This window comes from Nocardia sp. Marseille-Q1738 (assembly GCF_965283145.1).
On sequence record NZ_CBDIMS010000001.1, the window covers coordinates 224,276 to 338,466 of the forward strand.

The 114,191-nt window shown below is 68.6% G+C and carries 105 protein-coding genes and 2 pseudogenes (2 of these 107 running past the window's edge); 45 read left to right on the forward strand and 62 right to left on the reverse strand.

Translation table 11 applies throughout. The features are described from left to right. Positions 1-1,070 carry the 5' portion of a recombinase family protein gene (locus ACWPXK_RS01115; RefSeq protein ID WP_454194152.1) on the reverse strand. 625 nt of this gene lie to the left of the window's left edge, so 1,070 of the gene's 1,695 nt are visible here — the first part of the coding sequence; its start codon is at positions 1,068-1,070; the stop codon falls past the left edge of the window. Positions 1,071-1,093: 23 nt separating this feature from the next. Here ACWPXK_RS01115 and ACWPXK_RS01120 point away from each other — a divergent pair, with 23 nt between their 5' ends. Continuing rightward, positions 1,094-1,558 carry a tRNA (cytidine(34)-2'-O)-methyltransferase gene (locus ACWPXK_RS01120; RefSeq protein ID WP_454194153.1) on the forward strand — a complete coding sequence of 155 codons (465 nt, stop codon included), beginning with the start codon at positions 1,094-1,096 and terminating at the stop codon, positions 1,556-1,558. Between the two features lie 77 nt (positions 1,559-1,635). Here ACWPXK_RS01120 and ACWPXK_RS01125 read toward each other — a convergent pair whose 3' ends face one another. From ACWPXK_RS01125 to ACWPXK_RS01140, 4 genes are read right to left on the reverse strand one after another with little or no spacing between them, the layout of a single operon-like run. Beyond that, positions 1,636-1,866, reverse strand: coding sequence for a DUF167 domain-containing protein (locus ACWPXK_RS01125; protein ID WP_454194154.1), 231 nt, complete (start codon positions 1,864-1,866; stop codon positions 1,636-1,638). Beyond that, the gene (locus tag ACWPXK_RS01130) at positions 1,823-2,809 is read right to left on the reverse strand and encodes a DUF4349 domain-containing protein (protein WP_454194155.1); all 987 of its coding nucleotides are present in this window, start codon (positions 2,807-2,809) and stop codon (positions 1,823-1,825) included. The genes ACWPXK_RS01125 and ACWPXK_RS01130 overlap by 44 nt, the downstream gene beginning before the upstream one ends. 30 nt (positions 2,810-2,839) lie before the next feature. Continuing rightward, a complete protein-coding gene (locus ACWPXK_RS01135) occupies positions 2,840-6,193 on the reverse strand; it encodes an error-prone DNA polymerase (RefSeq protein WP_454194156.1) in 3,354 nt (1,117 codons plus the stop codon). Between the two features lie 56 nt (positions 6,194-6,249). Then, on the reverse strand, positions 6,250-6,705 hold the full coding sequence (locus ACWPXK_RS01140; RefSeq protein ID WP_454194157.1) for a hypothetical protein: 456 nt from the start codon (positions 6,703-6,705) through the stop codon (positions 6,250-6,252). Positions 6,706-6,916: 211 nt separating this feature from the next. Between ACWPXK_RS01140 and ACWPXK_RS01145 the strand changes: the two genes are divergently transcribed. Continuing rightward, positions 6,917-7,894, forward strand: coding sequence for an SDR family NAD(P)-dependent oxidoreductase (locus ACWPXK_RS01145; protein ID WP_454194158.1), 978 nt, complete (start codon positions 6,917-6,919; stop codon positions 7,892-7,894). Positions 7,895-7,909: 15 nt separating this feature from the next. On the opposite strand, the gene ACWPXK_RS01150 is transcribed toward ACWPXK_RS01145, so the two are convergent. Both ACWPXK_RS01150 and ACWPXK_RS01155 read right to left on the reverse strand, forming a co-directional pair. Next, a complete protein-coding gene (locus ACWPXK_RS01150; protein WP_454194159.1) occupies positions 7,910-8,818 on the reverse strand; it encodes a sucrase ferredoxin in 909 nt (302 codons plus the stop codon). Positions 8,819-9,040: 222 nt separating this feature from the next. Next, on the reverse strand, positions 9,041-9,796 hold the full coding sequence (locus ACWPXK_RS01155) for an alpha/beta fold hydrolase (RefSeq protein WP_454194160.1): 756 nt from the start codon (positions 9,794-9,796) through the stop codon (positions 9,041-9,043). Positions 9,797-9,971: 175 nt separating this feature from the next. Between ACWPXK_RS01155 and ACWPXK_RS01160 the strand changes: the two genes are divergently transcribed. After that, a complete protein-coding gene (locus tag ACWPXK_RS01160) occupies positions 9,972-10,670 on the forward strand; it encodes a class I SAM-dependent DNA methyltransferase (RefSeq protein ID WP_454194161.1) in 699 nt (232 codons plus the stop codon). Positions 10,671-10,743: 73 nt separating this feature from the next. Continuing rightward, the gene (locus tag ACWPXK_RS01165) at positions 10,744-11,619 is read left to right on the forward strand and encodes an LLM class F420-dependent oxidoreductase (RefSeq protein ID WP_454194162.1); all 876 of its coding nucleotides are present in this window, start codon (positions 10,744-10,746) and stop codon (positions 11,617-11,619) included. Positions 11,620-11,624: 5 nt separating this feature from the next. Here the strand turns inward: ACWPXK_RS01165 and ACWPXK_RS01170 are convergent, their stop codons facing one another. Both ACWPXK_RS01170 and ACWPXK_RS01175 read right to left on the reverse strand, forming a co-directional pair. Then, positions 11,625-13,139 (reverse strand): DNA polymerase Y family protein, encoded by a 1,515-nt coding sequence (locus tag ACWPXK_RS01170; protein ID WP_454195389.1) that lies wholly within the window; start codon positions 13,137-13,139, stop codon positions 11,625-11,627. 88 nt (positions 13,140-13,227) lie between these two features. Continuing rightward, positions 13,228-14,010, reverse strand: a complete 783-nt coding sequence (locus ACWPXK_RS01175; protein WP_454194163.1) for a hypothetical protein — start codon at positions 14,008-14,010, stop codon at positions 13,228-13,230. A gap of 666 nt (positions 14,011-14,676) precedes the next feature. Between ACWPXK_RS01175 and ACWPXK_RS01180 the strand changes: the two genes are divergently transcribed. Further along, on the forward strand, positions 14,677-15,798 hold the full coding sequence (locus tag ACWPXK_RS01180) for a serine/threonine-protein kinase (protein ID WP_454194164.1): 1,122 nt from the start codon (positions 14,677-14,679) through the stop codon (positions 15,796-15,798). Positions 15,799-15,876: 78 nt separating this feature from the next. Here ACWPXK_RS01180 and ACWPXK_RS01185 read toward each other — a convergent pair whose 3' ends face one another. Next, on the reverse strand, positions 15,877-16,521 hold the full coding sequence (locus tag ACWPXK_RS01185) for a response regulator (protein ID WP_454194165.1): 645 nt from the start codon (positions 16,519-16,521) through the stop codon (positions 15,877-15,879). Positions 16,522-16,617: 96 nt separating this feature from the next. Next, the gene (locus ACWPXK_RS01190; protein WP_454195390.1) at positions 16,618-18,000 is read right to left on the reverse strand and encodes an ATP-binding protein; all 1,383 of its coding nucleotides are present in this window, start codon (positions 17,998-18,000) and stop codon (positions 16,618-16,620) included. A gap of 180 nt (positions 18,001-18,180) precedes the next feature. On the opposite strand from ACWPXK_RS01190, the gene ACWPXK_RS01195 reads away from it, so the two are divergent. From ACWPXK_RS01195 to ACWPXK_RS01205, 3 genes are all read left to right on the forward strand, one after another. After that, positions 18,181-19,794 (forward strand): PspC domain-containing protein, encoded by a 1,614-nt coding sequence (locus ACWPXK_RS01195; protein WP_454194166.1) that lies wholly within the window; start codon positions 18,181-18,183, stop codon positions 19,792-19,794. Further along, positions 19,787-19,999 (forward strand): hypothetical protein, encoded by a 213-nt coding sequence (locus tag ACWPXK_RS01200; protein ID WP_454194167.1) that lies wholly within the window; start codon positions 19,787-19,789, stop codon positions 19,997-19,999. Before ACWPXK_RS01195 ends, ACWPXK_RS01200 begins: the two co-directional genes overlap by 8 nt. A 111-nt stretch (positions 20,000-20,110) precedes the next feature. After that, positions 20,111-20,260, forward strand: coding sequence for a hypothetical protein (locus ACWPXK_RS01205; protein WP_454194168.1), 150 nt, complete (start codon positions 20,111-20,113; stop codon positions 20,258-20,260). 61 nt (positions 20,261-20,321) lie between these two features. On the opposite strand, the gene guaA is transcribed toward ACWPXK_RS01205, so the two are convergent. Beyond that, positions 20,322-21,896 carry a glutamine-hydrolyzing GMP synthase gene (gene guaA / locus ACWPXK_RS01210; RefSeq protein ID WP_454194169.1) on the reverse strand — a complete coding sequence of 525 codons (1,575 nt, stop codon included), beginning with the start codon at positions 21,894-21,896 and terminating at the stop codon, positions 20,322-20,324. 118 nt (positions 21,897-22,014) lie between these two features. On the opposite strand from guaA, the gene ACWPXK_RS01215 reads away from it, so the two are divergent. Continuing rightward, entirely contained in the window at positions 22,015-22,833 is an 819-nt protein-coding gene (locus ACWPXK_RS01215; protein WP_454194170.1) for an alpha/beta fold hydrolase, read from the forward strand. A 9-nt stretch (positions 22,834-22,842) separates the two neighbouring features. Here ACWPXK_RS01215 and ACWPXK_RS01220 read toward each other — a convergent pair whose 3' ends face one another. After that, a complete protein-coding gene (locus ACWPXK_RS01220; protein WP_454194171.1) occupies positions 22,843-24,006 on the reverse strand; it encodes a GuaB3 family IMP dehydrogenase-related protein in 1,164 nt (387 codons plus the stop codon). 388 nt (positions 24,007-24,394) lie between these two features. Then, positions 24,395-25,939: an IMP dehydrogenase gene (gene guaB, locus ACWPXK_RS01225; protein ID WP_454194172.1), complete on the reverse strand. Its 1,545-nt coding sequence runs from the start codon at positions 25,937-25,939 to the stop codon at positions 24,395-24,397. Between the two features lie 227 nt (positions 25,940-26,166). Between guaB and ACWPXK_RS01230 the strand changes: the two genes are divergently transcribed. Next, complete coding sequence (locus tag ACWPXK_RS01230) at positions 26,167-26,580, forward strand: DUF5319 domain-containing protein (protein WP_011207424.1); 414 nt, start codon at positions 26,167-26,169, stop codon at positions 26,578-26,580. Between the two features lie 196 nt (positions 26,581-26,776). Here the strand turns inward: ACWPXK_RS01230 and ACWPXK_RS01235 are convergent, their stop codons facing one another. The 3 genes from ACWPXK_RS01235 to ACWPXK_RS01245 all read right to left on the reverse strand — a co-directional run bounded on the left by ACWPXK_RS01235 (position 26,777) and on the right by ACWPXK_RS01245 (position 29,497). Further along, positions 26,777-27,913: an anti-sigma-D factor RsdA gene (locus ACWPXK_RS01235; RefSeq protein ID WP_454194173.1), complete on the reverse strand. Its 1,137-nt coding sequence runs from the start codon at positions 27,911-27,913 to the stop codon at positions 26,777-26,779. Continuing rightward, positions 27,906-28,484: a sigma-70 family RNA polymerase sigma factor gene (locus ACWPXK_RS01240; RefSeq protein WP_195128916.1), complete on the reverse strand. Its 579-nt coding sequence runs from the start codon at positions 28,482-28,484 to the stop codon at positions 27,906-27,908. The genes ACWPXK_RS01235 and ACWPXK_RS01240 overlap by 8 nt, the downstream gene beginning before the upstream one ends. 140 nt (positions 28,485-28,624) lie before the next feature. Further along, a complete protein-coding gene (locus ACWPXK_RS01245) occupies positions 28,625-29,497 on the reverse strand; it encodes a hypothetical protein (protein ID WP_454194174.1) in 873 nt (290 codons plus the stop codon). Between the two features lie 627 nt (positions 29,498-30,124). Between ACWPXK_RS01245 and ACWPXK_RS01250 the strand changes: the two genes are divergently transcribed. The 3 genes from ACWPXK_RS01250 to ACWPXK_RS01260 all read left to right on the forward strand — a co-directional run bounded on the left by ACWPXK_RS01250 (position 30,125) and on the right by ACWPXK_RS01260 (position 31,767). Beyond that, positions 30,125-30,418, forward strand: coding sequence for a WhiB family transcriptional regulator (locus ACWPXK_RS01250; RefSeq protein ID WP_039796164.1), 294 nt, complete (start codon positions 30,125-30,127; stop codon positions 30,416-30,418). A 520-nt stretch (positions 30,419-30,938) separates the two neighbouring features. Then, entirely contained in the window at positions 30,939-31,514 is a 576-nt protein-coding gene (locus ACWPXK_RS01255; RefSeq protein WP_364325053.1) for a sigma-70 family RNA polymerase sigma factor, read from the forward strand. A gap of 1 nt (position 31,515) precedes the next feature. Then, positions 31,516-31,767: an RskA family anti-sigma factor gene (locus tag ACWPXK_RS01260; RefSeq protein ID WP_454194175.1), complete on the forward strand. Its 252-nt coding sequence runs from the start codon at positions 31,516-31,518 to the stop codon at positions 31,765-31,767. Between the two features lie 219 nt (positions 31,768-31,986). Here ACWPXK_RS01260 and groL read toward each other — a convergent pair whose 3' ends face one another. Then, entirely contained in the window at positions 31,987-33,597 is a 1,611-nt protein-coding gene (gene groL, locus ACWPXK_RS01265) for a chaperonin GroEL (protein ID WP_454194176.1), read from the reverse strand. Between the two features lie 142 nt (positions 33,598-33,739). After that, entirely contained in the window at positions 33,740-34,039 is a 300-nt protein-coding gene (groES, locus tag ACWPXK_RS01270) for a co-chaperone GroES (protein ID WP_014981824.1), read from the reverse strand. A gap of 585 nt (positions 34,040-34,624) precedes the next feature. On the opposite strand from groES, the gene ACWPXK_RS01275 reads away from it, so the two are divergent. Continuing rightward, positions 34,625-36,151, forward strand: a complete 1,527-nt coding sequence (locus tag ACWPXK_RS01275) for an Hsp70 family protein (protein ID WP_454194177.1) — start codon at positions 34,625-34,627, stop codon at positions 36,149-36,151. A gap of 173 nt (positions 36,152-36,324) precedes the next feature. On the opposite strand, the gene tsaD is transcribed toward ACWPXK_RS01275, so the two are convergent. The 7 genes from tsaD to ACWPXK_RS01310 all read right to left on the reverse strand — a co-directional run bounded on the left by tsaD (position 36,325) and on the right by ACWPXK_RS01310 (position 43,305). Beyond that, positions 36,325-37,386 carry a tRNA (adenosine(37)-N6)-threonylcarbamoyltransferase complex transferase subunit TsaD gene (gene tsaD, locus ACWPXK_RS01280; RefSeq protein ID WP_454194178.1) on the reverse strand — a complete coding sequence of 354 codons (1,062 nt, stop codon included), beginning with the start codon at positions 37,384-37,386 and terminating at the stop codon, positions 36,325-36,327. Continuing rightward, complete coding sequence (gene rimI, locus ACWPXK_RS01285) at positions 37,383-37,889, reverse strand: ribosomal protein S18-alanine N-acetyltransferase (protein WP_454194179.1); 507 nt, start codon at positions 37,887-37,889, stop codon at positions 37,383-37,385. The genes tsaD and rimI overlap by 4 nt, the downstream gene beginning before the upstream one ends. Before the next feature lie 2 nt (positions 37,890-37,891). Further along, complete coding sequence (gene tsaB / locus ACWPXK_RS01290) at positions 37,892-38,584, reverse strand: tRNA (adenosine(37)-N6)-threonylcarbamoyltransferase complex dimerization subunit type 1 TsaB (protein ID WP_454194180.1); 693 nt, start codon at positions 38,582-38,584, stop codon at positions 37,892-37,894. A gap of 54 nt (positions 38,585-38,638) precedes the next feature. After that, entirely contained in the window at positions 38,639-39,109 is a 471-nt protein-coding gene (gene tsaE / locus ACWPXK_RS01295) for a tRNA (adenosine(37)-N6)-threonylcarbamoyltransferase complex ATPase subunit type 1 TsaE (RefSeq protein WP_454194181.1), read from the reverse strand. Beyond that, a complete protein-coding gene (locus ACWPXK_RS01300; RefSeq protein ID WP_454194182.1) occupies positions 39,084-40,172 on the reverse strand; it encodes an alpha/beta fold hydrolase in 1,089 nt (362 codons plus the stop codon). Before ACWPXK_RS01300 ends, tsaE begins: the two co-directional genes overlap by 26 nt. Continuing rightward, positions 40,169-41,323 carry an alanine racemase gene (alr, locus tag ACWPXK_RS01305; protein ID WP_454195391.1) on the reverse strand — a complete coding sequence of 385 codons (1,155 nt, stop codon included), beginning with the start codon at positions 41,321-41,323 and terminating at the stop codon, positions 40,169-40,171. Before alr ends, ACWPXK_RS01300 begins: the two co-directional genes overlap by 4 nt. 536 nt (positions 41,324-41,859) lie before the next feature. After that, positions 41,860-43,305, reverse strand: coding sequence for an NAD(P)H-hydrate dehydratase (locus tag ACWPXK_RS01310; RefSeq protein ID WP_454194183.1), 1,446 nt, complete (start codon positions 43,303-43,305; stop codon positions 41,860-41,862). 42 nt (positions 43,306-43,347) lie between these two features. Here ACWPXK_RS01310 and ACWPXK_RS01315 point away from each other — a divergent pair, with 42 nt between their 5' ends. After that, positions 43,348-43,779: a cupredoxin domain-containing protein gene (locus ACWPXK_RS01315; protein ID WP_454194184.1), complete on the forward strand. Its 432-nt coding sequence runs from the start codon at positions 43,348-43,350 to the stop codon at positions 43,777-43,779. A 29-nt stretch (positions 43,780-43,808) separates the two neighbouring features. Here ACWPXK_RS01315 and ACWPXK_RS01320 read toward each other — a convergent pair whose 3' ends face one another. After that, positions 43,809-44,291, reverse strand: coding sequence for a MarR family winged helix-turn-helix transcriptional regulator (locus tag ACWPXK_RS01320; protein ID WP_454194185.1), 483 nt, complete (start codon positions 44,289-44,291; stop codon positions 43,809-43,811). Positions 44,292-44,428: 137 nt separating this feature from the next. Here ACWPXK_RS01320 and ACWPXK_RS01325 point away from each other — a divergent pair, with 137 nt between their 5' ends. Continuing rightward, complete coding sequence (locus tag ACWPXK_RS01325) at positions 44,429-45,613, forward strand: MFS transporter (protein ID WP_454194186.1); 1,185 nt, start codon at positions 44,429-44,431, stop codon at positions 45,611-45,613. Positions 45,614-45,685: 72 nt separating this feature from the next. Here ACWPXK_RS01325 and glmS read toward each other — a convergent pair whose 3' ends face one another. Continuing rightward, on the reverse strand, positions 45,686-47,569 hold the full coding sequence (gene glmS / locus ACWPXK_RS01330; RefSeq protein WP_364325013.1) for a glutamine--fructose-6-phosphate transaminase (isomerizing): 1,884 nt from the start codon (positions 47,567-47,569) through the stop codon (positions 45,686-45,688). A gap of 36 nt (positions 47,570-47,605) precedes the next feature. Between glmS and ACWPXK_RS01335 the strand changes: the two genes are divergently transcribed. Next, positions 47,606-48,463, forward strand: a complete 858-nt coding sequence (locus ACWPXK_RS01335; RefSeq protein WP_454194187.1) for a poly(ethylene terephthalate) hydrolase family protein — start codon at positions 47,606-47,608, stop codon at positions 48,461-48,463. A 10-nt stretch (positions 48,464-48,473) separates the two neighbouring features. Here the strand turns inward: ACWPXK_RS01335 and ACWPXK_RS01340 are convergent, their stop codons facing one another. The 4 genes from ACWPXK_RS01340 to ACWPXK_RS01355 form a co-directional block, all read right to left on the reverse strand. Next, positions 48,474-48,824 carry a hypothetical protein gene (locus ACWPXK_RS01340; protein ID WP_454194188.1) on the reverse strand — a complete coding sequence of 117 codons (351 nt, stop codon included), beginning with the start codon at positions 48,822-48,824 and terminating at the stop codon, positions 48,474-48,476. Between the two features lie 37 nt (positions 48,825-48,861). Next, positions 48,862-50,484 (reverse strand): hypothetical protein, encoded by a 1,623-nt coding sequence (locus ACWPXK_RS01345; protein WP_454194189.1) that lies wholly within the window; start codon positions 50,482-50,484, stop codon positions 48,862-48,864. 59 nt (positions 50,485-50,543) lie between these two features. Next, positions 50,544-50,855, reverse strand: a complete 312-nt coding sequence (locus tag ACWPXK_RS01350; protein ID WP_454194190.1) for a hypothetical protein — start codon at positions 50,853-50,855, stop codon at positions 50,544-50,546. A 305-nt stretch (positions 50,856-51,160) separates the two neighbouring features. Next, positions 51,161-51,631: an SLOG cluster 4 domain-containing protein gene (locus tag ACWPXK_RS01355; RefSeq protein ID WP_454194191.1), complete on the reverse strand. Its 471-nt coding sequence runs from the start codon at positions 51,629-51,631 to the stop codon at positions 51,161-51,163. Positions 51,632-51,798: 167 nt separating this feature from the next. Here ACWPXK_RS01355 and ACWPXK_RS01360 point away from each other — a divergent pair, with 167 nt between their 5' ends. Beyond that, positions 51,799-53,016, forward strand: a complete 1,218-nt coding sequence (locus ACWPXK_RS01360; RefSeq protein ID WP_454194192.1) for a helix-turn-helix domain-containing protein — start codon at positions 51,799-51,801, stop codon at positions 53,014-53,016. A gap of 24 nt (positions 53,017-53,040) precedes the next feature. On the opposite strand, the gene ACWPXK_RS01365 is transcribed toward ACWPXK_RS01360, so the two are convergent. Further along, entirely contained in the window at positions 53,041-53,940 is a 900-nt protein-coding gene (locus ACWPXK_RS01365) for a class I SAM-dependent methyltransferase (RefSeq protein WP_454194193.1), read from the reverse strand. A gap of 127 nt (positions 53,941-54,067) precedes the next feature. On the opposite strand from ACWPXK_RS01365, the gene ACWPXK_RS01370 reads away from it, so the two are divergent. Continuing rightward, on the forward strand, positions 54,068-54,568 hold the full coding sequence (locus ACWPXK_RS01370) for a DNA-directed RNA polymerase subunit beta (protein ID WP_454194194.1): 501 nt from the start codon (positions 54,068-54,070) through the stop codon (positions 54,566-54,568). A gap of 519 nt (positions 54,569-55,087) precedes the next feature. Next, complete coding sequence (locus ACWPXK_RS01375; protein WP_454194195.1) at positions 55,088-55,537, forward strand: NUDIX hydrolase; 450 nt, start codon at positions 55,088-55,090, stop codon at positions 55,535-55,537. 151 nt (positions 55,538-55,688) lie between these two features. Here the strand turns inward: ACWPXK_RS01375 and ACWPXK_RS01380 are convergent, their stop codons facing one another. Together ACWPXK_RS01380 and ACWPXK_RS01385 are read right to left on the reverse strand one after the other, a co-directional pair. Beyond that, positions 55,689-55,994 (reverse strand): DUF6802 family protein, encoded by a 306-nt coding sequence (locus tag ACWPXK_RS01380; RefSeq protein WP_454194196.1) that lies wholly within the window; start codon positions 55,992-55,994, stop codon positions 55,689-55,691. A gap of 197 nt (positions 55,995-56,191) precedes the next feature. After that, positions 56,192-56,962 carry a helix-turn-helix domain-containing protein gene (locus ACWPXK_RS01385; RefSeq protein ID WP_454194197.1) on the reverse strand — a complete coding sequence of 257 codons (771 nt, stop codon included), beginning with the start codon at positions 56,960-56,962 and terminating at the stop codon, positions 56,192-56,194. A gap of 73 nt (positions 56,963-57,035) precedes the next feature. On the opposite strand from ACWPXK_RS01385, the gene ACWPXK_RS01390 reads away from it, so the two are divergent. Further along, positions 57,036-58,034 (forward strand): alpha/beta hydrolase, encoded by a 999-nt coding sequence (locus ACWPXK_RS01390; RefSeq protein WP_454194198.1) that lies wholly within the window; start codon positions 57,036-57,038, stop codon positions 58,032-58,034. Here the strand turns inward: ACWPXK_RS01390 and ACWPXK_RS01395 are convergent. Next, positions 57,994-58,185 (reverse strand): PspC domain-containing protein, encoded by a 192-nt coding sequence (locus ACWPXK_RS01395; protein WP_454194199.1) that lies wholly within the window; start codon positions 58,183-58,185, stop codon positions 57,994-57,996. The genes ACWPXK_RS01390 and ACWPXK_RS01395 overlap by 41 nt on opposite strands. A gap of 147 nt (positions 58,186-58,332) precedes the next feature. On the opposite strand from ACWPXK_RS01395, the gene ACWPXK_RS01400 reads away from it, so the two are divergent. The 4 genes from ACWPXK_RS01400 (at position 58,333) to ACWPXK_RS01415 (ending at position 61,720) form a co-directional block, all read left to right on the forward strand. After that, the gene (locus ACWPXK_RS01400; RefSeq protein ID WP_454194200.1) at positions 58,333-59,988 is read left to right on the forward strand and encodes an ABC-F family ATP-binding cassette domain-containing protein; all 1,656 of its coding nucleotides are present in this window, start codon (positions 58,333-58,335) and stop codon (positions 59,986-59,988) included. A 160-nt stretch (positions 59,989-60,148) separates the two neighbouring features. Continuing rightward, a complete protein-coding gene (locus ACWPXK_RS01405; protein WP_454194201.1) occupies positions 60,149-60,859 on the forward strand; it encodes a helix-turn-helix transcriptional regulator in 711 nt (236 codons plus the stop codon). 97 nt (positions 60,860-60,956) lie between these two features. Beyond that, entirely contained in the window at positions 60,957-61,346 is a 390-nt protein-coding gene (locus ACWPXK_RS01410; RefSeq protein ID WP_454194202.1) for a VOC family protein, read from the forward strand. After that, positions 61,346-61,720 carry a hypothetical protein gene (locus ACWPXK_RS01415; protein WP_454194203.1) on the forward strand — a complete coding sequence of 125 codons (375 nt, stop codon included), beginning with the start codon at positions 61,346-61,348 and terminating at the stop codon, positions 61,718-61,720. The genes ACWPXK_RS01410 and ACWPXK_RS01415 overlap by 1 nt, the downstream gene beginning before the upstream one ends. 41 nt (positions 61,721-61,761) lie before the next feature. Here ACWPXK_RS01415 and glmM read toward each other — a convergent pair whose 3' ends face one another. The 5 genes from glmM to ACWPXK_RS01440 form a co-directional block, all read right to left on the reverse strand. Further along, the gene (gene glmM, locus ACWPXK_RS01420) at positions 61,762-63,138 is read right to left on the reverse strand and encodes a phosphoglucosamine mutase (RefSeq protein ID WP_454194204.1); all 1,377 of its coding nucleotides are present in this window, start codon (positions 63,136-63,138) and stop codon (positions 61,762-61,764) included. A gap of 283 nt (positions 63,139-63,421) precedes the next feature. Then, entirely contained in the window at positions 63,422-63,928 is a 507-nt protein-coding gene (rpsI, locus tag ACWPXK_RS01425; RefSeq protein WP_454194205.1) for a 30S ribosomal protein S9, read from the reverse strand. After that, complete coding sequence (gene rplM / locus ACWPXK_RS01430; RefSeq protein ID WP_364324977.1) at positions 63,925-64,368, reverse strand: 50S ribosomal protein L13; 444 nt, start codon at positions 64,366-64,368, stop codon at positions 63,925-63,927. The genes rpsI and rplM overlap by 4 nt, the downstream gene beginning before the upstream one ends. Before the next feature lie 177 nt (positions 64,369-64,545). Beyond that, the gene (locus tag ACWPXK_RS01435; protein ID WP_454194206.1) at positions 64,546-66,327 is read right to left on the reverse strand and encodes a hypothetical protein; all 1,782 of its coding nucleotides are present in this window, start codon (positions 66,325-66,327) and stop codon (positions 64,546-64,548) included. A 100-nt stretch (positions 66,328-66,427) separates the two neighbouring features. Next, on the reverse strand, positions 66,428-68,932 hold the full coding sequence (locus ACWPXK_RS01440; protein WP_454194207.1) for an FHA domain-containing protein: 2,505 nt from the start codon (positions 68,930-68,932) through the stop codon (positions 66,428-66,430). A 106-nt stretch (positions 68,933-69,038) separates the two neighbouring features. On the opposite strand from ACWPXK_RS01440, the gene ACWPXK_RS01445 reads away from it, so the two are divergent. Next, entirely contained in the window at positions 69,039-70,478 is a 1,440-nt protein-coding gene (locus tag ACWPXK_RS01445; RefSeq protein WP_454194208.1) for a metallopeptidase, read from the forward strand. Positions 70,479-70,503: 25 nt separating this feature from the next. On the opposite strand, the gene ACWPXK_RS01450 is transcribed toward ACWPXK_RS01445, so the two are convergent. After that, a complete protein-coding gene (locus tag ACWPXK_RS01450) occupies positions 70,504-71,829 on the reverse strand; it encodes an FHA domain-containing protein (protein WP_454195392.1) in 1,326 nt (441 codons plus the stop codon). Positions 71,830-71,975: 146 nt separating this feature from the next. Between ACWPXK_RS01450 and ACWPXK_RS01455 the strand changes: the two genes are divergently transcribed. From ACWPXK_RS01455 to ACWPXK_RS01485, 7 genes and pseudogenes are all read left to right on the forward strand, one after another. Continuing rightward, positions 71,976-73,181: a DUF7373 family lipoprotein gene (locus ACWPXK_RS01455; protein WP_454194209.1), complete on the forward strand. Its 1,206-nt coding sequence runs from the start codon at positions 71,976-71,978 to the stop codon at positions 73,179-73,181. A 145-nt stretch (positions 73,182-73,326) separates the two neighbouring features. Then, a complete protein-coding gene (locus ACWPXK_RS01460; RefSeq protein ID WP_454194210.1) occupies positions 73,327-74,496 on the forward strand; it encodes a DUF7373 family lipoprotein in 1,170 nt (389 codons plus the stop codon). Then, positions 74,493-75,722 carry a DUF7373 family lipoprotein gene (locus ACWPXK_RS01465; RefSeq protein WP_454194211.1) on the forward strand — a complete coding sequence of 410 codons (1,230 nt, stop codon included), beginning with the start codon at positions 74,493-74,495 and terminating at the stop codon, positions 75,720-75,722. Before ACWPXK_RS01460 ends, ACWPXK_RS01465 begins: the two co-directional genes overlap by 4 nt. A 92-nt stretch (positions 75,723-75,814) precedes the next feature. Continuing rightward, the gene (locus tag ACWPXK_RS01470) at positions 75,815-77,350 is read left to right on the forward strand and encodes a serine/threonine-protein kinase (protein WP_454194212.1); all 1,536 of its coding nucleotides are present in this window, start codon (positions 75,815-75,817) and stop codon (positions 77,348-77,350) included. Positions 77,351-77,380: 30 nt separating this feature from the next. Then, positions 77,381-77,467 (forward strand): annotated as a pseudogene (locus ACWPXK_RS01475) (DUF7373 family lipoprotein); the annotation flags it as partial. A 384-nt stretch (positions 77,468-77,851) separates the two neighbouring features. After that, complete coding sequence (locus tag ACWPXK_RS01480) at positions 77,852-78,169, forward strand: WXG100 family type VII secretion target (protein ID WP_040774529.1); 318 nt, start codon at positions 77,852-77,854, stop codon at positions 78,167-78,169. Between the two features lie 36 nt (positions 78,170-78,205). After that, a complete protein-coding gene (locus tag ACWPXK_RS01485) occupies positions 78,206-78,508 on the forward strand; it encodes a WXG100 family type VII secretion target (RefSeq protein WP_195128951.1) in 303 nt (100 codons plus the stop codon). 95 nt (positions 78,509-78,603) lie between these two features. Here the strand turns inward: ACWPXK_RS01485 and ACWPXK_RS01490 are convergent, their stop codons facing one another. Beyond that, positions 78,604-80,043 (reverse strand): type VII secretion-associated protein, encoded by a 1,440-nt coding sequence (locus ACWPXK_RS01490; protein WP_454194213.1) that lies wholly within the window; start codon positions 80,041-80,043, stop codon positions 78,604-78,606. Next, positions 80,043-84,074: a type VII secretion protein EccCa gene (gene eccCa, locus ACWPXK_RS01495; RefSeq protein WP_454194214.1), complete on the reverse strand. Its 4,032-nt coding sequence runs from the start codon at positions 84,072-84,074 to the stop codon at positions 80,043-80,045. Before eccCa ends, ACWPXK_RS01490 begins: the two co-directional genes overlap by 1 nt. A gap of 170 nt (positions 84,075-84,244) precedes the next feature. On the opposite strand from eccCa, the gene eccD reads away from it, so the two are divergent. The 3 genes from eccD (at position 84,245) to ACWPXK_RS01510 (ending at position 88,076) form a co-directional block, all read left to right on the forward strand. After that, entirely contained in the window at positions 84,245-85,711 is a 1,467-nt protein-coding gene (eccD, locus tag ACWPXK_RS01500) for a type VII secretion integral membrane protein EccD (protein WP_454194215.1), read from the forward strand. Next, positions 85,708-87,117 (forward strand): type VII secretion-associated serine protease mycosin, encoded by a 1,410-nt coding sequence (gene mycP / locus ACWPXK_RS01505; RefSeq protein ID WP_454194216.1) that lies wholly within the window; start codon positions 85,708-85,710, stop codon positions 87,115-87,117. The genes eccD and mycP overlap by 4 nt, the downstream gene beginning before the upstream one ends. 149 nt (positions 87,118-87,266) lie before the next feature. Then, entirely contained in the window at positions 87,267-88,076 is an 810-nt protein-coding gene (locus tag ACWPXK_RS01510) for a potassium channel family protein (protein WP_454194217.1), read from the forward strand. 56 nt (positions 88,077-88,132) lie between these two features. Here ACWPXK_RS01510 and eccB read toward each other — a convergent pair whose 3' ends face one another. Next, positions 88,133-89,623: a type VII secretion protein EccB gene (eccB, locus tag ACWPXK_RS01515; protein WP_454194218.1), complete on the reverse strand. Its 1,491-nt coding sequence runs from the start codon at positions 89,621-89,623 to the stop codon at positions 88,133-88,135. A 112-nt stretch (positions 89,624-89,735) separates the two neighbouring features. Between eccB and eccE the strand changes: the two genes are divergently transcribed. Beyond that, positions 89,736-91,379, forward strand: a complete 1,644-nt coding sequence (gene eccE, locus ACWPXK_RS01520) for a type VII secretion protein EccE (protein ID WP_454194219.1) — start codon at positions 89,736-89,738, stop codon at positions 91,377-91,379. Between the two features lie 2 nt (positions 91,380-91,381). Here eccE and ACWPXK_RS01525 read toward each other — a convergent pair whose 3' ends face one another. Continuing rightward, complete coding sequence (locus ACWPXK_RS01525; RefSeq protein WP_454194220.1) at positions 91,382-91,942, reverse strand: NADPH-dependent FMN reductase; 561 nt, start codon at positions 91,940-91,942, stop codon at positions 91,382-91,384. A gap of 271 nt (positions 91,943-92,213) precedes the next feature. Between ACWPXK_RS01525 and ACWPXK_RS01530 the strand changes: the two genes are divergently transcribed. Together ACWPXK_RS01530 and ACWPXK_RS01535 are read left to right on the forward strand one after the other, a co-directional pair. Further along, positions 92,214-93,056, forward strand: coding sequence for an NAD(P)H-binding protein (locus ACWPXK_RS01530; RefSeq protein ID WP_454194221.1), 843 nt, complete (start codon positions 92,214-92,216; stop codon positions 93,054-93,056). Between the two features lie 100 nt (positions 93,057-93,156). Further along, entirely contained in the window at positions 93,157-94,185 is a 1,029-nt protein-coding gene (locus tag ACWPXK_RS01535) for a GAF domain-containing protein (protein ID WP_454194222.1), read from the forward strand. Between the two features lie 117 nt (positions 94,186-94,302). Here the strand turns inward: ACWPXK_RS01535 and ACWPXK_RS01540 are convergent, their stop codons facing one another. Next, a complete protein-coding gene (locus ACWPXK_RS01540) occupies positions 94,303-95,301 on the reverse strand; it encodes an NAD-dependent epimerase/dehydratase family protein (protein ID WP_454194223.1) in 999 nt (332 codons plus the stop codon). A gap of 5 nt (positions 95,302-95,306) precedes the next feature. Beyond that, positions 95,307-96,116, reverse strand: a complete 810-nt coding sequence (locus ACWPXK_RS01545; RefSeq protein ID WP_454194224.1) for an S-methyl-5'-thioadenosine phosphorylase — start codon at positions 96,114-96,116, stop codon at positions 95,307-95,309. 219 nt (positions 96,117-96,335) lie between these two features. Between ACWPXK_RS01545 and ACWPXK_RS01550 the strand changes: the two genes are divergently transcribed. Then, positions 96,336-96,653, forward strand: a complete 318-nt coding sequence (locus tag ACWPXK_RS01550; RefSeq protein WP_454194225.1) for a metal-sensitive transcriptional regulator — start codon at positions 96,336-96,338, stop codon at positions 96,651-96,653. A 6-nt stretch (positions 96,654-96,659) separates the two neighbouring features. Here ACWPXK_RS01550 and ACWPXK_RS01555 read toward each other — a convergent pair whose 3' ends face one another. The 5 genes from ACWPXK_RS01555 to ACWPXK_RS01575 all read right to left on the reverse strand — a co-directional run bounded on the left by ACWPXK_RS01555 (position 96,660) and on the right by ACWPXK_RS01575 (position 102,239). Continuing rightward, positions 96,660-97,646 (reverse strand): TAXI family TRAP transporter solute-binding subunit, encoded by a 987-nt coding sequence (locus tag ACWPXK_RS01555; protein WP_454194226.1) that lies wholly within the window; start codon positions 97,644-97,646, stop codon positions 96,660-96,662. Further along, positions 97,643-99,064, reverse strand: a complete 1,422-nt coding sequence (locus tag ACWPXK_RS01560; protein ID WP_454194227.1) for a sensor histidine kinase — start codon at positions 99,062-99,064, stop codon at positions 97,643-97,645. The genes ACWPXK_RS01555 and ACWPXK_RS01560 overlap by 4 nt, the downstream gene beginning before the upstream one ends. A 37-nt stretch (positions 99,065-99,101) precedes the next feature. After that, entirely contained in the window at positions 99,102-99,761 is a 660-nt protein-coding gene (locus ACWPXK_RS01565) for a response regulator transcription factor (RefSeq protein WP_040774690.1), read from the reverse strand. Between the two features lie 46 nt (positions 99,762-99,807). After that, on the reverse strand, positions 99,808-101,208 hold the full coding sequence (locus ACWPXK_RS01570) for an MFS transporter (protein ID WP_454194228.1): 1,401 nt from the start codon (positions 101,206-101,208) through the stop codon (positions 99,808-99,810). Between the two features lie 197 nt (positions 101,209-101,405). Continuing rightward, complete coding sequence (locus tag ACWPXK_RS01575) at positions 101,406-102,239, reverse strand: LLM class F420-dependent oxidoreductase (protein ID WP_454194229.1); 834 nt, start codon at positions 102,237-102,239, stop codon at positions 101,406-101,408. A 173-nt stretch (positions 102,240-102,412) separates the two neighbouring features. Here ACWPXK_RS01575 and ACWPXK_RS01580 point away from each other — a divergent pair, with 173 nt between their 5' ends. Further along, a complete protein-coding gene (locus ACWPXK_RS01580; protein WP_454195393.1) occupies positions 102,413-102,892 on the forward strand; it encodes an Hsp20/alpha crystallin family protein in 480 nt (159 codons plus the stop codon). 45 nt (positions 102,893-102,937) lie between these two features. Here the strand turns inward: ACWPXK_RS01580 and truA are convergent, their stop codons facing one another. The 8 genes from truA to infA form a co-directional block, all read right to left on the reverse strand. Then, on the reverse strand, positions 102,938-103,798 hold the full coding sequence (gene truA / locus ACWPXK_RS01585; RefSeq protein WP_454195394.1) for a tRNA pseudouridine(38-40) synthase TruA: 861 nt from the start codon (positions 103,796-103,798) through the stop codon (positions 102,938-102,940). A gap of 135 nt (positions 103,799-103,933) precedes the next feature. After that, the gene (rplQ, locus tag ACWPXK_RS01590) at positions 103,934-104,461 is read right to left on the reverse strand and encodes a 50S ribosomal protein L17 (protein WP_454194230.1); all 528 of its coding nucleotides are present in this window, start codon (positions 104,459-104,461) and stop codon (positions 103,934-103,936) included. A gap of 51 nt (positions 104,462-104,512) precedes the next feature. After that, on the reverse strand, positions 104,513-105,571 hold the full coding sequence (locus ACWPXK_RS01595; RefSeq protein ID WP_039796155.1) for a DNA-directed RNA polymerase subunit alpha: 1,059 nt from the start codon (positions 105,569-105,571) through the stop codon (positions 104,513-104,515). 148 nt (positions 105,572-105,719) lie between these two features. Beyond that, positions 105,720-106,325 (reverse strand): 30S ribosomal protein S4, encoded by a 606-nt coding sequence (gene rpsD / locus ACWPXK_RS01600; protein ID WP_043719990.1) that lies wholly within the window; start codon positions 106,323-106,325, stop codon positions 105,720-105,722. 20 nt (positions 106,326-106,345) lie between these two features. After that, positions 106,346-106,759: a 30S ribosomal protein S11 gene (gene rpsK / locus ACWPXK_RS01605; RefSeq protein WP_040704448.1), complete on the reverse strand. Its 414-nt coding sequence runs from the start codon at positions 106,757-106,759 to the stop codon at positions 106,346-106,348. A gap of 9 nt (positions 106,760-106,768) precedes the next feature. Continuing rightward, positions 106,769-107,140: a 30S ribosomal protein S13 gene (gene rpsM, locus ACWPXK_RS01610; RefSeq protein ID WP_039795645.1), complete on the reverse strand. Its 372-nt coding sequence runs from the start codon at positions 107,138-107,140 to the stop codon at positions 106,769-106,771. A 249-nt stretch (positions 107,141-107,389) separates the two neighbouring features. Beyond that, positions 107,390-107,503, reverse strand: coding sequence for a 50S ribosomal protein L36 (rpmJ, locus tag ACWPXK_RS01615; protein ID WP_011207363.1), 114 nt, complete (start codon positions 107,501-107,503; stop codon positions 107,390-107,392). A gap of 241 nt (positions 107,504-107,744) precedes the next feature. Next, positions 107,745-107,966, reverse strand: a complete 222-nt coding sequence (gene infA, locus ACWPXK_RS01620) for a translation initiation factor IF-1 (protein WP_003418601.1) — start codon at positions 107,964-107,966, stop codon at positions 107,745-107,747. Positions 107,967-108,254: 288 nt separating this feature from the next. Here infA and ACWPXK_RS01625 point away from each other — a divergent pair, with 288 nt between their 5' ends. Continuing rightward, the gene (locus ACWPXK_RS01625; protein WP_454194231.1) at positions 108,255-108,383 is read left to right on the forward strand and encodes a hypothetical protein; all 129 of its coding nucleotides are present in this window, start codon (positions 108,255-108,257) and stop codon (positions 108,381-108,383) included. Between the two features lie 2,730 nt (positions 108,384-111,113). Further along, positions 111,114-112,238, forward strand: a pseudogene (locus ACWPXK_RS01630) (MinD/ParA family ATP-binding protein); the annotation flags it as partial. 58 nt (positions 112,239-112,296) lie between these two features. On the opposite strand, the gene ACWPXK_RS01635 reads toward ACWPXK_RS01630, so the two are convergent. Beyond that, entirely contained in the window at positions 112,297-112,728 is a 432-nt protein-coding gene (locus ACWPXK_RS01635; RefSeq protein ID WP_454194232.1) for a DUF4254 domain-containing protein, read from the reverse strand. Positions 112,729-112,967: 239 nt separating this feature from the next. On the opposite strand from ACWPXK_RS01635, the gene ACWPXK_RS01640 reads away from it, so the two are divergent. Together ACWPXK_RS01640 and ACWPXK_RS01645 are read left to right on the forward strand one after the other, a co-directional pair. Continuing rightward, positions 112,968-113,771, forward strand: coding sequence for a GntR family transcriptional regulator (locus ACWPXK_RS01640; protein ID WP_454194233.1), 804 nt, complete (start codon positions 112,968-112,970; stop codon positions 113,769-113,771). Between the two features lie 3 nt (positions 113,772-113,774). Continuing rightward, positions 113,775-114,191, forward strand: partial view of a GNAT family N-acetyltransferase gene (locus ACWPXK_RS01645; protein ID WP_454194234.1) — the 5' portion only. It continues 189 nt past the right edge of the window; only the first 417 of its 606 coding nucleotides appear in the window; the start codon lies at positions 113,775-113,777; its stop codon lies beyond the right edge, outside the window.

Consider the following 114,191-nt stretch of genomic DNA (forward strand, 5'->3'; position numbering starts at 1 on the left):
CGGTACTCGATACCCCGGGCTACTTTGCGAGTGTGGTGCAGTACGAGACCGCACTTGAGACAGAACAGGACCCCGGCGAGAGGGCTCAGCTTCTTCTGTCGGCGGGAGATTCGTTCGTCTTTGCGTCTCCGCATCTCTGCCTGAAGTAATTCCCATTCATCAAGGGAGACAATCGGTTCCGCAAACTGGACCGGCATACCGGAGTCGTCCCGGATCAACTCCCCTTCGTGATGGGCGTAGCCCCGTAGCGCCAGACTCTTGAGCATGTTTCGGACAGGTGTTTGGGTCCAGGGATTCTGTGTACGAATCTTTCTCACCCGAGCCTTGTTGGGCTTCGGGTTGACATCCAAGCCCCGGGGGAGCTCAGATCGGAGCAACACGTGATGCCCCTGGTTCACTGCCCGATGATACTGCGACGGCGTTAGATAGCCCTCGGCGTTCAGGTCCGCAGCCACCTGTGTGAACGACTTTCCTTCTATGACTTCCTCAACAATTCGCCGGATCAATCCGTAAGCAACAGGGTCTATTTCCAACCCCCAACCAGAGCCGTCCGCACGAGCAACGGTGCGGTAGCCGAACGGTGGCTTGCCGCCCGGCCACCGTGCCACGTTGCGGAGTTTGCGACGAGAGGCCCTCGACCGCTCTTTGATGGCTTCTAGCTCACCCTCGGCGAGACCGGCGATAACATTTGCCAGCATCCGCCCTGCCCAGTTGCTTAGGTCGATGGACTCCGAACAAGAGACCAAGGTCTTGTCATGCTCCAAGCACCAGCCGAACAGGCTGTTTAGCTGGATTGCGTTCCGGCCTAGCCGGTCGAGCTTCCAGGCAGCAAGTACGTCCCATTCGGGGTGACGGTCGTTCAGCCACTCCCCTAGTTGGGGAGCCTCGAAAGGGCTCACAGCTCCAGACACGTCAATGTCTTCGGCCCAACCGATTACTTGGTGCCCGTGCACGTCCGCCCACTGCTGGATGACTTCGCGCTGGCGTTCGATAGAGGTTGATTCCTCCGTGGACCGGGACAGGCGGAGCCTGCCCAACACACGTAGGCTTGTTTTCCCAGGTCCAGCCATGATCGAGAGGGTACCTTCCTGTTGTGCTAAATCTGATGTTCCATGAGCCGTGCATTCCGCCGAATACCGGCAACGCGATCCGGTTGGCCGCGGGAACCGGGTGTCATCTGCATCTGATCGAGCCGTTGGGGTTCGATCTGTCCGAGCCGAAGTTGCGCAGGGCCGGGTTGGACTACCACGATCTGGCGTCGGTGACGGTGCACGCGAATCTGGCGGCGGCGTGGGAGGCGTTGCGCCCGGAGCGGGTCTACGCGTTCACCACGCAGGCCACCACCCGGTTCACCGACGTGGCGTACCGCGAGAACGACGTGTTGCTGTTCGGGACCGAACCCACCGGCCTGCCGGAGGAGGTGCTGTCGGACCCACACATCACCGACCGGCTGCGCATCCCGATGCTCCCCGGCCGCCGCTCGATGAACCTCTCCAACGCGGCGGCGGTAACCGTCTACGAGGCCTGGCGCCAACTCGGATTCCCCGGCGGGGTCTAGCCCGCCGATCGACTTCCCGTTCCCGATCTACATTCCCCCTGGGCCGAACTGGAGTACTGATTCTCGAATTCGTGGCTTCAGATGTCGATCTCGAAGCGTTTGAAGCGCGAGGTTGCCCCGGCAGCGAGCCGGACCGCGGACTTGGGCACCCCGTAGTGCTCGGCGAGGAGCTCGATGGCCGCTTTGTTGGCTTTGCCCTCGACTGCGGGGGCCCGCACGTACAGTTGCAGGCTGCCATCGTCGAGGGTTTCCACCAGCGGACCCTTACGGCTGTTCGGCTTGATCGTCGCCCTTACTACCGTCGGCACGCTTGTCTCCCGCGCTGGTTTCCGCGCCTTCCGAAGAAGCGGCGCTGGTCGAGTCCGGTGCCGATTCTTCCGCACGCGGCGCGGTCTTCCCGCGCCGCACCAGCCGCACGACGGCCCACAGCAGCGCGGCCAGCACCGCGAGGAAGCCGAGCCACGGAATCGCCTTGCCGCTGAACACGACCGCTTCCTGAAGCCAATCCACCAGCGAGTTCCAGCCGGAGACGATGCCGTCCCAGAAGCTGTCGGCGTCGTCGTCGGACTTCTTTTCGTCGGTGGTGATGTCGATGGTCAGCGTGGACAAGGCGACCTGGTCGTCCAAGCGCCGCTTCTGCGCGGTGAGACTGTCCAGCTCGCCTTGGCGGCTGGAGAGCGCCTGCTCGGCGGCGATCAGGTCGGACGTGGTGGTGGCGCCGGCGATGAGCGCGCGCAGCCGGTCGACCGAAGTCTGCAATGCCTTGATCCTGGCGTCCAGGTCCTCCCACTGCATGGTGACGTCGTCGCGGTTGGTGCTGACCCTGGTGACCTGGCCGACGCCGCCGAGTCCCGCGATGAACGCGTCGGTCTTGTCGGCGGGCAGCCGGACGATGAGCGTGGCGCTCGGCTCGGAGTCGTCGGTGCCGGGCTGTTCGGTGCGGCTGTCCACCCGGCCACCGGCCTCGCGCACCCGATCGATGACCGCGCCCGCCGCGGCGATCGGTGCGTCGGCGGTGATCTCGACGCTGCCGGTGACGACTTCTTTGCGCGCGGTCATCGGTTCGCCGCCCGAGTTGTCCCGCTTCGGCGGCGCCTGCTCCCGGAATCCGGGAGGCACCACCGCAGGGGCGGGACCGGTGGCTATCGATGACGATCGATCCAGCCCGGGTGTCGCTTCGTCGTCGTCACCGCAGCCGGCGAGCAAAATCAACCCCAGCACGCCGACGCAGAGCACAGCAAGCTTCCTCATGCCTGGCACAGTAGCCGTTACGCCACGCGCTCAACGGAAGTCGCGCGACTTGGATCCCATCCGCAGATCCAGGCGTTGCAGGTGCTCGGCGACGACGCTCACCGCGCCCTCGGCATTCTGCACCCGGCCACGGATGAGCAGGGCCGTCGCGCCTTGGGCCAGGCGGCGGTACCGACTCCACAGACCTACCGAGCAGACGATGTTCACCATGCCGGTTTCGTCCTCCAGGTTGAGGAACGTGACGCCCTCCGCGGTGGCGGGACGCTGCCGGTGCGTCACCGCGCCGCCCACCAGAACGCGCGAGCCGTCGGGCACGGCGAGCAAACCGGAAGCCGGGATGACGCCGAGGGCGTCCAGCCGCGGGCGCAGGAACTGGGTCGGATAGCTGCTCGGGGAGACGCCCGTGGCCCACACGTCGGCGGCGGCCATTTCCAGATCGCTCATCCCGGGCAGGACGGGCGCGGTGGTGGCCGCGCCGGTCCCGGGCAGACGATCCGGACGCTCGCCCGCGGCGGCGCCCGCCGCCCACAATGCTTCACGGCGGGTGGCGCCCAGACTGCCGAGCGCACCCGCGGTGGCGAGCGATTCCGCTTGGGCGACAGTGAGTTCCACCCGTCCGGTCAGATCGAGGAAAGAGGTGTAGGGCCGCTCGCCCCTAGCGGCGACGATGCGTTCGGCGAGGTCGTCGCCGATCTGGCGGACCGCGGCCAGACCGAGGCGCACCTCGGTGCCCTTCGCCTCGAGGGTGGGCTCGGCGCGGCTGGCGTTGACGTCGGGGCCGTGCACCGCGACGCCGTGCCTGCGCGCGTCGGCGACCAGCGACTGCGGGGAGTAGAAGCCCATCGGCTGGGCGCGCAGCAAGCCCGCCAGGAACGCGGCGGGATGGTGCAACTTGAACCACGCCGAGTAGAACACGATCGAGGCGAAACTCTGCGAATGACTTTCCGGGAAACCGAAATTCGCGAAAGCGTAGAGCTTCTCGTAGATCCGGTCGGCGACCTCGCCGGTGATGCCGTGCCGCTCGCGCATGCCCCGGTAGAGCCGTTCCCTGAGCCGCTCCATGCGTTCCGGGGAACGTTTCGAACCCATCGCGCGGCGCAGCTGATCGGCCTCGACGGCGGTGAATCCGGCGACGTCGACGGCCATCTGCATGAGCTGCTCCTGGAACAACGGCACACCGAGCGTGCGTTCCAGCGCTTTCTTCAGTGCCGGATGGTCGTAGACGACGTCCTCGGCCCCGTTGCGCCTGCGGATGTATGGGTGCACCGAGCCGCCCTGGATGGGACCGGGACGGATCAGCGCCACCTCGACCACGAGGTCATAGAAACTGCGCGGTCTCAGCCGGGGCAGTGTGGCCATCTGCGCCCGCGACTCGACCTGGAAAACGCCCACCGAATCCGCGCGCGACAGCATCTCGTACACCTCGGGCTCGGCCAGATCGAGTTCGTGCAACTCGACGGTCTCGCCTTTGTGTTCGCGCACCAGGTCGATCATGTAGTGCAGCGCGGAGAGCATGCCGAGACCGAGCATGTCGAACTTCACCAGGTCGATGGCGGCGCAATCGTCCTTGTCCCACTGCAGGACGCTGCGGCCGGGCATGCGCGCCCACTCCACCGGGCAGACGTCGGCGATCGGCCGGTCGCAGATCACCATGCCACCGGAATGGATGCCGAGATGCCGCGGCAGCCCCTCGATATCGGCGGCCAGCTCGAGCACTTCGGCGGGGATGTCGGTGTTCGTCTCGGCGCCGACGCCGGTCCAGCGGCTCACCTGCTTGCTCCACGCGTCCTGCTGGCCGGGCGAAAACCCCAGCGCCCGTGCGGCATCGCGCACCGCGGACTTGCCGCGATAGGTGATCACGTTGGCCACCTGTGCGGCGTACTCGCGGCCGTACTTGCGGTAGACGTGCTGGATCGCCTCTTCGCGGCGGTCGGATTCGATGTCGACGTCGATATCCGGCGGGCCGTCGCGCTCCGGGGAGAGAAAACGCTCGAACAGCAGTTGGTTACGCACCGGATCGACATTGGTGATGCCGATCGCGTAGCAGACCGCGGAGTTGGCCGCCGAACCGCGACCCTGGCAGAGGATGTCGTTGTCCTTGCAGAAGCTGACGATGTCGTGCACCACCAGGAAGTAGCCGGGGAACCGCAAGGCGTTGATCACCGCGAGTTCATGCTCGATCTGCTTATACGCCTGTGGGTTCTGCTTCGGATTTCCATAACGCTCTGCTGCGCCGGTCATGGTGAGTTCGCGCAACCAGGACTGCTCGTCGTGGCCGGCGGGCACGTCGAACGGCGGCAGTTTCGGGGCGATCAGCTTCAGGTCGAAAGCGCATTCCCGAGCCAGCGCCGCCGCGTTCGCCACCGCCTGCGGACAGTCGGCGAACAATCGCGCCATCTCCGCCCCGGACCGCAGGTGCGCGCCGCCCGCAGGGGCCAGCCAGCCCGCGATCTCGTCCAGGCTCTGCCTGGCCCGGATCGCCGCGAGCGCCATGGCGCGGCGGCGCTGGCTCGGTGCGGCGAAGTGCGCGCCCGTGGTGGCGAGCACGGGGAGGCCCAGACGCTCGGCGAGGGCGATGAGGTGGGCGTTGCGCTCATCGTCCTCGGGGATGCCGTAGTGGGTGAGTTCCACGCTCACCCGGTCGGCGCCGAAGCGGTCGGTCAACTCGCGCAGCGCGGCCTCCGCGTGCTCCAGACGAGTGTTGCCCGTGCGCAAGTCGAGCTCGAGCGCTCGGCGGAGGTGTCCCTTTCGGCAGCCGGTCAGGATGTGCCAGTGCCCATCCGAAGCAGCCATGAGCGTGTCCAAGTCATAGCGCAGGATGCCCTTCTCCCCCGCGGCCATGTGCGCGGCGGCGATCTCCCGGGAGAGCCTGCGGTAGCCCTCCTGACCACGGGCCAGTACCAGCAAGTGCGTCCCGGCCGGGTCCGGCGCACCGGTGCGTGGCGCCGAATCGGGGGCGGCGGCGTGTCCGCGTTCGGTGCCGGGAACGCGCGGTTCGGCCGGCCCACCGAGCGACAGTTCGGCACCGAAGACCGTGGGCATTCCCCATTCCTTGGCGGCCTCGGCGAAGCGGACGGTGCCGTAGAAGCCGTCGTGGTCGGTGAGCGCGATCGCCTCGAGGCCGAGCCGCACCGCCTCCTCCACCAGTTCCTCCGGATGGCTCGCCCCGTCCAGGAAGCTGTAGGCCGAATGTGCGTGCAGCTCCGCGTACGGCACCGACGGTTCGCCGGCGCGCCGCACCGGCTCGGGCCGGTACTCCGCCCGCTTGCGCGACCACGCCGGGCTGTCGCCGCCGTCGCCGGGGTACACCGCGTCCGGACTCGGCCGTCCGGACAGCACCCGTTCCATCTCCGCCCAACTCGGCGGACCGTTGCCCCAGCCCACGACATCACCTCCTCTTTCTCGAACATACATTCGAAGAAAGAGGATGTACAGGCAGGTCAGGGACTCGGGAGGCGTTCGATGGAACTGGCGGCCAGAGCCTCTTCGATCCGGCGCAGGCGTCCCCGGATGAGCGCACCATAGGCGTCGGAGGCGAGGACGTCGAGATGCCCGCGGGCGATGGCCAGCTGCATCCTGGCCACATCGAACTCGCCGACCCGGCGATGACTGTCGGCCAGATTCAGATACAGCGACGGAAGGAAGCCGCGCAGGCCTTCGTCGAGCGGCACGCCGGGCCCGAACACCGCGGCCAGCGCGGCCCGATCCCAGTGCAGCGCCTCGGCGGCCTCCTCCTGGAGGTCGGCGAGATGGTGGGCGATCACGCAGCGGTGCAATGCCTCCGCGTGGTCACCGAGTTCGTTCCAGAGCTTTTCCAACGCCCGCCGTCCCGCTACAGGGTCGACGCCACCGAGCCGCACCGCGGCGAACACCTCCGCCATCCGATCGTCCGACATGCGATGAGTATCGCACATATGTTCGAACGTTTCGAGCGTTGTTCGAACCGTTTCGCACACTCGAATCCCTCGTGCGCGTGGGATTCTCGAACCGGGCGATCAGCCTGCCGTGCGACGCGAGCAGTAGATCCCGAACGTGACCGGGATCACTTGGCAGTGAACTTACTTCGGAGTAAGTTCATGCCCACCACGACCTGCAAAGGAGCAGTGCATGACCGACGCAGAGACCGCCGACCTGCGCGGACAGGTCCGGCACCGGCGCCGCAACCGCGATCTCACCGGACGGCATGTCCTCATCACCGGCGCGTCGTCCGGAATCGGACGAGCGGCGGCCATGGCCGTCGCGGGCAAGGGCGCGACGGTGTTCCTGCTCGCTCGCCGCGGCGACGAACTCGCCGCCGTGGTCGAGGAGATCAAGGCCGCCGGTGGCTCGGCCTACGCGTATTCCTGCGACGTGACCGATTCCGACTCCGTCGACCACGTGGTCAAGACCGTGCTGGACGAGCACGGCCACGTCGACATGCTGGTGAACAACGCCGGACGCTCCATCCGCCGCGCCATCCACCGCTCCACCGACCGGCTGCACGACTTCGAACGGACCATGGCGGTCAACTACTTCGGCGCGCTGCGGTTGACGCTGGCCCTGCTGCCGCAGATGCGGGAACGCAAGTTCGGGCACATCGTCAACATCAGCAGCGCGGGCGTGCAGGTGGCCACGCCGCGGTTCTCGGCGTATCTGGCCAGCAAGGCGGCGCTGGACAAGTTCACCGAGGTGGCCGCGATCGAAACGATGGCCGACGGCGTCACGTTCACCACCATCCACCTGCCGCTGGTACGCACACCGATGATCGCTCCGAGCGGCGACCAGGGCCCGGCCGAGTCTCCGGAGTGGGCGGCCGCCACCATCGTGCGCGCGCTGACCGAACGCCCCAAGCGCATCGACGTGCCGCTGGGCACCATCGCCGAATACGGCGCCCTGCTCACTCCGAAGATCCGCGACCGCATCCTGCACCGCTACTACCGCGCCCTGCCCGATTCTCCGGCCGCCAAGGGCGAGCAGATCGAGCCCGACGAGCAGCAGGCCGAGCCCGCCGCTCGCCCCGCACCGCGGCCTCGGTCGGCCGCTCGCCGCGTCACCGGCACCGCCTTGCGGCGTGCTGCCCGCTGGGTACCGGGCACGCATTGGTGAGGCCCGCGGTGATGGTCAGGGAGTGAGCGGTTGAATGTCGTCCGCGATCAGTGCCGTCACCGCCTTTGGCGCGGCATTGCAGCTGGCCTGCCGGGGAGCAAGAGCCTGGGTGCGGACGGTGACGCGCCAGCGCCGGCCGTCGCGATGGGTGACGATCGCGGTGCCCGCGACAGTCGCTTCGGCCGAGGCGGGCTCGGATTCGACGGTCAGATCGTCCACGCGAGCGGAGATCCGTTCGCGCACGGCGATTTCCGCGACCTGCTCGACCGGCCGGTAGCAGCTGCGGCCGCGCAGGCCGGTCATCGAGACCTCACCACGACGGGCTGCCTCGACCATCTCCGCGGCCGCCGCGGCGTCGAGGCGACCGTAGGTCAGGCCTTGGGGCAAGAGCACCAACGCGGGCGCGAACCGGTGCCCACCGGTGTGCGAACACTCCCAGACCTGGCCCGGATATCTCTGTGCCAGGTCCGCGGCGATGGGGCGGCCGAGGAGCGCGCAGCACTGGTCGCGCTTGCCGTGTGCGCACACCAGGACGAGCGGATCACGCACCGGCACACCGATTCCCGGCGGCGGACCGTTCAGCAGCTGTAGGTCGAAGTCGAGCAGCTGGGTCAGCTCGGTGATCTCGAGACGCTCGCACCATGGCTCCGCTCGGCCCGAGCTGGCGAGCAGAACCGTTCGGGTGCCGGTGAATTCCCTACGACCGGGGCGGCGGATCAGCGTCGGCCGGACGTGCGCCGCCGCGGTGCGCGCCGCCAGGTCAGCGGTGATCTCCGGCCCGAGCACTTCGTCCCCGAGCACGTCCCGGCCCCAGGCGCCCGGGTGCTCCACACACAGCCAACCGGTGACGCGGGTCGCGGTACCCGGCAACGGAACATCGGCCGCCGCGGCGGCCGAACAGAGCATGCCCTCGAAGCCACTCATCGGCACCCGGCACAGCCCGCGGAAGTCCGACGCGGCGCGTCCGCGAGGTCGCGGATGGTTGCGCCCGTCCTTTTCGGCGCGAATCCGCGGCTGAGCAGGGAGTCCACCCTCAGCCGGGCACGGAAGGGCTGTTCGCCGGAGAACAGCGGACGGTCGTACGCGGGCATGCCCTCACTCTAGGATCTGGACGCCGCACACCCCCGGGTCGGGCACGGTGAACGCTCATCCCGCCAGGAACGGCCGAACGGCCGCCGCGAACTCCCGGTAACGATCGCGGTGGATGCTGTGGCCGCAGGTGAACGTGGCCACCGTGCAGTCAGGGATACCGGCCCGCAGGACGTCCAGCTTCGCCGGATCGACCATGCCGCCGGGACCGCCGCACAGCACCAGCGTGGGCGCGGTGATATCGGGGAGCCGGTCCCACCACTCCGGGTTCGGCTTGCGGAACTGTTCCAGCGCGGTCTTCGTCATGGAGCGGTCGAACGCGAGCACCGCGCGCGGGTGCCGGACCAAACTGGAGGTGGCGTGCCACAGCTCGGGCACGGTGGGAAAGCGCCGGGTCAGGCGCAGTTCCTCGGCGCCGGACTGCAACGGAAGCGGGCATTCTTCGATGACCAGCCTGCGCGCCAGCTCCGGCCGCTCCTGTGCGACGCACGACACCGCGTAGCCGCCGAGCGAATGCCCGACCAGATCCACCGCGGGCAGCTCCAATTCGTCGCAGAGCCGCAGCAGATCGGCGCCGAAGTCGTCGAACCGGTAGGAATCGGTATGTGAGCTGCGGCCGTGTCCACGGAGATCGGGGATGATCACGCGGCGCCCGGATTGCACCAGAACACGGGCGAACCGGTCCCAGGTGTGTCCGTCACCGCCCATGCCGTGCACCAGCATCACGGGAATGTCGCTCACCGCGCCGATGCCCGAATCCCGATAGGCGATCCGCACGTCTCCGAATGCCACTTGGCCTACCGTCAGATCCACGACCAACGAGAATACTGGTCGTCCGCGGTGACCCGCCCAGTGTTACCTGGATCACTCGAAATGACTGCGGTGCAGCGCCAGCCGAGGAGCACGTTTCGGATATCGCGGACCGCCCTGTTCGAAGCGACGCGTAAATGCCTGGCGGGGCGGGTGAACTCGGGAGAATACTCCCCGTATGCCATCCTTCGCCGATTTCGACCGTCGTAACTATCGCACCGTCGACGTGGCCACCGGGTACGACGGATGGGCGCCGACCTACGAGCAGACGGTGCTCGACGAGATGGATCTCGCGCTGCTGGGGCGATTGCGACTGGATTTCGGCGACGTGCGGCGCGCGGCCGACCTGGGTTGCGGCTCCGGGCGAACCGGAAGCTGGCTGCGGGAACGCGGGATCGCGCACATCGACGGGGTCGACGTGAGCCAGGGGATGCTGGCATTGGCCGCCGAACGCGGGGCGCACACCACGCTGACCCGAGCGGACGTGCGGTCCACCGGACTACCGGATGGCGCCTACGACCTGGTGATCGCCTCGTTGATCGACGAGCACCTGCCGGAATTGGCGCCGTTCTACGCCGAAGCCCGGCGCCTCGCCGCACCTGGCGCACGATTCGTATCGGTCAGCTACCACCCGCAATTCATCATGGTGTCCGGAATGCCGACGCACTACACCGGCGTCTCCGGTGAGCCCGTCGCGATCGACACGCACCTGCACCTGATCAGCGAGCACTTCTCGGCGGGTCTGGCCGCGGGCTGGGTCCTGACCGAGGTCGCCGAAGCGCTGATCGACGACGCCTGGCTGGCCCATAAGCCGAAATGGGCTGATCTGCGCGGACATCCGTTCACCCTGGCGACGGTTTGGTCGCGCCCGGTGTGAGCTTGACCTGGAGTGCGCTCCAGCACTTAGTGTGCGCTGGTACAGGGTTTGTCCAGCACAAAGGGATCGCTTCATGGAGCTCGGTTTTCACCTACCCATATTCGACATCGACGGCGGGACCACCGCCATCGCCGGTGAGCTGGCCAGAGTAGGCGCTGCGGCGGAGGAGTCCGGTGCCACCTGGTTGTCGTTCATGGACCACTACTTCCAGATCGAGCCGACCGGCCTGCCGGCGGAGTCGAACATGTTGGAGGGCTACACCACGCTCGGCTACTTGGCCGCGCACACCTCCCGCATCGACCTCGGCCTGCTCGTCACCGGCGTGACCTACCGGTACCCGGGCCTGCTCGCCAAGATCGTCACCACACTCGACGTCCTGTCGGGCGGCCGGGCGGTGCTCGGTCTCGGCGCGGCGTGGTTCGAGCGCGAGCACCGCGGGCTCGGCGTGCCGTTCCCACCGGTCGCCGAACGGTTCGAGCGGCTGGAGGAGACGCTGCGCATCTGCAGGCAGATGTGGGACCCGCACGACAACGGAGCATTCGACGGCACGTACTACCAGCTGGCCGAGACGCTCTGCTCGCCGCAGCCGATCAATCGGCCCAAGGTACTCATCGGCGGTGGCGGGGAGCGCAAGACGCTGCGGCTGGTCGCGCAATACGGCGACGCCTGCAACCTGTTCGGTTCCGCACCCGCGGAGGTCGAGCACAAGCTCGACGTCTTGCGACGGCATTGCGACGACGTGGGGCGGGACTACGACCAGATCCGCAAGACGATCATCGCGAACAACCCGCACCCGACCCCGGACACCCGCGACGAGTTCGTCCGGCATATGGCCGACTACGCCAAGCTCGGCGTGCACACCGCCATCGTCGTCCCCACCACCGGCTCGCCGGCCGCTTGGATCGACGGCATGGCACCGGCCGTCGCGCAGCTCGCGGAGCTCGGCTAGCCCGCTCAGTCGTAAAGGCCTTCCACGCGCCAGGTTTCGTCGTGGTAGACCAGCAGGAGCACTCGGCTGTCCGGTGGGGCGCCGTCGAGTTGAACCTGGGCGCGGGCGGTGAATTCGGCGTCGTCCGAATCCGGCGCCCACCACCGTTCGTCCACCGGCCACGGCCCGGCCCAGCCGGTCAACCGCCACTGTCTGCTGCCCCAGCGCAGCAGTGCGGGGTCGGCGTCGAACATGGCGCGGTCGGTGACCTTGACGAGAGCGCCGTCGGCGGTCTCCAACCGCACCAGCGGACGATTCAGCAGGATCACGGCGGGGGCGGGCTCGGGTAGCCGGCCCGGCCAGGGCTGTGCGGGGTCGGTCGCGGGGACGGGTTCGTCACCCAGCGCGACCATGGTGATGCGCTCGGCGGGTCCGCGTCCGCCGCTGAGCACGCCCACCCGCACCGCTTCCCCGCCGAGCAGGCCCTGCACCCGCACCAGCGCGCGGCGGGCGCGCTCGTCCTCCTCGCCGACCCCGCCCCACAACCCGAGTTGCAGCGCGCCCGCCGCGACCACCTCGACGGGTTCCAGCCGCAGCACGATGATCGGCGCGGTGGGCCGCGCGCCGTCCCGCCGGGTGAGCCAACCGTCCAGCTGCCAGCGCACCCGGTCCGCCGTGCCCTCCGGCGTCAGCGGCTCGGCGCACCGCCAGATCCGCGAAAGACGCTCTCCCGCAGCAGTTTCCGCGAATACCGAAAGCCTGGTGCAGGCCAGCCCGGCATCCGCGAGCGCGGTGTGCAGCCGGGTGGCGAGCAGACGACCGGCGAAAGCGGCGGCATCGACCCGCTCGATCGGCGGATCGCAGCGGTACTCCACCACCAGATCCGGTGGCGGGCGCCGCGCGGACGGTGGACGCTCCGGTTCGGCCCTGGCACTGCGATGCGCTAGCACGGCGTCGACGCCGAACCGGGAGGTGACCTCCGAGGAGGACAGCGCGGCGAAATCACCGATTCGCCGTAACCCCAAGCGGTGCAACAGGTCGACCAGGTCGGCGCGCTCGGGCGCGGCCAGGCTCGGTTCGATCGCGAGTTCCCCCACCGGCAGCGGCGCGAGGAACCGCGCTCCCCCGCCCGCGGGCACGATCGCGGCACGGCGGGCGGCGATCACCGCCGTGGACAGCTCATCGGCGATCCCGATCTGCGCCTCCGCCCCGGCCACGGCCACCGCGTCGACCAGACGCTCGGCCGCGGCCTCCTCGGAACCGAAGAACCGTGCCGCGCCGCGTGCGCCGAGCACGAGCAGTCCGGGTCGCAGCACCTCCACGCCGGGCATCGTCGCGGCCACCGCGGCGACCACCGGCTCGAACAATCGCGCGTCCCGATCCGGATCATCCTGCGCGAGAAAGAGTTCGGGACACCGCGCCTGCGCCTCCCTGCGCCGCAGCCCGCGGCGCACCCCCTCGGTTCGCGCGATCGCCGAACACGCCACGACCCGGTTGGCGAACAGCACCGCCACCGGCCGCGTCGCGGGAAGTCCCGCCATCGCCGCCGCGGCGACCGCTGGCCAATCCGGACACCACAGGGCAAGCACCCGCTTCGACCTCCGCCGAGTCACGGTGCCGCACCACCACTCATGACACCGCCTCCTGCGTGTCGACGGCTTCGACTGGCCGCGCGGACTTTTCGCGCAGCACCCATTCGACGCGCCCCGCGTTCGGGCACAGGTCCAGCCGTCCGTGCCGGGGCGGTCCCGCCTTGCCGCGCACCTCGACCGTCAAGCCGAGCGACCGCAGTCGCCCGCGCCCGCGGCCGAGACCGGCGTAACCCGCGATGCGGGCGTCGAGGTGGAGGGACGCTCCCGGCCAGCGGCCGTCGGCGACCACGAGGGTGGCGCCTTTGGCGCGGGCGCGGGCCGCGATCACCCTGCCGCGGGCGGACGGAACGGCGCCTCCGCCGAGCCCGAGCACGACCAGGTCGAGCCCGTCGAGCAGCACCGCGGCCACCTCCACCGGGTCGGGGCCGGGGTCGGCGATCACGGCGAGCCGCCGCAGCTGCGCTCCCATCTCCACCGCGGCGAGCAATCCGAGCCGGGGCATTCCGACCACCGCGGCATGCCCACCATCCTCGGTCACCGCGGCGAGCAACCCGGCCAGCAGCGAACTCGCCCCCGAGTACGCCACCACAGATCCCTTGGCCAAGCCACCATCGGGCAACAATGGCGCGAGCGCGGCGGGCACCGGCAACGCCCCGGTGCGCCGCCCGGCGTCCACCTGGCCGTGCCGCGCCGTGACCGATTCACCGCGCCCAGGTACTGCGGCTATGCGTCTGCGCAGTTCAGCCAGCGATGGAGGGTTCTCCCGACCATCGCCACGCGGCAGCGCACCCCCCTCCTGCGATATCGCATCCGAACCCATCTCAACCACCTACTTCCACGATGGACCCGAGGCGAAGCATGCGGAGCAGCCCGCACGATTCGAGCAGCAGCACCGATTCAGCTATCGATCTGTCTCGAATATACGTTCGATACCGACCCAGTAGAAACCGACCCCCAGGTTTCGTCAAGGACCGCGCCCGGTGTCGCGCCAAACGGTTGCCGGATGCGATCACGGGAACCGGTCCCGCGATCAGCATGCGCAGGTCGACCGACCAGCCGTCGGCGTCGACCCGAACCCACGTCCCGCACGCTGGTTCGCCGTCTGCATCCTCCGGCTCGCCGTCCAGCGGCCTGCATCGAAGCCGCCGACAATCAGAACCGATCCCGCGATCAGCACGCGCCGCAAGCGCACCGACTGATTTCGCGAGGACATGGGTAACTCGTCGGGCACGCCCAGAACTTGCCTGGCACCTGACGCAGGACCTGAACGCGAGCTCCGCGGCACCCACTGGTACGGCCTGAATACCCGGAGAGGCGGGACAGCTTCGCAAGTACATGGGTAACTCACCGGGCACGCCCAGAACTCGCCTGGCACCTGACGCAGGACCTGAACGCGAGCTCCGCGGCACCCACTGGTACGGCCTAAAGACCCGGAGAGGCGGTACAGCTCAGGCCAGCTAGCCGTATTTTCCGCTACCCTGCACCCGTGACCGAACGCGCTCGTCCTACTGTCGGCCCTCAATACCTCGTCGCAGGCCGCTATCGTCTCCAGTCCAAGCTGGGTGGCGGCGGCATGGGCGCGGTCTGGCTGGCACACGACCGGCTGCTCGACCGGGACGTCGCGATCAAGCAGGTTCTCACCACGGCCGGACTCGACGAGGCGGAGGCCAACGCGGTCCGCAACCAGATCATGCACGAGGGCCGGGTCGCCGCGAAACTCTCGCACGATCACGCGATCGCCGTGTACGACGTGGTGCTCGAGGCCGGTGAACCCTGGCTGGTGATGGAGCACCTACCCTCGCGCAGCGTCGCCAAGGCGCTCGCGCTGGTCGACACGCTGCCGCCGATCGAGGTCGCGCAGATCGGCGCGCAGGTCGCCGACGCGCTCGCCGCCGCGCACGCGGTGGGCATCGTGCACCGGGATATCAAGCCGGGCAACATCCTTGTCGCCGATCGCGGTCCCGGCGTCGGCATGGCCAAACTCAGCGACTTCGGCATCTCCCGCGGCGCGGGCGAGGTGTCCGACGAACCGGACGGCGTGATCACCGGCACCCCCTCCTACCTGCCTCCGGAAGTGGCACGCGGTGCGGAGCCGACCAAGGCCAGCGACGTGTTCTCGCTCGGCGCCACGCTCTATACCGCGATCGAGGGCCAGCCGCCGTTCGGTTTCCACGAGGACAGCGATGTCATCGTGCAGCGCGCCGCCATGGCGCAGATCATCCCGCCGAGCCGAAGCGGCGTGCTCACGCAGGCGCTGCTGCACATGATGGAGCCCGCCCCGCAGCGCCGCCCGACCATGGCCGAGGCGCGGGACGAAATCCTCACGGCCGCTTTCGGTCCCGGCACCGGACCGTACATCATCGGCGCGCCCGTCCGTACCGAGGACGGAACCATCCCGTCCTGGGCCGCGCGCAATTCGGCATCGGGCATCCGCAGCCCGCACTCCACGCCGCTGCCCCGCCCGCACCGCAACCACGCCGGGGCGACCGCCGCCACGCCGGTTCAGCGCGCCAGAACTCCTCAGCCGAGCAACGCCCCGCTGGCCATCGCCGTCGGCTTGCTCATCGGTCTGTTCATCATCATCGCGATCATCGTCGCCGTCCTCTGACGTCCCTCGCACACCTGACGGGCGCGCAGTCGGACAAAGCTAGTGCTCAGCCTCGCGCACGGGTGTGACGAAGAGTGGTCAGTCGATACGGCGGCGGTGCGCCCAGCGGGTCAGGGCGTTGCGGTTGGATTGCTGGGTTTTCCGCAGCACGTTGGAGGCGTGGGTCTCCACGGTCTTCACCGAGATGAACAGGGATTCGGCGATCTCCCGGTAGGTGTAGCCGCGGGCGAGCAGGCGCAGCACCTCCAGTTCGCGCGGGGTCAGCGAGTCCAGTTCGGGGTCCAGCGGCGGCTCGGGCACCGGGGACTTTCCGGTGAACGAGTCCAGCACGAACCCGGCCAGCCGCGGACTGAACACCGCGTCGCCGCCTGCCACCCGGCGAATGCCATCGGCCAGCTCGGATCCCGAAATCGTCTTGGTCACATAGCCTCTGGCCCCAGCCCGGATCACCGCGATCACGTCCTCGGCCGCATCGGACACGCTCAGCGCCAGACACACCGGCCCCGGCTCGATGCCGGACAGCACCGCGACACCGCCACCGTCGGGCATGTGCACGTCGAGCAGGACGACATCCGGGCCCGCCGCATTGATCCCGGCGACCGCCTCGGCCACGCCACCGGCCTCACCGACCACCTCCATGTCGGCCTCCCGGCTCAACTCCGCGCGCACCCCCGATCGGAAAACGGCGTGATCATCGACGAGAAAGACTCGCGTAAGCGCCACTCGCCCGCCTCTCCGCATCTTCAGGCCGTACCAGTCGGGTGGCACAGGATTCGTTGTCCGATCTGCCTTGCCACCTTAACCGTCCGTGGGACATCGTCACCTTCCAGGGCGCGCCGGTTGTTCCCGCATCGGCACCGGTTCAGGCATGGCAGCGGCGACCGGAGAATCCTGGGATGCGGCGGTGGCATTCGCATCGCAATCCTGGCCGCCGGAATCGCTGCGGGGCATGATGATCCGCACTTCCGTGCCGCGGCCGGGGGCGGACAGGATGTCCACCTGGCCGCCGCGGCGCTCGATCCGTCCGCGGATGGATTTGGCCAGGCCCCGGCGATCCTCCGGCACGGACTCGAGGTCGAATCCGTCGCCGCGGTCGCGGACGAAGACGCTCACCTGGTGCGGCTCGGCCTCGGCGAACAGGTCGATCTCCGGGACACCCGCATGCTTCGCGGCGTTGACCAGCGCTTCCCGGCTGGCGCCGAGCAGCGCGGTGAAATGTTCCTTGGGCAAACCGACTCCGGAGCCGTCGACGTCCATCGACACGTCCCCCACGGTCACCGGCGCCACCTTCACCCCGTGCTGGTCCTCCACCTCGCCCGCGATGGTGCGCAGGGCCGCGGCCAGACTCGACTGAGCCGGACCGGAATCCTCGAACAGCCATTTGCGCAGTTCCCGCTCCTGGCTACGGGCCAGCCGCACCACCTCCTGCGGGTCGTCGGCCTGCCGCTGGATGAGGGCTAGCGTCTGGAGCACGGAGTCGTGCAGGTGGGAGGCGATCTCCTCGCGTTCCTCGTTGCGGATGCGCGCGGCGCGCTCGGCGTTCAGCGCGCGCATCATGCGCAACCACAGCGGAACCGTCAGCAATCCCGCGCCGATCAGCGTGACTCCCACCGCGAGCAACGCGGACCCGAGCGAACTCAGATCGATCCTCGCCAGCACCACCACACCGAGGCCGACCACGATCAGCGTCGCTCCGGCGACGACGCGCGACCAGGTCACCACCGAAGGCCGCGCGGGCAGCCCGAGCAACGAGCGCGGGCCGTCGACGTCGTACTCCCGCCACACCAGCGCCGCGCCGACCGCGACCACGACGATCGGCGCGATCACCTTGGCCGCCGTGCCACTGAACACCCACGACACGGCGACCGCGAGCCCGAGCCCGAGCAGGGCGAGCCCGATCGCCTGCCGCCGTTCCGCGCCGGAGGGCTTCGCCTGGTCCGAGCCACCCGGCGTGAATATCCACAGCAACCCATACGCAGCGATGCCCGCCCCCGCCAGCGCGGACAGCAACACGAACGCCATCCGCACCTTGAACACGTCGACGCCGAGGTGATCGGCCAGGCCACCCGCCACCCCGCCGACGATCCGTCCGCCCGATCGGCGCACCATCCGCACCTGCGGCGGTTCCGGGACCAAAACGGGCGCGGGACCGCGGGCAGCGTCGAACCCCCGAGTGTCGAACGCGGGAACAGACGGGTACATGCCTTCGATACTGGCACGACCACCCGACGAGCAGCCATCGGGAATCACCCTGATCTCACCCATCGGCACCACGCTGATCAGGACTGAAGCTGGTGGTACGACTCCGCCACCCGTTCCAAAGTGTCCCGGATATTTTTTCAGGGTTCCCCCCGATGTGCCGACGCACGGGTCGGGCCCACCATGGAAAACATGACGAAAACCAGCTTCGGCGATCAGCTCCAGCAGATGTGGCAGACGCGGCCAGTGCGATTGCCGCGGCAGGGCCCGGTCGCGGGCGTCGCGGCAGGGTTCGCGCGGCGCTACGACATCGACCCGGTGCTGGTTCGCGTCGCGTTCGTGGTCTCGACGATCTTCGGCGGCGCGGGCATCGTGCTCTACCTGCTGGCCTGGCTGCTGCTGAGCGCGGCGGGCGACCAGGCGTCCGCGGCCGAGTCGCTGGTCGGTAAGGGACACAGCTCGCAGTCGCAGACCAAGAGCATCGTGTTGATCGTGGCGCTGGCCATCGCGGTCAGCACGATGGGTCCGGTCGGCGTCGGTCTCGGTGGGTCCGGCCTGATCAGCCTGGGCCTGATGCTGGCGGGCTGGTGGATGCTGCACATGCGCACGCCCGCGCCGCCGCCGGGCACCACCGAAGCGTTCGGCGGGTTCGCCGCGGACGGCGGGATCACCGCCACCGGCTACCCCGGCGCGGTCTTCCCGCAGGCGGCGCCCCGAACCGTCGGCGACATGTACGTACCGCCGAGCGCCATGTACACGCCGTACACCAAACTCCCGGATTCGTATGTCCCGGAAACGCCGGTCCGGCCGGCGGATGACGACGCCGAGAGGGTTCTGCTGGACAAGGGAGTGGCCGACCAGCAGGGCGACGCCGAGACCGTAGTGCTCGACAAGTCCGCCGCGAGCCCACCTCCTGATCAGGCCGGACGTACCGAATCGGGTACCGCGCAGACCGGACCGGCCTCATCTGGCAGCGGGGAGAGCAGCGACCGAGCCGACCTGGCCCCGTCCACCGGCGCGAGTTCCGCACCGGGCGAGTCACCGACCATCTCGCTCGGCAAAGACTTCGCCGACACCGCGACCGGCACGCGCCCCGCGGCGGCGCACCCCGCGATCGTCGGGGGCTCAATCCCTCCGTCCTGGGATCCGCTCGGCGTCGCCCCGCTGGCCTGGGACCTTCCGGAACCCGCGCCCGTCCGTACCGCCGTGGCGCCACCGGCGAAGCGCCCGCGCTCGCGGCTGACCCCGGTGGTCATCGGCCTGGCCATCCTCGCGGCCGCCGGCGCGGGCGCGGCGGCGGCCTCGGGTGTGGAGTGGATGACGCCGGGCCGGATCGGCGCGGCAGCGCTGGCGGTGATCGGTCTCGGCTTGGTGCTCGGCGCGTTCCTGCGCCGCGGCTACGGCCTGCTGGTGCTCACCGCGCCGCTCGCCGGATTCGTGCTGCTCGCCTCCGCCGTCGGCCCGATCGAGTTCGACCGCGGCGCGATGGGTGACCACATCTGGGCGCCGACCTCCGCCGCCGACCTGGCGCCGCAGTACAAGGTGACCATGGGCTCCGGCACGCTGGACCTGCGTTCGCTGAAACTGACCGAGAACCGCGCCGTGAACATCGACGCCGACATGGCCGAAGTCCGCGTGCTGCTGCCCGCGGACCTGACGGTCCGCACCCACTGCACGGCATCCATGGCCGAAGCCATCTGCCCCAACGGCGTCAGCGGCCCGAACACACCTGGGGCGCCGGTGCTCGACTTGAACGTCGACGTCCGGTTCGGAAACGTGGAGGTGCGCCGTGGCTGACCAGAACGACACCGGCGAATCCCGCCGCGGCCCGGCCGCCTCGCTGCTCATCGCCGGACTGCTGGCCCTCGCGGTGAGCGTGCTGGGCTTCATCGGTCCCGCGTCCTGGCCCGCGGCCAGCATGCTCCCGCTCGGTTGGATCGTGGTGCTCGCCGCGATCGTCATCGGCATCCTGCTGGTGATCTCCCCGCGTAAACGATCGTGATCATCCAGCCGCTGCGAATGGCCCGTCCACAAGGACGGGCCTTTTCGCGAAGCGTGCGACCGGCACAGCCGAACCCCACTGCCCATTGTCGTTGCAGGACAGGAGAAACCGATGAAGCCCGACCAGAACGCCGCTCAGGCCGAGCCCACCGCCGGACCCACACCACCGGACTCACACGGCAGACCGCACCTCTGCACCACCAACGGAACGCTCTTGGGCCACCTGGTCCTGCACAGCGCCACTTGGCACCGGCCGCGCTGACCCGTTCACCCCGCAGGCGCAGTGGGTGTGCGGAGCTGATCGAGAATGTGAAGACGCGGAATTACTCCCACTCGATGGTGCCCGGCGGCTTGCTGGTCACGTCGAGGACTACGCGGTTGACTTCCGCCACCTCGTTGGTGATCCGGGTGGAGATGCGTTCGAGCACGTCATAGGGCAGACGGGTCCAGTCGGCGGTCATCGCGTCCTCGCTGGAAACCGGGCGCAGCACGATGGGGTGGCCATAGGTGCGGCCATCGCCCTGCACGCCGACGCTGCGGACATCCGCCAGCAGCACGACCGGGCACTGCCAGATCTGACCGTCCAGGCCCGCCGCGGTCAGCTCCTCGCGAGCGATGGCGTCGGCGCGGCGCAACGTCTCCAGGCGATCCGCGGTGACCTCACCGACGATCCGGATGGCGAGACCAGGACCCGGGAACGGTTGGCGGGCAACGATTTCCTCCGGCAGGCCGAGCTCGCGGCCCACGGCGCGAACCTCGTCCTTGAACAGCAACCGCAGCGGCTCGACCAGTTCGAACTCCAGGTCCTCGGGCAGCCCGCCGACATTGTGGTGGCTCTTGATGTTCGCGGTGCCGCTGCCGCCGCCGGACTCCACGACGTCCGGATACAGCGTGCCCTGCACCAGGAACTCGACCTTCGGCGTCGCGCCGTCCGCGTCGCTGTGCTCGAGCACCACCTCGCCCACCGCGTCCTCGAAGGACCGGATGAACTCCCGTCCGATGATCTTGCGCTTCTCCTCGGGATCGGTGACGCCCTTCAACTCGCCGAGGAATTTGTCCACCGCGTCGACGGTCACCAGCTTGGCGCCGGTCGCGGCGACGAAATCCCGCTGCACCTGCTCGCGCTCCCCCGCCCTCAGCAGGCCGTGGTCGACGAAGACGCAGGTCAACCGGTCGCCGATGGCACGCTGCACCAGCGCGGCGGCGACCGCGCTGTCCACTCCACCGGACAGCCCGCAGATCGCGTGCCCGTCACCGACCTGCTCACGCACCGCGGCGATGAGCGACTCGGCGATGTTCGCCGGGGTCCATGTCGACGGAATGCCCGCGAGCTCGTGCAGGAACCGGCTCAGTACCTGCTGACCGTGCGGCGAGTGCAGCACCTCGGGGTGGTACTGCACACCGGCCAGGCGGCGCACCCGGTCCTCGAACGCGGCGACCGGGGCGCCCGCGGTGGTGCCGGTGACCTCGAAGCCCTCCGGCGCGTCGGTGACCGCGTCGCCGTGGCTCATCCATACCGGCTGGATGGTGGGCAGACCGCCGTGCAGCAACCCGCCGTCGATATTGAGTTCGGTGCGGCCGTACTCGCGCGTGCCGGTGTGCGCGACCGTGCCGCCCAGCGCCTGCGCCATCGCCTGGAAGCCGTAGCAGATGCCGAAGACCGGCAGTCCCAGCTCGAACAGCCGTGGGTCCAGCTGCGGCGCACCCTCGGCGTACACGCTGGCCGGACCGCCGGAGAGAATCACCGCGAGCGGTTTCTTCTCCGCGATCTCCTCCACCGTCGTGGTGTGCGGAACCACCTCGGAGAACACGCTCGACTCGCGGACCCGCCGGGCGATCAGCTGCGCGTACTGGGCTCCGAAGTCGACGACGAGGACCGGTCTCTGGGTTTGTGCCACCCACACAGTTTAGTGAGCGGCGAAACGAGCGAATCATCGGCACAGCTCCTCGCGCACGACCGAGTCGGCCGACCGAATCGTCCCGCGAACCCCCGCCCCGCTGGTTATCCTTCTGCTCGTGCCCTTCGCCCGCGCGATCGATGCCCACATCCACTACGAGGACAGCGGCGGGGACGGCCCGGTGGTACTGCTGGCGCACGAGTTCTTCATGGACCGCACCATGTTCGCCGCCCAAATGGCCGCGCTCGCACCGGAATTCCGGATCGTCTCCTGGGACGCACGCGGCCACGGCCGCACCAGGGACGAGGGCCTACCGTTCACCTACTGGACCGCCGCGCGCGACGCGCTGACCGTGCTCGATCACCTCGGCGCCGAACAGGCCGTGGTCGGCGGCACCGCGCAGGGCGGCTTCACCGCACTGCGCACCGCGCTGATCGCGCCGGAACGGGTCTCCGCGCTGATTCTGATCAGCACGGAAGCGCACGGCCCCACTCCCGAGCAGTCCACCGCCACTCAGAAGTTCCTCGAACAGTGGTACGACGACGGCTCCCGCGAACGGGCCGCGCGTCAACTGGCCTCCTGGCTGATCGGCGACGACGAGTGGTACCGCACGATCTGGACCCAGCGCTGGCTGGTGCGCGACCGGCGCGGCATCGAAGCCGCCGCCGGCTGCCTGCTCAGCCGGGATTCGGTGCTGGACCGGCTCCGCGAAATCGCCTGTCCCGCCTTGGTGATCCACCCCACCGACAGCGGCATGGACCGCGAGCGCGCCCGGCAACTTGCCCGCGGCTTGTCCGGCGCAACCTTCGTCGAGATCGCCAACGCGCGACTGGCAGTGACGATGACCCATCCGGAGCCGGTCAACCACGCGATCCAACAGTTCCTGCGCACCAGGACGAAGCCGACCCGCAAGACGAAATCGACCCGAGTGCGGTGAACGCGCAAATCAAGCACGCACGCTGAGTCCGACCTTCTGGAACTCCTTCAGATCCGAGTAACCGGCCTTCGCCATCGAACGCCGCAGGCCGCCAACGAGATTCAGGGTGCCGAACGGATCGTCCGAGGGACCGTAGAGCACGCGCTCCAGGCTCGGGCGCACGTTGCCACCCTCCGGCTCGCCGCCGAGGTCCCACGGATCGTCCACGTGCAGCAGCGAACCGCGCGGCACCGAAGGATGCGCGGCCGCCGACGGCCAGTACCAGCCACGGCCCGGCGCCTCCGCGGCCACGGCGAGCGGCACACCGAGCATCGCGGCATCCGCCCCGCATGCGATCGCCTTGGCCAGCTGTCCGGACGTGGCGATGTCCCCGTCGGCGATGACGTGCACGTAGCGGCCACCGGTCTCGTCCAGGTAGTCGCGGCGGGCGGCGGCGGCATCCGCGATCGCGGTCGCCATCGGCACACCGATGCCGAGCACCTCGCCGGTGGTGGTCGCACCGGGGTAGGAGCCGTAACCGACGATCACGCCCGCCGCGCCGGTGCGCATCAGGTGCAGCGCGGTGCGGTGGTCGCTCACGCCGCCTGCGACCACCGGCACGTCCAGCTCGGCGATGAAGGTCTTGAGGTTCAGCGGTTCACCGTCGCCGACATGCTCGGCGGAGATGATCGTGCCGTGCACCACCAGCAGGTCGATGCCCGCCTGCAACAGCGCCGGAGTGAGGGTGCGCGCGTTCTGCGGGCTCACCCGCACCGCGACCGTGACACCGGCCGCACGGACCTGCGCGACCGCGGCGCCGAGCAGATCCGGCTGCATCGGCGCGGCGTGCAATTCCTGGAGCATCGCCACGGCGCGCTCGTAGCCGCCCTTGCCGACGAGTTCGAGCAACTGGTCGATCTTCGCGGAGACGTCCGCATGCCGCGCCCACAGGCCCTCGCCGTTGATCACGCCGAGCCCGCCGAGGCGGCCCAACTCGATGGCGAACTCCGGCGACACCAGCGCGTCGGTCGGATGCGCGAGGCACGGGATCTCGAATCGGTAGGCGTCCAGCTGCCAGGACAGCGACACCTGCTTCGACGAGCGGGTCCGGCGCGAGGGGACGATGTCGACGTCGTCCAGCTCGTAGGTACGCCGGGCGGTCCGGCCCATGCCGATCTCCACCATGTCGCGCACGCATATCTCCTTAATGTTTCTGCCGCGCCTGCGGCGCTGCGCATTCGCGGCCCTCGGCGGCTCGTTTCCGAGCAGCCGAGACCGCGACTACCGTCGCCTGCGCTCCGGCCGCTCGAACGCGAGCTGGGCCGTCTTCGTTTTGTGGCAGCGCCGCTGGCGCTACGTGTTCGCGCCCCTGTGGCTCGCGCAGAGCGGGGCGAGTTCGCGCGTACGCTTCGCCGCGCTCCGACGCAGCCGGGCCGCGAACGGACGCTCGTAGGACGCGCACCTCCGGTGGTCACGGTGGTGCGCCGAGCGGACCGCTGCTGCGCGGCCGGCTCGGTTACCAAAGCCCACGAGCAGCTCAATCATGCACGGACCGGTTGGTCCTGTACACGAACGTAGCGGGCTAGCCGCGTCCGGTGTAGTTAGGGGCCTCGACGGTCATGGTGATGTCGTGCGGGTGGCTCTCCTTGAGACCCGCCGCGGTGATCTGCACGAACTGCGCCTCCTGCAGATCCGCGATCGACTGCGAACCGGTGTAGCCCATGGCGGCGCGCAGCCCACCGACCAGCTGGTGGATGACCTGGTTGACCGGCCCGCGGAACGGCACCCGGCCCTCGATGCCCTCCGGCACCAGCTTGTCCTCGGCGAGCACGTCGTCCTGGAAGTAACGGTCCTTGGAGAACGACTTGGCCTGCCCGCGGCCCTGCATGGCGCCCAGCGAGCCCATGCCGCGGTAGCTCTTGAACTGCTTGCCGCCGACCAGGATCAGTTCGCCCGGCGATTCGGCGGTGCCTGCGAGCAACGAGCCCAGCATCACGGTGGACGCGCCCGCGGCGATGGCCTTGGCGATATCGCCGGAGAACTGGATGCCGCCGTCGGCGATCACCGGGACACCCGCGGCCTTGCATGCCGCGACCGCCTCCAGGATCGCGGTGATCTGCGGCGCGCCGACGCCGGCGACGACGCGGGTGGTGCAGATGGAGCCGGGGCCGACACCGACCTTGACCGCGTCCGCGCCCGCCTCGACCAGGGCCGCCGCGCCCGCCCGGGTGGCCACGTTGCCGCCGACCACCTGGATCCGGTCGCCGACCTCGGTCTTGACCTTGGTCACCATCTGCAGCACCTGCGCCTGGTGACCATGCGCGGTGTCCACCACGAGCACGTCGACGCCCGCGTCGGCGAGCGTCATGGCGCGCGACCACGCGTCCTCGCCGACCCCGACCGCGGCGCCGACCAGCAGGCGGCCGTCGCGGTCCTTGGTTGCGTTCGGGTACTGATCGGTCTTGACGAAGTCCTTGACCGTGATGAGCCCGCGCAGCCGTCCGTTGCCGTCGACGATCGGGAGCTTCTCCACCTTGTGCCTGCGCAGCAGACCGAGCGCGGCCTCGGCGGTCACGCCCTCCTGCGCGGTGATCAGCGGGGCCTTGGTCATCACATCGGCGACACGGCGGTTCTGGTCCACCTCGAAACGCATGTCGCGATTGGTGATGATGCCCACAAGCGAACCGGTCTCGTCCACCACGGGAAGCCCGGAGATGCGGAACCTGGCGCACATCGCGTCGACCTCGGCGAGGGTGTCGCTCGGACGGCAGGTGACCGGGTCGGTGACCATGCCCGCCTCGGACCGCTTGACCGTCTCCACCTGGGATGCCTGGTCGGCTGCCGAAAGGTTGCGGTGCAACACGCCCATGCCGCCCGCGCGGGCCATCGCGATGGCCATCCGCGCCTCGGTCACCGTGTCCATGGCCGAGCTGACCAGTGGGGTGCGCAGCCGGATCTCCCGGGTCAACAGGCTGGAAGTCTCCACGGAACTGGGGATCAGATCCGACGCGGCAGGCAGCAGCAGCACATCGTCGAACGTGAGGCCGAGCATGGCGATCTTGTTCGGATCGTCGCCACCCGTAGGAGGGCGGACTACGATTCGTTCGCCCGATACGGGATTACTCATTCGGATCGACCCCTCCTGGACGTCGATAGCGACCGGCGCCGGACGAACCGGCGTCGGGACGGCTGATGGGATGGACGGTGGCGTTCGGCGGCGGTGCTGTCGGGACCCGCCGTAGCCATTGCTCCATGGTATCGGTCCGGTGAACTCGCCGACGAAGTGAGGCCACCACCGAAACTGGCGGGCCGCATCGCTGGCGCAGATGGGCCTGTTCTGCGTACCGTGGGGATGTGCGCGACCATCTACCACCTGGCTTGCCGCCGGATCCATTCGCCGGAGACCCCTCCGACCCGTCGGCCGCGCTCGATGCCATCGAGCCCGGCGAACCGCTGGATCCCCACGAGCGCCTTGCGGTCGAGGAGGATCTCGCCGACCTCGCGGTGTACGAGGCACTGCTGGCCCACCGCGGTATCCGCGGACTCGTGGTCAGCTGCGAAGACTGCAGGCAGGACCACTACCACGACTGGGACATGTTGCGCGCCAATCTGCTGCAGCTGCTGGTCGACGGCACGGTCCGCCCGCACGAGCCCGCCTACGACCCGACACCCGAGGCGTATGTCACCTGGGACTACTGCCGTGGCTACGCGGACGCCTCGATGAACGAGGCCTTCCACGGCGACGGGTTCGACGGATTCGACAGCTGAGACAGCCCTCCCCACAGACGAACGCGGCCCACTGGAGCTCGCGTACTCGACGCTTGCCACTGTGATTTTCGACGCACACGATCGCGGGGTAGGCGGATGGCGCGTCGTCGGTAGGCCGACGCGCCGATAGTCGAACAGACGGAAAACCGACCACCGGATGGCGATCGGTTCATGTCTTTTTCGAGGGTTCTTCGGTTCAGCGACCGGGCGTGAACTTACCCGGGCTGATGGGGACGTCGGGCACGACGACAGTCGGCGGCGTGTAGTTGGTCGGGGTCTGTACCCGCGTGGGAGGCAGTGGCGCCGTCGGAGGCCCCCCGGTGTCCGCCGTCGGTTGCACGACGGTTGGCGGGTTCACGTCCGTGGTCGGCGCGGTCGGCGGCTGCTGGGCCGGCGTAGTGGGTTCCACGGTGACCTGCGGCGGCGTGGTCGCCGCAGGCGGCACGGTGGTCACGGGCGGCACGGTGGTCGGTGCACCGCCACCGTTCGGCGCGGTGACGTCCGGCGACAGCGTCGGCTTGCCGGACTGTTCCACCGGCGGCTGCAGGATCGTCGTGCCGGTGCCGCCGGTCGCCGGATTGGGCCGCGTGGTCGCACTGTTGCCCTGGGTCGCCCGCGGATCGGTGGTCTTCGGGGCGGTCGACTCGAGCTGGTCGGCCAGCTCCGGCGAGTACTTGCGCAGCTCGGCGAGCAAACGCTGCCACTCGGTCATCAGTTCGGTGCGCTTCTCCGGATCGCTGACCTGCTCGGCGGTCTCCCTGGCCCGCTCCAGACGCTCCTTCGCCTGCGCCGGGTTCTGCGAGACCAGCGCCGACGCCTGACTCAGGTCGTTGTCGGCCCGCTGCACCACGGTCGTCTGGGCCTGTTCACTGAACACGACCTCCTTGACCCGCCACAGCGGATCGCCCGGCTCAGCGTTGTACGAGAACGCCGTCATGCCGCCGATGACCAGGGCCAGTGCCGCCGCGGTGCCCATGATCGGGCGAAGTAGCCGTAGCCGCCCACCGGCGTGTGCCCCGATGCGAGCCTGCCGCGCGCCGATCTCCTGGTTGACCGCGGCCACGATCGCATCCAGATCCGGCTCCGCGGGCATCGGCGGGGCGACCAGCTCCGCCCGCCAATCCGCGAGCAGCGTCGCGAGCTGATACTCCTCGGCGCTGTCGGTGTGCACCGGACCATCGCTGGCGATGGCGTCGATCAGAGCATCGTCGCGGCGTACCGCGGCGATGTCGACCGGGCCGCTGTCACCGGACGCCTCGGCGTAGGGACCGCTGTTCCGCGATCCAAGCCGCGCCTTCCAGTCACCCCGACCGCGCTCGCCATCCCTAGCCATACATTTCACCTGCCCTCGCCACTTGTGACTTGAGTTTCGCGAGTGCCCTGTGTTGGGCGACCCGTATCGCACCCGCCGTACTGCCCACGGCGACTGCGGTTTCTTCCGCTGACAAACCCATGACCAAGCGCAGGATCAAGATCTCCCGATGCTTCTCAGGAAGCGTCGCGAGCAGACGGTTCATCTGCCTGCTCGTCTCGGACTCGAGAGCTCGTTGTTCCGGTCCCTGGTCGGTGGATATGACATCTGGTACTTCGGCCATCGCCTCCGCCTTGTTACGGGCGGCGTTGCGATGCGCGTCGGCGACCTTGTGCGAAGCGATCCCGTACACGAAGGCCATGAAGGGCCTGCCCTGGTCTTGATACCTGGGCAAGGCGGTCATCACAGCCAGGCAAACCTCCTGCGCAACGTCGTCCGCGGAGAGCTGCCCACGCTCCGCGGCTCCGATCCGCGCGCGGCAGTAGCGCACCACCAGCGGGCGGATCATCCCGAGTACTTGAGCTAAAGCGGATCTGTCGCCCTGCGCAGCGGCAGCGACGGCGAGGTCCAACTCTTCGCCCGTGTGCGTCATCGTCAGAGATATTCCTGGCGTTACAAGTGGCACGGTCCGGTGACGACCAGTGCTTCCACCGAAGGGGCGGAACGGATCTAACAATAGCGACCCGTTGGCGGGAACTTGGCAACACGGTGCTCTCCGTGATCATCGACCAGCTACCACGGGGAACGCAGTGCCCCGCCGCGGCGAGCGACGATCGCGGCGCACTCGTCCGCCTCCGCCGCGGCGCCGTCGACGCCGAGTCCGGCACGAAGCATGGCGCAGGCCCAGCGCAACGGAAGCAGGTCGTGCGCGCGGCACTGTCCGACGACCTCCTCGCTCAACGCGACCGATCGCTCGTGCGCGTCGCACGCCGCGGCGGCCGCGGCGACCAGCAGGCGGGACTTGACCTGGTGCCGCACCGAGGGCGTGCGCTCCGCCAGTTCCAGCGCGGCCGCCGCGTGCTCGGCCGCGGACCCCGAATCGCCTGCCGCCAAAGCTGTTTCCGCGGACACCCAGTGCAGCCGGACCGCGGGACGCCAGCTGGTCCGGTGCAGGCGCGCCGCCGCCGCGCTGCGCCGCAGCAGCCGATCGGCGAGCGCGAGCCGTCCGGTGCCGAGCGCATCGGCGGCGAGTCCGGTGAGTGCGTCGCAGATGGCATCGGCGCGGCTGGGACGGTAGGGGGCGCCGGGAGCGCTCCCGGTCGCGACGGCTTCGGTTGCGGCGTCGGTCGCGAGGATCAGGGCGGCGGCCCGTCCGTCCAGCGCCGAGGCACGCTCATGCCAGCCGAGCTGGCGCAGAAACGACCCTTCCGTGCTTCCCGCCAGTGAGAGGAGCACCGGGTCGGTGCTGTGGTTGCATACTTTGCGCAATTCGACCCTGGCCGCGGCGTAGCGTCCCTGGCCACCGAGAACCACCGCGCGATACCACCAACCGAGCGCGTCCGATGCGGGCGGCAACTCGGTGGCGGCACGACCGGGATCGGCTCCGAAGGCGGCCTCGGCGAGGACAACGAGACGAGGATCTCCGAGTGGAGCGGGCGCGAACACGGGCGCACTCTATCCCGTGCCGGACCAGGGACGGTCCAGCGGAAAGACCGCCAGCAGTCCGCTGGCAACCTCTCGGCATTTCGGTCGCGCGACCATGTTGCCATTAGGTAAATCTCGCTCCGGCAATCGCCGAGCGCCCGCCCCGGGAATTCATGCGTGTTTCGTGTAATTAACCTGCCCGCCCCGTTTCCGCCATCTCCGATCGGCACGACGCGAACGCCCGAGCGGGCAGGGGTGATCGCCGCCGTACGGCCGACATCGGCACTCGGGGCGCCACTAGAGCAACAAAATCGCCTCTACCTGCGCAAATTCGGTTTCGTTCAGTGCATGACGGAGCCACGGGCCACCGGCCAACCGAACAGTATCGCCGGAACCAATGCAAAAAGTAAACAGTCCGGAGGTTAAATTTGGCAGCGCGAGATTTGGAAAACTGCTGCGTGGAACTATTGACGGAATTTCGCGGCTGCACCTAACGTAGCTCATCGCCACGGACGGCGCCGCGCGAAATTGCAGCGACCGCGAAGGGCGAGCCCCAGGGCACCTTCGCCGACACGGCGCCGTGGCCCACAACCGTTGCAGAACAACTGCTCGACAATGCTGACGAGCTCGCACCACGAGGAGTTCACCATGCCCATGCCGACCCACCTTCCGGGACCCAACGCCGATGTCTGGGATTGGCAGATGCGAGGGTCTTGCCGCGGGCAGGATTCCGCGGTGTTCTTCCATCCCGATGGGGAACGTGGCCGAGCCCGCACCGCGCGCGAGATGCGCGCCAAGGAGATCTGCCGCACCTGCCCGGTGCTCATGCAGTGCCGCGCGCACGCGCTGAAAGTCAGCGAGCCCTACGGCATCTGGGGCGGCATGTCGGAGACCGAGCGCGAGATGCACGCGCGTCGCAACCGCCGCCGTATGGCTGTCTGAGCCGAATCCCCTCCCATCCGGACGCCGCCGGGCGTCGAATGCCTAGCAAACAACGGGCCACTACAACAAGCTCCGGGCCGAGCCGCGCGCGCAACACGGTGATCGGTTCAGCGCCGGAGATCGGCGCGTGGGTTCCGATCGGTCACCATCGATCGGGCCGGCCGCCGCGGCGCACGGTCAAGGGCCGTGCGGCTGTCGGTCCGGCGTGCCGCGGGCACGCTCAGCGGGCGCGAACGACGGGCCTGCGGGCGGGACCTTGCGTAACCACGAAGGGCCCCGGGAGTGCCGCCGATCGGCCACAGCGGGGTCACGGCGTGTTCCTTCCGAGAAGATGTCCGGCGTGTCGCAGTTTTTCGCGAAGCCGCTGGCCTACCGTCAGTTTGCGGGTACCCCACCGGAAGGGAGGTCATAGCGACGCGCTACGGTAGTGACCGATGACACAGAATGGAGCGTTGTGACAACGCGGCCGCCAGCCGCAGAGGGCGACTCGTTCCGAAGAGAAGCCTTCCCACCCACCACGGTGGATTCTGCGGTTACGGCACGCGCAGCCGAAAGTATCGAGCTCGCCGCCCTTTTGCATCGATGCGGCCACGCCGACCAGGACGCATTCGCCGAGCTGTACGACCGGACGTGTGCGCGCGTCTTCGGTCTGGTGTTGCGGGTGCTGCATGATCCGGGATACGCGGAGGAGACCACGCAGGAGGTCTATCTGCAGATCTGGCGGATGGCAGCGAGTTTCGACCCGGCGAAGGGCTCGGCGGTCACGTGGTTGATGACGCTCGCGCACCGGCGCGCCGTCGACCGGGTCCGCGCCGAGCAGGCCCATACCCAACGCGAAGTCGCCTATGGGATTCGGGTTCTGGGCAACGAATTCGACGAGGTCACCGAAGAGGTCGAGCGCAGGTTCGAGCAACAGGCCGTCCTGGCCGGTCTCGCCACCCTGACGGAGACCCAGCGGGAAGCCATCTCGCTCGCCTACTACGGCGGGCGAACCTATGCGGAGGTGGCCACCTACCTCGACGTAGGCTTACCTACGGTGAAGTCCCGGATTCGGGACGGATTGACACGACTGAAAAGAAGTTTGGGGGTGACGTGAGATGAACCAACGCCAGATCGATCTCGCGCACGCCGTCGCGCTCGGATCGATCGACGACGAAGACCATCACGAAGTACAGGAACTGCTCGACAGCGAGGACCCCGTGCTACGCGCGGCGTTCGCCCAGCACGTGAGAGATACCAGAGAAGCTCTTTCCGCTCTCGCCACAGCCGCGGCGACCACCCCGCCGCCGTCGCTGCGTCATCGCTTACTCGCGGCCATCACCGCGCAGCAGCCACCGGTCGCCAGCTGAAACCGGCCGCCGCCAAGGCTTCCCGCTCCGCGCGCGCCGACCCGTAGCGGTCGGACCGCCCAGGATCGACCTCCGGTTCCGCGCCAGACCGCGTGTCGAGCTTCGGAATACCCCGGTACCGCCAGCAGTCGCCGACGTCAGGTCGTCGTGTGCACGGGCAAGGCCCCCGAACCGCGTGGGTCGGGGGCCTTGCCGTCTGGATGTTCGAGCAGTGCCTGCTCAGTGCGCGTGGCCGTGGTGGCCGTGGTTGTGCTGCTCCTCGGCAGGCTTCTCGACCACGGCGCTCTCGGTGGTGAGCACCATGCGCGCGACCGACGCCGCGTTCACGACGGCCGAGCGGGTCACCTTCACCGGGTCGACGACACCGTCGGTGAGCAGGTCGCCGTAGCTGAGGGTGGCGGCGTTGAAGCCCTCCTTGCCCTCGGCCACCTTGCTGACCACCACGGCGCCGTCCACGCCCGCGTTGGTGGCGATCCAGTACAGCGGCGCCCGCAGCGCGGTGCGCACCACCTCGACGCCGACGGCCTCGTCACCGGACAACGAATCGCGCAGCTCGGCCAGCTTGGCACTCGCCTGCACCAGCGCGGTGCCGCCACCGGGCACGATGCCCTCTTCGACGGCGGCCTTTGCGGCGCTCACCGCGTCCTCGACGCGGTACTTGCGCTCCTTGAGCGCGGTCTCGGTGGCCGCGCCGACCTTGATCACCGCGACGCCACCGGCCAGCTTGGCCAGCCGCTCCTCGAGCTTCTCGCGGTCCCAGTCGGAATCGGTGGCCTCGATCTCGCGGCGCAGCTGCGTGACGCGGGCCTCGATGTCCGCCGCGGAACCGGCGCCGTCGATGATGGTGGTGTCGTCCTTGGTGACGACGACGCGACGCGCCTTGCCGAGCACCTCGATGCCCGCCTCGCGCAGGGAGATGCCCAGGTCGGGGTTCACCACGGTGCCACCGGTGACCACGGCCAAGTCGTCGAGGAACGCCTTGCGGCGATCACCGAAGAACGGCGCCTTCACCGCGACCGCCTTGATCGTCTTGCGAATCGCGTTGACCACCAGGGTGGACAGCGCCTCGCCCTCGACGTCCTCGGCGATGATCAGTACCGGCTTGCCGCTCTCGGCGATCTTCTCCAGCAGCGGCAGGAAGTCCGGCAGCGAGCTGATCTTCTCGCGGTTCAGCAGGATGAACGCGTCCTCGAGGACGGCCTGCTGGCTGTCGGCATCGGTGACGAAGTACGGCGAGAGGTAGCCCTTGTCGAACTGCACGCCCTCGGTGACGACGAGTTCGGTCTGCAGCGTGGAGGACTCCTCGACGGTGACAACGCCGTCCTTGCCGACCGTGGTCAGCGCCTTGCCGACCATCTCGCCGATCTCCTCGTCGCGCGAGGAGACCGTCGCGACCTGCGCGATGGCCTGCTCCCCGGAGACCGGGGTGGCCAGCGCGAGCAGCGCCTCGGAGACCGCGTCGGCGGCCTTGGCGATGCCAGAGCCGAGCGCGATCGGATTCGCGCCGGCCGCAATGTTCTTCAGCCCGGCGCGCACCAGCGCCTGGGCCAGCACGGTGGCGGTGGTCGTGCCGTCGCCCGCGACGTCGTTGGTTTTGGTGGCGACGCTCTTGACCAGCTGCGCGCCGAGGTTCTCGAACGGGTCCTCCAGTTCGATCTCGCGCGCGATGGTGACGCCGTCGTTGGTCACGGTCGGGCCGCCGAAGGCCTTCGCGAGTACGACGTGACGCCCGCGCGGGCCGAGGGTGACCTTCACCGCGTCGGCGAGCTTGTCGACACCGCGTTCCAGAGCCCGACGAGCCTTCTCGTCGAACTCGATCTGCTTTGCCATATGTTTTGCTCCTGTATCGGGTTCGCGGCGCTCCGGGTGGTTTACCGAAGCCACGCCAGGCAATACGCCGAAGGCGCCGGCCAACGCACTCCGCCCCGGGTCACGAAAGACACCGGGGCGGAACGCATGCGTGCCTGATCGGCTACTTGGTGACGACGGCCAGCACGTCGCGCGCCGACAGGATGAGGTACTCCTCGCCCTGGTACTTGATCTCGGTGCCGCCGTACTTGCTGTAGATGACGGTGTCACCCTCCTTGACGTCGACCGGGATGCGGTCGCCCTTGTCGGTGACACGTCCCTCGCCGACGGCGATGACGGTGCCCTCCTGCGGCTTCTCCTTCGCCGTGTCGGGGATGACCAGGCCGGAGGCCGTCGTCGTCTCGGCCTCGTTGGCCTGGACGAGGATCTTGTCCTCGAGCGGCTTGATGTTCACGCTCGCCACGTTGAGCCCTCCACTTTCAGGGGATGTCGGTCGCCCGGAACTGTTGTCCCGGACTCATCGGTTCGGTCACGGTGCTGACCCTGGGCATAGCCCCGTCGTCGCGGGTGCCGGGACCCCTGCTCAGTAGTCAAGCTGCTGGCACAAGCACTACACACAGTGCCGACTAGCACTCTATACATGAGAGTGCCAGCGCTCAAGGCTGGGCGGTGCCAACTTTGCACGGCGCGCCCATGACGCTCTGGGCTTGGCGATTAGTTCGGGAAAACAGTAACGTTCGGATAACGGATTGTGACACTATGGACGACGGTCGCTGTCCGGCCTTGTCGTTCGTCACCAAGCGGCGACGCCGAGGCTATGCAGGGGTACCACGGCGGCGCCGAAACATGCGGCGTCGCAGCACCATCGTTGCACCACCAGCGTCATCAGAGAGCAACCCAACGTGATCCATGGCCGGTCCCCGCGACCTCACCCGGACGAGGGCCGGTTCGATTCCCGGTCCGGGTCGCACGTCATCCACACGGCGGTCCGGCAGTTCATTCGAGATGGTCGGCCACACCACGACCATCCGCTCGAAGGGAGGTGAACATGCGAACGTCCCTCGGCATCTCGGCCGGGACCGAGGTCGTGTGCTCCGCGCTGGTCGCCACCGCGTCCAATGGCGCGCAGAGCTTCGACTACCGCGTCGTCTCCGCCGACGCGGCCCATTCCGATCTCGGCGACCTGGTGGCGTCCTCGATCGAACTGATGACCACCCAGCTGCCGACCACTCAACCGCCGCGCGACGTCGTCCCGCCGGTCGGTGGGCGCTTCGCCGGTGCGCCACGCGATTTCGAGTCCGTGACCAGGCGCCCGCCCACGAGTGTCGCGGTCGCCTACCGCACCAAGGAGCAGGCGCAGATCATCCGCTCGGCCACCGGGAAACAGCGTGATCTGCGGCTGATCCCGGAGGGCACCGCCGCGTTGACCTATCTGCGGTACACGGGTCTGCTCGACCGGTACGACACGGTGGCCATCGTGGATCTGGGCGCGGCCGGGCTCACCGTCACCATCGCCGACCTCACCGACGACTCCCTGCTCCGCTCCGATCGCACCGCGGCCGTCAGCGGCAAGGTCATCGACGACCTGATCTACCACCATCTGGTGGACCTGCACTTCGCCCGGCGCGGCACTCGCCCGAACCGCGGCATGCTGACCAACCGGGGCCGCGCGGCCAAGGAGCACCTATCCGTCGCGCCCGCGGTCACCATCGACCATGTCGCGGGTCGGCCGCTGAAGCTGACCAGGGCCGACTTCGAAGAGTTGATCGCCGACCTGCTGCGCGACCTGACGGTGTTCGTCGCCGCCGCCTTCACTCGCGCGCCGCGGCCACCGGAGGCGGTCGCGGTGATCGGCGGCGGCGCGAACATTCCCGCGGTGCTCGACAGGTTGACCGCCGCCCTGGACGTGCCGGTGTTCACCGTGCCCGACCCGGAAGCGGTGACCGCGAAAGGCGCCGCGCTGGTCGCGGATTCGGTGCAGCCGTCGGTGTTCCCGGTGGGCGCGCTCGGCGGCGACGCGCCCGCCGGAACGTTCACCAAGGTGTTCGGCACCCTGGCCGGCGCGATCGTGGTCGTCGGCCTGATCGTCGGCTACGGCGTGAAGACGTTCGCACCCACCTCGGACGACGAGGTCTCCCCCGCGGGGACCACGAGCACTGCCTCCCACCTGCCGACGCCGGTGCCCGTCCCGCCGCCGACCCCGGCAGGCACCGCCAATGGCCGCGACCAGGACAGCACCGTCCGGCCCACCACAAGCATCGCGCCGACCACCACCGGAGAGGCAGGCGGCACCGGAGTCCCGTCGACCACGCCGACCCAGCCCACGCTGCGCCCCGACCCGAACCTCCCGCCGATCCCGTTCCCGGAACTGCTCGGCCCGATGTACGGCAATCGGACTGTGCCACTGGGCGCTTCGTCCAATGCCGAGCCGAGCGAAGCTGAGGACCGGACATTCGGCGCCGCGGACGGTCGGAGTTCCACACCGACCCAGGCACCCGCGCGGTCGAGTCTGCCGCTCCCGCTACGAACGAACTCCGGGTCGGCGGCGGATCCCGGACTGCTCATGTCGAACTGACTTGGCCACCCGAAAGCCGAGCGCATCGGCGGCCGAGCCGGTCCAACACCCTGCGAAGCCAACGCAACTACTGATATCGAAAGCACATGGGTACCTCATCGGGTACGCCCAAAACCTGAGCGGCACCCAACGCAAGACCTGAACGGAAATACCGCGCCCCCGACTGGTACGGCCTAAAGGCCCGGAGAGGCGGGGGAGACGAGGCTGACCGACACCGGCAGGCCCGGATCGGTGGCGACGGTCAGCGGCGATGGTGCAGCGCCGCCCGCGATCACGTGTGCGCCGAGCGCCGCGATCATCACTCCGTTGTCCGTGCACAACCGGGGCTTGGGCACCCGCAGGGTCAAACCTGCGGCGGCGCAACGCTCCTCGGCCATCGAACGGATCCGTGAGTTGGCCGTCGCGCCGCCGCCGAGCACCAGCGTGCCGACGCCGACGTCCTCGGCCGCGCGCACCGCCTTCATGGTGAGCACGTCCGCGACCGACTCCTGGAACGACGCCGCGATATCGGGGATGGGCAGATCGTCGGCGGCGATGCCATCGCGCTGCGCCGCCTCTACGTACCGGGCCACCGCGGTCTTGAGGCCGGAGAAGGAGAAGTCGTAACGCGGGTCACGCGCTCCGGTCATGCCGCGGGGGAACGTGATGGCGTGCGGATCACCGGTCGCCGCGGCGGCATCCAGTGCGGGACCACCGGGAAAGCCCAATCCGAGCAGGCGCGCCACCTTGTCGAACGCCTCCCCCGCCGCGTCGTCGACCGTGCTGCCCAGCTCGACGATCGGCTCGGCCAGATCCGTGACGTGCAGCAGATGGGTGTGCCCGCCGGAGACCAGCAGCGCGACGCACGGCGGCATCGGCCCGTGCTCCAAGGTGTCCACCGCGACGTGCCCGCCGAGATGGTTGAGTGCGTAGAACGGCACATCCCACGCCGCCGCATACGCTTTCGCCGCCGCGACACCGACCAGCAGCGCACCGGCCAAGCCCGGTCCGATGGTCACCGCCAGCGCGTCCGGCTTCGCGATGCCCGCGGCGGACAGCGCGCGGCGCATCGCGGGCACGATCGCCTCCAGGTGTGCGCGCGAGGCGATTTCGGGGACGACGCCGCCGAAGCGCGCGTGCTGGTCGACGCTGGAGGCGACCTCGTCGGCGAGCAGTTCGCAGGTGCCGTCGGCATTCCTGCGGACGATGCCGACGCCGGTTTCGTCGCAGGAACTTTCGATTCCCATGATGATCACGAGAGCACCTCGTCCGGTGTGCGCCACGCCCGCTCCGCGCCGGTCAGCGCGGGGCGGCGCATCGTGTACGCGTCGGCGCCGCTGGGGTGGTAGTAGTTCTTGCGCAATCCGATGATGTGGAAGCCGTGCTTGGCGTAGAGCGCGATCGCGGGCGCGTTGTCGGTGCGGACCTCCAGGAACACCGGTCCACCGCGCCTGCCCGCCTCGGCGAGCAATGCCTCCAGCAGCAGCGTGCCGATGCCCGCGCGATGGCAGCCCGGGTCGACGCCGATGGTGTGCACCTCGGCCTCGGGGTGTTCGGCATCACCCAGCAGGGCGATGCCCGCGTAACCGACCATTCGCCCGTCGTCGTCGCGCGCGGTGATGTAGCGGTTGTGCGCACCGGCCAGCTCGGACTGGAACGCCACCGCGGCCCACGGGTCGTCTTCCGGGAACAGCAATTGCTCGAGTTCGACGCAGCGCGCGATATCGGCGGGCACCATCGGTTCGATTCGGACAGCCACCGTCACGCCCCCGTCCGGTCGAGCTTGCGATAGGCGTTCTCGACGGCATCCGGCCTGCGCAGGTACAGCGGTACCAGCGGCTCCGGCACGGTACGGGCGAGCAACTCGGCCGCCGCGACGCGTACCAATCCGGCGGGCGAGGGTGTCTCGGCCGGGAGCACGGGAAGATCGAAGAAGTCGACGTGCGAAGCGGATCCGGCGATGGCCGTGGCCGGTCCCGCGTCCAGTTCGCCCGGCTTGCATACCTCGGGTCCCTCGACACGCGCGCCTTCTCGGTATCGCGCCCAATACACCTCCCGCCGGCGCGCGTCGGTCACCACGAGCAGCTCGCCGGTCGGCGGAAGTTCCACCGCGGCGTCCGCCGCGATCGCGTCGAGGCTGCACACGCCGTACACCGGGATACCCAGCGCGTCACCGAACGCGGCCGCCGTCGCCATGCCCACGCGCAGACCGGTGAACGGTCCGGGACCGACGCCGACCACGATCGCGGCGATATCGGTCCTGGAACGGCCTGCCTCGGTGAGGCATTCGAGAATCTGCGGGGTGAGCACCTCGGCGTGGGCACGGGGGTCGACCCGCACCCGGGAGGCGATGGTGCGCGCCTGGACGGGGCCGGCCGCGTCGGCGCCCTGATCCAGGTCCACCAGTCCCGCTGTAACGGCGGGTGTCGCGGTGTCGACGGCGAGTACAAGCATGATTGGCCTAACGATACCGGGTGGTAGGCGCCACCGATGCGAGCTACCTGGTAGCTAACCCACCCATTCCCAGATCGCGGTGCGCACATCCGAATCCGGCTCGCGCGACAACAGCACGCGCAAGTGGCGCTCGGTGAGGTGCTCCACCACGCCGCGCCCCCACTCCACCACGACCACCGCCTGATGCAGATCGGTGTCCAGGTCCAGGGCGTCGAGCTCGTCCAGGTCGCCGCCGAGCCGATAGGCGTCCACGTGCACCATCGGCACCGCCGGCGCGCCCGCACGGTGCCCGGCCGGGTGCTGACGGGCGATGATGAACGTCGGCGAGCTGACCCGGCCCCGCACGCCGAGCCCTTCGGCGATGCCGCGGGTCAGCGCGGTCTTGCCCGCCCCGAGCGGGCCGTCCAGCACCACCAGGTCACCGGCGTGCAGGTCGGCGGCCAGTTCGCGGCCGAGGGCTTCGGTGTCGGCGACGGTGGGCAGCACCCGTTGCCGCGGATCAGCCACCGGCCACCTCCGAGGCATCGCCCAGCAGCGGTTCGATGGCGCCCGCGCGCACCAGCAACCGGTCAAGAGCGGCATTGACGATGTCCGGGTACTGCATCTGCGGCATGTGCGCGGCACCCTCCAGCCGGATCAGCTCGCTGCCCGGCAATGCTTCGGCCAGCGCACGGGAATTGCGGAACGGGATCACCTGATCGTGGCCGCCGCCGAGCACCAATGCCGGTGTTGTCGCCAGGGCGGGCAACGCCGCCGACTCGTCGTGCAGTTCGATGGCGTGGAGGAACTTCACGATGGTTTCCACCGGCGTCCGATCGATCATCAGCGTCGTGAAGCGCGACAGGGTCGGGCTCACCGGGCCGTGGAACGAGCTGACGTGCAGGATCGGCGTGATCACGTGGCGCGCGGTGACGCGGCCCGCCTGCACCAGCGCGGGCGAGGCGTGCACGGCCAGCCGGAACCCGTCGATCGCGGGGTTGCGCAGCAGCTGGCCGATGCCCGTCGTGGTGACCTCCGCGGCGGTGGTCGAGAGCAGCGCGATGCCGATCACCCTGTCCGCGAACAGCTCCGGGAAGCGTGCGGCCGCGGCCAGGATCGCCATTCCGCCCAGCGAATGCCCGACCAGCACCACCGGTCCGGTCGGCGTGGTGGCCGTCAGCACGGCGGCGAGATCGCGGCCGAGCTGGGCGACGGTGCAGCTCGCGGTGCTCGGCGTACCGGAGCTGCCGTGCCCGCGCAGATCGAAGAACACCATGCGGACCTGTGCGCCCCAAAGCTTTTCCAAGTCGCGGCGCTGGAAGTGGAAGGACTGCATGCTGTTGCAGAAGCCGTGCAGGAAGATCACCGTGACGGGCGCGTCGTCGGGGCCGCAGGTCCGGGTGGCCAGGGGTACGCCATCGTCGGCGAGCACCGTGCCCGCGCGGTCCGCATCGATCAGCGCGAAATTCTCGTCGCGGTAGTCGTCACCCCGTGCGGGCCACAGCACACGCGCCCCGGCACGACGCAGAGCGTGCGCTCCTGCCAGCGCGCCGACCACGCCGACGGTGGCCAGCCCGCCGCGCAGCGGGGTCACCCGGAACCGGCTCATCGAGCGCCGCCGACGTAACGCCGGGTCACCCGGCCGCGCGGCGAGCACACCACTTCGTAGTGAATGGTGCCGAGTAGGTCCGCCCATTCCTGGGCGTGCGGTTGTGTTCCGAACAGGATCGCGGTGTCGCCTTCCTGGACGCCCGCGGCGTTGTCGCCGAGATCCACGACGAACTGGTCCATGCACACCCGGCCGACGTTCCGGCGCCGAGCGCCGCCCAGCCAGACGTCGAACCGTCCACTCAAAATACGGAACACGCCGTCGGCGTAACCCGCGGGGATCAGCGCGACGGTGGTGTCGTGCGGTGCGATCCACTGGTGTCCGTATGAGACGCCCTCCCCCGCCGCAACCTGCTTGACCAGCGCGACCCTCGCCTGGAACGTCATCGCCGGACGCAGGCCGAAGTCGTCATCGGGTATCGGGGAGAGGCCGTACATGGCAATGCCGGGGCGGACCAGGTCGAAGGCCAGATCGGGGCGGGTCAAGGTGGCGGCCGAGTTGGCGATGTGCGCCAGCTCGGGTTCGAGGCCGTGCTCCTTGGCCGCGGCGATCGCTTCCAGGAACCGGGCTCGTTGCACGTCGTTGTTGGGGTGTTCCGGTTCGTCGGCGTGCGCCAGATGCGAGAAGATCGCGCGGAACCGCACCACCCGCTCGTCGACCAGAGCGCGCAGCGGCGTCAGGACCTGCGGGTATTCCACCGGCAATACGCCGTTGCGGTTGAGGCCGGTGTCCACCTTCACGCTGACCGTCGCGGTACGCCCGGTCTTGCGGGCCGCGGCCTCGACCGCCCGCAGATGAGCCGGCGAGGAAACCCCGATTTCGACATCGGCGGCTACCGCGGCCGCGAAGTCCGCGTCCGCGTTGTTGAGCCAGCACAGGATGGGCGCGGTGATCCCGGCCGCGCGCAGCTGCACCGCCTCGGCCGCCGTCGTGACACCCAGCTCTGCCGCCCCCGCCGCCAGCGCCACCCTGGCCACCTCGACCGCGCCGTGGTTGTAGCCGTCGGCCTTCACCACCGCCATCACCCCGGCGTCCCCTGCGTGTTCCCGCAGGATCCGCACGTTGTGGGCGATCGCGTCCAGATCGATGACCGTTTCCACTTGCGTACTCACGGCAGTGCTATCCGCCTCTCCGCGTTCAGGCCGTACCAGTCGGGTGGCGCAGGATTCGCGCTCAGGTCCTGCGTCCGGTGCCGCTCGAGCTCTGGGCGTACCCGACAGCTACCCATGTGCTCGAGAAATCAGTTGTTGCGTTGATCCCCGTCGAGTCTATTTGCGTGTGGGCTGCCGGTCGCAGCCGGTTGAGGCGCCGATCGACCTGTGTGACCGGGCGCGGATTCCGACAGTGCGAGAAACGCGGCACCCGGCGCACCGGTACGCACGTGCCTTCGCGGTGCGCCGATGAGGTTGTGCAGTGGGCATTCGCGGGGTGGGCCGCGTCGGGTCGGCAGTGCTAATCGCTCACCGAACTCCGGCCGACTGTGACACGGCTCCCATTTGTCGGCCTACCGACTTCGGCAACGCAAGCCCCCTGACGATTCAGTGCGTGCTGGTGCTCACATACCCGCACCCTGCGAATCAGAGACGGCGATCGCGGGACCGACGCGCGCCGACAGCGGGCTGGCCGAGATAGGCACTCCGGCGAACGCGCCATCACCGACAGCGAGCTCCGCGTTCGCATCGCCTAGTCAGAAGGGGTGTGCGAGGCGGCGGAGGATGCCGATCGCGGAGCGGACGTGGGCCGACAGGAGGCCGGCGGAGATCGGGGCTCCGGCGGGGGCGTCGTCGAGGGCGGCGAGGTTCGCGGCCAGCGCGTGTACGCGCGCGGCCGCGGCGGCGGACCAGGCGGGGTCGCGGCCCGCCGCGAGCAGCGCGCCGATGATGCCCGAGAGCACGTCGCCCGCACCGGCGGTCGCGGCCCAGGAGCCGCCCGCGTCGTTGACCAGAACGGGGCGGTCCGGCTCGGCGACCAGCGTGGCTCGGCCCTTCAGCAGCACGGTGACCTGCCAGGAGTCGGCGAGTTCGCGGACGGCGGCCACCCGGTCCGCGCCGAGCTCGCGGCCGGTGAGGCGGGCGAACTCGCCGGCGTGCGGGGTCAGGACGGTCACAGCGGCGCGGTCGCGCACCAGCCACGGTTCGGAGGCGAGCAAGGTCAGGCCGTCGGCGTCGATCACCACCGGGAGATCCGTGGACAGGATCTCGATGAGGCGCTTCCTGGCGTCGGCGTCGGTGCCCGCGCCTGGACCGAAGACCCAGGACTGGACACGTCCGGCAGCGGCGACCGTCGGCGTGGCGATCACTTCCGGGAAGTGGTTCAGCACCTCGGCCGCTCCCGTTCCGGCATACCGCACCATGCCCGAGGTCGCGGTGACGGCGGCGCCGGCGCACAGCACCGCGGCGCCCGGATACGTCGCGCTGCCCGCGCAGACGCCGGTGACGCCCTGCGTGTACTTGTCATCGGCCGGGCCGGGGACCGGCCACGCGGCGCCGATCGAGACGGGCTCCAGCGCGGCGAGGTTCGGGTCGGGGAGGCGTAATCCGATGGGAACCAGTTCGATTCGGCCGCACTGCGCAGCTGCGAGGGCGTGTACCGGTTTGTAGGCGCCGAAGGCGACCGTGACGTCCGCGCGGACGGCGGCGCCTTCGATCGCACCGGTATCGGGGTCGACGCCGCTGGGCAGGTCGGCGGCGACGATCGGAGCGTCCAGCGCCGCAACGATTTCCGCCGCGCGCGGACGAAGCGCGCCGTGACCCGAGATGCCCACGATGCCGTCGATCACCAGGTCCGGGTCGCCGACGTGATCGGCGATTCGCCCGCCCGCCTTGCGCAGCGCCGCAAGCCCTTTCGCGTGTGCGCGTTCCGGATTCAACAGCACCGCGGTCACCGCGACACCGCGGCGGCGCAGTTGCGCACCGGCCCAGAGCGCGTCGCCGCCGTTGTCGCCGGACCCGACCAGCAAAGTCACCGCGCGTCCGGCGATACCGCCGGTGCGCTCCCGGAGTTCGCCCGCGACCACGGTGGCCAGGCCGTGCGCCGCGCGTCGCATCGGCACCCCCTCCGGCACCCGGGTGAACAGCTCGGCTTCCGCCGCACGCACCTCGTCGACGGTGAAATAGCCCCGCTGCGTGGACATCGCCGCTCCCTCCGTCGGTGTGGCCTACTACGCTTGGCCATCATGCCAAGCGCCCGCCGCCACACAAGGACCATCCAGGTGGTCACGGGAGTCGCCATGACCGGTGCGCTGCTGCTGACCGGATGCGGCGACGACGAATCCGGCTCGGCCGCCACGACCACGCGGAAACCGGCCCGCCCGGCAACGACCACCGCGCAGCAGACCGGCGAGCGCGAGCCCGCCGCCGCCACCGTCGCGGTCGACGACATGAAATTCTCTCCCGCCGAGGTCACCCTCGAGGTCGGCGACACGGTCACCTGGAAATTCGACGACAAGGTCCCGCACTCCGTGCAGGGCATCGGCGACAAGGCGATGGGCATCAACAGCCCCATCCTCGACAAGGGCGAGTGGAGCTACACCTTCACCAACCCGGGGACCTACCGCTACCTCTGTTCGCTGCATCCGGAGATGCGCGGATCGGTGACCGTCGAGTAGCGCGGACCGACGGCCCGCATCCGGTCGCCTCAGACCGGGCGGTAGTCGCGGGTGTGGGCGCCGCGGGTGTTCAGTGCTTCGACGGCGGCGACGAGCGGAGCGAGTTCCGGGTCGGCGGCGGCTTGGCCGAGGGCGCTGGCGAGGGCGTCGTCGTGCGTAGGGCGGGCCTGTTCGAGGAGGTCGAGGCCCGCCGGGGTCACGTCGGTGTAGATGCCGCGGCGATCGTCGGGGCACAGGTAGCGCTGTAGCAGGCCGCGGTCTTCGAGCCGGGAGACCAGACGGGTGGTGGCGCTCTGGCTCAGGACCACAGCCTCGGCGACCTGGTTCATGCGCAGGTGGCCGCCGGGTCCGTCGTGCTGACGGCTCAGCACGAGCAAGAGCGAATACTCGCGAACGCTCAGGTCGTGGCCGGATTGCAGCGCCCTTTCGATGTGCGCCTCGATCCGATCGTGCAGCAGTGAGAGTGCGTACCAACCATCGGCCAGGCCGGTCAGGGCGGCTTCCGCGGTCATGGCGTTCCTTTGGCATCGGGGATTCTGCCTCCAGGATAGCCAGGCAGCACAATAGCCAGCGTTTGCATTTATTGTGCGTCTGCAATTATTGTCTTCGCCTGTAAGGATCTGACGCAATTTTCATGTGGAGGCTCCCCATGCCACTCGCACTACTCGCCCTGACCCTCGGGGCATTCGGAATCGGGACGACCGAATTCGTCGTCGTCGGCTTGTTGCCCGAGGTCGCCGACACCTACGCGGTGTCCATCCCCACCGCGGGCCTGCTGGTCAGCGGTTACGCGCTCGGTGTCGTGGTGGGTGCGCCGCTGATGACCGGGCTCGGCACCCGTGTGTCGCGCAAACGCATGCTGCTCGGCATGCTGGCGCTGCTCGTCCTCGGCAACATCTTGTCCGCCGTCGCACCGACCTTCGGTCTGATGCTCACCGGGCGGATCGTGGCGTCGCTCGCGCACGGCGCGTTCTTCGGCATCGGCGCGGTCGTCGCCGGCACCCTGGTCAGCGCCGATCGGCGGGCCGGCGCGATCGCGATCATGTTCACCGGACTCACCGTCGCCACCATGGTCGGCGTGCCGCTGGGCACGCTGCTCGGCCAGCACTTCGGCTGGCGGCTGACCTTCTTGTTCGTCGCGTTCGTCGGCCTGATCGGCCTGGTGGGCGTCGCCGCGCTGGTTCCGGAACAGCCCGCGCCCACGGACGCGAGGCTACGCACCGAACTCGCGGTCTTCCGCAATCCCCAGGTCGTGCTCGCGATGGCGATGACGGTGCTCGGCTTCGGCGGCGTGTTCGCCGCGATCACCTATCTGGCCCCGATGATGACCGAGGTCACCGGCTACGCGGACAGCTCGGTCACCTGGCTGCTCGTGCTGTTCGGTCTGGGCTTCTCCGCGGGCAACCTGATCGGCGGCAAGTTCGCCGACCGTCACCTGATGCCGATGCTGTATCTCACCCTCGGCGGGCTCGCGATCGTTCTCGCGCTGTTCACCGTCACCGCGCACAACAAGGCCGCCGCCGCGATCACCGTCGTGCTGATCGGCGCCCTCGGTTTCGCGACCGTCCCGCCGCTACAGAAACGCGTCCTCGACCAAGCGGCGGGCGCGCCGACCCTGGCCTCCGCCGTCAACATCGGAGCGTTCAACCTCGGCAATGCCATTTCCGCCTGGTTGGGCGGTGTGGTCATCGCAGCCGGGCTCGGGTACACCTCCCCCAACTGGGTCGGCGTCGCTTTGGTCGTGATCGCGCTCGGCCTCGCGGTCCTATCCGGCTACCTGGAGCGCCGCACCCCGACGATCCCGGCCGAAGCTCCTGTTCCCGTCCATGCGTAGGTAATCACGCACGAGCGAGAACTCGCCATTGATACGCAGCAGCCGCGCACCCCGAGGTGCGCGGCTGCCGGTCTATTCCACGGTGACGGATTTCGCCAGGTTGCGAGGCTTGTCGACGTCGTAGCCCCGGGTCTGGGCCACCTCGGCGGCGAATATCTGCAGCGGGACCGTCGACAGCAGCGGCTGGAACAGAGTGGGCGCGCTGGGGATCTCGATGAGGTCGTCGGCGAACGGACGCACCGTGTCGTCGCCTTCCTCCGCGATCACGATGGTGCGCGCGCCGCGGGCCTGGATCTCCCGGATGTTGCTCAGCAGCTTCGAGTGCAGCACCGCCCGGCCCTTCGGGGACGGCATCACCACGATCACCGGAAGCCCGTCCTCGATCAGCGCGATCGGACCGTGCTTGAGCTCGCCCGCCGCGAAACCCTCGGCGTGCATGTAGGCCAGCTCCTTGAGCTTGAGCGCGCCCTCCAGCGCCACCGGGTACCCGACGTGACGGCCAAGGAACAGCACCGTCGGCACCTGCGCGAGCTCGCGCGCGATGGTCCGTACTTGCGGCGCCGTCTGCAGCACCCGCTCCACCAGCCGCGGCATCGCCTCGAGTTCGGCGAACTCGCGCGCGACCTCGTCCGGGTACTTGGTGCCGCGCGCCTGCGCCAAAGCGAGTCCGACCAGGTAATTGGCGGTCACCTGGGCCAGGAACGCCTTGGTGGAGGCGACGCCGATCTCCGGCCCGGCCCTGGTGTAGAGCACCGCGTCGGACTCGCGGGGGATCTGCGCGCCGTTGGTGTTGCAGATCGCGAGGACGCGCGCCTTCTGCTCCTTGGCGTGGCGCACCGCCTCCAGCGTGTCGGCGGTCTCACCGGACTGGGAGATCGCCACCACCAGCGTGGAGCGGTCCAGAACGGGATCGCGGTAGCGGAATTCGCTGGCCAGCTCGACCTCGACGGGCAGCCGGGTCCAGTGCTCGATGGCGTATTTGGCGAGCAGACCGGAGTGATAGGCGCTGCCGCAGGCGACGACGAACACCTTGTCGAAATCACGCAACTCTTGGTCGGCGAGGCGCTGCTCGTCCAGCACGATCCGGCCTCCGCCATCCTGATCGGTGCTGAAATGCCCCATCAGCGTGTCCGCGACGGCGGCGGGCTGCTCCTCGATCTCCTTGAGCATGAAGTAGTCGTGACCGCCCTTCTCGGCGGCGGCCAGATCCCAGTCGATCGTGAACGGGCGCGTGCGCGAACCGGCGTCCTCGCCCGCGAAGTCGGTCACCCGGTAGCTGTCCAGGGTGATCACCACGGCTTGGTCCTGGCCGAGCTCGACCGCCTCGCGGGTGTGCTCGATGAACGCCGTGACATCCGAGGCGATGAACATCTCGCCCTTGCCGACGCCGACCACCAGCGGTGTCGAACGACGCGCGGCCACGATCATGTCCGGATGGTCGGCGTGCGTGAAGACCAGGGTGAACGCACCCTCCAGGCGGCGCAGCACGGCCAGCGCGCTGGCCGCGAAGTCGCCGGCGGTCGGGCCCCCGGCATACGCCCGGGCCACCAGATGCACGGCAACCTCGGTGTCGGTGTCGCTGCGCAACTCGACACCGGCGTCTTCCAGCTCACGACGCAGCGGAGCGAAGTTCTCGATGATGCCGTTGTGGACCACGGCGACCTTGCCGCTGTGGTCGCTGTGCGGGTGCGCGTTGCGGTCGGTCGGCGCGCCGTGCGTGGCCCAGCGGGTGTGCCCGATGCCGGTAGTGCCCGCGAAACGGTCGATCCCGTTTTCGGACAGTTCGGCCTCCAAATTGGCCAGCCGACCGGCCTTGCGCTCCACCGCCAGCGCGCCTGCGCCGTCCAGGATCGCCACGCCCGCGGAGTCGTAGCCGCGATATTCCATGCGGCGCAACGCGTCAACGACGACGCCGAGCGCGTCTCGGTACCCGACGTACCCCACGATTCCGCACATGGCTCACCACACTACTTATCGGATAACGTTCACGTCGTGTCGGCGTCTGTGAAATCGCTACTGAGCACCCTGACCAGCCGCGGTCCGCACCGTGTGCTGCGCGGCAATCTGGCCATCGCCGGCCAGCCGGGGGTGGTGTTCACGCCCGAGTCGGGGCGCAACCTGCCTGCGGTCGCCTTCGGCCACGGCTGGCTGACCGGCGCCGCACACTACCGCGGCCTGCTCGAACACCTCGCTTCCTGGGGAATTGTGGCCGCCGCCCCGGACACCGAGCGCGGGCCGATCCCGTCACATCTGGGACTGGCCGCCGATTTGCTCACCACGCTCGACATCTGCACCGGCGTGCGGCTCGGGGACGGCGAGATCAGCGTGCATCCCGAACGTCTCGCCCTGGCCGGACACGGCATGGGCGCAGGCGCCGCGGTCATCGCCGCCGCCCAGCGGAAGGTCGCCACCGTCGCGGCCCTGTTCCCCGCGCCGACGGCCCCGTCCGCCGAAGACATCGCACTCGAGCTCGACCTGCCCGCGCTGATCTTGGCGGGCGCGACCGACATCACCTCGGTCAGCTCCAACGCCATCCCGCTGGCCACGGCATGGGACGGCCCCGCAATCCTGCGCGTCATCGACAAGGCCTCGCACAACGGCATCATCGAGGGCCGCCGCGTCCTCGCCGCGGTGGGTGCGGGCAAGCACGAACCCAAGGCGGCCCGCATCACCCGCGCGCTGCTGGCCGGTTACCTGCTCGCGACGCTGGCGGGCGACAAGACCTACCGTCCCTTCGCCGAGCCCGAGGAAGTCATTCCGCACACCGCGGTCATCGACCCCCACGCGCCCCACGAAGAAGAGCCGCCGAAGCTGAAGGTGGGCCAACTGGTGGGGCTCCTGCGGCGCTGATCACCGGGGTTCAGATCAGCCAGCTCTTGCGCTGGTAGAACTTCGCCTCTTCGTCCTCCTCGTCGACCGGGGTGACCGTCTGGTTCGCTTTGCGGGCCGCCATCGATCGCGCGATCGCCTCACGCTGCTCGCGTGCCTCGGCCTCCAGCCGTTCTTTCTCCTCGGCCTCGGCGCGAGCTCGCTCCAGCTCGGCGGCGTGCTCAACCCAGAACTTGTCCATGTCGGCCGCCAGGTTGTCGGCGAATTCGCGACCCCTCGCCGCGGTCTGCTCGTTGATCTCCTGGATCTCGTCGATCAGGATTGCCATCCGGCGCTGGTTCTCCTCGGCGAGTCGCCTCGCCTCCTCGGCGTAGTTCACCATGCGGCATCTCCTCGCTCATCCTGCGCGGTATCGGGGATCACAGCGGTCCTGCCTCAGCCAATTCCGCGCCGCTGTCGAACGGCGCCGCGGGTTGCGGTTCGCCCTGCTCCGGTTTCGCTTCTCCCTGCTCCGGTATGGGCTTGGGCCAATGCTCGCCGTCTTCTTCGCGTCGCGTGGTCGGCGGAGTTCCGGACGGCACGCCTGGCTGGCCGGTGCTCGGTTCAGGGGCGGGTGTGGCGTCGACCGGCTTGTCCTTGTCCGGCGTTTCGGGAGCCGGGGTATCGGCGGGCACAGCGTCTTTTGGCTCGTTCATCGAGATGACCGGCATCCCGTGCTCGTCCAACTCGAGCTCGAACTCTTGTTGCTTGCCCGCCTCGTCGGACAGGACGAGTTTCAACTGGCCGTCCGGGCCCATCTCGAAGGTCACATGCTTTCCGGCGATATCGAATTCGGCCTTCGGCTTGCCGTCTTCGTCGGCGTTCTTCGGATCGATGCTCGCTTTGAGCTTTTCGATCGCGTCGTCGATTCCGCTCTTGATGGTTCCGCTCAGCGCGGAGATGCCTTGCTGGACCGTTTGGGCGAGACCGGTCGCTAGTGGAGACAATCCCCCCGCCACCTGGCTGATCGCGGCCAGGCCGTCCAGTCCTGGCAGCTTGGGGGCAAGAGGGGCCGGAGCAGTTGGCGTGGTTGGCGTTGTCGGTGTGGTGCTCGCCGGGACTGTGCTCGGTGTGGTGCTCGCCGCGACCGTGGAGGGCGACGGCGTGCCGGGAGGGCCCGGCGGCGCGGAAGGACTGGGCTGGTTCTGGTTCTGCGGCTTGTCCTGGGACGGCTTCGCCGGCCCCTCCGGGCGCGGGTAGGCGCGGTCCGGCACCGCCGCCAACGCATTGGTCAGGTTCTGGTACTGCTGCTTGAAGTGATCGTCGGTCTGTTTGCAGGCGTCGATGTAGCGCGTCAGTTTGGCATCGAAGTCCCGTTTGAAGGGGTCCCGCAGCCAATCGTTGACGGTGTTGCGAACCTTTTCGCCGAGCGGGGTGTCCAGTTGGAGCTTGGCGATTTGTCCGGATAAATCGAGTGCGGGGAAGATCCGGTAGAGGTCGCTTGCCTGCTTCCCGCTGATCCACTCGCGCGCTTTGTGCACGTCGACAATGACTTTCACATCTTCCGGAGTTTTGCCCTCAAGCTTGACGACCCTGCTGCCTTTCCCCGAATCCTCCAGCAGCCCGAGTACCATATCGGCTTTCCAGCCGACCGACTGGCGCAGCGAGTTCGCCATCGGCTCGATCGTCTTCCACGCATCCCTCGTGTGCTGCCGGTCCTCGTCGGCAAGGACGGACTGCTTGGTGAGCATGTCGAGCGCGGCGTCGGCCGCCGCTCCCTGCCACAGTCCGGGCAGGCGGCCGGTGTAGCCGCGTTGCGCGTCCCACTGGGTATCCGCCTCGGCGAGCGCGGCTTTCAGCGCTTCCCCCGCCTGCTCCAACTTCTCCACCCGCGTGCCGCGTTGCTCGTCGTACATCGCCAGCAGCTGGTTCAGATCGCCGCGGCCGCCGTTGTTGCCGAACGCCGCCTCGTACAGCGGCATGAATTTGATCCAGTACTGCAGCCCGAAGCTGCCTTCGTCCAGGATGGCGTCGATCGCCTTACCCTGCCAGGAAACGGTCATGATTCCGGCTCCTCGAATGTCTGGCGTTCAGTGGAAACACGTGTCGTCATCCGGCGGTCTCACGTCTTGGGCGTCTCCGCCGCGCGCTGCTGGTCGGTGTCCGAGTACGCCACAACCGCCGCCCCCAGCGCGTCAGCGGTCGCGGTCGTGGCGTCACTCCAGTCCTTCAGCCACGCGCTGATGCGTTGCAACCCCTGATGCACCGCGATGCCCTGCTGCGCGTAGTTCCGCCCCGCCTCGCCGCCGTCGCCGAACATGTGCTCGGCAACCTGTTTGGCTTGGTTGCGAACACCATCCGCCGATCTCCGATAGTCATCCCCCAGCGCACCGAGCTCCCCCGTCCGAACCCCGACCATCTCAGACCCGCCCACGGTTCCCCTCCGTCCTCGTAGTCTCAACTCGCCAGGCGCCGAATCTCCTTCGCGCCGACTGCCGCCATACTTCCTTCGACGCGACACACCGACATTCGGTTCCCCCGAATTCGACTCGGTGTCCGTAGGAACCTACTGTCCGCACCCAGCGGCGACAACCAGCACAGATCAGTACTGCGACTCCCGGACGGGTGGCCGTCGTGCCAGCAGCGACGCGATACCGAACCCGCATGGCGAGGAACGGTATCTCGGGCGAGTGTGAGCCGGAGTTGCTGTCGCTCTGGGACAAGAAGCGTTAAGGGCGATCAACTTAACGCGATACGCACCGCTTCCCGCGGGCTTTCGGCGACTTTCGACCCGATGACAGGGTTGCCGTCAGCGTCCAGTAGCTGCCACCCGCCGAGGGAGACGACTGGCACTCCACCGCGCCGATTGGCCAGCGCAAGTTCCGAAAGTGTGCCCCATGAACCGCCGATAATGATCACGGCGTCGGCCGACCAGATCAGGATGGCGTTACGGGCCTCACCCATGTTGGTGTACAGCACAGCGGAGAGACCGTCGCAAATCCCGTCCCGGTTGGCATCTGGTCGCACACCGATGACCAGGCCATCTGCCTTGGCGGCACCTTCGGCGACTGCGGCCATGACGCCGGTTCCACCACCGCACAGCACCGTTGCACCGGCCTCGGCCAGCAGCCGTCCTACCTCTCGAGCATTCGCTTCCTCGGTATCGGTGCAATGCCGAGGACCACAGACTGCGACCTGTACGGGCGGCACGGGTTACTCCTTGCTGTGGGTCTGCACGGTGTAGTCGCTGAACAGGCTAATTCGATTTTCGAGTTCGCAACCGGCTTGTGCCCGAAGTTGCCCGCCGGTCAACATCGAAGAAGCCTTGGCGACGCGGCTCTTCGATTAGAATCACCGTGATTCCAAGGATTTACACCATGTTTGGGAATCTGTGGCAGTATCGCGTTGATCCGACCGGGCTTGTTCGAGGTGCAGGGGTGGACAGACCGCAGCCGCTAGGACGGAAGATCGCCAGTCTCCGCAAAGCGCGAGGCTGGACGCAGGATGGGCTCGCGCTGCACTTACATCGGTCGACATCCTGGGTCACCAAAGTCGAACGCGGCGTCCTCCAGATCGACTCGATGTCGACGCTTCGCGAAATCGCCAGGGTGTTCAATGTCGCAGTATCCGTGTTGTCCGAGGACGTGGCCGAGGTCGCGGACTCCCCTGCTCTGGATGGGAATTCCGAGCTCATCCGGTTACTCGACCGCCCGGCCCGCATGTACGCTCCCTATGAACCGGTACGGTCACAGCTGGAACTCAGCAGGGCGGTGCTGTCACTGCGACGCACGTACAATCAGTCCAGTTCCAAGTTCCTGTCGGCCGCTGCCGAGCTACCGCGCCTGATTGCCGATGCGACGGCCGTGACCGAGAATTCCCGGTCGGCTGACGCTCGGTCGCGGGCATATGCCACGCTGGCCAATTTGTACCGCCTTGGTGCATTGGAATTCAGGCACCGCAACGACCACCTTCATGCTCGGCTGGCGTTGGACCGCGCCGCAGCAGCCGCCGAATACTCCGACAACCAGATCCTGATCGGTTCTGTCGCTGCGACATTGACTACTGAATTGATGATCGGAGGCCGCCCCGAAGAGGCAACCGCACTCGCCGAGGAGACTGCGAATCTGGTCTCGAAAGGACCACTGTCAATCGACGCAGAACATGTGATCGGCGTCCTGCGGCTCTACGGCGCACAGTCGGCGGCACGCTCGGGCTCCCGCATCACTGCGATGCGCCTCCTGTCGGCGGCCGAGACCGTCGCGAGAACCGACATCGAACGCTATTTTCTGATCTTCGGGCCTGCCAACATCGCAGTCCAACGAGCAGGCATCAGCGTCGATCTGGAACGCCCCGCGGATGCGCTCGAAGCGTGCTCCAGCCTGGACCCGGGACTTCTGGGGAGCACCAACCGCGTCTGCTACTTCCAGCTTCACAGGGCTCGGGCTTATGGCATGGTTGGCAAGTTGGACGGTGCCGTCGTAGCGTTGACCGCCGCGTGGCAGGCAGCGCCGCACATTGTGGTGAACGACCCGCTCGGGCGCCGACAAGTGGCCGAACTGCTCGACAAGAAGCGGACGTTCGACGCTCCACTGTGACAGATCGCCCAGCAGATGAACCTGTTATGACCCGAGTTTGCGGGCGCGCAGCGAAAAGAACAGAGGCAACTCGACCCCGCCCGGCAGAACGAATTCGCGGTCGGACATCTTCTCCAGGCACGGCCACGGCCGATCAAGCCAGGGAAACTCATGGAAGAATTCCAGGCACAGCCCAGCCTTTCCGATCGCCGTGATCAATTCGCCCGTGCTGTGCGTCCAGAGATACTTGTCGGTCGATTCAACCTCGGCATCAGGGTCCGCGTAGGTACCTCGCACGTCATATCGGATCGGCTCGGGACGGGGCCAGTACGGGCGATTCGCTCGAATATCTGCCGACGAGTCATCAAGTGCTTTGGCAATCGGGTGGATATCGGTCAGGTAGAAGAACCCACCCGGACGTAGGAAGTGGCTGACGATCTCGGCCCAACGGTCGAGGTCGGGCAACCATCCGAGGATCCCGCGTGAAGCGTAGACGATGTCCCAGGAACCGTGCAGATTATCCGGCAGTCGCATGACGTCCGAACATACGAACTGAGCATCTGTGCCGACGTCCGCGGCCAGTGATCGAGCGATCTGCACGGCAACCGGAGAGAAATCGACACCGGTCACCTTCGCGCCCCGGCGCGCCCAAGCGATGGAGTCGGTGCCGATCTGGCATTGCAGGTGCAGCATTGTCCGTCCGGTGACGTTGCCGACTTCGTCGATTTCGTAGGACCGTAGTTTTTCGGCTCCTGCTCGCACGGCGTCGACGTCATACCAATCGCCGTCGGCGTGGATGGCTGCCCATTCGTCCCACAACGCTCGGTTCGCGTCGATTGCCGCTGAATTCGAGGTCATATCGGCAGGATACCCAAGCGCTCGCAGCCGGGTAGGCAGCTGACAACATCCATGCCAGTTGTCCGGACTGAATCGAGTGACGCTCATTCAGCACCCGGCGCCGGGTTGATGCCGCGATAGCCCTACGGCACACCGACCGCCGTGAGCGGCCGTTCGGTGGCGCAAGCTCCTCGGCGTCGGGTGCTCAGTACACGACGAGCAGGGAGATGTGGGGATGGGGCTGGACGACACGCGGGTTCTGCCGCTGGTGCATGCCGATACGCCGACGACGCGGTGCCGCTTCTACCGGCAGAGCTGCGGGCTACCCGCCATCGTTCAGCCCGAGCTGGGCGGGCGCATTGTCGTGCCAGCGGACAGCGTCGGCGCGATTACTATGCCTGCGCGGCTCGGCGGTGCGGTGAAAGGCCGGATGAAGAGTCAGGGTATGCGGCTCGGTCCGATTGTCTCGCACCCGCGTTCGAAAAGGTGGACTTTCATCGTCGTGCCGGACGTGCCCGACGAGGTGCGCTTGACCGCCGAGTTGTTCCGGCTCAACGTGTCTGTCTCCCGCGCGGGTGCGCAGATCGCGTTGCCGTCTCCGGTCGCACGCAGTGCCGGATTCCGGGTCTGGGTGACACCGCCCCGCGACGGGTTCCGCCCGTCGGGAATGGCGGTGGTCGAAGCGATTCGCGAGTGCGGACCTCCGCCATCCGGTAAGGCGGCAGTCCATGACTGAGTCCGGATCCGGTCCTTCGATTCGGTTGTCGACCTGCGTGGGTGCGGTCTTCAAGGGGACCGCCCTCGTCTTCGTGGGATGCCCGCACTGCGTTGGCGTGGCTCCGGCAGCCGATGGCGTGATAGGTGAGCACAGCGGCCTGGCGGGCAGCGATTGCCCGTACATCGGAGCCCGTGTGATCAATGATCTGTTCGATTCCCGACGCGTGGCCGGTGAAAGACCATGAGCGTCAATGCATCCCCGCGGCCGGAAGAACCGGACATACACCTGCGCATCTTTCTGCATGGCGTCCGCATGGACTTCGTCGCTTGCCTGACCGCTGCATTCCAGTTCGCTCAGGACTGGCGCATCCACCACGGTCCCGACGCGGTGACCGTGGTTCCCGGGAGTACAGCTGGGCTTCGGCGGCTGCCGAATGAGCGGCTGTATCTGCCATGACCAGGCAACGCTGAATATCAAGAACGGAAAGGGTTGGCGATGTCGAGACGTACCCCATCGGTACTGGGTAGCCTGCTGCGCGTGCCGTACACAACCGTCGTTGATGTTCTACTGCTGCTCACCCGCGACGACCATGTCCTGCTCGCCCAGCGTCATAACACCGGGTACGCGGACGGCCAATGGAACTTGCCGAGTGGCAAGCTCGAAGACGGCGAGGATGTTGTCGATGCGGTCATTCGCGAAGCAAGCGAAGAGATCGGGCTCCGTCTGAAACGCAACGACGTACGCATGACCTCCTCCGTGCACTACCGAGCACCTGAGGGACACGGCCGTATCGGATTCGTCTTCGCGGCCAACCGCTGGGACGGCGAACCCACCAACCAGGAACCGGAAAAATGCTCGGCGCTGCAATGGTTCCCACTCGACCAGCTGCCCGACAACACAGTGCCCTACACCGCGGCCAGTGTCGAGCTGTTCCAGCGCGGCGAGCACTTCGGTTTGCCTGGTTGGGAACCCGCATTGCTCGGATAGTCAGCTCGCGCACAATCGTGCGCTCGCCATCGATCGCGCCAGTGGGTGACGCGACGAGGTTAGTTGAATGGCGGCGCGACACACCCTGGCCAACCGCCTTTCGACTACCCTGGTGGGCTCATCAAGACCGGCGGTACGGCAGAGGCTGGTGTTAGCCGATCTTGCCCTTGTCGGTGCGGACCCATTCGGACGTGCCGTCGGGGTGGCGGTGGAATTCCCATGCGGAGTAGTCGCCGTCTTTTTCCACCACTGTGACATGGTCCGCGAAACCGTCGTGGTCGTAGTCGGTCCAGACCTGCATCGCCTCGTCGCCGGTGGTGGTTACCGTGTCGAGGGTGCCGTCGCCGTCGATGTCCTGGGTGGGATGGTGCAGTTCGACCGCGCCCAGTCCGGTCAGTGTCGAGGACGCGTCGATCCCGGGGATGTCCAGACCCGGGAATTCGCCCGAGGTGATCATTGAAACTCCTCAGCGGAACTCGTGCGATGGTGCGGTGCCGCACCAGCGGCATCGCTCCATCCTGACACCCGCGCGGGCTCGACGCACCCCTGGGCTCGCCAATAGCCAATAGTTCGGATGCCCCGTCGTTCACGGCCCAGGAGGGGACGTGTTTTGCGTCAAGGAGTTGGCAGGAAGCCGAAACATCGAGGCTCCGGCTATGTTCCGAGATCGAAGCGGATGCCGGAGCGCAGCAGTGCGGTGGCGGACAGTCCGAACATGTGGTGAAAGGTTTCGCTGAAGTGGGACGGGGTGGCGAAACCGGCGTCGGTGGCCGAGCGCGTGAGATCGCGGCCGGCCGCGGCGTCCTGGAGCGCGTGGACGACGCGGGTCCACCGCTGATAGCCGCGGAATGTGGTGCCGGACCGCTGGGCGAACAGGCGGAGGAAATGGGTGGTGGACAGGCCCAGGTTCGCGGCGATCGTGTCGGCCCGGAATGTGTGATCCGGGTTCCGGCGGATCGCGGCGGCGGCCCACTCGATCCGCGGATCGGCGACCGGTGCGGGACCAGCGATGGCCTGAGCGAAGATGCGGTCCGGATCCACGTCGTCTGCACGGCACAGCTCGACGAGCTGCCGTTCCCGTCGGTGGGCGAGACCGTAGGGCCCGGCGGTCGCCGTCATCTCTTCCGCGATGCCGGTGGCGGGCGTACCTGCGGGATCGACGAACAGGAGCAGGATCCACCTCCCGGGGGTGACGACGCGGTGCGACGCGCGGGCGGGCGCGAACGAGCTGCCGGTGCGTACCTGTCCGTGTGCGGCGGTCTCCAGGACGAACGGCCCGTCCAGGCCGACGCTGAGCACCGCGACCGAGACGGAATGCAGGTCGACGCCGAGCTCCGGCCCGATGTACCCGACATGACCCGGCCGCAGCCACACCACCGGCGAGGTTGCCGGACCGCATATTTCCGAAAGCGCACCCGCGGTCACAGCTGCCAGGGTATCGCTACGCCGCCGGGAACACGGCAGCCGACGAAGACCATCACGATCCGGAAGGCACATCATGCGAGGCAAAGTTCCACCGCGAGTCCGAATCCTGACCGCGCTCACGACCGAGCCGGACTGGGATTCGATCACCCCGGAACAGGTCATCGAATTGCGCGAAGCGCAGAACCGCAAGCGCCGGTCCGCGCTCGGCAGGCTCGCCACCGGCAGGCCCGATCGTGGCGCACGAATCACCACACACGCACTCGATCTACCGGGGCGTCGGCTGAACGTCCGCGTGTACCAGCCGGAGCGGGGAGGTTCGGCGCTGCCGCTGATCGTCGCGTTCCACGGCGGCGGATTCATCGTCGGCGCACCGGACCAGGACGACTGGCTCCTCAGTCATCTGGCGGTCAACTGTCCGGCCGTGGTCGCCTCGGTCGACTATCGGCTGGCACCCGAGCACCCGCTGCCCGCGCCCGTCGAGGACGCCTATGACTCCGTATCCCGCATCGTGCAAGAGGCCGCGCGGTGGGAAGTCGATCCCACTCGGATCGCCCTGCTGGGCGCCAGCGCGGGAGCTACGCTCGCGGCACGCACCGCGATCAGGGCGGACGAACTCGGACTACCGGTGCGCGCCCAGGTACTGGTCAACCCGCAGCTCGACTGGACCGATCGCGTTTTCGAGTACCCCTCGTTCACCGAGAACGCGGACAGCCCGACCGCGACACCGGCCAATTGCCGCGCGGTGCAGCGCATCGCACTCCCCGAATCGTTCGACTCCCGTGCGATTTCACCGTTGCACAGCGACAACCTCGCGGGACTGGCCCCTGCGCTCATCCAAGCCGTGGGTACGGACCCGCTGGAAGACCAGGCATCAGCCTATGCCGACCGCCTGCGTCAGGCGGGGGTCGAAGTGACGCTGACCCGCTACCCGGAGGCGGTGCACGCCTTCCTGAGCATGCCGGGACTGGTGCCCGCGGCCCGTCCCGCACGCGCTGAGATCCTCGCCCACCTGCGTGGCCACCTGCTGGGAATCACTTCTTCGGCATCAGCAGCCACAGCACCAGGTAGATGATGAACTGGGGCCCGGGCAGCAGGCACGAGACCACGAACAGCAGCCGGACGACGTTGGCGTTCCAGCCGAGGTACTCGGCGATGCCACCGCAGACGCCTGCGATCCACTTGTCCTGGGTAGAGCGGGCAAAGCGACGGGTAGGGGCGGTCATGGTCTTACCTCTCTGGCGGTGATCGCTACGAACTCCACTGTGCCCCGCCTGCGCACGCCCCGGCATCGGTACGACGGCCGATACCGACCCTGATTTCTCCTGGGGCCGATCTCAGGGTCCGACCCCGAGCACGGCAGACTCGTGCTGGTGAGCACCACTTTGCATGCCCGCGGCCTGTCGGCCGGTCACGGCGAGCGAACACTGTTCGCCGACCTCGATCTGACCCTCGCGCCGGGTGACGTGATCGGCCTGGTCGGCGTGAACGGCGCGGGCAAGTCGACGCTGCTGCGGATGCTCGCCGATCGGCACACGCCGACGGGCAGCATCACACTCAGTCCGCCAGAGGCGACGGTCGGCTATCTGGCCCAAGAGGCGCAGCGGGTGCCGGGCGAGACCGTGCTCGAGTTCCTGGGCCGCCGAACGGGCGTTACCGCGGCGCAACGGGCGATGGACGCGGCGGCCGAGCGCCTCGCCGAAGGCGGCCCGGACGAGTACTCCCCCGCGCTGGAACGCTGGCTCACCCTCGGCGGCGCCGACCTGGACCAGCGTGCTCATGAGGTGGCCGCCGACCTCGGCCTCACCGACAGCCTCCCGAATGGCCTGCACACTCCGATGACCGGCTTGTCCGGCGGCCAGGCCGCACGCACCGGATTGGCCTCGGTCCTGTTGTCCCGCTTCGACATCCTGCTGCTCGACGAGCCGACCAACGATCTGGACCTGGACGGCCTGGCACGCTTGGAACAGTTCGTCGCCGGTGTCCGGGCCCCGCTGATGGTGATCAGCCACGATCGGGAGTTCTTGGCCCGCACCGTGAATCGGATCGTGGAGCTGGACCTCGCGCAGCAGCAGGTCGGCCAGTACGACGGCGGCTACGAGTCGTATTTGATGGAGCGGGAGATCGCGCGGCAGCACGCGCGCGAGGCTTACGAGGAGTACGCCGACACCAAGGCGGGCCTGGAAGCACGCGCGCAGATGCAGCGCAACTGGCTCGAACACGGCGTCCGCACCGCACGCCGCAAGGCGCGCGACCCCAGGAAAATGGACTCCGACAAGGCGGGTCGCAAGATGCGCGCCGAAGCCACCGAGAAGCAAGCGGCCAAGGCCAGGCAGACCCAGCGCCGCATCGAGCGACTCGATGTGGTGGAGGAACCTCGCAAGGAGTGGGAGTTGCGTATGAGCATCGCCGCCGCTCCGCGCAGTGGCTCGGTGGTCGCCACGCTGTCCGAGGCGACCGTCACCCGTGGCGATTTCACGCTCGGGCCGATCACTACCCAGATCGACTGGGCCGACCGTATCGTGCTCACCGGCGCGAACGGCTCCGGAAAATCCACCCTCCTGGCCGTGCTGCTGGGAAAGATCCAGCCGGACGGCGGAACCGCGAGCCTTGGCTCGGGCGTCGCGATCGGCGAGGTCGACCAGGCGCGCGGGCTGTTTCGCGGGACCGCGGCGCTGGCCGAGACATTCGGCGCCGAACTGCCGGACCTGCCGGAAGCGGACATGCGCACGCTCCTGGCCAAGTTCGGCCTGCGCGGTCCGCACGTGCTGCGTCCCTGCGACACCCTCTCCCCGGGCGAACGTACCCGCGCCGCCCTCGCACTGCTGCAAGCCCGCGGCGTCAACCTGCTCGTGCTGGACGAGCCGACCAACCACTTGGACCTGCCCGCCATCGAACAGCTGGAGCAGGCCGTCGAATCCTTCACCGGCACACTGCTGCTCGTCACCCACGACCGCCGCATGCTCGACACCGTCCGCGCCACGCGCCGCTGGCACATGGAAGCGGGCGTCCTCACCGAGACGCTCTGAGCGCGATATCTCCAGCCAGAACCCGAAGACGCGGGGCAGGAGGCGGCGTGGCCCGCATGCCCCTGACCACCGTGGCCGCGTCTGGACCGTGCAGCGCGCCCCCCGGAACCTTTCCCGCAACCTCGGCATTCTTGTCCCCGCCCCCGTCTAGCATGCGCGTATGAACCGCATTGACCGCTTTTACGCCCTCGTCGAGGAACTGCGCGCCGCAGGACCGAGGGGGCGCACGGCGCGGCAATTGGCCCGGCACTTCGAGGTCAGCGTCAGGACCATTGAGCGCGATCTCAGCGCCCTCGGGCAGGCCGGGGTGCCGCTCGCGACCAAGCAGGGGCGCTCAGGCGGCTACACGCTGGACCGGTCGATGACTCTGCCGCCCTTGAACTTCACTCCGCGAGAGGCCGCAGCTGTCGCCGTGGCTCTCAGCCGGAACGAGCACGTGCTCTTCAAGAAGGACGCCCGCACCGCCCTCCAGAAGATCATGTCGGCCATGCCGGAGCAGGCGCTCGCCGAGGCACGGTCCACTGCCGAGAAGGTGCGACTGCTGGTACAGCCTGCTCCGGACCCCGACGCCGAGGTCGCTGAGACCATCTGGCGTGCCGTCCGCGACAACCACGTGCTGCGGATCCGCTACATAGACGTAGGAGGAGTCGAGACCGACCGAAAGGTCGAGCCACAGCACGTCGTGGTCGGGCCCAACGGCTCCTACCTCGCCGCCTGGTGCCACCTCCGACGAGACGACCGGGTATTCCGCATGGACCGCATCACCCGTGCCGAGAGGGAACCGGCGCCGCCGCGCCATCAGCGCGTCACTCCCGAACTGCACGTGGACGGCCACGAAATGAAACTGCCGGCGAGAGAACTGGGTGCCTGAGATCTTCTGCAAACACCGACATAGGGCTGTCGCGAACCCGCGAGACGCTGGGTGGGACCCGCCGCCCTGGCGGGTGATCCGAGCAAAAGGAGAGACGATGACCAACCCCGCTCCCGGAGCCCTGGCCTGGTTCGAGATCGCCACCGGCGACGCCGACAATGCCGAGAAGTTTTACGGCAGCCTGTTCGACTGGTCCTTCGAGGCGGACGGCCCGTCTGCCGCCGCAGGGATGGACTACCGCAACATCAAGGCCTCCGGCGCAGACACGCCGATGGGGGGCATCATGGGTACCGGCGGACAGCTTCCGAACCACGCCGTGTTCTACATCCTGGTGGCAGACGTCGACGCCACCTGTGCCGACGCCGAGCAACTCGGGGGATCGGTGGTCAGCAAGCACCTCGACCCAGGACCGGGTGCGCCGACGTTCGCCTATCTGCGTGACCCGGCAGGCAACATGTTCGCCGTGTTCACACCGCCGACGGCCTGATGGCGAAGCATCACGCTGGGGCGTCGCCGTCGGACCAGTCCGGCGACGACGCCCGCGGCCTCTACGACGAACTCACTGACGACCTGCTCTACGACCCCGCCATCGGCCGGGCCACGATGATGGGTTACCCATGTGTGCGGCTCGCGGGCAGGTTCCTGGCAGCTTTCGACGACAAGGCCGGCTCCCTTGTCGTCAAGCTTCCTCGCGAGCGCGTCGCCGAGTTGGTCGACAGCGGCACTGGCGACCCGTTCGCGCCGGCCGGGAAGATCTTCCGCGAGTGGGTCGCAATCCCAACGGTCGATCGCGAACTCTGGCGAACACTGCTCGACGAAGCCGCCGCCTTCGCGCGGAGGTCGCTGACCGAGAAGCGATGAACACTCGGCCCTCGAACACCCAGCGCCGCAGGCGCTGCAAATCAAACAGAGCCGACGCGCTTGGCGAGATCGTCCGCCAACTGCTGCGCTTGCGCCAAGTCGGTGGCCTCCACCATGACCCGCACCAGTTCCTCGGTACCGCTGGGACGCAACAGGACTCGGCCGGAGTCGCCGAGCATCCGCTCCGCCTCCAGCACCGCTGCCCGCACCTCGGGTGCTCGCGCGACCAGGGATTTGTCCCCGACCGGCACGTTCACCAAGACCTGCGGCACGGTCTGCAGCACGCTCGCCAGATCGGCCAGGGTGCGCCCGGTCCGCGCCATCCTGGCCATCAGGCGCAAGCCGGTCAGGATGCCGTCGCCGGTGGTGCCGTAGCGCGGGAAGACCACGTGTCCCGACTGCTCGCCGCCCAGCGTGAAACCGCCGCGCCGCAACTCCTCCAGCACGTAGCGGTCGCCGACGGCGGTGGTGCGCAGGGTGATTCCGGCCTCTCGCATGGCGATGTGCAGGCCGAGGTTGCTCATCACCGTGGCGACCAGGGTGTTCTGGGCCAGTTCGCCCGCCTCGTGCATGGCCAGGGCCAGAATCGCCAGAATCGCGTCGCCGTCGACGACGGTGCCGCCGGCGTCGACGGCCAGGCAGCGGTCGGCGTCGCCGTCATGTGCGAGACCCAGATCGGCGCCGTGCTCCAGCACCGCTGCGCGAACCTGGTCGAGATGGGTGGAGCCGCAGCCGTCGTTGATGTTCAGCCCGTCGGGCTCGGCGTTGATGGCGATGACGGTCGCGCCCGCCTCGCGATAGGCGGCGGGTCCCACCTCCGCGGCGGCGCCGTGCGCGCAGTCGACCACGACGGTCAGTCCGGACAAATCCTGTCCGGTCGCTTCCACCAGGTGCTCCACGTAGCGCTCATGGGTGCCCGCGAGGCTGTATCGGTCCGGGATGACCAGTCCTTGATCGCGTGCGCCCGCCGCGTTGCGCACGCGGCCGATGCCCGCGCCGGTCGGGCGGAACGGCGTGTCCGCGGCGATGAGCGCCTCGATCCGGTCCTCGATCGCGTCATCGAGTTTGTGCCCGCCCGCGGCGAAGATCTTGATCCCGTTGTCCGGCATGGGGTTGTGCGAGGCGGAGATCATCACGCCGAGGCACGCGTCGTATAGACCGGTGAGGTAGGCCACGGCCGGGGTCGGCAGAACCCCCACCGAGAGCACGTCCACGCCCGCCGCGGTCAGCCCCGCGGTCACGGCGGCCTCCAGCATCTCGCCGCTGGCCCGCGGGTCGCGTCCGACCACCGCGAGCGCGCGCTGCTTGCCGCGACTCAGGATCTGCGCGGCCGCACCGGAAATGCGCAGCGCGAGCTCCGGACTCAGCGACTCGTTGGCAAGCCCGCGGACTCCGTCGGTGCCGAACAAACGTCCCATACCTCGCCCCTACATCGGTGGATCCGCGGTGCGAGCGACGGCCCGGAGACGGCAACCTAGGTCACCACGTGGGGCACCGCAACACCGCAAGTTCATACAGCACGAGAGCAGGCGACCAGCTGTTCGCTGGGAGCCTGCTCTCGTACAGCTGCCGCGTCGACCGTACCGTATGGATGCAGCGAAAGCGGGACCCTTGATGGGTTGCGCGAGCTTCGCTTCCTGGCCACGTCCTCCGCATCCGGCGCCGCAGGGGCGCCGGATGCGATGGTCGACGCTGCCGAAATCAGCGCTTCGAGTACTGCGGCGCCTTGCGCGCCTTCTTCAGGCCGTACTTCTTGCGCTCGGTGGCGCGCGGGTCACGGGTCAGGAATCCGGCCCGCTTCAGGGCGGGACGATCCTCCGGGGTGACCTCGATCAGCGCGCGGGCGATGGCCAGCCGCAGGGCGCCTGCCTGGCCCGACGGGCCGCCGCCGACCAGGCGGGCGTGCACGTCGAAGGACTCGGTGCGCTCGACGGTCACCAGCGGCGACTTGACCAGCTGCTGGTGCACCTTGTTCGGGAAGTAATCCTCGATGGTGCGGCCGTTGAGCACGAAGTTGCCGGTGCCGGGCATCAGGCGGACGCGGACGACGGCCTCCTTGCGGCGGCCGACGGTCTGCACCGGGCGGTCGATCACGACCGGCGAGTACGACGGCGAGGCCTCGGTCTCCTCGTAGCCCGCGCCGTCCTCGACGGCCTCGGCGTCGAACTCCTCGGCGAAGTCCTCGTTGAATTCCTCGGGAGCGGTCACTGGGCCACCTGCTTGATCTCGAACGGAATGGGCTGCTGGGCGGCGTGCGGATGCGTCGGGCCCGCATAGACCTTCAGCTTGCTCGCGATCGTGTTACCGAGCTTGTTCTTCGGGATCATGCCCTTGACGGCCTTCTCGACGAGCCGATCGGGCCGAGTCTCCAACACCTGACCGACGGTCCGCGACTTGAGGCCGCCCGGGTGCCCGGAGTGGTGGTGGATCAGCTTGTCCTGCCGCTTGTTGCCGCTGATGGCAACCTTGTCGGCGTTGATGATGATGACGAAATCGCCACCATCGACGTTCGGAGCGTAGGTCGGCTTCGTCTTGCCACGCAGCAGATTCGCTGCCTGGACGGCGAGACGGCCGAGCACTACGTCAGTGGCGTCGATGACGTACCACTTACGGGTCACGTCACCCGCCTTGGGGCTGTACGTAGGCACAGTGGTTCCCTGTCTGTCGTCGGTGTTGCCAGCCGAGCGTGTGGTCGAGGTGTTCCCGGCGGCCGGTGGAGACCCGGGACTCGGCGGACGACCGGACGATTCACCAGGAGATCGACCGGGCGTTCCACACGCCAACGAGCCACGATACCAGCGGGGCATCGCCGGAAAGAAATCGCGTCAGATCTCGATCGGCGGCCCGAGGTCGATGGCACCGGGCGGCCCCGGGACCAGGTAGCGGAGGGTATCGATGCCGGACCGCCCGCAGTCGGGGTCGCCGCCCTGGTCTTCGGACTGGTCGCCCTTGGCGGTGGCGATTCCCGGCTTCGGCCGTTTGATGGCGTAGGGCGTCAGCGGGCACGCGATCGGCTGCGCCTCGCCCGGCGCCGCCACCTCGTCCATGGTCACCGAGCCCGCCTCGAAACCTGCCGAGCGCGCGGTCAGCTCGGCCTGATCGGTACCGGTCGGAAGCGCGACCACGGCCAGCGCCACCGCACCGGCAACGGTGTTGGCACCGAACAGATTGCCCTTCATCTTGTTCCAGATCTTGCCCTTGCGTGGCCGATCCTCGGCGTCATCGGACTCCGCGCCGGATTCCCGCCACGCACCCTGGCCCGGTTGCTGCTGCGCGCCGTGGTACGGCTGATGCTGCTGCGGCGCGCCCTGCTGTTCGGGGGCTCCCTGATACGGCGGCCGCGGCCCGAGCGGTGGCACCGGGCCACCGGGCGGCGGCCCCGATGGCGGACCGGCGAACTCGCCCTGCGGACGTCCGGGCGCGCTGCCGCGCTGATCGTCCGGCGCGCTCGGTGGCCGGGTGAACCGGCTGCCGAGCTCGGCGAGGTTCGGCGGGAGACCGCGCGGCGCCTCGTCGGGCTGGGTGGGGTACCCCGGACCGTATTGGACGCCGGGCACCGGTTGGGACGGCGCCTGCTCCGAACGGCGCTGTCCAGGGTCCGATTGCTGCGGAGTCTCCGGCCGTGGCATGGCGTGCTCGCCGGAACGCTGCGCCGCCTCTGCCTGCCGCTGCGCGTATTCGGCCTGCTGCCGAGCGTCCACCGGAAGCTGCGGGACGGGCGCGGGTTCGGCGACCGGCCCGCCCGGCTCCGGTTCGGCCGCCTCGGTATCACTCACCAGCAGATGCACGGCGCCGAGCACGAGCGCGTGCATGGGATGGTCGGCCACGTGCAAGCGGTGCCCGAGATGGTTCTGGAAGGCCAGGCGCAGCGCGTCGTTGAAGCGCACGTTGCCCGATAGCAGGACCGTCGAGGTGTCCGCGCCGATCGAGCGGGCGGCGGCCATCACCTCGATCACGACGTTGTCCGCCGACCGGGCATCCCGCATGGCCTCCGCGTCGACCGGAACCTCGACCGACTCGGTGGGCTGCTCGTCGTCGCCGTGCACCGCGACCACCAGCATGGTGCGGCCGTCGGAGTACACGCCCGTCGCACCGATGCCGTGCGGCCTGGCCCGGTCCGGCGGGTGCACCAGTCCGAGCGCGCGGACGTAACCCGACAGCGCGACGCTCTCCGGCAGCGGCTCGACGACGACGTCGAGCTGTTCCACCATCGCGGCGTATATCTCGACCTTCTCGTCCGGCCAGCCGTCCGGGAAGGGCAGCGCCACCAGGTCCGGTTTGCCGCGCAAGTGTTTGCCGATCTCCGCGAGCGGGTTGTACATCCGCGCGCGGAACACCAGCTCGGCGGGCCACGTCGCGCCCGCCACCACGATCTGTGGATGCCCCAGGATGTCGCGCACGTCGGCGATCGCCATCCCGAGATCGGGCCGGTTGCGTTCCACACCGGCCGTATGCAGCCGGCCCGACGAATCCGCAAGCAGATACGCCGGCGGCGTCCACACACCCTCCACCTGCACCGGCCGGATCGGAATGCCACCGCCGCCCGCCGCCACGGACACCACATCCCACCCGAGATGAACTGCCCCTACTCGCACCGTCACAGGCATTAGTCTGCCCGGTTCGTGGCCGAGATGCTCGCCGTTGTGGCCCGGCCCCGGTCGTCGCCGTTTTCGTGCGCGGGGGCGTCCGCGAGCCGTGTGGAACGCCTCACGCCGACGACTTCTTCAATCGAAGCCGGCGCCACGTGATGATCGCGAGCACCAGGGTGATCAACAGCAGGACGCCGATGTCCAGCGCCCAGATCTCCGGCTTGTGCTGCCAGAGCGTGTCGGGCTGCGCGTTGAGGAACAACTCGCGGATGTTCACCGTCGACGCGCCTGCGGCATAACCCCAGCGCGCCGGGAACAACCAGGACACCTGCTCGAGCACCACCCGGCCGGTGACCGGGATCAGACCGCCCGCCATCACGAACTGGCACATGACGGCCACCACCAGCAGCGGCATCACCTGCTCGTTCGACCTCGCCAGCGACGAGAGCAGCAGGCCGACGACCACGCAGCAGACCGCGGTCAGTGCGATGTCGATGTACAGCTCCGCGCTGCCCGACGCCAGCACCGCGCCCTCGCCGGGCCGCTTCTTGCCCGCCAGCACGATGCCGACCAGCACCGCCGACTGCAGCAGCGCGGTGAAGCTGAACACGGCGATCTTCGCCATCAGGTACGCCGAAGGCAGCAGTCCGACCGCGCGTTCCCGCTGGAAGATGGTCCGCTCGCCGACCAGGTCGCGCACCGTCAGCGTGGAACCCATGAAGCAGGCGCCGAGAATCAGCACCACCAGCAGCTGCTGGGTCTCGCCGCCGCCTTCGGGCACGAACGTGCCGTCGGGTAGCGCCTTCAAGGCGCCGCGCTGGAAACCGTTCTTGCCGGGCACCACCAGTGACAGCCCGCCGAGGATGAACGGCAGGATCACCAGGAACGTCAGGTAGCCGCGGTCGGCCAGGATCAGCCGGATCTGCCTGCGCGCCAGGGTCGAGAACTGTTTGCCGCGGCTGGACTGCGGCGGACTGCCCGCGGGTCCGTACGGCTGTGCCGGGGGCGGAGGCGGCGGCGCGAACGCCTGCCGGGAGCGGTAGGCCGCGAACGCCTGGTCCGGGTTGGCCGCGACGTTGGCGAAGATCTCCGCCCAGTCGCTGGTGCCGAGTGCCGCGCCGACACCGGCCGGGTTGCCGCAGTAGGCGGTCTTGCCGCCGGGCGCGAGCAGCAGCACCTGATCGCACATGTCCAGGTGCGCCACCGAGTGGGTCACCACGATCACCACGCGGCCCGCGTCGGCGAGCTCGCGCAGCATCACCATGACCTGCCGGTCCAGCGCCGGGTCCAGGCCCGAGGTGGGCTCGTCCAGGATGAGCAGCGACGGGCCGGTCAGCAGCTCCAGCGCCACCGAGGCGCGCTTGCGCTGGCCGCCGGAGAGCCGGTCGACCCTGGTATCGGCGTGCTCGGTGAGCGAAAGCTCTTGCAGCACCGCGTCGATCACCTTCTGCCGGTCTTCCTTGCTGTTGTCGGGGGGTAGCCGCAGCTCGGCCGCGAAACCGAGCGCTTGGCGCACGGTGAGCTGGCGGTGCAGCACGTCGTCCTGCGGCACCATGCCGATGCGGGAGCGCAGCGCCTCGTACTCGGCATGCAGGTTGCGGCCCTCGAAGGTGACCACGCCGCCGGAGGGCCGGGTAGTGCCCGCGATCAGCCGCGACAGCGTCGATTTGCCCGCGCCGGAGGGCCCGATCAGCGCGGTCAGCGTCCCGCGGCTGGCCGACATGTTCACGTCGACGAGCAGTTGCTTGTTGCCCTCGACGGTGAATCCGACACCGTGCACCGCGAGCCCCTGCTCGGCGACCGGCTTCTGCCGGTGCACCAGCGCGCCCTGCTGGACGACGAAGTCGACGTTGCCAATGGTGATGATGTCCCGTTCGCGCAGCACCACCCGCTGCTGCCGGTGCCCGTTGACGAAGGTGCCGTTCGCCGAACCGAGGTCCTCGATGGTCAGTCCCTCGGCGGACGCGACGAGGCGGGCGTGCTTGCGGGAGGCCAGCGGATCGTTGACGACGATCTGGTTGTCGGTGGTGCGGCCGATGGCCAGGCCGGTCGGGGGAATCCGGTCCGCGCGCGCGATGGGCGCTGTGGACGCCCTGGCCCGGACCGGCGGCATGTTCGAGGTGTCGGCCCTGGTCGTCATGTTGACGTTCAGCGCGGGCGCCGGCACGTCCTGCGGCGGCGGATAGTGCGGACGCTGGAACTGTTGCGCGTGCGGCCGGACCGCGTGCGGCGGCGGGCCCGGCTGCGGCTGTAGCTGTGGCTGCGGCGCCGGTTGCGGCGGTCGCATCGAAGGCCGTTGCGGTGGTTGCGGGTTCGCGGGCAGCAGGTGTAGCAGCGGACCGCTGATCGCGTCACCGAGCCGCACTTGGGTCGGCCGATCGATCGACACCGGTTGGGTCACCCTGCGTGCGTCGACGAATACGCCGTTGGTGCTCCTGTTGTCGGTCAACACCCAGGCACTGCCCTGCCAGGCGAGCGTCGCGTGCACGCGGGAGACGAGCGGGCTGTCGACGAACAGCGTCACTTCCGGCGCGCGGCCCATGGTGACCTGTTGGCTCGAATCGAATACTCGTTCGTTTCCATCATGGCGCACGGTGATGGTCTGCGCCCCCGGTGAAGACATGCAGCGGATACTATTCCATCACCCGGACATCGGCGGTGCCCCCGACGCGCCTTTGCCCCGATCCGGCGACCGATGTGAACGCGATACCGGCCGACTAGGGGGAGCCATGCCGACAGCCAGAACGACCGCCCTCGTTACGGCGCTGCTCAGCGTTCTGGTCCTGGTCGGGGGCTGTACGCGGTTCGTGGACGGCCACGCCGTCTCCATCTACGACGATCCGTTCAAGGTCGCCGGACTGCCCACCACGAGCGGGCCGAGCGGACCGCGCGCCGGTGTACCGGACAGCACACTCTCCGCGACCAACGGCGACCGCGGCCCGGTGGATACGCTGGCGCTCAACGCCGTCGACGACATCCAGACCTACTGGCGCGATGCGTTCGGCAAGGAATTCCAAGGCGAGTTCAAGCCGGTCGAGAAGCTGGTTTCCTGGAGCGCGAAGTCCGGCCGCTCCGAGGCGTTCGAGTTCTGCAAGGAGAGCACCTACCGTCTGGTGAACGCCGCCTACTGCCGATTGGACAATTCCATCGGCTGGGATCGCTCCGTCCTGCTTCCCACCATGGAGGAGGCGTTCGGGAAGATGGCCGTGGTGATGGTGCTCGCACACGAGTACGGGCACGCGGTGCAGACCATGGCCAAGATCGTCGGACCGAAGGACCCGGTGATCGTCAAGGAGCAGCAGGCCGATTGCTTCGCGGGCGCGTTCATGCGCCACGTCGCCGAAGGCAAGGCGAAACACTTCACCATCAACACCTCCGACGGCCTCAACTCGGTGCTCGCCGCCACCGTGGCCATCCGCGACTCCGACCCCGACGACCCGGAGAGCGTGCACGGCTCCGCCTTCGAGCGGGTGACCGCGGTACAGATCGGGTTCACCGACGGGCCGAAGGGATGCAAGGGCATCGACAAGGACGAGATCGACCAGCGCCGCGGCGATCTGCCGACCAGCTTCGAGGGACAGCCCGGCGAGTACGAGATCACCAAGGAATCGCTGGTCGAGCTCACCAAGGCGCTCAGAGCCATTCTGCCGGTCGACGACGAGCCGACTTATGACTACTCCAGGGCAACGATCGAATGCCGCGACGGCGTTGTCACGGAACCTGTCTCGTATTGCCCGGCCAAGAACACGATCGCCACGAACATATCCGGCCTCGCCGATCGGGGTATGTCCGAGTCCGACGCGGACGACCCGCTGCCCCTCAAGGTGACCGGTGACTACAACGGCTACGTCGTGTTCATCTCGCGATACACCCTGGCCGTCCAGCAGAGCCGCGGCCAGAGTCTGGTCGGCGCCAAAACCGCGCTTCGTGCGGCCTGCCTGTCCGGAGTGGTCACCGGCAAGCTCGCCGAATCCGGGCGACCTGTCAGCCAGGGCGATATCAAGCTCGCGGCAGGTGATCTCGACGAGGCGGTCTCGGGTCTACTCACCGACGGCCTTGCCGCGAGCGATGCCGACGGCAAGACCGTGCCCAGTGGCTTCTCCCGTGTCGATGCCTTCCGCGCGGGAGTGCTGAACGGCGAGAGCACTTGTATGGCGCGCTATTCGTGAATTCGCGCGAACGCATAGCGCGGGTTCAGCGGCCGAAAGGTGGCGGCGCGGCGAGTTCGAAGCGCAGTACGCGGTTGCCGAGCATGATCTCGGCGCCGGGGACGAGCACCACGGACTGGTTGGGCGCCAGGCGCATCCAGTCTCGGTAGCCGGGCAGGCGGGTGCGGGTGCCGTTGGTCGAGCCCCGATCCACCACGGTGACATCCCAATTCACCAGGCGGATCTCGGCGTGCGCGCGCGACATGCCGCCGGAGGCGTCCTCGACGCGCAGCGGCACGAGGCCGCGATCGGCCGCCTCGGAATGTTCCGGGTCGCGGCCGAGCACCGCGTCCGCGGCCAGCATGTAGGTCATGCCGTCGTCGAGGATCAGCATGCCCAGCGGCGGGCGCACCACCTCGATCAGCGGCTGCGTCTGGTCCACCGGCATCCCGCACACGGTGCAGAACGCGGCGCGCGGATCGGTGGGATGCGCACGCGCGCATTTGAATCCCATCACCTTGACGGTGAGCGCCGTGGTCCGCGCGGTCGCCTCCAGACGACGCTGCAATTCCGGGTCCGGACGTGGCGCGGGATTGGTGCCGCCCAACTGCGTCGGCGCGTGGTGCGGGTCGATCGGTGCCTGGTCGGACTCGCCGAGGTGCATCGCGGTGGACGGCGCCGAGCGGTCGACCGCGAGCTGTGGTTCGGGCTGCTGCCGTTCGGCCTCGGCGGGCGGCTCGTGTTCGATGCGCGCGGTCGGCAGTGGTGGCACTTCGGGGCGGCGATGCATGCTCTCGGGACGAGATGCCCGGCCATTCGCCGGGACCCGGACGCGGGCTCCGTCGGACCACACGATCGCGCCGCCCGCCTGCGCGACACCCTCGACCAGCCAGCCGATGCCCCGCTCCGGCGGCAGATCCGGGATGCGGCCCTTCGCGTCGTCGACGAACAAGGCCACCGCCCGCGCGGGAACGCTCGCGACCCGGTCCACGGTGAACGCCGCGTCGCTGCCGCGATACTGCTCGACCGAACCGTCATCGGCCAGCACGGCGGTGATCGCGCCGTGCAGGAAGATCGCCACACCGCCGTTCTCGGCGGTGGACAGGATGCCGAAGTCGATCGGTTCGCCGGGGCTGATCTGCTCGGCATGTTTCATGAGCCAGCGCGTCGCCTGCCGCGCCACCATGGCGCCCGGCCCGTCCGGCTCCCGATCGGTGGCCTCGCGCACCAGTTCGGCCAGTGATTCGAGTGCGACGACGGCGGGCGAATCGTGCGCCGGCCTGCCCGTCCCACGGTGCGCGACGACGATGACCGCACCGGCGACCCTGGCCACGGCATGGCTGCCCACGACGACCTCGACCTGCCGATCCATCACCGGAATCGGCCTCCACCGGGGATGTAGTGCAGGGTCGTCGCCACACCCACAAGGGTATGGCAATACGGACACCATCGGTCCCCCTCCCCGGCGTCCGTCCGGTAACTTCAGTGTCAGCAACGGGAGGAACGAGGGGCCCTGAGATGGTTCGGACGCAACGCATCGCGCTCACCGCGTCATGTCTCGCATTGGCAGGATTGCTGACCGGCTGCGCGGGCGTGCAGGGGACCCCCACCGCGGGGGAGATCGACGTGCGGATGCTGGAAGTCGGCACCTATCCCGTCGACCGGCACGAGTACGACCAGGACTCCGGGGGTAAGGGCGCGCTGCTGGAGGGCATGCGAATGTCCGACGCGGTGGTCCCCACCGTGCGCATCGATCCGTCCCTGAAGGTCGGGCGCGGCAGCACCGTCGTCGCGGACGGCGAGCAGGCGCTCGACTTCGTGGCCAAGGTGTCCAAACCGGTCTTCGACAACCGCAAGCTGGTCGTCGGGTACGCCGTCAGCGGCGCCGACCGTCCCGATCCGGCGGGGCAGTCCAATCCGGCCCCCGACGCCACGGCGATCACCAACGCCGTGTTCCGCTTCCCCGACGAGGCCGCCGCGAAGCTCGCCGCCCGCGAGCTCGAGGACGTCGACATCGCCGTGTCACCGGAAAACCGCAAGCTGCCGTCCAGCAAGTTTCCCGACGCCCACATCCATTGGCGGCCGGGCATTCCCACCGTCGGCACCTTCATGGCCCACAAGGAATTCGTCATCTCCTTGTTCATCCAGCGGCCGACGGCCGACGGCGACGACCTGGTGAAGTGGGTCGACAAGACCCTCGCCGCCCAGGTCCCGCAGCTGGACGAGTTCACGGCGACCCCAGCCGCCCAACTCGACGCCCTGAAGGTCGACCCCGACCGCCTGCTCGCTCGCGTCGCGGTCGCCGACCGTGCCAACCGCACCCCCGACCCGGCGACCTTCGGCGTGTACGGCGGCTACCACACCGTCCACCGCGCCGACGACGAGGCCGCGCACTTGCGCCTGATCGTGGACGCGGGCGTGGACCGCACCGCCGTCGCCGACGACAGTTATGTCGCCCGTACTCGCGACGCGGCCGCCGCGCAGAAGCTGGTCACCGGCCTGCTGGAAACCGAAGGCGGGCACTACGACGCCCTCGGCGCTCCCAAGGACGTTCCCGGCGCCAAGTGTCTGCAGCTCAACAGCAAGGGCGACCCGGAACGGGAGTACAAGTACCGCTGTTACGTGGCCTACAAGCGTTACGTCGGGGTCGTCACCAGTGATAAGGAACCGGACGTGCGGCAGAAGGTCGCCGCGGAGTACGCGCTGCTGGCGAACAGTTTCTGAGCACGCGGCGGTAACGGTCGGCGCCCTGGCGATCGGCGGATCGCAAGGCGGGGTGAAGTAGCATTCCGCCGCAACCACCGCAGTTAGGGGAGGGAAGTAAGTGCAGCCCGGCGCGATATCGAGACCGGCCCGAGCCGCCTGTGCCGTGATCACGGCCGCTGTCGTGGCCGCGGGTACCGGCGCGTGCGGCGGCTCGGAGACCGGTACCGAGCAGTCGGCGCGTCCGGTCGACCTGGCCCAGCTGGACGTGGGCAACTATGCGACCGAGCCGCGCGAGCTGGGGACGGTGAAGAACCCCGAGCAGGCGCGGATGGTCGAGGCGGAGCGGCTGGCGAACTTCGTTCCCGCGCCGTCGGACATCGACCCTGCGTTCGTCCACGGGAACCCGTCCATCTCGAAGATCTTCATCGAGCCCAAGAACGCGCTCGGGCGGATCATGGACGTCTCCCGGTTCGCCGAGGCCGCACCGGATTTCGTCGCGGGATTCCTCAGCAGCGCGGGCAGCGCGCCGGACAACCGCGGCACGGACCTGGTGAACGCCGTCCTGATCTTCCCCGACGAACAGAAGGCGGCCGCGGCGGCGGCCGCGCTGGAGCGCGTCGACTTCGAGGCCAACGAGCGGAACACACCGGTGCAGATCCCGAAGTACCCAGCCGCGCACGCGCATTGGCAGCCGCAGGAGCAGTCGATCGGATCCTGGTTCGCCACCGGGAAGTTCGTCGTCTACACCTGGGTCTACGACTACCTGAAGATCTACCTGGAGAAGGTCGACCTTTCCGAACTGCTCACGTTGGTCGAGAAGAGCCTCGACACCGTGGTCACGTCGATCGGCCGGTTCACCCCCACGCCGGTCGACCAGCTGATGACGTTGCCGATCGACATGGACGGCATGCTCAATCGGGCGCTGCCACGGCCACGGGAAGACTCCTGGATCGACCCGCCGGGCGCGTACACCGGCCAGGGCGCCTTGCACTTCACCACCGACTCGGCTGAGGACCGCAGGGAGATCGAAGCGGCGGGAGTGGATCGGTTCGCGACCGACGGCACCGATCTGTTCCGCGCGCGTGACGCGGCCGCGGCCGACCGATTTCGGGAGGAGCGTGGCGGCCTCAGCAAGAAGTTCCGCGGGTCCGAATCACCGAAAGGCCTGCCCGCCGCCCAGTGCAAGGAGTACATCGGCGGCAAGACCATCGCCGTCCGGTTCTACTGCTCGGTGTCCTACGACCGCTACGTGGCCTTCGCGTGGTCGCATCAGCTGCTCGACGCGCAGCAACGAATCTCCGCCCAGTACGCGTTGTTGGTGAATGCCGCATGAGATCCATCCGCACCGTCCCGGCGGTACTCGTCTGCGTTGTCTCCGCCGCGATCCTCGCCGCCTGCGGTTCGACGCTGCCGGGCACCGCGCGGCCCGGTGAAATCGACATTCGCGAGCTGGACACCGGCAACTACCCCACCGAGCCCCCGAACGCGCACGACGACGACTATCTGCCCCAGTTCATTCACATGCACAAGGTGGCCGCGATGCGGCTGGCCGATCACGTCGCCTCCGCCTACGACGTCGATCCGCGGCTCAAATACGGCTGGTCGTCATCGAGCATCAGCAGCGGGGTCATGCCCGACGAACTCGGTCGCCCGGAGGATATGAAGCCGATCGCCCAACGGAACCGAATGATGTTCGGGTTCCACACCAACGGCTCCGATCAGAACATCAGCATGTTCGCCTCGGGATGGCCGACCAAGCCGCGGGCCAACTCGACGACGGTCAGCACGGTCGTCATGCAATTCCCGGACCCGGATCGCGCCCGGCAAGCCACGGCCGAGTTCCATGACGCCGATTTCGGCGCGTACCGCGACCGGAACGAGCCGGTCGCGCTGCCCAAGTACCCACAAGCACGCGCGCATTGGCGTCCCGGCTCGCCTTTCCTGCGCGCGGTTCTCGCGCACGGGCCTTACGTGGTGGCCTTCCTTGTGTCGGTCAACGCTCCCGAACGGGACGCCCTGATCGCGCTGGCGGAGAAGGCGTACGACACCCAGCTCCCGATGCTCGACCAGTTGCCGCCGCTGACCGAGGAACAAATGCTGCGGCTGCCCTGGGATCCGGACCATCTGCTGAGCCGCACACTGAACCCGAACAAGGTTCAGACGCCGAGTTTCGACGCGACGCAAGCCCTGCTCGGTCTGCGCGGGATGATGCATTACGCCGAAGACCGGAACTTCGCGAAAGAACGTTTCACCGCGATGGGCGCCGAGAAATTCGCAATGTCCAATGGCACACTGGTGATTCGCACATCGGGCCCGGAGGCCGCGCGCCGAGTCGCCGCGGAACGCATCACGCCGACGTTTGCGACCGGTGCGGCCGAGCCACCTCCACATCTGCCCGATTCGGCATGCGTGGAGAACAAGTCCGGACTATTCGACGACAAACGCTTCACCTGCGTTGTCGCGTACAAAGAATACGTCGGCTTCGTCGCCGGAAATCAGCTGCTCGACGCCCAGCAACGCGCGGCCGCACAGTATTCCATTTTCGCGAACAGCCGATAATGCGCGCACTTTCGGCACGACCCGAGTCCACTATGCTGCTGCGTGGCGAACGCAGTGGCCCGCGTCGAGTCAGGAGATCGTGAAAGATGGCGATGAGCCCCGGGACCATCGTCGGCGGGTACCGCATCCTGCGCGTGCTCGGCGCGGGCGGTATGGGCACCGTGTATCTGGCCAAACATCCCAGCCTGCCGAGGACCGACGCGCTGAAGGTGCTCGGCGGTGAACTCAGCCGCGACTACGAGTTTCGTACCCGGTTCGAGCGAGAGGCCAATCTCGCCGCCGGACTCGACCACCCGAATATCGTCTCGGTGTACAACCGCGGTGAAGAACACGGCCAGTTGTGGATCGCCATGCAGTACGTGGACGGCACCGACGCCGCCGCCGAACTCGCCCGCGACCCGCACGCGATGAATCCGCTTCGCGCACTGCGTATCACGACCGAGGTCGGCAAGGGCCTCGATTACGCGCACCGCAAAGGCTTGCTGCACCGCGACGTCAAACCGGCCAATTTCCTGCTCTCCTCCCCCGCGGACGGCGAAGAAGAACGCGTCCTGCTCACCGATTTCGGGGTCGCCAAATCCAACGACGACACCACCGAACTCACCCAGACCGGCAGTTTCGTCGCCACCATCGCCTACGCTCCGCCCGAGCAGCTCACCGGCAGCCCGCTCGACCACCGCGCCGACGTCTACAGCCTCGCGTGCTCGTTCTTCAAACTGCTCACCGGCCGGAACCCCTACCCGGGAACGCAACCTGCGCTGGTGATGATGGGTCACTTGCACGAGCCACCGCCGGCGGCCACCGCGGTCAACCCTGGTCTGCCCCCGGCCATCGACCACGTCTTCGCGCGCGCCATGGCGAAGAACCCGGCCGAACGCTTCAACAGCTGCCGCGAATTCACCGACGCGGCCGCGAGCGCCCTGACCCCCGGCTACAACCCGACCGCCACCAATACCTCCCCGACCTACCCGATTCAAGTTTTCGACTCCCGGCCCGCGACCGAGTCACGCGTCGCCGCCTCGCGTGCCGGCACCGCGGCGGCCTCGCCATCGCCGCGCCGCAAGCCCCTGCTCATGGCGGGCATCGGCGTCGTCATCGTCGCCCTCGCCGCGGGAATCGGCATCTGGGCGCTGAACCGGGACGAGTCCGCCCCTGCCGTCGCCGCGACGAGCAGCACGACCGCACCGAGCTCGCTGTCGCCACTGGAACAGGCGCGCGCGGACAACCCCGTGTTCCGGGGCAAGACCATCACGATGGTGGACGTACCGCGCGGCACGCAGGTCTCGATCTTCCTCGGCGGTACCCCGCAGACCAAGTTCCTGGAAGATCTCGGGTTCGTCTACAACTTGAACTACGCCGGGCAGGGCGACGAAGCGTCGCCTCGGGAACTGACGGGCACCGCGAAGCTGGAGGTCGCGCCGGACGGCTACGTGCTGGCCGTGCGCAGCGACGAAAAAGCGGGCGGAGGTGGTCTGCTCGGTCTTCCGTATCAGGTCGCCGGTACCCGCGCCACGGTGATTCCGCTGGACGATCCCGCTGCCGTCGCCGCTGTCCGGAATTGGAATCAGTCCTCCGAGCAAACGTTGCTCGACCGGCTGGTTCCGGTACTGCGCAACCGAGTGAAGTAACCGGCCGCCACTACAGCCCGGCACCGGCAGTACGTCGGCTATGTCCGGGGCACTCACCTACAAGATGCTCAGCAGCGTGCGGCGGCGCAATACGCACTGCCGGCAAACGCGCAATAGCCTTTTCTCTTCCGGTCTAACGGCTTTCGCCGCGGCCGAACCGCAATCTGCTGGTAGCGGCGGACATAGGGGTTCGGTAAGGTGTACCCAGCCAGCCCACTCGCCGATCATTACAGCAGCGAGCAGGGGGAAGGAGGGGAGCCGAGCGCTGGCGTTACAAGTCATGCAGACCCGGTCCGCGCCGTGGTCTTCCGAGCGGGCCCGCAGGTGGCCACCGAAACCACGGACGAGCCGGGCGACGACGCAGGGCACTGATCTGGTGGGGCGATGCCGAACTTTTTCCGAGTCGGATGGAACCGATCAGACCCACACCGCGTCCAACCAGATGTACAGGCCAACTGAGGCTTCCGCCGTTGGCCGAGACGGGAACCGAAAGGAGCCGAAATGGCAGGACAGCTCGAAGCGAGCGAAGAGGCGATCACGAAGTTTGTGGACAACTGCCGGCAGCGGCATCAGGATCTGCAGACCGCGATCACCGCACTGAACAACAAGTCGGACCAGACCACCGCCACCTGGAGCGGTGCGGCGCGTCAGGCGTTCGACACGTTCATGGACAGCTACTTCGCTCAGGCTCGGAAGCTGAGCGACCAGCTGGATCAGACCTCGGACAAGCTCGCCCACGCTGGACGGAAGTTCGCGGATCAGGACCAGCAGTTCGCCCAGCAGGTGGCCGCGCAGGCCTCCAGCCTGGACCTTCCCTGATTCCACAGCCGAACTACAGACGACAAGGAGCTCCCCATGGTAGCGAACGATCCCGGACGGATTGCCTCTAACTTCGGCGAGGTCGACGCGGGCGCCCAGGCCATCGTGGCCGAGGCACGCAACGTCATGTCCATGCTCGAAGACTTCCACAAGCAGGTCACCGACTTCGTGACGAACTACTGGAAGGGTGACGCGAACGACGCCTTCGCGTCGCTGCAGGCCCAGTGGAACACCAACATCACCCAGCTGAACACCACGCTGGAAAGCGCGGGCCGCCTGGTCAGCAGCGGCAACTCCGACCTGCAGGCCACCGACACCACGCTGGCGGGCCTCTTCTGAGATCCCGTCTCGGCCGATTCGAGCCCCCGGTACTCGTACCGGGGGCTCGAATCATATGAACAAGTCGGTGGTAACGCAGCACCACCCGCGTCGAATCACGGAATGACGCGCACCGAGTCGCCGAATTTCGCGCACTGGGTCTCCAACTGACCCCAACCGTCCCCGGCGTACTGGCAACCGATACTGACCTGAATTCCATACTCCAGCAGGACATGCCAGCGGACAGTCGATCCGTCACCGGGACGTTCCGAGTAAGCCAGGCCGGAACGGCCGCCGAACACGACATCGCGTTTCAGGTCGGTCAGCACCCCGGACGGGCGTTGCGCGATCTGCGCTTCCAGCTTCGCGGCGACCTGTTCATAACCCGAACCCGCGGCAAGCGGCGTCTGCACCACCGTAATGCGTTGCCGGGCAGCATCTTCCGGCGCCAAATCGATGCGTGCGCGCCCATTTTCCGGCGCCGAGGCAACGCGCCAACCTGATGGAAGCCGAAATGTGATGCGGCCGAAAGTTTCTGGCTCCACAGCCGACTGGCTGGTAGGCGGAACCACAGCACTGGTCGGCGCTGTACCCGTGCTCGGAGCGGCCGCCGTAGTATCGTCCTCGCGGTTCAGCAGGATCACCGCGGCGACCGCCACGAGGGCTACGACGACCAGGGCGGCGATCCCCGCGAGCGCGACGCCCGTCCTGCGATAACCCGGCTGTTGGGCCGCGGCACGCTCCCGGAGGGGTTGCATCCACTCGGCGTGCGAGGGCGCGACCGGTGCCACTTCTTGTCGGCTCGGCTCGGTGTGGCGGCCACGGACGAGGTCGGCGCCCGCGACCGGACGTAGCTCGACGGCGGTTCCCACGCTCTGCTCGATCGCCGCACCGAGGAGGTCGAGTTTTGCGGAATCGGCGACGCCGACCACCTGGGCAAGGTCGATCGGCCGACCATCGAGCAGCCGGTCGATGAGAGCGCGGAGCACAGCGAATTCCGGTGCATCCGCAGTGATCTCCGCGAGCGCGAGGGCAGGCTCGTACTCGCAGGACTCGATGTGGACCCCGCGATGACTTCGAATGACGGTGGAGGCGGTGGTGGTCAGCAAGCCGAACTCCAGCACCAGCGTGCGCTGGCTGTGACTGGTGCCCTCGTCCGCCGCGACCGCGCGCACCGCGATGTCCTCGAACACGACATCCTCCGTGCAGCCACGCGCCGCTTGGTCGAGCACACTCCGGCGGCTGGCGCCCCACTCGGTCGGGCAGATCAGCGTGATCCGCTCGCACGGCGTGGCGATGCGCAAGTTGTCCAGCACGCCGGCGAAGACGGCGCCCATCGCATCCACCACCGACGGGGTGCGCGGTGGCAGGGCGATGGCGTCGGCGGGCATGAACTGGACCACCGAGCCGACTTGGGTCGGCGGAGTCAGCGGCTGCCCCACGACCAGATCGAAACCGTTGCTGCCCAGCACGATCGAGGGCGGCAGGTCCCAGTGCGTGGTAGCGCCACGCGCCCAGAGGCGCGCTTCCGTGATGACCAGCTCGACGTCGGACATCAGGACAACGGCATCCACGCCGTCTGGACCAGTCCCTCGGTATTCCGGGTGACATAGGTGCCGCGTCCCGCCGGCATCGGGCTCGGACGCTTGGTGCCCATCAGCACGCCCTCGTCCTTGCTGCAGCTCAGAATCAGTCCGGCCGAACCCAGATCGCGCATCCTGGCCAACGTCGCCTCGAACATCGCCCGGCTGGCACCACCCGAGCGGCGGGCGATGATCACGTGGAAACCGAGGTCGCGGGCGTGCGGCAGGTGTTCCAGCAGCGCTTGGACCGGGTTGCCCGCGGAGGTGGCGACCAAGTCGTAGTCGTCGATGATGACGTACAGTTCCGGCCCACTCCACCAGGAGCGATCGCGCAGCTGCTGCGGCGTGACGTCCGGGCCGGGCGTGCGCTGGTTGACGTAGGCGGCGAGATCATTCATGTTCTGGGTGAATTGCGGCGCCGTCGAGCCGTAACCGGCGAGATAGCCCTCCGGCACCAGGCCGAGCATGGAGCGCCGGTAGTCGCCGAGAATGAAGCGGGCCTGGTCGGGGGTGTTGGACGCGGCGATGCCCTCGATCAGCGAGCGCAGCAGCGTCGTCTTCCCCGATTCGGTGTCGCCGATGATGATGAAGTGCGGGCTTTCGACGAAGTCGATGTAGACCGGCGCCAACTCGGACTCGTTGATACCGAACGGGATTCGCAGGCATTTGGCGTTCGGGTCGACCTGCGACGGCCAGTCGCCCGCCAGGTACAGCAGCTGCTCACGCGGCAGCTGCTCGGGCAGCATGCGGACCTGCGGGGCGGGGCGGCCCGGTGTCAGCCTGGCGATGGTGGCGACCGCGTCGCCGACCGCCTGGCCCAGGTTGTTCGGGTCGGCGCTGCCGTCGATGCGCGGTAAGCCGGTCAGCATGTGCAAGCACTCCGGCGTCATACCGCGACCCGGCCGGCCCTGCGGTACCAGCGAGGCGAACTTGCGGCCCAGGTCGGAGTCCATCGGATCGCCCAGGCGCAGTTCGATTCTGGTACCGATCTGGTCCTTGAGCGCCGGACGCGCCTCCGCCCAGCGGTTCAGCGCGATGACCACGTGCACGCCGTAGGACAGGCCTTGCACCGCGAGGTTCATGATGGTCTGCTCGAGCATCTCGAAGTCTTGGCGGATCGAGCCGAAGCCGTCGATCACCAGGAACACGTCGCCGAACGGGTCCTCGTGCGCGCCGACGGCCGCCGGGCTGCTGGACGGGTCCACCGCGCGCAGCCTGCGGAACTCCGTCATCGACTCGATGCCGAGCTGACGGAAGCGGGCTTCGCGCTGCCGGACGATGGTGGTCATCTCGGCGATCGTGCGCCGGACCTGATCCTCGTCCAAGCGGCTGGCGACCGAGCCGACGTGCGGTAGACCCTGCAGGCTCGCCAAGGTGCCACCACCGAAGTCGAGGCAGTAGAACTGCACCTGCTCGGCGGTGTGGGTCAACGACATCGCCATGATCAGGGTGCGCAGTGCGGTGGACTTGCCCGACTGCGGGCCGCCGACGACGGCGACGTTGCCGCGCGAACCGGACAGGTCGACGAACATCGCGTCGCGACGCTGATCGTAGGGGCGGTCCACGATGCCGATCGGGGCGCGCAGCGTGGCCACCGGAGAATATTCGCCGGTGATGATCGAGCGCGGGATGAGCTGGTCGAGCGTCGGAGCCTCGTCCAGCGGCGGCAGCCAGATCTCGTGCGCCGGGCGGCCGTGCCCGCGGATCCGGGAGACCAGCATGTTCAGGTTGGACAACTGCTCGCCGTCCTCGTCCTGCTCGGGCTCCAGACTGGGCTCGGGCGGCAGTGGAAGGCGGTCCGCGGCACGGAACTCGACATGCGTCGCGATGAAAGGCCGTACGCGGACGTCGATTTCGCCGGACTGGGTGGCGATGGTCATATCGCGCTGCGACCCGCCGCCGACGTAGGGACCGGAGACGTAGGACGCCTGGAAGCGCTGGATCTCACCGGAATCGGCCTTGAGGTAGCCGCCACCGGGGCTATTCGGCAAGTTGTAGGCGTCCGGGACGCCGAGTACCTGGCGGGATTCATTGGCGGAGAACGTCTTCAAGCCGATCCGGTAGGACAGGTGGCTCTCCAGGCCCTTGAGCTTGCCCTCCTCCAAGCGCTGCGAGGCGAGCAGCAGATGGACGTGCAGTGAGCGACCGAGGCGGCCGATCATGACGAACAGCTCGGCGAAATCCGGGTGCTGGGTGAGCAGCTCGGAGAACTCGTCGAGCACTACGAACAGTGCGGGCAACGGGTCCAGGTCGGCGCCCGCGGCCCTGGCCTTCTCGTACTCGGAGACGTTGGCGAAGTTACCTGCAGCGCGAAGCACTTCCTGGCGACGATTCATCTCACCGGCCAGGGCGTCCTTCATGCGGTCGACGAGATCGGCCTCTTCCTCCAGGTTGGTGATGACGGCGGCGACATGCGGCACGCCGTCGAGGCCGAGAAAGGTCGCGCCACCTTTGAAGTCGACCAGTACCAGGTTCAGCTGGTCCGGGGAGTGCGTGGCGAGCAGGCTGAGTACCAGGGTGCGCAGGAACTCCGACTTACCGGAACCGGTGGCGCCGATGCACAGACCGTGCGGGCCCATACCGTTCTCGGCGGCTTCCTTGATATCGAGTTCCACCGGAAGGCCGTCGGCGCCGACACCGAACGGAACACGCAGGCGTTCCCGGCCGTAGCGCGGCCGCCAGGCGTGCTCGGGGTTGAACGTGCCGATATCGCCGAGACCCATCAGCTGCGCCCAGGTCGAGATCACCTCGGAGCCATCGGATTCCACGTCGCTGCTGCGCTGGGTCGCCGCGCGGTAGGGCGCGAGCCTGCGCGCCACCTGCTGGGCCTGCTGCGGGCTGATCCGGTCGATCAGCGCGAAGCGCTCCTGGTTGCCGGTCGCGCCGCGGCCGACGCACTCGCCGTTCTCCACGATCATCTTGATGCCGCGGGACACCGCCAGGCGCGGCGCGTAGCCGCACAGGTCGATGATGGTGACACCCTCGTAGCCGGATTCCCGCAGCTGGTCGTCCTCGGCCTCGAGCAGGCCACCGTCGACCACGATGACGATGTGCACCATGTTCGCGTTGGCGGGCTGGTTGCGCGAGTAGCGAACCCGGTTGCCGAGCAACGGCTGCAGTCCGGCCATGGCCTCGCGGATCGAGCCGTAGACCATGCGCTGCGTGCCGATGCCGTCCTGCGCGTCCGGATGCTGGGTGTGCGGAAGCCATTTGGTCCATTCCCACTCCCGTGCGGTGTCCGGTCCGCAGACCACCGCGACGAGCACTTGGTCCGGCGCCTGGAACATGCACAGCTGCACCAACATCGCACGGGTCATGTCCCGTGCCTCGCCGCGATCGCCGTCCAGCGCGATGGTGGCGAAGCCCTTGACCGCGATAGCGGTCGGCAGGTCGGGCACGGTCGAGTGGGCCCGCACGAAGCGACGCAGCGAGACGGCCGCGATCGGCTCGAGCTCCTCGACCGGGCCGGTCTCCGGTGCGACCAGCCGGGTGGCCAAGCGCTGGCCGCCGACGCCGATGCGGGCGTGGCAGAAGTCCTTGTCCCCCGCGCGGCGTTCCCACATGCGACTGGTCCCGGCGAGCATCCAGATCAATTCCGGTTCGGGATGGCTCCATTCGACGGAAGCCCGCTGCTGGCGCGCGGTTTCGTCGACGTCCTTGCGGACCTGGTCGAGATAACGCAGGTAGTCCTTGCGATCCTCGTTGGCCTCAGCGGCTTTCTGTCCCTTGCCGCCGCCCTGGCCTGCGAACATGCCGACCATGGAGAACAGCATCATGATCGGGAACATCATGCTCATCGGGTTCGACGCGATGCCGCCGCCCTGGGTGAAGAGCAGGGCCATCATGCCGACCATGCCGATCACCATCACGACCGGCATCAACTTCATCAGCAGGTTTCCCGGTGTGACCCGGGGGATTTCGGGCGGCGGCTGCAGAGTGACCTCGCCACCGGGCGATCGAGGCATCTCGCGGCGCGCACGGCGCTGGAAGCGGACAGTGCTCATCGACGAGAATCCCCCTTCGGCACGCTGTGATTCGGCCTCAGTGTAGAGGTCACAGCCGACATGTCGTACAGTTCGACCAGCATTCTGCTGCCCGGACCGTGGGTTCGCAAGCTCGCCCCCGGCCCGCGGCGTCGCGGAATCACGAGGTAGCAGACCGAGTTGGGGGAAGCTTGACGCACGCGCGACTTGACCACATCGACGAAGACTCCTCGCGCGGTATCGTCCGCGCTCCCGACCTCGCCCGGGTGACGATTCTGGCCAAGCACACCCAGGTCGACATGGCCATCCCGGTGGATGTGCCGGTCGCGCTGGTGATTCCGAGTGTCGTCGACATGGTCGCCCAGCACAGCCGCACCAACGAGTTCGACAACGAGGGCGAGCGTTTCGAGCCGGCGGAGTGGGTGCTCGCCCGCATCGGCCACCCGCCGTTCTCCAATTCGCTCAGCCTCGGCGAGCACGGCGTCCGCGACGGCGAGCTGCTGATGCTGGAGAGCGCCTCGCACACCGCGCCGACGCCGCTGTTCGACGACATCATGTACAACGTCGCGATCGCCGACGCCGACCACTACCGCAGCTGGACCCCGCGAGTCGCGCGGATCACCGGCTCCGTGCTGGCCGCGATCACCATGATCGTCGGATGCCTCGGCTTGCTGCTGTCCCCCGGCTCGCTGCCGATCGGGGTGGGCGGCTCGGTCGCGCTGGTCGTCGCGATCCTGCTCGTGGTGGCGGCGATGGTGCTGAGCCGGATGTACGGCGACACGGGCACCGCGCTGGTACTCGGCGGCTGCGCGCTGCCTGCCGCGTTCACCGCGGGCATGCTCTACGTGCCGGATCACTACGGCTGGGCGCACATTCTGCTCGGCTCGGTTTTGACCGGCGCGACGGCGATCCTGGCCTGGCGGGTTACCGGCGTCGGCCTGGCGTTGTTCATCGGCGCGGCCACCCTCGCGGCGTACGCGGTGCCCGCGGCACTGGTCGGCCTGCTCACCGACCAGCCGGAACGTGCGATCGGGGCGGGCGCGGCGGCACTCGGGCTCGGCGGTCTCTCGCTGGCGCCGCGGGTGTCCATGCTGCTCGCGAAATTGCCGCTGCCGCCGGTCCCTTCGCCGGGCACGCCGATCGATCCGACCGAGGACGACCCGGACGATCACCGCGCGCTGCCGACCATGGACGTGCTGCGGGTGAAGTCGGAACGAGCCCGCATGTACCTCGCGGGCCTGGTCGCCGCGACCACGCTCGTCACCGCCGTCGGGGCGCTGGCGGCCACCGATCCGAAGGCCGACGACCCGTACTGGCAGGGCATCGCGCTCGCGCTGGTCTGCGCGGCGGTGCTGATGTTCCGCAGTCGCACCTACGCGGGCGCGGAGCAAGCCGTCGTGCTCATCTCGGGCGGCTCGGCAATCGCGCTGCTCATGCTGGTCGGCGCCGGATTCGCGATGGACCAGCCGCTGGCGGTGTTCGGCGCGGCGATGGTCGCGCTGGTCGCGGCGCTGATCCTCGGCATCATCATCCCGAACCAGTCGGCCACACCACCGATGCGCCGCGGCGTCGAACTGCTCGAGTACGCGTTCGTGGCGGCCGTGCTGCCCCTGGTGTTCTGGGTCACCGACCTCTACTCCCTCGTCCGCGGGCTGTGAACCGCGTACTTCGCACCGGCGCGGCCGCGGCGGTGCTGTCGCTGAGCGTGTCGTTCGGAGTGGGCGCGGGCCAAGGCATCGCCTACGCCGATCGACCGCCGCCGGTCGATCCCGGCCAACTGCCGTCGGGTGATCCGGCTCGTCCGTTGGACAAAACCGAGCGCCCCGCCAACGCGCCGTGCTACTCCACCCAGCAGGGCGGCGACGGCCCTGCCGTTCCCATTCCCCAGCGATCGCTCAATCTGCCGCACGCGTGGGAGTTCTCCCGCGGCGAAGGCCAGCTCATCGCGGTGATCGACACGGGGGTCGCCACGCACCCGCGCCTGCCCGATCTGGAAGCGGGAGGCGATTACGTCGCGGACGGTGGCGACGGGATCAGCGAGGACTGCGACGCCCACGGCACGGTGGTCGCGGGCATCATCGCCGCGAAACCGGCAGCAGGGCAAGGTTTCTCCGGCGTCGCACCGGAGGCTCGGATTCTGTCGATCCGCCAGACCAGCGCGTTGTACGAAGTCCCTGGTCAACAGGACAAGAGACCGGAGGACCCGCCGAAGGGCTATGGCAGGATCGAAGCGCTCGCCTCCGCCATCCGGCGCGCCGCCGACCGGCGCGCTTCGGTCATCAACATCTCACTCGTCTCCTGTGTGCCCAGCGGCCAGAGCTTCAGTGACGGCCCGGTCGGCGCGGCCGTGCGTTACGCAACACTGGAAATGGACGCCGTCGTCGTGGTGGCGGCGGGCAATACCGATGGGAAGTGCAAGCCGAGCAACCCTGGCATCGACCCGCTGAAGCCGGACGGCGATCCGTGGAACAACGTGACCACCAATGTCACCCCCGCACGCTACGACGACTACGTCCTGACGGTCGGATCGATCGACCAGAACGGCGCACCGTCGAGTTTCACCGTGCCGGGACCATGGGTCGGCGTGGCGGCGCCCGGCGAGGACATCGTCTCGCTCGATCCGCGCGGAAACGGCACCATCACCGGGAAATACGAGGGCCAGAACCTCGCACCGCTCAAGGGCACCAGCTTCGCGGCGCCCTATGTTTCCGGGGTGGTCGCGTTGGTCCGCGCCCGCTTTCCCGAGCTCAGCGCGCTCGACGTCATCAAGCGTATCCAGGCCACCGCGCACGCCCCGGCCGAAGGCTGGAACCCGTACGTGGGCTATGGCGCGATCGACCCGATCGCCGCGCTGACAGCGGAAGTGCCGAAAACACTTCCACCCAAGCGACCGGCGGCGCCTGTGAGTGTGCAACTGCGGGTTCCCATGGCACCGCCGCCGCCGGACCACCGCGCCCGCAACGTGGCGTTGATCGGCAGCGGCAGCGTGGCGGCACTGCTCATCCTGGGCATGCTCGCCTCGTTCCCGATCCGCCGCCGATTCGGCGTCAGCGAGGACGAGTGAGAATTCCGTCGCCGTTCCCGATCCGGGGCCGAACGGTGTGAGCCCGACCGGGCACCGTGCTCGGTCGAACAGCACACCGACGACAGGTAGCGTGCACGTGTTGCACTGCGGTAACTGAATACCGCATCAGATCGACACAGGTAGCTGCCATGTCCCACGTAACGTCCGAATCCGATCCCATGGCCCAGAGCAAAGCCGACGTGGAAACGTCCGCCGGCCCGCCCACGATCACCCGCAGGCAGGCATGGGAACGCGCGACGAATGCGCCGATGATCATGCTGGCGGTGTGCTTCGTCGGCATCTACGCCTGGTACGTGCTCGACACCGGCGCGTCACAGGAACTGGATGCCTGGCTCACGCGTGCCGACGTGGCGATCTGGGTGGTTTTCGCGGCAGACTTCGCGATCCGGCTGTGGTTGTCCACGAATCGCTGGCGCTTCGTCCGCACCCATCCGGTGGAGTTGCTGATCGTGCTGCTGCCGCCGTTCCGCCCGGTGCGACTGGTCCGGGCGGCGCTGCTGCTGGTCGACACGGTGAACCGGAGAACAGAGACCCGCGCCCGCATGGCGGTGTTCGTCGGCACCAGCTCGGTGCTCGTGATCCTGCTGTGTAGCCTGGCATTCTTCGATGCCGAATACGGTGTCCAAGACAGCAAGATCGATAGCTTCGGTGACGCGCTGTGGTGGGCGATGGTGTCGGTGACGACCGTCGGCTACGGGGACGTCTATCCGGTGACGACCGAGGGTCGCTTCGTCTCGCTGATCCTGATGACCTTCGGCATCGGCTTGATCAGCTTCGCCATCGGCACCACCACGAGCTGGGTGATGGACCAGCTGAGGTCCGTCGAGAGGTCCGCCGAGCGTGCCGATATCGAGCTCGGCCTACTGGCGGAGGAGATCCGCGCCCTGCGCGCCGAGGTCGCCGCACTCACCACGCCGACCCCCGACAACCCGGCGTAGGACGAAACCCCTCGGTACCGCTGGCGGATCACCGATCTCGGGCAGTTGGCCGATCACTACTTCGCCGAGGCGACCGGCTGCTTGGCGGGTGCGGAATCCGGCGCGACACCGTCGTGCGCAACCATGGCGGCGTCCCGGCCCATGGTCGGGCCGCTGGCGAGCAGCCCGACGATCGGCCACGGCGCCGGTTCCGGCGTGACGCCGGACTCCTTGTCCATGCCGAGCGCCTTCGCGGCCTCGAGGTCCTTGATGCCGAAGCGAACACCGGTGTCGGCGATGTAGAACATGCTGTCCTTGCGCCGGCTGTCCGGTTCGATGCCGGTGGTCTGGACGAAGGCGCCCGAACCCGGCGGGAAGTACACCGAGTCGACGTTGTCGCCCTTACCGTCGGCCTGCGCGAGCGGAACCAGCTTGGCGCCACTGGACATCGGCAGATCGCTCCCGTCGATGAACGACAGTTCCGCCCGCACGGCGACGTCGGTATTGCTCGCGACTCCCGGAATCGGCTTCCACGACATGCAGCTCACCGGGCGCGCCTTGGGCTGGATGATCGTCGGCGCGGTCTCGGGGTAGGTGTCGACGTTCAGTGCCCGCGACTCCGGCGCGTTGGTCTTGTCGAAAGATTCGATGGCGGTGCCGTGGTCGGGGTTGCGCTGCGAGCCACGGATCACTTCGGCGGTGAACGGACTGACGGCCTGCAGACCGTCGTGCAGCAGGACGTAATTCTGATTGGCTTTGCCATCGAGCTGGACGACTGTGCCGATCTTCAAGCCGTTGATCGAATACCCGGACGGTTGCCCGCCTGGATCGGTGATCTTCGGCGGGATAATCGGATCGACCTCGGGAATCGCGTTGAGCAGGCCCTCGCTGATCGGCCGCGGGGTCATCCCCCGAATGTTCAGCGGTCCGGTAACGAACGGGTCGTTCATGTCGACACGAGCGCGCGTCTTGTTCCAGACCAGGTAGGCCGCGTCCTTGCCCTTCACCAGCAGCGCTTTGTCCTTGCCCATCGGCGCGGCCTTGTCGCCCAGTTCCAGATCACCGATCAGCACGGAGCTGCTGCGGTCGTCGCTGCCGTCGGTCTTCAACGAGTCGCACACCGTCCAGACCCGCCCCTTGCCCTCCTTGTCGAAGTGCAGCGAGCCGGGAGCGCCTGGGATGCCGATCAATTGGCCGCGCGGCTTCTTGCCGAGCTCCGATTCCTTCACGATCGCCGGCTTGGCCGCCTCGCCCGCGGCCAGGCGCGCGGAGGCCAGGTTGAGCGCCGGGTGCACCACGTCGTCGAGCACCACGTAGACCGCGCCGGAATCCTTGCCGATCAGGATCTTGTTGTCGCCGATCTTGTCCTGTGGACGCAGCAACGCCAGCACGCCACAGCCCGCGAGCACGACGCACGCCAGGATCAGACCGGCCGCGTACGCGCGGGACTGGGAACGCATGGGGTCGTGCAGCATTCGCACGTCCCGGCGCACCAAGGCGTGCTCCATCCGCCGGACCAGAAAGCGGTAGCCGCTCACCTGCCAGCGTGTAGTGGGTTTTGAAGGCATTATTCCTCCCCCGAACAGTGCTCGCGTTCGCCGAACACAGTACAGTTCCCGAGGACTCTTGTTCAGCTCGGCCACGACAAACCGGCCGACACCGGGTACATGGGGGACGATGATGGCGGAACCGGCCGGCGCGGGACCACGACCGCTGCTCGGGCGCGTCTCGATGCAGAATCTGCTGATCGCACAGATCGTCGGGGTGATCGCCGGAGTGATCGCGCTGATCGCCGGGCTGCCCGGACTGCCTGCGCTCGGCGTGGCGGTGGTCGCGACACTGATCCCGCTCATCCCCGTCGCCAAACGTACCGTGCTGGACTGGATCACCACCTGGTGGCGCTATCGAACCCACCGGGAGTACGAGATCGGCGACACGATCGACTATCGCGGCACGGACGGACGTTCGCTCGGCCTGTTCTGGGACGGCAGCCGTGTGGTGACGGTGGTCGAGGTGCTGCCCCCGCCGGGCGGCCTGACCAGGATCGGCCGCACCACGGTGCACGCCTCGCACCTGCTTCCACTGTCGGAGCTGGCGAAATGCCTGAACCAGCACGACATCCTGCTCAGCGGCATCGACATCATCAGCCACGGGCACCGCAGCCGCTCCGGCACGCCCGCGGGCCCGATCTACGAATCGTTGCTCGGTCCGCTGCCCGCCACCGCACACCGCACGGTATGGCTGGCGATCAGCTTCGACGCGGTGGCCTGCCCGGAGGCGGCGGCCCGGCGCGGCGGCGGGTCCGAGGGCGCCTCGCGTGCGGTCACCATCGCCACCCAGCGCATCATGCGCACGCTCGAGGACGCCGGCTGCAACGCCCGCATCCTGACCGCGCCGGAGATCCGCAAGGCGGTCTTGCAGATCACGAGCGGCTACGACCCGCGCAGCCTGGAACACCGCTGGCGCTACGCCGAAATCGGCAACAACGTGAACATCGGCAGCGGCGTCGACCCCAAGCGCCTCAGCTCCGACCTGCTCGCCCAGCTGTGGGTGGCGCCGTCGCGCGGCACCACGGTGGCGGTGCGGCTGCGCCCCGGCAATTCGGCCGAGTCGGTGAGCATCGGCGCCGCATGGCGCCTGACGACGCGGGAACTGCCGGAGCGGACCGAGTTGCCGGGCATGGTCTCGATGAACGGACGCCACCGCGACGGACTGCTCGCCCATCTGCCGATCGCCATCCCCGATCTGGACGACACCGTTCCGATGATCGAGTACCCCATCGACGTGCTCGACGTGCTGCACCTGCCTTCCTCCGGCTGCGGCCAGCTGATCGGCTCGGACGACGAGGGAAACGGCGTCGCGGTCCGCATCGTCGGCGCGGGCATCTCGACGGTGTACGTCGCGGGCGAGCTGTACTTGGCGCAGCAGCTGGTGTTCCGGGCACTCGCGGTCGGCGAACGGATCCTGGTCCGTACCGACCGGGCGCAGGCATGGGAGAACCTGGTCACGACGATCGGCAATCCGGAGCGGCTGACCATCGCGGTCGAAACCCACCAATCCGATGCGGGATTCACCGCCACGGTGGTGGACGGCGTGCTGGCACCGGCGCCGCACGCCGGCGTCACCACCATCTATGTCACGGGTGATCCGATGGGCTGGCCCGCCACCCGACCCGACCTGGCCATCCAGCAACCCGGCGCGATCGGCAACCACGTGATCCTGCGTACCGGCACCGCGCAGGTCGACCTGACCCTGGTGTCGATCCCGCGCGAGGCCACCTACATCGGGCAGCCGCGCGGCCGCCGCGCCGTGCCGGCCGGGTAGCGCTAGCCGGGATACGGGTCCGCGGCCCGCGCCGCGCGCAAAGTGCGAGCCCACCAAGCCAATTGGCGCAGCATTCTTTCGGCGGCGTCGATCGCGGCGCCGTCGCGGGTCTCGCCCGCGTCGTCGAATCGCTTCTTGGCCTGATGGAAACTGACCGTCTCGCGAACCGAGACCATGTGGATCTCCGCGACGACCTGACGCAGCTGCTCCACCGCGCGTAACCCGCCCGAAAGGCCGCCATAGGAGACGAAAGCGATGGGCTTGGCGCGCCATTCGTGTTTGGCGGTATCGAAGGCGGTTTTCAGCGAGGCCGGGTAGCCGTGGTTGTACTCGGAGGTGACCACCACGAAGGCGTCAGCCGCGCGCAGTCGAGTACGGTAGGCCACGGTCTGCTCGGTCTCGGTGAGGTCGACCGGCAGCGGAGTGTGCGCGAGATCGATGACGCCCGTGTCGAATTCGGCATGGGCGCGGAGCGTACGCAGAAACCATTCGGCGACCACCGGAGCGAACCGCTCCGGGCGCACGCTGGCCACGATGACCTCGAGCCGCAACGGGGTGTCCACCGCGCGAGCCTAACCCCGGAGTGCCCGGCCATGGCCACCGGCGCGCTCGGTCGGCCTCGCCGAACGCGGCTTCCCGTGTTCGGCGGGCCGACACGGGCACGAACCCGACGCATGCCCTATGTTCGACGGCGACCATACCCGTTGCGACGATCCATTGGCCCACTTATGTTTTCGAGCGAATCGAGTCCGAGCATCGCCCGTTCGCGACCCGGATCGAGGGCCGACGAAAACGCAGCGCCGCGTGCGCTGCCGAACCAATATGGGAGACGAGATGATCTTGGTCACCGGCGCCACCGGGAATGTCGGGGCGGAACTGGTGCGAACCCTGAGCGAGCGGGGCGAGCAAGTGCGGGCGCTCGTCCGTGACCCGGCGAAGGCCGCGCTCGCGCCGGGCGTCGAGGCCGTCACCGGCGACCTCAACCGGCCGGAGACGCTGACCGACGCGCTCGACGGCGTGCACGGGATGTTCCTGCTCCCCGGCTACAACGACCTGCCCGACCTGCTGGAACGCGCGAAAAAGGCCGGGGTCCACCGGGTCGCGCTGCTCTCCGGCGGCTCGGCCGCGCTGCAGGACATGGACAACGCCGTGTCCCGCTACATGACGCTGTCCGAGCAAGCCGTCCGCGCGTCCGATCTGAGCTGGACCTTCCTGCGGCCGCGGTCGTTCATGTCCAACGCGCTGCGCTGGCTGCCGCAACTCGCGGTCGGCGACATCGTGCGGGTGCAGTTCCCCGGCGTGCGGGTCGGCGCGATCGACCCCGCCGATATCGCGGCGGTCGCGGCGACGGCGCTGGTCGAGGGCGGACTGGACGGGCAGGTACTCGAACTGACCGGCCCGCAGGCGCTGCGGCCCGCGGACCAGATCGCGGTGCTCGCCGCGGTACTGGACCGACCACTCGTCGCGCACGAACTCAGCGACGAGGAGACCGAGGCCGAGCTGGCCGCCACCATGCCGCGGGAGTACGTCGACGCGTTCCTCAGCTTCTTCGTCGACGGCACGCTGGACGAGGCGACGCTCTACCCGACCGTCGAGCAGGTGACCGGGCGCCCGCCGCGCACCTTCGAGCAGTGGGCGAATGCTCACGCGGGGGAGTTCGCGCCGAAATCGCACTGAGCCAACCCCTTTCACCTCGCGCGACCCGATTTCGGCCACATTGCACTGGCTATCCGTCCGGCCGTCACAGTAGGGTTTCGATAGGGGTGAGGGGGGAGCCATGATCATCGGACGCTGGCTGCTGATCGAAACACTAGGCCCGGTCGGCACTTGGTCGCTGCTGGCGGCCGGGTCCGCGCCGCGGGCCTGGAAGTCATATCGGCGTGTGGTTCCCGCGCGGCTGCAACGGTTCGTCACCGCGGCTCACCACTCCGGCGCCGCGGTGGACCACCAGCTGCCGCCATCGCGCCATGCCTGGTCGAGACGGCGCGTCAAGGCACAGCCGCTGCTCGGTCCGGATGCGCGGGTGCACGCGGTCCGGTTGTGGGTGGGCAGCGACGCGCCGCCGCCGCCGGTTGGCGTGACCGCCTTCACCATCGACGGACGTGCCAGACGGGTCGACGCGGTCCGGGACGAATCCGGCCCGCATTGCGAGCACGATCCCGCGGTGTGGTTCGGCGCGGAAGTCTTCGAGACGATGGAGCGCTTCGACGGCGCACTCGAATTCGTCGCCACCATGGCCCGCGCGCAACCCGGTGTCCGCTGGCTCGACACCGCCACCATGCGTTCCTCGGCCGGTCCGCGCACCCTTATGCTGGCCGCGCGCAATCCGGACCCGGACCGGCACCACTGGGTGGGCGTCGCCGTCGATGTCACCGAAGATGTTGCCCCGCAAGCGAAATCGCTGGAGTCGGTAGCACTGGACCTGCTGCGCGGCGCGCCGTCGAATCGGTACCTGGCCATCGTCGATCTGGCGCAGGTCCGGCTGATCCGCTGGGTCACCGAGCCCGTGCCCGGTGTGCGCTGGGGCGGCGGGACGGATGACCGTACCGTGCCGCATCCACAGGACCGTCCGCGTATTCTGGCCGCGCGCGCCGATCTCCGCACGGGCAGGCAGCGAGTTCGGCTGGACGCGGTCCGGCTGGCGACCACGGAGGGCCACTGGATCGTCGCCGACCTGGAAGCCGCGCCGCTGCCCGACGGTGTGCCCGGCGCGCACGCACCGGAATTCGCCGTGGTCCAGGTGACGACGCACCGTCCGAGTGACGGTCCAGGTGACCATGCACCGTCCGACCGGCGGTGCGGGTGACCATGCATTGTCCAAGCGGCGATCCGGGTGACGACGCTCCGCCGGAGGCGACACTGCAGATGCCCGGCACCGCCAGAGTACGGTCCCGTAGACATTCGCCCGTCCGAGTAAGGATGATCAGTCGGGGGTCGCCGCGAACTCGGCAAGGCCCTGGGCGGGCGCCACCTCGGCCGTGAAATCCAGCATGCGCCTGGCCAGTTCCGGGTCGGCGACGAAATGCCGGACGTCACCGATGTGGTACCGACCGGTCACCACCGGCGCGGGGCCGCCGTGGGCGCGGGCCATGATCGAGGCCACCTCCCACAGCGTGATCGGCCGCCCCGACGCGATGTTCAGCGCGACGAAGCCCGGCAGCGCACGCTCGACCGCCGCGACGGTGGCCGTGACCGCGTCGCGTATGTGGACGAAATCCCGGACCTGTCCGCCGTCCTCGAAGACCTGCGGCGCACGTCCCTGTGCCAGTTCGGCGCGCAGCCGCGCGACCAATCCCGCGCGAGCGCCCGCGCCGTAGACGTTGTGCATCCGCAGCGCCGTGACGGCGCCGCCGGTCGCCAGCCCCCAGGCCAGCGCGTAGTTCTCCTGGGCGACCTTGCTGGCACCGTAGGCATCGCGTGGACGCAGCGGCGCATCTTCCCCGACCGGCTCCCAGGTCAGCACCTCGCCGGTGCGCGGAGCGCGATGGTCGAACATGCCGCGATCGAGGTCCGCCCTGCGGCGCAGGTTCGGGAAGAACGGCCCGCTCTGCGCACCGCGGTAGCGGCCCTCACCGTAGACGCTGATCGACGAGGCGAGCACCAGTCGACCGACCCGCGCTCGTTCCATCGCTCCGAGCAGCACGGCGGTGCCGAGATCGTTGTGCGAGGCGAAGTCGGCGGCCTGCGCACTCGCGGTGGCCGCCGCGAAATGACAGACGACATCCACTCCGTCCAGCAGCGGCGCGAGTGCCTCGGCATCGCGCACGTCCACCCGCGAAACACCTTCTGGTGGTTGCGCGTCCGGTCCGTGCACCCGGTCGAGCAGCAAGTCCGCCGCGACCACCTGGTGTCCCGCGGCGACCAGCGCGCGGCGCAGATGTCCGCCGAGGAAACCGGCCGCGCCGGTGACCAGCACCCGCATCGGCCTCAGGGCAGCTCGAACGGCAGCGACACGCCCGCGTGGACGCGGCATCGCTCGCAGGTGTCGGCGCCGTCCACCGCGGCCACCGCGCGGCGGATGAGCTCTTTGAACGGTGCGAGGTTGCGCTTGAACTCGGCGAAGACGTCGACGGCGTGCACGCCCTCACCCTCTTCCAGGCCCGCGTCCAGATCGGTCACCAGCGCGACGGCGGCGTAGCACATCTCGAGTTCGCGGGCGAGCACGGCTTCCGGGTGACCGGTCATGTTCACCAGCTCCCAGCCCTGCGCGGCGAACCACCGGCTCTCCGCGCGCGTGGAGAACCGCGGGCCCTCCACCACCACCATGGTGGCCGCGTGCATCATGTGCAGCGCGTCGGACTCGGCCTTGATGGCGGCGGCACGCAGTTCCTCGCAGTACGGATCGGCGAAGGACACGTGGATGCCGCCGCCCTCGAAGTAGGTCTGCGGGCGGCCGGAGGTCCGGTCCACCAGCTGGTCCGGCACCACGACCGTGCCGGGACCCCAGTCCGCGCGCAGGCTGCCGACCGCGCACGGCGCGAAGATCCGGCGCACCCCCAGCGAGCGCAGCGCCCACAGGTTGGCCCGGTAGGGCAGGGTGTGCGGGCCGAATTCGTGATTCTTGCCGTGCCGCGGAAGGAAGGCCACCGGCCTGCCCTCCACCTCCCCGACCGCGATCGGCGCGCTCGGCGCGCCGTAAGGCGTCTCGACCTCGACGGTGGTGGCCTCGTTGTCGAAGAAATCGTAGAACCCGCTGCCGCCGATGACGGCGAGCGCGGGCCGGGGGTGCGAACTCATACCGCAATTGTCTCGTCCCGCCGCTCCGGTCGCTCGGCGGGATCGGCCTCGGCTCGCGACCGTCGCGGTATCGGACCGGTCACCGAAGTCCTCGCCAGGCGATCGGCCTGTCCCGCCGGGCGGGCCGAACACGCCGCCGACCTGACAAGTCCGGCGCGAAACTGTACCCTAGGGGGGTATTATCCGGTTCCCGGACCGGCAGGCAGCGAGGAGACACCGGTGGCAGCTACCCCCCACGACCACGCCGAGCACGCGCCGCACGGCTACATCACCGCCAAGGACGACTACCTCAAGCGGCTGCGCCGCATCGAGGGCCAGGCACGCGGCCTGCAGCGGATGGTCGAGGAGGAGAAGTACTGCATCGACATCCTCACCCAGGTGTCGGCCATGACCAAGGCCCTCCAGGCGGTGGCGATGGGCCTGCTCGAGGACCACATCAGCCACTGCGTGGTGGACGCCGCGGTCGCGGGTGGTCCGGAGGCGGAAGCCAAGATCAAGGAAGCCACCGACGCCATCGCCCGGCTCGTCCGCTCCTGACGACGTTTACCCGTGCCAGCGGCGATAGACGGCGGCCGCGCCGGGGTGCAGCGGGATCGAACCGGTGCTGATCAGCGATCGGCCGTCGAGGAACTGGGTGCCCGCCGCCACGGTGGGCACCAGCGCGTCCGCGTGCCACACCAGTAGTTCCACAATGGATGCGGCCACCTCGTCGGGCATGGTGGTGGCGGCGAGCAGCAGGTTCGCCACGCCGATGGTGTGCACCGCGGCGCCGCCGGGGTAGGCGTCGGCGGGGATCGCGACGCGGTCGTAGACCGGACCGAACCGCTCCCGCATCGGCGCGGCCAGCTCGCCCATGTCCACCAGCCGCATCCGGCTCGGCACCGCGAGCAGGGTGGTCGGCACCCCACCCGCCCACAGCAGCGCGTCCGCCTCGCCGCCCGTCAGAGCGGCCACCGCCTCGGCCAGCGGGCGATGCGAAATCGCCACGTCCACGGCCGGATCCAGGCCCGCGACCCGCAGAATCCGTTCACCGGTCAGTGCCGCCCCTGATCCTTCCGCGCCCAAACTCACCCGAGACCCACGCAGATCCGCGACCGAACCGATCGGGCTGTCGGAGCGCACGACCAGCTGCAGGTAGTTCTCGTACACCCGCCCCAATGCACAGAGCGTCGCGGAGCGACTCGATGAGGGGTGGTGGTCGGGCGGCGGGTGGGCCAGCCGGTCGGTGGTGTCCCGCACGGAGTCCGCGAGCGCGAGCGCGGCGTCCACCTCGCCTCGGGCGAGCAGTGCCAGGTTGTCTTGGGAACCGGACGTGGTGATCCGCTCGATGCGCACGTCGCCGTTCTCCGCCGCTGCGGCGCCGAGCAACCCCGCGAAAGCGTGATAGAAACCGCCGACCTCACCGGACGCGAGCCGAACAGTGGCGCCGCCACCACTCGGACCGCAGCCCGTGATGCCCGCCGCGACGGCCAGCGCGAGAAAACCGCGCCGGCCGATGCCGCGCCGCACACCGGGTTCTCGGCTGGTCATCGCACCTCCGTCGCGGGCAATCGGACACCGACCGCGAGACCGTGCGGATGCACCGCCTCGATCGTGAGCGTGCCACCGCGCGCCTGCGCCAGCGCCGCGGCGATCGGCAAACCGAGCCCGGAGCCACCGGCGCCTGCGGACGAGCCGCGGAAGAAACGGGTGGTGAGTTTGTCGATCTCGTCGGGCCGCACGCCTGCGCCGTCGTCGCGGACGGTCACCGCGACCCAGCCCGGCTCCGCGACGACGATCAGCTCGGTGTGCGTGCCCGGTCCCGCGTAGCGCGTCGCGTTGCTCAGTGGCACGTCGAGGATCTGGGCGAGTACGTCGGCGGGTACCGCGGCTTCCGCACGTGCGGGCGCGGACGCGACGCGCAGTCGCTGCCCCGCCGCCTCGAACGCCGAGCACCAGGCGTCGAAGCGGTCGGCGACCACCTGCACGGCGTCGCACTGGTTGTCGGCCTCGGCGGCGCGCGTGACGTCGAACGCCGCGGGCGTTTCCGCGACGGCGAGGCTGAGCAGGCCGTCGAGCAGCGCGGTCAGGCGATCGACTTCGGCACCCGCGCCGCGGAAGGTGCCCGCCGCGCTCGCAGGGATCGCGGGAGCCAAGGAATCGAGCCTGATGGTCAAGGCGGCCAGCGGATTGCGCATCGCGTGCGCGGTGTCGGCGACGAGCTGGCGCTGCGCGTCGGCCGAATCGGCGACGGCGCGGGCCATCGCGTCGAAGGATTCGGCGACCGCCCGCATCTCCGGCGGCCCGCCGTACCTGCCCGCGATCGACACCGGCGCGACGCTGTCCGCGCGGGGTTTCGGCAGCGTCGCGGTCAACTCCGCGACCGCGCGCGACAGTGCCGACAGCGGCCGCAGCACCCAGCGGCTCAGCGTCACCGCGAGCAGCATGAACAGCGCCATCGCGACCACGCCGCCCAGCACGATCACCGCCCAGGCCCGCGCGATGTCGCCGCGAGCGCGCGCGGTGGACGCCTCGATCACCACGGCGCCGTTCACCTGCACCCCGGTGCCGACCGGCCGCGCGACGAGCATGGTCGGCGCGCCCCACGGCGTCAGTTTGTCCACCGTGTGCGGACGCTGGTTGCGGCGCGCGGCCGCCACCGCCGCGACGATGCCGGGATCGGTCACGTCGGCCCCGGCGTTGACCGTCGTCGCGCCCCTGGCGTCGACGACGAGCACGTTCTCGCCGTACAGCTCGTGATAGCGCAGCACTTCGTCGGCCAGCGCGCGGGTGTCCCCTGCGGTAACGGCGTCGTCGGCGAGCGTGGCGAAGCGGTCGGCGTCCCCGGAGCGGGCCAGCACCAGCTGCTGGGTGCGGCTGGTCGCGATGGTCAGCGACAGCGGCACCGCGAACGCCAGCACCGCGATGGCCGCGAACACCGTCAGCGCGACGAGCAGTCGACGCCGCATGACCTACCTCCGGCCCGCCGGGCCGCGGGCATTGCGCTCACTGCCCCCACCGATATCCGTAACCGCGGATCGTGGTGATCAGCCCGGGCCGATTCAACTTGGCCCGCAAGCCGGTCATATGCACGTCCAGCGAACGCGACACCGCGACGAAGGCGTCGCCCCAGATGCGATCCATCAGCTGCTGACGGCTCACCGCGGCACCCGGCCGCTCCACGAGCGCCTCGACCAGCTCGAATTCCTTCTGGGTCAATGGCACCGGCTCGCCTGCCACCTCGACCACCCGGGCGCCGAGGTCGACCCGCACGTCACCGGTGACCACCACCGACCGCTCCTGCCGGGCCGCGGCCGCGGCCCGCCGCGTCACCGTTTCCAGCCGCGCGACCAGCTCCGCGATCCGTGGCGGCTTCACCAAGTAGTCGTCGGCGCCGCCGCGCAGGCCGCGGACGATCGAGCGTTCGTCGCTGCGCGCGGTCAGGATCAGCACCGGCACCGAGCTCACCTCGCGCAGTCTGCGCAGCACCTGCAGGCCGTCGCCGTCGGGCAGGCCGAGGTCGAGGATGACCGCGTCGTACTCGCGATGCGCGATCAGCAGATCCGCGCCGCGGCGCTTGCGTTCGGCGCGGTAACCGCGGGCGATCAGCGCCTCGACCAGCGCGTCTCCCACGCCGTCGTCGTCCTCGACCACCGCAAGCCGCACGCGCCGATCCTCCCACAGCGGGCGGATCGGCGCGTGTGCCGGGCGGTCAGTCACGCACGGTGACCAACGGTCGTCCCGGCTCGGCCACCGCGGCGCCGGACCCGGTATCGGCATCCGCGGTGGGCTCGCCCACGTCGATCGTCGACGAAGTCGAGGTCTCCCGCATGAAGTAGTAGGTGACCAGCGAGATGGCGATGCACCCCGCGACGTACCAGAAGTACAGCGACTCGTGGCCCGCCTTCTTCAGCGCCAGCGCGATCGTCTCCGCGGTCCCGCCGAAGATCGCGACGGTCAGCGCGTACGGCAGCCCGACGCCGAGCGCGCGGATCTTGGTCGGGAACAGCTCGGCCTTCACGATCGCGTTGATCGAGGTGTATCCCGTGATGATTACCAGGGCCGCCATCATCAGGCCCCACGCGGCGGCCGGATTGGTGGTCTTCGCGAGCACGGTCATGATCGGCACGGTCAGCACGGTGCCCGACACGCCGAAGAAGATCAGCAGCTTGCGCCGCCCCACCCGGTCCGACAGCGCACCCGCCACCGGTTGCAGCACCACGAAGACCAGCAACGCGACGAAGTTGATCCACGCCACGGTCGACTTGGAGATGCCGGAGGTGTTGATCATGAACTTCTGCATGTAGGTCGTGTAGGTGTAGAACGCGACCGTTCCGCCCAGCGTCAACCCGATCACCAGCAGGCATTCCCGCGGGTATCGCAGCAGGATCCGCAGCGAACCGCGAGACGCGGAAGCACCCGCGGCGTGCGCCGACTCGCCCGACGCCTGCCCGGATTCGGCGCGGAACTGCTCGGACTCGTCCATGCCGCGCCGCAGCCACATCACGATCAGCGCACCGGCAGCGCCGATCACGAACGGAATCCGCCAGCCCCAGTCGTTCATCTGAGCCGCGTCGAGGAACTGCTGCAGCACGATCTGCACGCCCAACGCGACGAGCTGACCGGCCACCAGCGTCACGTACTGGAAGCTCGAGTAGAACCCGCGCCTGCCCGCCGAGGCCACCTCGGACAGGTACGTCGCGCTGGTGGCGTACTCGCCACCGACCGAGAGCCCCTGGAGCAACCGCGCCATCAGCAGCAGCGCCGGAGCGGCGATCCCGATGGTCTGATAGCCGGGCGTAAGCGCGATCATCAGCGAGCCCGCCGCCATCACGGTCACCGAGAGGGTCAGCGCCGACCGGCGACCGAACCGGTCCGCGTACCGGCCCAGCGCCCAGCCGCCGATCGGTCGCATCAGGAAGCCGACCGCGAAGACGGCGGCGGTGGACAGCAGCTGCGCCGTCGGATCGTCCTTGGGGAAGAACGTCTTCGCGAAGTACACGCTGAACGCGGCGTAGACGTACCAGTCGTACCATTCGACGAGGTTGCCGATGGAACCGCGCAAAACGTTCGCGACCACCCGGCGCTCGCCCACGGGCTGTGTCGTAGTCACAAGATCTCCTTCATCGACGCCCCATCGCGTCGTCGCAGATCAGTGTGTCGGCAGTCACAAGCTCCGTGGAATGGCTCTCGTCGCTTCCTAACAGTCCCTTAGGACGATCGCTGCCGAGCGGGAAAACTGGTTCGGCCCCCGACGGCGCCGCGGTGGACGGCGGATGCCGGGGGCCGAACGAGACCGGCTCAGGGTGCTCAGGATCGCGCGGCGAACAGCGGGGCGAGGGTGCGCAGCGCCGCGAGGTAGTTGTCGCCGAGGATCTGAACCGCGACGTGGTCGGCGCCCGCGTCCAGATGTTCTGCCAGCCGAGCGACGATGTCTTCCGGCGTACCGTACGCGATGACGGCGTCGAACAGCCGCTCGCTGGGCGGGGTGGTGAGATCGGCGTCGGTGAAACCGAACCGGCGCAAGTTCGACACGTAGTTGGTCAGGCCCAGGTAGAACCCGGCGGTCCCGTCGGCGACGGTGTGCGCCGCACGGGCGTCGTCGGTCAGCACCACCTTGTGCTCGGTCGCCAGCATCGCGTCCGGGCCGACGATCTCGCGGGCCGGCGCGGTGTGTGCCGACGGCACGAAGTAGGGCAGCGCGCCCGCGGACCGCTCGGCGGCCAGCTTCAGCACGCGCGGACCGAGTGCCGCCACCGCGCGACGTTCGGCGGGCACTCCCGCCGCGTCGAGTTCGTCGAGATACTCCACCAGCGCGTCGTAGGGCTTGCGGTACTCGCCGGTGTGCTCCGGATGGCCCGCACCAATGCCGAGCAGGAACCGGCCGGGGAACCGCGCCTCGATCCGATGGAACGAGTCGGCCACTTCCTTCGCCGGCGCGGCCCAGATGTTCACGATGCTGGTCGCGACGGTGATCGTTTCGGTCGCCTCCAGCAGCGGTTCGACCGCAGCCAGATCCGCCGGGGGCGAGGCCCCCAGCCACAGCGCGCCGTAGCCCAGCTGCTCCAATTCCCGCGCATCCTCCGGGCTGAACCCGTTGTACGCCCGCCACACTCCGAACCGTCCGAGACTCTCGAATGCCATGTCCGGAGCCAACACGGGTCCGCGGACGGCTATTCCGTGTCGGCGGGCGACGCGCCACTTGGTCCCGTCAGGTCGAAGCACGCCGGACCCGAGCGAGCTACTGTGAAAATTGCACAGCTATCGGCGCCCGCCGCCGTGGCAGGCGTCACCACTAGGAGATGGAGGTGATCGCTGTGCTCAGATTCGATCCATTCCATGACATCGACACCGTCGCCCGCCAACTGCTCGGCGAGACCGCCGGAACCGCTCGCGCACCGCGATTCATGCCGATGGATCTGTTCAAAGCGGGAGATCACTACGTGCTGAACGCGGACCTGCCCGGCGTCGACCCCGGCTCGATCGAGGTCAGTGTCGACAGCGGTACGCTCACCCTCCGCGCGCAGCGCACCGTTCCCAGTGAGGAAGGCGTCCAGTGGATCGCCTCGGAACGCTTCGCGGGCACCTTCATGCGGCAGCTGTCCCTCGGCGAGAACGTCGATGCCGACCGGATCAGCGCGACCTACAACAACGGTGTGCTGTCGGTGACGATCCCCATCGCCGAGCGCGCCAAGCCGCGCCGCATCGAGATCTCCGGGGCATCGCAGGAACCGAGGACGATCGAAGCATCGACGCAGTCGCAGCAGACGCCGCGACCTGGGCAAGCCTCGAAGTGACCGCCTCGCTACCCGCGCCCGCGCACGGGTGCGGGTAGCCCTTTGTCAGTCGCCGCAGCAACCCGCGTCCGGGACCGACCGCATCTCACGCGTCTGCGCGTTGCGGGCGGCGAGTTCGCCGTCCGCGGGGTAATCGACGCCGATCAGGCTGAGGCCGTGGGCGGGCGCGACGGTGACCGCACTGGACCGCTCCGTCTCGCGCAGCAGCTCGCCCACCCATTCCGGACCACGGCGCCCCTCGCCCACCGCGAGGACCGCGCCGACCAGGCTGCGGACCATCGACCAGCAGAACGCGTCGGCGCTGACGTAGGCGAGCAGCAGGTCCCGCTCGCGCACCCAGTCGAAGCGCTGCAACTCGCGGACCGTCGTCGCGCCATCCCTGCGCCGGCAGAACGCGGCGAAATCATGCAGTCCCAATAGTTTCAGCGAGGCAGCGCGCATGGCCTCGAGGTCGACGCCGGACCGGCACGCGACCACGCTGCGCGCCTGCAGCGGCTCCGCGCCGTACGGCGCGGTGGTCAATCGGTAGACGTAGTGGCGGCGGACGGCGGAGAACCGGGCGTCGAACTCGGGCGGGGCGAGCCGTGCCTGCTTGATCCGCACGTCCTTCGGCAGGAACCGCGCCATCCGGTGCACCAGCTTGTCCGGGTCCAGTTCACCGGACGTGTCGAAATGCGCGACCTGTCCCTCGGCGTGCACGCCCGCGTCCGTGCGCCCCGCGACGGTCAACTGGATCGGCTCACGGAACACCTTGCTGAGCGAGTCCTCCAAGACGCCCTGCACAGTGCGCAGACCCGGCTGTCGCGCCCATCCGATGAAATCGGTGCCGTCGTAGGAGATGTCCAGCCGCACGCGAACCGTCGGGCGCACGGCGTCCGGCACCGCCCCGGACGCGTCCGGCTGTATCACCGCATCCCTCACAACAATCTCCTGGTCAACGCGAACAAGCCCGCCGACCCGGAATCGGGTGGCGGGCTCGTTCGAGAAACTCCGACGCGAAAGTCAGGCGTCCGGATCATCCCCGCACAGGCGGGCACGATCTCAGGCGTCCTTCTTGTCCTCGTCGGTCTCGTCGGCAGCCGGAGCCTCGGCCTCGGCGGTCTCGGCGACGGCCTCGTCGGCCTTCTCCTCGACGACCTCGGCGGCCGGAGCCTCCTCCGCCTTCTTCGACGCGGCGACGCGGCGAGCGCGTTCGGCCTCGTTGGTCACGGTCTTCTCGCGGACCAGCTCGATGATCGCCATCGGCGCGTTGTCACCCTTGCGCGGCAGCGTCTTGGTGATGCGGGTGTAGCCACCCTCGCGCCCCTCGAACGACGGGCCGATCTGCTCGAAAAGCTCGTGCACGACGTCCTTGTTGCGGATCACCTTGAGCACCTCGCGACGGTCGGCAAGCGTGCCTGCCTTCGCCTTGGTGATCAGCTTCTCCGCGTAGGGGCGTACGGCCTTGGCCTTGGCCTCGGTGGTGGTGATCCGGCCGTGCTCGAAGAGCGCCGTGGCCAGATTGGCGAAGATCGCCTTCTGGTGCGTCGCCGACCCGCCGAAGCGGGCACCCTTCTTGGGCTTGGGCATTGTGTGGTTCTCCTTGTGAGAGGCCGGTTCCGGGGCGCCTACCCCGACGGCCTAGAGCTGTTCGGTTTCGGCGTAGTCCTGCTCGCCGCCATCGGTGTCACTGAACGTGCCGCTGTCGCTCCACGTGCCGGTGCTCGCGTCGTAGCCGACCACGCTGGACGGATCGAACGACGCCGGGCTGTCCTTCAGCGAGAGGCCGAGCGCGTGCAGCTTGACCTTGACCTCGTCGATGGACTTCTGGCCGAAGTTGCGAATGTCCAGCAGATCCGACTCGGTGCGGGCGACCAGCTCGCCCACCGTGTGCACACCCTCGCGCTTGAGGCAGTTGTAGGACCGGACGGTGAGGTCCAGGTCCTCGATCGGCAGACCGAACGAGGCGATGTGGTCCGCCTCCGCCGGCGAGGGGCCGATCTCGATGCCTTCGGCTTCGACGTTCAGCTCGCGGGCCAGGCCGAAGAGCTCGACCAGGGTCTTGCCCGCCGAGGCGAGCGCGTCCCGCGCGCTGATGGAGTTCTTGGTCTCCACGTCCAGGATGAGCCGGTCGAAGTCGGTGCGCTGCTCGACACGGGTGGCCTCGACCTTGTAGGTCACCTTGAGCACCGGCGAGTAGATCGAATCCACCGGGATCCGGCCGATTTCCGCGCCGGACGCCTTGTTCTGCACGGCGGGGACGTAGCCGCGACCACGCTCGACGACGAGCTCGATCTCCAGCTTGCCCTTGTCGTTCAGGGTGGCGATGTGCATGTCCGGGTTGTGCACCACGACGCCGCTGGGCGGGACGATGTCACCGGCGGTGACGGTGCCCGGGCCCTGCTTGCGCACGTACATCGTCACCGGCTCGTCCTCCTCCGAGGACACGACCAGGCCCTTGAGGTTCAGGATGATGTCGGTGACATCCTCCTTCACCCCGGGAACGGTGGTGAACTCGTGCAGGACGCCGTCGATGCGGATGCTCGTGACCGCGGCCCCCGGAATCGAGGACAGCAGGGTACGGCGCAGCGAGTTGCCGAGGGTGTAACCGAAGCCCGGCTCGAGCGGTTCGATGGTGAACTTCGAGCGGTTCTCGGCGACGACCTCTTCGGTCAGCGTCGGACGCTGTGAAATCAGCATTGGGATCATCCTCCTTTTTGGGCGCCCGCTATTTGACGCCTCGTCTCAGGGGTTGTGTGTGGTCGCCCGATGTCCGGGCGACCACACACCAGCAGCACGGTGCTGTGCGCGTATTCCGTCCCGGGTACCGGGACGGCTCGCCGAGCGGCTACTTGGAGTAGTACTCGACGATCAGCTGTTCCTGCAGCGGCACATCGATCTGGGCGCGCTCCGGCAACTGATGGACCAGGATCCGCAGCCGGCCCGGGATCACCTGCAACCAGCCCGGAACCGGGCGGTCGCCGACGGTCTCCCGCGCCACCTGGAACGGCAGCGTGCCCAGCGACTTCTCCTTGACATCGATGATGTCGTACTGGGTCACCTGGAAGCTGGGAACGTCGACCTTCTTGTTGTTCACCAGGAAGTGGCCGTGGCTGACCAGCTGGCGGGCCTGCCTGCGGGTGCGGGCCAGACCGGCGCGGTACACCACGTTGTCCAGGCGGGTCTCGAGCAGGCGCAGCAGGTTGTCACCGGTCTTGCCCTTGAGGCGGTTGGCCTCCTCGTAGTACCGGCGGAACTGCTTCTCCATGACGCCGTAGGAGAAGCGGGCCTTCTGCTTCTCCTGCAGCTGGAGCAGGTACTCGCTCTCCTTGATCCGCGCACGGCCGTGCTGGCCCGGCGGGTAGGGACGACGCTCGAACGCCTGGTCGCCTCCGACGAGGTCGACACGCAGACGACGCGACTTGCGGGTGATAGGGCCTGTGTAACGAGCCATTGTTCGCTGTTCCTTTCCCGCTAGACGCGACGCCGCTTGGGCGGACGGCAGCCGTTGTGCGGCTGCGGGGTGACATCGGAGATCGTGCCCACCTCGAGGCCGGCGGCCTGCAGCGAGCGGATCGCGGTCTCGCGGCCCGAACCCGGGCCCTTCACGAACACGTCGACCTTCTTGACGCCGTTCTCCTGCGCCTTGCGGGCGGCGTTCTCGGCGGCGAGCTGCGCGGCGAACGGGGTCGACTTGCGCGAGCCCTTGAAGCCGACGTGACCCGACGACGCCCAGGAGATGACGTTGCCGTTCGGGTCGGTGATCGACACGATCGTGTTGTTGAACGTGCTCTTGATGTGCGCGTGGCCGTGCGGGACGTTCTTCTTTTCCCGGCGACGCGACTTCTGGGTCTTCTTCGGGCCCGCGGCCCGACTCTTCGGAGGCATCGGTTATCCCTACTTCTTCTTGCCGGCGACGGTGCGCTTCGGGCCCTTGCGGGTGCGCGCGTTGGTCTTGGTGCGCTGGCCACGCACGGGCAGGCCACGACGGTGGCGCAGGCCCTGGTAGCAGCCGATCTCGATCTTGCGGCGAATATCGGCCTGCACCTCGCGGCGCAGGTCACCCTCGACCTTGAACTCGGAAGCCTCGATGTAGTCACGCAGCTTCGTGAGATCGTCGTCGCTGAGGTCCTTCGAACGCAGGTCCGGGCTGACGCCGGTGGCCTCGAGGATCTCCTTGGAGCGGGTACGGCCAATGCCGAAAATGTAGGTCAGTGCGATCTCCATGCGCTTCTCGCGCGGGAGGTCGACGCCCATGAGACGTGCCATCTGGCAGTTTCCTTAATCGTTGCGGAGGTCTGCTCCCTGTCCGTCCCCTCGTCTTGTGGGGCACCGGCCTCCGAACCGGTGGTAGGCACGCACGCCCCCAGGGCGAACCCTGGATTTCCGCAGCGTGCGGCTGGTGCTGGGAGTTCTTCTGTGCCAATCCGAACTGCGGTTCGGTGCTTGGCTGGTGTCGCGTCGAGCGGCGCCGTCGGCAAGCCTCGGGCGGTGGTGCGAAGTTGCCCTCGCCTCCGCTCAGCCCTGGCGCTGCTTGTGGCGCAGGTTGTCGCAGATCACCATGACCCGGCCGTGACGGCGGATCACCTTGCACTTCTCGCAGATCTTCTTGACGCTCGGCTGAACCTTCACGTCCGTCCAATCTGTTGTGGTTCACACGGGTGTGAACACAGTTTTTCCCCAGTCGGCGACTGGGGAAGTCTCTTTTTCGTTACCGTCACGCGGACGGCCTGCCCCGGGTTGGCAACGCAACCCGCCACGGGGGTCCGGGGGCGCAGCCCGCCGGGCGGGGTGTGGGGGTTGCACCCCCACAGAACACCAAGTGGATCGACACCGGCGAACGCTCTCCGTGAGCAGGGGTCGCCCACTCGATTCACTTGTAGCGGTATACGATCCGGCCACGTGACAGGTCGTAGGGCGAGAGCTCGACGACCACACGGTCCTCGGGGAGGATGCGAATGTAGTGCTGCCGCATCTTCCCGCTGATGTGCGCGAGAACCTTGTGCCCGTTCTCGAGCTCGATCCGGAACATCGCATTGGGCAGCGGTTCGACAACTCGACCCTCGACCTCGATGGCCCCGTCCTTCTTCGCCATATCCTCCGCGATCCCGGTTACGCTCAACCTGGTTTGTCTGCCTGACGTCTGCTTGTATGGACCGACCACTCGCACACAAACAGCGGCGCATGGGTGCACCGCCGCTCCAGCTTACCGATCAGTTCCGGATCGGGCAAAAATGCCTCCCTGTATACCCCCGTCGCCAGGGGTTTCGCAGCCGCCTTCCCACCCGTGGCGAGCGCCGGGTGCTGCGCCGCTGCGGCGGCATGTTGTCGCGTAAACTGGCCGCTGTCCAGGTATTTGGGTCGAGCAGATCGAGGGAGACGCGTGAGCGAGCGCAGCGAGCGAGCCGTCAACGCAGCCGCCTTCGCGGTCATGAGCGCGCGCCGCGAGCAAGCTATGAACACCGCGCCCTTCGTCATGGCCGAGCCGAGCGCCAGCGAGGCGGAGTCGTGAGCGAGCGCCAGCGAGTGAGCCGACAATACAGCGCGCCCTCGCGCACGACGGAGCCGAGCGCGGGCGAGGCGGCGTCGTGAGCGAGCGTAGCGAGCGAGCCAGGAACACCGCGCCCACGATCCCGGCCGAGCCGAACGCTAGCGAGGCGAAGTCGTGAGTCGTAACAACAACGACCTGCCCATGCTGCCGCCGTGGCTGTCCGAGAGCGACGTCACACAGGCCGGCTACGAAGCACCGGTACAGAATCTCCCGCACGACGAGCTCATCGAGGAAACACCCAGCCGCAGACGCGGCCGGTTCAAGAACCGGGCCCCCGAAGCGGAACGCCCCGAAGCCGCGCGCCCGGACAAGCGCCGCAAAGGCTGGCGCCGCGACAAGCACGAACCCTCCGACGAGGGAGGGCAGCAGAGCGCGCCGCGACCCGCGCCCGGACCGGACGGGCCTGCGCCGGGTCCGCTACCACATGGCTCCTGGCAGCAACCCGCCTACGAGCAGACACCGCCGCATGCGGACGGCGGGTGGCAGGTCCCGCCCCCGCCCATCGCCGCTGCCCAGCAGCCGCTGCCGACCCGCAACCCTTCGCAGCCCTCGCCCGCGTTCCAGCCGCTGGGCAGCCGACCCGCCGAAACGCCGATGTCGAACGACAGGTCGGCGCCGCAGCAGGCGGACAGGCCGGATCTTCCGCCGCCGCCACCGCTGCCGGACCCGCCGCGGCAACCGAACGACGAACGGCCCGGTCCGGCGCCGAACCGCGAGCACCCCGGGCCGCCGACCGGCGAGGGTGCCGGCGGACGGACCACCGGACCGGATCGGCCTCCGCTCGGACCGCAACCGAGCCAGTGGCCGTCCACCGGGAACCCCCGGCTCGATGCCGCCCTTTCCGCGGTGCGGCCGAGTCACTGGCCGGCCACGCCGCCGGCCAACCAGATGTCCGCGCCACCGATCGATGGCCATCCGGTCGGACCGCCCACGGGCGCGGGCCAGACCGGTGCGGACCCGAACGCCCGGCCGGGCAACGAGCATCCGGCGATGCCGCCGACCGGTCCGAACCAGACGTGGCCGACCAGCGCCCACACGGCAGCGGCTACCGGTGAACGATCGGCCGTGCCGCCACAAGGCGCACATCCCGGCACACCACAGACCAGTGCGGACCACGCGGCGCGGCAGGCCGGAAGTCATCCGGCGGTGCCGACCGGCGAACATCCTGCGGCGCCCACCAGCACCGATCAGGTGGCTCCCCCCACCGGCGGAACGTCGACCAGCGCGGATCCCGCGGTGCGACAGGCTCAGAGTCACCTGGCACCCCCGACCGGCGAGCAGCATGCGACGTCGGCTTGGACCATCCCTCCGGTGCCGTACGCCGGCGGAACCCCGGCCGGGCCGACGGCCGATGACCACTCCGCCCGGCAGGCCGGACATCGCCCAGCGCCCACCGGCGAAAACGCAGTGGTCCAGCACGATGGCGGGTCCGCGGCGTCGGGCAATCCGCCGTCCACTGATGACCGGACACGCCCGACGGGTGATCAGTCTTCGACGCCGCCGGTCGGTGAGCATCCCGCGACACCGACACCGACACCGACACCGACACCGCAGGCCGCGTCGTCTTCGTCCGGGGCCGGCGGCGGCCCCACCGCGACCGGTTCCGATGGTCCGCCACCCTGGCTCGCCGCACCGCCGCCCGAGCGGGCGGCTACCTCCACGACGGACGCGCCGCACCGCCTCCCGCCGCTTCCCGACCCGCCCGCGCCGCACGAGCGCCCGCACAGCGGTGCACCCGGCGTCCCGACGGCGCCGTCGCCGCATGAGGAGCAGCCGTCCACACGCGGCGGAGACGGTCCGCCGACCCGGCTCGATCACACCGCACCCGCGCAGGCGGGCCGACCCGGTCTTCCGCTCGCACCGAGCGAGACCGCGACACAGGCTGATCAGGCAGCCGCCCGGACATCCGCAGGCAGCTCACCATCGGCCACCGCATCCGAACCCCGGGTGCGCGCCGATCGCCGACCGGCCTCGAACCTGTCGCCCGCGGATCGCACCGGAACCGAACCGGCTTCGGCGGCTCCACCGTCCGCTACCGGTCCGCACGGCGGGATCGGTTCCGTGCCACCCGCGCCCGAAAGCGCATCCGCGACCGGCAGCCCATCGAGCACCGCGCCGCACGGCACAGCGCCGACGAACGAGGCGACCGGAGCAGCGGCGAATCCGCCGCGCACGCAACCGGATCTGGGCGCCGCGGCGCCGGGCTGGACGAGCGCCGCGGAAGCCGGCGCCGCTTCGGCACGGCCGGTCGGCGGACGACACCGGCTGCCCACCGAGACGAGCGAGCTGCCGGTCGGCCAAGCACCCGTCGGCCAAGCACCCGTCGGCCAAGCACCCGTCGGCCAAGCACCCGTCGGCCAAGCACCCGTCGGCCAAGCACCCGTCGGCCAGGCGCCGGTCGAGCAGGCACCGACTTTCGATCAGCAGCCGGTAGCCCGGCAGCAGACCGATACGACGCGCCGAGAGGCGGGCAACGTAGCGCCGAGTCCACACGCTCCGGCTGACCTCGCCGGCGAATATTCGGTTTACGCACCGCAGTCCGGTGGTCAGGCACCGGTCGCGGCGCAATACGGCCCCAGCGGCCACTGGCGCGATACCACCCAGCATCCTGGCACCGCACCAGCCGAATCCACCGGGCACCCCGCCCCGTTCGTGGGCGGACCGGCACCAGTCGGCGAGCCTGCCGACCAATGGCGCCATGTCGCCGAGCAGAACCCCGTGCAGGGGAGCCAGGCGGCGCCATATTCCGCGCCGCCCGCGCAGCAGCAGCCCGAACCCCAGGACTATGGACAAGCCGCGCAGGCGGGTGGCCAGCAATGGGGCAATCCGCAACGCTACGCTCAGCCCTCTGCCCAGCAGCCGAACCCACAGCCGGGGACGCCATTCCAGCAGCCCTCGCTGGACAACGTGCCGTTGCGGCGGGCCAAGCGGGCGCCAGGATCCGGGTGGCGCAAAGCCGTGCACCACGTGTCCGGCGGCGCGATCAACCCGGGTATGTCCGCCGAGGAGCGCAGACTCCAAGAACTGGTCGCGCGGATCAGACAGCCCGTGCGCGGCGATTACCGCATCGCGGTGCTCTCACTCAAGGGTGGTGTCGGAAAGACGACCACCACAATGGGTCTCGGATCGATCTTCGCGTCGATCCGTGGCGACCGGGTGATCGCGGTGGACGCCAACCCGGACTTCGGCACGCTGTCGCAGCGTGTGCCGCTGCAGACCCGCTCCACCGTGCGCGATCTGCTGCTCGACCCCTCGATCCAGCGGTACTCGGACGTGCGCAGGCACACCTCGCAAGGCACCAGCCGACTGGAAGTGCTTGCCAGCGAACGGGATCCGGCCGCCTCGGAGGCGTTCAGCGACGAGGAATACCGCGCGGTGGCCAGTATCCTGCAGCGGTTCTACAACATCATCCTCACCGACTGCGGCACCGGGCTGATGCATTCGGCGATGACCGGGGTGCTCGACCTGGCGCACTCGCTGGTGCTGATCTCCTCGGCGGCGATCGATGGCGCCCGCAGCGCCGCCGCCACACTGGACTGGCTATCGCTGCACGGCCACGATCACCTGGTCCGCAACGCGGTGGTGGTGATCAATCTGCCGCGCGAGGGATCACCGAATGTCGGCATCCAGCAGCTGCGCGAATACTTCCTGTCGCGTTGCCGCGCGGTGCATATCATCCCGTACGACCAGCACCTGTCCGAGGGCGCCGAGATCGACCTGCACCGGCTGCACAAGCAGACCAAGCGTGCCTATGTCGAGCTGGCCGCGACCGTCGCCGACGATTTCGCCACCGATCACCGCCGCTACCGCCCGTGACGCCAGCCGGAGCCTGCCCGGCCGGCGTGCGGTGGTCGGCCGGCGTGCGGGAGTCGGCTCACCACTCGGGTAGACGCCGCCGGCCGGCCATGACGTCGCGCACCAGATCGTCGTAGGCGTCCGCGAGTTCGGCGAGATGATGCCACGCGTAGTGCAGCAGATCGTCGTGCGCGTCCAACGTCATCAACGCGTGGTGCGCTCGCACCGAGGACTCGGCGAGGCGGTCGATCACCGCGCCAACGGTCTCGGTGTGCAAGGTGGCGCCGAGCCGATGCTGCGGCACGTTGCGCACCACCCAGTCGTCGATGGCCATTACCAACTCGACTCTGCGACGCTCGATTTCGCGGATCACCGCGACGGACGTATCCACCGAACCGCCACGACCGACGAGTCGGCGTTCGTGCAGCACCGCCAGGTCACGGGCGAACCAGAGCAGCGGACCGCCCACCACCCGGTGGCCGCGACACGCCCGAACCAGTAGGTCGGACATAGGAAGTAGTCCCGGTGCCGAAGAACGCACCGAAGGATCGACACACCTCGGTGTGTCGGGAAGGGCCATTACGACCGTTGTATCCGAACCTGCCACGTTGCCTCGCCGTCATCGCCGCACAACACCGGATCAGGACGTTCATTACAATAAACCTCTGAAGTCGCCTGTCAAGCGTTACCCGGCCGTAGGGAGTCACGAAGAGTACACTTCGTTACCTGCATGACCAACCGAGGAGCACGATGGCGGACGGTCCGACGTATCACCGGATCGCAGACCTCCTCCGAGAGGAGATCCGCGCAGCCAAGTGGAAGCCGGGCGATCGACTGCCCAGTCATTCCGAGCTTGCCGATCAGATGCAGGTCTCGATAACCACCGCCCGCAATGCCATCCAGGTATTGGTGACCGAAAACCTCGTCTATACAGCTACTTCCCGCGGGACCATCGTCCGAAACCAAGAAGTGCTGGAATCCGTTGTCACCGACCATATCCGCCCAGACCGGCCGAAGACCGAGCACGACATCTTCGAGGAGATCGCGCGGGCCGCGCACCGAGAGCCGTCGAAGGAGTTCAGCGCGAAGATGGAGCCGGCCAGCCGCGAGGTCGCGTCCTGGCTCGGCGTGCCGCCGGACTCCTGGGTACTGGCCAGGACGGTGGTGCAATATCTGGACCATGAGCCCTGGTCCTGGGAAGTCAGCTTCTATCCCCGAGATCTGGCCGAGGCCACCGGAATCGACTCCCCGCACGACATTCCGGAAGGCACCACTCGCCGCCTCGCCGACCGAGGCCACGCGGAGACCGCCCACCGCGACACGCTCGTCGCCCGGCCCGCCACCGCGGAGGAAGCCATGGTGCTCGGCGTAGCCGCGGGCACCGTCCTACTCGACCACCTGCGGATCGGCGCCAATCACGAAAGAGTCACCCGCGCCACCCGTCATCGCTCGCTCGCCACCGGCAACCGCTTGGCCTACGAGCTCGGCGATAGCGAAGGCACGGCCGTCATCCGGGCCACACTCGCCAGATCGCACGGGCTCGGTCCGGCGTAAACCATGACCATCGTGCTCCGCCAAGCAACGCTCGGCGATCTCGGCATGATCTGCCGCCTGCGCGTCCAGCGCACGGCGTGGCTCACGGCGCGCGGCTCCGACCAGTGGACGGTCGCCGGACGCGGCCTGCCCATCGAGATCTTCGCCCGCGCGGTGGGCCGGTCGCTGGACGCGGGTGAGACCTGGATCGCCGAGGTCGCGGGCGAACCGGCGGGCACCATCACGGTCAACGACCGCGCCGATTCCGGCCTGTGGTCGCGATGGGAACTCGACGACGCGGTGATCGTCCACTTCATGATCGTCGACCTGCGGTTCTCCGGCCAGCACGTAGGCCACCACATGCTCGCCCATGCGGGAACGCTTGCCCGCCAACGGCAGCGCGAGTGGGTCCGGCTGGACGCCTGGACCGCCAATACCAGC

What these genes read in the sequence shown, in the direction of transcription:
- ACWPXK_RS01130 (WP_454194155.1), bottom strand. Translation starts at nt 2,809, where the DNA reads ATGAGGAAGCTTGCTGTGCTCTGCGTCGGCGTGCTGGGGTTGATTTTG.
- ACWPXK_RS01140 (WP_454194157.1), bottom strand. Translation starts at nt 6,705, where the DNA reads ATGTCGGACGATCGGATGGCGGAGGTGTTCGCCGCGGTGCGGCTCGGT.
- ACWPXK_RS01145 (WP_454194158.1), top strand. Translation starts at nt 6,917, where the DNA reads ATGACCGACGCAGAGACCGCCGACCTGCGCGGACAGGTCCGGCACCGG.
- ACWPXK_RS01150 (WP_454194159.1), bottom strand. Translation starts at nt 8,818, where the DNA reads ATGAGTGGCTTCGAGGGCATGCTCTGTTCGGCCGCCGCGGCGGCCGAT.
- ACWPXK_RS01160 (WP_454194161.1), top strand. Translation starts at nt 9,972, where the DNA reads ATGCCATCCTTCGCCGATTTCGACCGTCGTAACTATCGCACCGTCGAC.
- ACWPXK_RS01165 (WP_454194162.1), top strand. Translation starts at nt 10,744, where the DNA reads ATGGAGCTCGGTTTTCACCTACCCATATTCGACATCGACGGCGGGACC.
- ACWPXK_RS01170 (WP_454195389.1), bottom strand. Translation starts at nt 13,139, where the DNA reads ATGGCGGGACTTCCCGCGACGCGGCCGGTGGCGGTGCTGTTCGCCAAC.
- ACWPXK_RS01175 (WP_454194163.1), bottom strand. Translation starts at nt 14,010, where the DNA reads ATGGGTTCGGATGCGATATCGCAGGAGGGGGGTGCGCTGCCGCGTGGC.
- ACWPXK_RS01190 (WP_454195390.1), bottom strand. Translation starts at nt 18,000, where the DNA reads ATGTACCCGTCTGTTCCCGCGTTCGACACTCGGGGGTTCGACGCTGCC.
- ACWPXK_RS01195 (WP_454194166.1), top strand. Translation starts at nt 18,181, where the DNA reads ATGGAAAACATGACGAAAACCAGCTTCGGCGATCAGCTCCAGCAGATG.
- ACWPXK_RS01205 (WP_454194168.1), top strand. Translation starts at nt 20,111, where the DNA reads ATGAAGCCCGACCAGAACGCCGCTCAGGCCGAGCCCACCGCCGGACCC.
- guaB (WP_454194172.1), bottom strand. Translation starts at nt 25,939, where the DNA reads ATGAGTAATCCCGTATCGGGCGAACGAATCGTAGTCCGCCCTCCTACG.
- ACWPXK_RS01235 (WP_454194173.1), bottom strand. Translation starts at nt 27,913, where the DNA reads ATGGCTAGGGATGGCGAGCGCGGTCGGGGTGACTGGAAGGCGCGGCTT.
- ACWPXK_RS01240 (WP_195128916.1), bottom strand. Translation starts at nt 28,484, where the DNA reads ATGACGCACACGGGCGAAGAGTTGGACCTCGCCGTCGCTGCCGCTGCG.
- ACWPXK_RS01250 (WP_039796164.1), top strand. Translation starts at nt 30,125, where the DNA reads ATGCCCATGCCGACCCACCTTCCGGGACCCAACGCCGATGTCTGGGAT.
- ACWPXK_RS01260 (WP_454194175.1), top strand. Translation starts at nt 31,516, where the DNA reads ATGAACCAACGCCAGATCGATCTCGCGCACGCCGTCGCGCTCGGATCG.
- groL (WP_454194176.1), bottom strand. Translation starts at nt 33,597, where the DNA reads ATGGCAAAGCAGATCGAGTTCGACGAGAAGGCTCGTCGGGCTCTGGAA.
- ACWPXK_RS01275 (WP_454194177.1), top strand. Translation starts at nt 34,625, where the DNA reads ATGCGAACGTCCCTCGGCATCTCGGCCGGGACCGAGGTCGTGTGCTCC.
- tsaB (WP_454194180.1), bottom strand. Translation starts at nt 38,584, where the DNA reads ATGCTTGTACTCGCCGTCGACACCGCGACACCCGCCGTTACAGCGGGA.
- tsaE (WP_454194181.1), bottom strand. Translation starts at nt 39,109, where the DNA reads ATGCCTCGGAGGTGGCCGGTGGCTGATCCGCGGCAACGGGTGCTGCCC.
- ACWPXK_RS01300 (WP_454194182.1), bottom strand. Translation starts at nt 40,172, where the DNA reads ATGAGCCGGTTCCGGGTGACCCCGCTGCGCGGCGGGCTGGCCACCGTC.
- ACWPXK_RS01310 (WP_454194183.1), bottom strand. Translation starts at nt 43,305, where the DNA reads ATGTCCACGCAGCGGGGCTATTTCACCGTCGACGAGGTGCGTGCGGCG.
- ACWPXK_RS01315 (WP_454194184.1), top strand. Translation starts at nt 43,348, where the DNA reads ATGCCAAGCGCCCGCCGCCACACAAGGACCATCCAGGTGGTCACGGGA.
- ACWPXK_RS01320 (WP_454194185.1), bottom strand. Translation starts at nt 44,291, where the DNA reads ATGACCGCGGAAGCCGCCCTGACCGGCCTGGCCGATGGTTGGTACGCA.
- ACWPXK_RS01325 (WP_454194186.1), top strand. Translation starts at nt 44,429, where the DNA reads ATGCCACTCGCACTACTCGCCCTGACCCTCGGGGCATTCGGAATCGGG.
- glmS (WP_364325013.1), bottom strand. Translation starts at nt 47,569, where the DNA reads ATGTGCGGAATCGTGGGGTACGTCGGGTACCGAGACGCGCTCGGCGTC.
- ACWPXK_RS01340 (WP_454194188.1), bottom strand. Translation starts at nt 48,824, where the DNA reads ATGGTGAACTACGCCGAGGAGGCGAGGCGACTCGCCGAGGAGAACCAG.
- ACWPXK_RS01345 (WP_454194189.1), bottom strand. Translation starts at nt 50,484, where the DNA reads ATGACCGTTTCCTGGCAGGGTAAGGCGATCGACGCCATCCTGGACGAA.
- ACWPXK_RS01360 (WP_454194192.1), top strand. Translation starts at nt 51,799, where the DNA reads ATGTTTGGGAATCTGTGGCAGTATCGCGTTGATCCGACCGGGCTTGTT.
- ACWPXK_RS01365 (WP_454194193.1), bottom strand. Translation starts at nt 53,940, where the DNA reads ATGAGCGTCACTCGATTCAGTCCGGACAACTGGCATGGATGTTGTCAG.
- ACWPXK_RS01370 (WP_454194194.1), top strand. Translation starts at nt 54,068, where the DNA reads ATGGGGCTGGACGACACGCGGGTTCTGCCGCTGGTGCATGCCGATACG.
- ACWPXK_RS01380 (WP_454194196.1), bottom strand. Translation starts at nt 55,994, where the DNA reads ATGATCACCTCGGGCGAATTCCCGGGTCTGGACATCCCCGGGATCGAC.
- ACWPXK_RS01390 (WP_454194198.1), top strand. Translation starts at nt 57,036, where the DNA reads ATGCGAGGCAAAGTTCCACCGCGAGTCCGAATCCTGACCGCGCTCACG.
- ACWPXK_RS01395 (WP_454194199.1), bottom strand. Translation starts at nt 58,185, where the DNA reads ATGACCGCCCCTACCCGTCGCTTTGCCCGCTCTACCCAGGACAAGTGG.
- ACWPXK_RS01405 (WP_454194201.1), top strand. Translation starts at nt 60,149, where the DNA reads ATGAACCGCATTGACCGCTTTTACGCCCTCGTCGAGGAACTGCGCGCC.
- ACWPXK_RS01410 (WP_454194202.1), top strand. Translation starts at nt 60,957, where the DNA reads ATGACCAACCCCGCTCCCGGAGCCCTGGCCTGGTTCGAGATCGCCACC.
- ACWPXK_RS01415 (WP_454194203.1), top strand. Translation starts at nt 61,346, where the DNA reads ATGGCGAAGCATCACGCTGGGGCGTCGCCGTCGGACCAGTCCGGCGAC.
- glmM (WP_454194204.1), bottom strand. Translation starts at nt 63,138, where the DNA reads ATGGGACGTTTGTTCGGCACCGACGGAGTCCGCGGGCTTGCCAACGAG.
- ACWPXK_RS01435 (WP_454194206.1), bottom strand. Translation starts at nt 66,327, where the DNA reads ATGCCTGTGACGGTGCGAGTAGGGGCAGTTCATCTCGGGTGGGATGTG.
- ACWPXK_RS01440 (WP_454194207.1), bottom strand. Translation starts at nt 68,932, where the DNA reads ATGTCTTCACCGGGGGCGCAGACCATCACCGTGCGCCATGATGGAAAC.
- ACWPXK_RS01445 (WP_454194208.1), top strand. Translation starts at nt 69,039, where the DNA reads ATGCCGACAGCCAGAACGACCGCCCTCGTTACGGCGCTGCTCAGCGTT.
- ACWPXK_RS01450 (WP_454195392.1), bottom strand. Translation starts at nt 71,829, where the DNA reads ATGGATCGGCAGGTCGAGGTCGTCGTGGGCAGCCATGCCGTGGCCAGG.
- ACWPXK_RS01455 (WP_454194209.1), top strand. Translation starts at nt 71,976, where the DNA reads ATGGTTCGGACGCAACGCATCGCGCTCACCGCGTCATGTCTCGCATTG.
- ACWPXK_RS01465 (WP_454194211.1), top strand. Translation starts at nt 74,493, where the DNA reads ATGAGATCCATCCGCACCGTCCCGGCGGTACTCGTCTGCGTTGTCTCC.
- ACWPXK_RS01470 (WP_454194212.1), top strand. Translation starts at nt 75,815, where the DNA reads ATGAGCCCCGGGACCATCGTCGGCGGGTACCGCATCCTGCGCGTGCTC.
- ACWPXK_RS01480 (WP_040774529.1), top strand. Translation starts at nt 77,852, where the DNA reads ATGGCAGGACAGCTCGAAGCGAGCGAAGAGGCGATCACGAAGTTTGTG.
- ACWPXK_RS01485 (WP_195128951.1), top strand. Translation starts at nt 78,206, where the DNA reads ATGGTAGCGAACGATCCCGGACGGATTGCCTCTAACTTCGGCGAGGTC.
- ACWPXK_RS01490 (WP_454194213.1), bottom strand. Translation starts at nt 80,043, where the DNA reads ATGTCCGACGTCGAGCTGGTCATCACGGAAGCGCGCCTCTGGGCGCGT.
- eccCa (WP_454194214.1), bottom strand. Translation starts at nt 84,074, where the DNA reads ATGAGCACTGTCCGCTTCCAGCGCCGTGCGCGCCGCGAGATGCCTCGA.
- ACWPXK_RS01510 (WP_454194217.1), top strand. Translation starts at nt 87,267, where the DNA reads ATGTCCCACGTAACGTCCGAATCCGATCCCATGGCCCAGAGCAAAGCC.
- eccB (WP_454194218.1), bottom strand. Translation starts at nt 89,623, where the DNA reads ATGCCTTCAAAACCCACTACACGCTGGCAGGTGAGCGGCTACCGCTTT.
- eccE (WP_454194219.1), top strand. Translation starts at nt 89,736, where the DNA reads ATGGCGGAACCGGCCGGCGCGGGACCACGACCGCTGCTCGGGCGCGTC.
- ACWPXK_RS01530 (WP_454194221.1), top strand. Translation starts at nt 92,214, where the DNA reads ATGATCTTGGTCACCGGCGCCACCGGGAATGTCGGGGCGGAACTGGTG.
- ACWPXK_RS01535 (WP_454194222.1), top strand. Translation starts at nt 93,157, where the DNA reads ATGATCATCGGACGCTGGCTGCTGATCGAAACACTAGGCCCGGTCGGC.
- ACWPXK_RS01540 (WP_454194223.1), bottom strand. Translation starts at nt 95,301, where the DNA reads ATGCGGGTGCTGGTCACCGGCGCGGCCGGTTTCCTCGGCGGACATCTG.
- ACWPXK_RS01545 (WP_454194224.1), bottom strand. Translation starts at nt 96,116, where the DNA reads ATGAGTTCGCACCCCCGGCCCGCGCTCGCCGTCATCGGCGGCAGCGGG.
- ACWPXK_RS01555 (WP_454194226.1), bottom strand. Translation starts at nt 97,646, where the DNA reads ATGACCAGCCGAGAACCCGGTGTGCGGCGCGGCATCGGCCGGCGCGGT.
- ACWPXK_RS01560 (WP_454194227.1), bottom strand. Translation starts at nt 99,064, where the DNA reads ATGCGGCGTCGACTGCTCGTCGCGCTGACGGTGTTCGCGGCCATCGCG.
- ACWPXK_RS01575 (WP_454194229.1), bottom strand. Translation starts at nt 102,239, where the DNA reads ATGGCATTCGAGAGTCTCGGACGGTTCGGAGTGTGGCGGGCGTACAAC.
- rplQ (WP_454194230.1), bottom strand. Translation starts at nt 104,461, where the DNA reads ATGCCCAAGCCCAAGAAGGGTGCCCGCTTCGGCGGGTCGGCGACGCAC.
- ACWPXK_RS01595 (WP_039796155.1), bottom strand. Translation starts at nt 105,571, where the DNA reads ATGCTGATTTCACAGCGTCCGACGCTGACCGAAGAGGTCGTCGCCGAG.
- rpsD (WP_043719990.1), bottom strand. Translation starts at nt 106,325, where the DNA reads ATGGCTCGTTACACAGGCCCTATCACCCGCAAGTCGCGTCGTCTGCGT.
- rpsK (WP_040704448.1), bottom strand. Translation starts at nt 106,759, where the DNA reads ATGCCTCCGAAGAGTCGGGCCGCGGGCCCGAAGAAGACCCAGAAGTCG.
- rpsM (WP_039795645.1), bottom strand. Translation starts at nt 107,140, where the DNA reads ATGGCACGTCTCATGGGCGTCGACCTCCCGCGCGAGAAGCGCATGGAG.
- infA (WP_003418601.1), bottom strand. Translation starts at nt 107,966, where the DNA reads ATGGCGAAGAAGGACGGGGCCATCGAGGTCGAGGGTCGAGTTGTCGAA.
- ACWPXK_RS01635 (WP_454194232.1), bottom strand. Translation starts at nt 112,728, where the DNA reads ATGTCCGACCTACTGGTTCGGGCGTGTCGCGGCCACCGGGTGGTGGGC.
- ACWPXK_RS01640 (WP_454194233.1), top strand. Translation starts at nt 112,968, where the DNA reads ATGGCGGACGGTCCGACGTATCACCGGATCGCAGACCTCCTCCGAGAG.